This window comes from Phenylobacterium sp. P4_E10 (assembly GCF_056401675.1).
Genome location: NZ_JBFUIW010000017.1, coordinates 1 through 85,224, shown reverse-complemented (window position 1 = coordinate 85,224; position 85,224 = coordinate 1). Strand labels below are relative to the sequence as shown.

Here is an 85,224-nt window from a genome sequence, read left to right as displayed (position 1 = left end):
GCCGCGGCGACCACGAGCGGCGGCGGCTTCATGAAGATCCTGCCCTGGCTGATCGCCGCGGCGGTCGTCCTGGCTCTGATCTTCGGCCTGCGCAATTGCGGCTCGAAGCGCGTTGAAGCCCCGGTGGCCACCGCTCCGGTCGCGCCGGCCCCCGCCGTCGTCGTTCCTGTTGCCCCGGCGCCGGAAACCCTGACCCTGCCGGGCGGAACCACGATCTCCGTGGCGCCGGGCTCGATCGGCTTCGCCGTCGCCAAGTTCCTGGACTCCAACGAGGCGGCGCCCAAGACCTTCGTGTTCGACCACCTGAACTACGACACGGCGTCCAATGCGCTGACGCCCGAGAGCGCGCCGACGGTCAGCACCCTGGTGGTGATCCTCAAGGCCTATCCGAACGTGCGGGGCCGGGTCGTCGGCTACACCGACAACCAGGGAGATCCCGCCGCCAACAAGACGCTGTCCGACGCCCGCGCCGCGACCGTGAAGAAGGAAATGGTCGCCCAGGGCGTCGCCGCTGACCGCATCGAGACCGCGGGCATGGGCGAGGCTGATCCTGTCGCCGATAACGCCACCGAAGACGGCCGCGCCAAGAACCGGCGCACCGAACTGGTGATCGTCAGGAAGTAGCCGCGAAAGCAGAGACGGGCGGTTCCGGGCGACCGGGGCCGCCCTATTCGTCTTCGTCGAACTTCGCGGCGACCAGGGCGGATAGGGCCTCGACCGCGTCGTTCGCCTCGGCGCCTTCGGCCTGGATCTCGATGGCGCTGCCCGGCCCGGCGGCCAGCATCATCAGCCCCATGATCGAGCGGGCGTCGACGCTGGTGCCGTCCTTGGCGACCTTGACCTCGGCGTCGAAGGTGGCGGCCAGCTTGACGAATTTGGCTGAGGCCCGCGCATGCAGGCCCCGCTTGTTGATGATCTCGACCGTGCGCTCGATGATCACTTTTCGCCGGCCAGCACGTAGGACGCGACGGAGATGTACTTGCGTCCGGCCTCCTGAGCGCAGGCCACGCAGTCTTCCAGGCTCTGGCGGGTGCGCACCGAGGCCAGCTTGATCAGCATGGGCAGGTTCAGCCCGGCGATCACCTCGGCCTTGGTCTGCTCCATCACGGAGATGGCCAGATTCGAGGGCGTGCCGCCGAACATGTCGGTCAGCAGGATCACGCCGGATCCGGAGTCCACGGCCTCACACGCCGCCAGGATGTCCTTGCGGCGCTTTTCCATGTCGTCTTCCGGCCCGATGCAGATGGCGGCGACCGCGGCTTGCGGACCCACCACATGCTCCATGGCGAAGACGAACTCCTCGGCCAGACGCCCGTGCGTGACGATCACGAGCCCGATCATGCCAACTCTCTCAACGGGAATCCCCACCCGGCCGCGGCGATACGCCGGCCGCGAGGGCGTCTAGATACGCCCCTTCCGCCCAAGCTCCAAGATGTTGCAGTGCGCGACCAAGCTTCGCAGGCGCCGAAGACTCCAATGGCGCGAGTGAAATCGTCGGTATGCTCAACCCGACGTAGTCGTTGAGGGCCGGTTCCGGCATGCGTTCATGCTGCCCGCATCGGACTGCAAGGGCAATCCGGCAAAAGGCTAGCGGGGTTTCGTGGCAGATTCCGACGCCCCGAACCTCGATCATTGCGCTCAGCGTATCGGGCGCGCGACCATAGAGCGCGCCATCGCACGCCCAGACCACCACCCGGTCGTCGGCGACGAGCCGAAACCCGTTATCAAGCGCCCGGAGCGCCAGATCGCTCTTGCCGGACCCCGACGGCCCCTCGATCAGCACGCCGCGCCACAGGCCGCCCCGCTGCATCGCGATCAGACCGGCATGCAGGATCATCGGCGGGCCTCCGGTAGTGAGACAACGAACCGCGCGCCCTCCACGGCTCCATCCTCATCGACGCGGTTCAGCGCGCGGATGGAGCCGCCCTGCGCCTCGGCGATCTGCCGGGCGATGGAGAGCCCCAGGCCGGAATTGCCGCCGAACGCGGCGCCCTTGGGGCGCGAGGTGTAGAAGCGCTGGAAGATGGTCTCCAGATTGTCGGGCGGGATGCCGGGACCGTCGTCATCGACGGTGAGCACCGCCTCGCCGCGGCCGCGTTCCAGCGCCACGCGCACTTCACCGCCCATGGCGCTGAACGATCGGGCGTTGTCGATCAGATTGCGCAGCAATTGGCCCAGCGGCCCCTCGCGGCCGGAGACCATGATCGGCTCCAGGGTGTCGGGAAGGTCGAAGCGGACACGCACGTCGCCGGGCTTGGCGGTGTCCTGGTAGAGCTGAGTGACGTCGTGGATCAGTTTGCCGAGGTCGAGCGAACGCAAGTCTTCGCGCGACAGTTCGGCGTCCAGCCGCGAGGCGTTGGAGATGTCCGTGACCAGCCGGTCGAGACGCTTAATGTCGTTCTTGAGGATGGACAGCAGCCGCTCACGCGCGACGGGGTCCTTGACCAGGTCGAGGGTCTCGACCGCCGAGCGCAGGGAGGTCAGCGGGTTCTTGATTTCGTGCGCGACGTCGGCGGCGAAACGCTCGATGGCGTCCATGCGCTCGGAAAGCGCGTCGGTCATGTCTTCCAGCGACCGGGTCAGGTCGCCGAGCTCGTCGTCGCGATTGGCGAGCTGCGGCAGCGAGATGGCGCGCGCCCGCGACAACCGCACCCGGTCGGCCGCGCGGGCCAGCATCCGGACCGGCTGGGCGATCAGGTTGTTCAGCAGGATCGAGGAGACCAGGGTCACGAAGATCGAGATCAGGATGAACGGCGCCAGCGCCTGACGCTCGCGCCGGATGATCTCGTCGACGTCGCTGGCCTCCAGGGTCAGGACCCCGAGCACCGCCTGGACGTGCTGGATGGGAATCGAGACCGAGACGACCCGCTCGCCGTCCTCGGCGGTGCGCATCCCCGCCCAATGCACGCCGCGCAGGGCCTGGCCGACTTCCATCATCAGGGCCCGCTGAGCGGCGGGAGCCACCGGCGGCGGCGGGCGGCCGATGTTCAGGTCCAGCGCCAGGCCGCCCTGGTCGCTACGCGGCTTGGCCGGCGGCAGCACCTTCCATTCGACGCGGTCGGCCACCCAGTAGCTGTCGGCGATCAGGTTGCCGTTGGCGTCGAACAACCTCGCCCGCTGCGAGCGCGGGTTGGACAGCATCTGCAGAATCTCGCTGGCGGCCTGGGCGTCCAGTTCCGGCGTCGGCTCGCCCACCGTCGCGGCGCGGTTGATCACGTTGACGATTAGCTCGCCCTGGGTGGTCAGGCTGTCGATCCGCGCCCCGACCAGGCCGCGCCGAAGCTCATTCAGCAGCAGCGAGCCGGCGATGATGATCGCCAGACCCAGGACGTTGAGCAGGATGATGAACCGCCCCAGGCGCGAGCCTGGCAGCCAACGGAAGAAGGAGGAGGAGCCGGCCTGGGTCGGCCGACGCTTACGCGCCTCCGGCTTCGGGTCAGGCTTCGCGGTATCTGTATCCGACGCCATAAAGGGTTTCGATCGCGTCGAACTCCGGGTCGACCTCGCGGAACTTCTTTCGCATCCGCTTGATGTGGCTGTCGATGGTGCGGTCGTCCACATAGACCTGATCGTCGTAGGCGGCGTCCATCAGATTGTCGCGGCTCTTCACGAAGCCGGGCCGCTGAGCGAGCGACTGCAGCAGCAGGAACTCGGTCACCGTCAGCTTCACCGGCCGGCCGTCCCACAGGCAGTCGTGGCGGGCGGGGTCGAGGGTGAGCTTGCCGCGTTTCAGGGCACGGGCCGCGGCGTCTCCATTGGGCGCCGCCGCGGCGCCGCCCACAGCGGGCTCTTCGCCTTCGATGCCGGCCCGGCGCAGCACCGCCTTCACCCGCTCGATCAGCAGCCGTTGGCTGAACGGCTTGTGCATGTAGTCGTCGGCCCCGAGGTTGAAGCCGAGGATCTCGTCGATCTCCTCGTCCTTTGAAGTCAGGATGATGACGGGCAGGTCCGAGGTGCGGCGCAGCCGGCGCAGCACTTCCATGCCGTCCATGCGGGGCATCTTCACGTCGAGGATCGCCAGGTCCGGGGGTTCGTTCTCGAGAGCCGCCAGTCCGGACGCGCCATCGAAGTACGCCTTGACCTCATGGCCGTGGCTTTCGAGAGCGAGGCTCACCGACGTGACGATGTTCTCGTCGTCGTCCACCAGGGTGATCTTGGCCATAGGTCTCTGTCGTTTCCTTCAGCGAAGCTTGCATAGCTAATCGCCCGCCAGCGTGTCCTCAATGGGGCGTTCGTCGGATGAAGTCGACGGCGAACGCGTCGGTTCCCGCTTCAGGTATTCGCGCAACGTCCGGTAAAGCCTTGTGCTAAAGGCATATTAAGCTTGTCCGGGCAGGATCAGTGACCCAAAGGGGAACTGTCGTGCCCGGCCAGCAAGTCCACTACGAGCTATTCATCCGGCGTGCGCCCGGGGCGGCGTGGACGCTGGACATGGCCACCGAGAACCGCACGGCCGCCATCGCCACCGCCGAGGAGCTGATGAAGGAAGGCCGCGTGGCGGCTGTCCGCGTCACCAAGGAAACCCTCGACTCCGAGACCCGCGAGTTCCAGTCGGTCTCCATCCTGAATCTCGGCGCCACCGAGGTGGTCAAGAAGAAGAAAGTCGTCGAGAACCAGGATCCGCTCTGCGTGCAGCCGCAGGATCTCTACACCATCCACGCTCGCGAACGGATCGGCCGCCTTCTCGAGGGCTGGCTGGAGCGCAAGGGCGCGACACCGTTCGAACTGCTGCACCGCGCCGACCTGGTCGAGGAGCTGGAAGCCTCCGGCACCGACCTGCAGCACGCCATCCAGAAGGTCGCCATTCCCGAGGCCCAGGCCCGCGGCTTGACGGTGCACGAGTTGATCCGGGTGTTCACCACCCTGGTCGACCGCGCCGTCGACCGGCTGCTGAAGGACTTCCGCAAGGGCGGGATGCCGGACCTCGACAAGGAAGGCTTCGCCCGCGCCGCCGAGCGCGTCAGCCACGATCCCGATCGCGCTTACCTGCTGGGGGCCGGCGTCGCCGCCTCGATCGCTCCGGCCCGCTCTTGGTCGGAGAAGATCTCGCGCCTGCTGGACCTGGCCGACGCCGCGCCGGTAACCGGACCGCCTCGGGCGCTGGCGTTGCAGACCATCGAACAGCCGATGGCCGAGATCCTCGGCTCGCGTTCCGGACTAGACAATATCCTCGGGGCCGACCTCGATCTCGGCGGTCAGCTCGCTGCCATGACCCGGCTGTCGGCCTGCGACACGGTCGACGCCCTGATGCGGATCGAGCCCTCGGTCGCCAAGATCATGCCGCCGCTGTCGGAGGCGGCCACGCGGCTCGCCAAGTGGCTGTCCAGCGACGACTTCCAAAGCGTGCGTTCGGCCATCGCCAAGCGGGTGGTGCGCGAACTGAACGGCCCGCGTCGGCTTCGTCCGGGCGATGCTCCCGGCGAGATCGCGATCATGCGCGGCCTCGCCATGACCCTGACCGCTGCGGCGGGCGCCGGCGCCCTGCTCAACGGCGACGACGTCCAGGCGGCCTTCGTGCAGCGCTCGCGGATGCTGGTGACCAGCGACTTCGTCGAATCCTATCTCGGCGGCGGCGAGCGCACCGCCCGCGAGGAGATCGAGGCCCTGGTCTGGCTGGTGGAGAACGTCATCGGCGGCGCCAACAAGCGCCAGGCCGGACGCTACTTGTCGGCCGGCGTGGCGGCCCTGCGGTTCGAGAAGGAATTCCGCTATGGCCCAGATACCGCGGCGGTGAAGCTCCAGAAGTTGGCGGCGTTGCAGCGCTCGGTCGGTCGCTCGGGGCTCGCGGCGGAAGACTACCAGCCGATCCAGGCCAAGATCGGCGACGTTGGGGGCATGGTTGAGGCGGACGCGCGCCTGATCCCGACCCTGACCAAGGCTCCGGCGCCCGCGGGCCAGAAGCTGTTGCTGCTGCTGCGCCTGGCGACGGGCGAAACCGCTCCGTCGGGCCCGGCCGCCGACCGCGCCCGCCAGGAGGCGATGCGCATGGTGCGCCTTGAAGAGACCCGCACCGAACTGGCCGCCAATCCCGAGCGGATGGACCAGGTGCGGACCCTGATCAATCAGCTCGGGATGGCGGCCTAGGCATTAGGCCGTGGCCTTGCTCTTCAGCAGGCCGCGCTCGTGCAGCAGCTCGGCGATCTGGACTGCGTTCAAAGCCGCGCCCTTGCGCAGGTTGTCGGCGACGACCCACAGGTTCAAGCCGTTCTCGACCGTGGGATCCTTGCGGATGCGGCTGACGAACACCGAGAACTCGCCCTGGGCTTCCTTCGGCGTGATGTAGCCCTTGTCGTTGCGCTGATCGATGACGATCAGGCCCGGGCTCTCGCGGAGCAGGTCGCGGGCCTCATCTTCGTCCAGCGGATCGTGGAATTCGATGTTCACCGCCTCCGAGTGGCCGACCATCACCGGCACCCGCACGCAGGTCACGGTGAGCGCGATCGACGGGTCGATCATCTTGTGGGTCTCGTTCCACATCTTGGCTTCCTCGTCGGTGTAGCCGTCCTCGTTGAAGGCGCCGATGAAGGGAATGACGTTGAAGGCGATTTGCTTCGGGAACTTCTTGGGCTCGGGAGCGCCCAGGACGAAGACGCCCTTGGTCTGGTCCCAAAGCTCGTCCATGCCTTCCTTGCCGGCCCCAGAAACCGACTGGTAGGTCGAGACCACCACCCGCTTGATGCGCGCACGGTCGTGCAGCGGCTTCAGCGCCACGACCAGCTGGGCGGTGGAGCAGTTCGGGTTGGCGATGATGTTCTTCTTGCTGGCATAGGCCACGTCGTCCGGGTTCACTTCCGGCACGATCAGCGGCACGTCGGGGTCCATCCGCCAGGCAGAGGAGTTGTCGATGACGATCGGGCCGGCGGCGCCGATCTTCGGGGCCCACTCCTTGGCGAACGTGCCCGAGACGCTCATCAGCACGACGTCGACAGTGGAGAAATCGAACTGCTCGACGTCCTCGCACTTGATGATCTTCTCGCCGAACGAGACTTCAACGCCGATCGACTTGCGGCTGGCGATCGCGTGAATCTTGTCCACGGGGAATTTCACTTCCTCCAGGATATTCAGCATCTCGCGGCCCACATTGCCCGTGGCGCCGACCACGGCCACCCGATAGCCCATGGCGGTCTCCTTCAAATCTTGTAGCGGAGCGTCCCGTTACGCCCTGGCGTTCCATGGCGCAAGGCGAGCGGTGGCACGCTCGTTGCGTCGACCGAGCCAACCCAGCGAGGGAGACACTCGATGCATATTCACGCCCCTGCCCACAAACTGACAGGGATCGCCGCCAATCTGCTTGCTCCCGGTTTGGGAAAATCTGACCAAACCACGGAAATCATTGGCAAGAAGAAGGGTGATCAGGTCGCCCCCGATCATGCCGCAGGCCTCGTCGGATCTGATGAAATCGCACAGCCGCAGCCCGGCAAGAATGGGCGCTCGGCGCCAATTGCCGGCGCCGACGAGACTCGCGCGGCCAAGGTTCGGCCCGAAGCTCAGGCTCACAGGCGGTTCGGCCCCAAGACGCTCGATGCGCTGATCGAGGCCCAGACCGCATTGGAGACGGCAGCCCAGCGGGTGGTGGAGTCCCTCGACGCCGATGGCGATGGCGGCTTCACGTTGGCCGAGCTGAAGGACGCCCTGCCGGGTAAGTCGGGCAAAGCGCCCGGCCGCTCGGCGCGCGCCGAGCGGCTGTTCGGCCGCATCGACTCTGATGGCGATGGCAAGGTGACGCTTGCCGAATTGACCGCCCTGTTCGCACCCAGGCCGGTCGAGCCTGCCGAGGAGGAGTCGGCCGCCACGGAAACGGCCGCCGCAGACACGACGTCGGAGGTCATTGACCCTGCCAAGACCATCCCGTCAGCTTGAGGCATCGACCCTAGCGACAGGACAGGCTGATGAGCGCCGACACCGGAATGCCGTTCTCCAATTTGATGGGCGTGGAGATCGTCGAGCGCAGCAAGGACAAGATCACCGGCCGGCTGTTGGTCCGTGAGGACCTCTGCACGGCTGGCGGCATTCTGCACGGCGGGGCGTACATGGCCTTTGCCGACGCGCTCGGCGCGATCGGCGGCTTTCTCAACCTGCCGGCCGGGGCGCGCACGACCACGCTGGAGTCCAAGACCAACTTCCTGGGCGCGGCCAAGGTGGGAACCATGGTGCTGGGCGAGGCCACGCCGCTTCATATCGGCCGCCGCTCCAGTGTCTGGCAGACCCGCATCACTAACGAGAGCGGCAAGTTGCTGGCGCTGGTTCTGCAGACCCAGATGGTTGTCGACGCGTAACGATGTTCACTTTTCATTCTCGTCTCAATATGTATCCTCCGGTTGAGCTTTCTGGGGGTGTGCGTGGCATCGTTGTGGGTGCGGGTGTGCGGGGGCCTGTTCGCGGCTCTGTGCCTGGCGGCTGAAGCGGCCGCGGCTGCCGAACCGCTGACGGCCGACCCGGCGGTAATGCAAGGGACCATGCCCAGTGGCATGGCCTATGTGATCGCGCCCAACTCCAACCCGAAGGGCGCGCTGTCGCTGCGACTGACTTTTGATGTCGGCAGCGTCGAGGAGGCCGAGGCCGAACGGGGCGCCGCCCACTTCATCGAGCACATGGCCTTTCGCGCCACCCGCCACTTCCCGGAGGGCGAGCTCGAGCGCGCCTTCGCGGCCATGGGAGTGTCGGCCGGACGCGACCAGAACGCGTTTACCAGTCCGCGCCGCACGATCTACGTCCTCGATCTTCCGGATGCCTCGACCGAGTCACGCCGCCTGGCCCTGCAATGGCTGCGTGATGTCGCCGATGGGGTCGTGTTCGACGCCGCCGCGGTCGACCGCGAACGCGGCGTGGTGCTGGCCGAACGCGACGCACGCGCTGCGCCGGACGAACTGGTCCTCAACACCATCACAGCCTTTCAGGCGCCGGAATTGCGTTCAACCCAGCGGCCGCCGATCGGCGAATTGGGAGTTCTGCACCGCCTCACCCCCGCCACGCTACAGGGGTTCTACACCCGCTGGTATCGGCCCGAGCACGCCCGCCTGACCATTGTCGGCGATACGGCGGCGATGAAGGGGTTGATGAGCGATGTCATCGACACGTTTGGCGACTGGCGCGGCGCCGGAGGCCCATTGCCGGCGCGCGCGCCGTCGCCGCCGCCGGATGCCCGCCGCGGCCTGGACGCGGTCGGGGTGTCGGAGCCCCGCGTCGATAGCGGCTTGTCGGTTTGCCGCCTGCGCGCGCCCGAACTGCCAATCGCCGACACAGCCCAGCTGCAGCGGCGGATGCTGCAGCTTGTAGCCATCACCGCCCTGCAGGCGCGGCTCGACCAGTTGCGCTTCACCGATCTGGCCGTGCTCGACGCCCAGCTCGACATCAACGACGCAGAAGGAGAGCGCCGACAGCTCTGCGTCACCGTCGCTGCAGCGCCCGAGGATTGGCGGGCGGCGCTGAAAGCCGTTCAGCTGGAGCTGCGCCGCTTCACCGACGAGGGCCCCGGCCAGGACGAGATCGAGGCGGCGCTGATCGAGATCCGAGGCGGTTTGCTGGGCGAGATCACCGATGCGGCCAGCCGCACGAGCCCCGACGTTGCAACCGATCTTGCCATGACTGTCGCGGACGGCGAGGTGCGCATGGAACCGCGACAGCAGATGCGCGCGGTGAACAAGGCGCTGGAGGGTTGGACCCGTGAGCGCGTCCAGGCCGCGTGGCGCGAGGACTGGAGCGGCGCCGGCCCGTTCGTAGCCGCGGTCGGCGAGTCCGCCCCTAGCGGCCAGCAGATTCTCGCCGCATGGGCGGAGAACCAGGTCGCACCGACGAGCGCCTACGTGAAACGCGCCGCGCCGCAATGGGCCTATCGCGCGGGCTCGCCCGGCAAGGTGCTGGATCGCACCAAGGACGGATCCTTCGTTCGCCTGCGGTTCGACAACGGCGTGGCGATGAACTTCAAGCGGACCGAATTCAGCAAAGGCGTGGTCGAGGTCCGGGTCGATCTCGGCGAGGGACGTCGGGCGCTGGGGAGTCGTTCGGCCAGCGAAGGCGGTATCGCCGCCGATTCCTTCACGCTGGGGGGACTGGGTCGCCACTCCTACGCCGAACTGAAGGCGATTTTCGGCGACGAGCCCCTTCGCCTGGAGTTCTCGATGGAGAACCGGGCCTTCACCTTCGCCTCGCACTCCTATCTCGACCGGCTGCCGGCCCAGTTGCTGCTGATGTCCACCTATCTGCTCGACCCGGGATTTCGAGACGAGCTGGACGCCAAGCTCCCCGCCGAGCTGGCGGCCGACGAACGCGCCAGCCTGGCCTCCCCGCTGGACGTCATCTACGAGCGCATCGATGCGCTCGCGGGGAACCCCGTGCCTCCAGCCGCCGAGCTGTCGCGGCTGACGTCGCGCGACTTCGAAGCCTGGCTGAAGCCCATCGTCACCCAGGCGCTGCTGGAGGTGACCCTGGTCGGCGACATCAGCGAGGCCGAGGCGATCGAGCTGGTGAGCAAGACCTTCGGCGCGCTGCCGCCGCGCGAGGGGTTCGCCTCGCCGACCGACTATCGCGGCTTCGGCCGATTTCCTGCCGCCGCCACGCCGCGGATCGAGCTCACCCATTCCGGTCCTGCCGACAAGACGATGGTCGCCATGGTCTGGCCGCTGTTTGTGGCCGACCCAAGCCGCCGCCGCGAGCAGCGCGCCCTGCGACTGCTGGGCGCCCTGTTCGACGACGAGCTGCGACAATCGGTTCGTGAGCGGCTCGGCAAGGCCTACGCTCCTTTCGTCGATCTCTCGGCCCCGGATCGGGCGGACCAGGCCTATCTGATCGCCGCCGTTGAGACCGCGCCGGCCGACCTCCCCCTCGTCGAGGCCGAGATGCACGCGCTGGCCGCCCGCCTGGCCGCGGGAGATATCGACTCCGCCAGACTGGAGGCCGCGCGCAAGCCGCTGTTGAGCCAGGTCCTGAACCTGCGCACCGACAACATTTGGTGGGCCCAGACCCGGCAGATCGGCCGCCAGGACCTGTTGGACGTCGCCGAGGGGGAAAGCCCCCTGGCCTCGATCTCGGCGCAGGAGGTGCGCGCCGCCGCGACAGCCTGGCTCACGCCGGCCCCCATCGTCCTCATCGCAACTCCGGAGCTGCGAAAGTGAAACGCCTGATCTTCATTCCGTTCACAGCGACGCTGTTGGCCGCTGGCCCGGTCGCGGCGGTCGACTACTCGCCCGCGACCTTGCGCGCCATAGAGCTGCTCGAAGCCGGCAAAGGCAAAGCGGGTCTGGCCGCGCTTGAGGCCGCCGCCGCCCGTAACGACGTCAGCGCGCTCGAGATGCTGGCCCTAATCTATCTGGAGGCCGAGCAGCCCGAGGTGGCGCTGTCGCAGGCCGAAGCGGCCGCACGACTGGCGCCGAATGACGCTGACGTGCTGGTCACGCGCGGGAAGGTGTTTGGCGCACTTGGCCAAAAGGACAAGGCTCGGGCCGAGTTTGACAAGGTTCTGGCCTCGGGGTCGCACGCGGGGGCTCTATATGAGCGCGGTCAGTTGCGCGTGGAGGGGGGCGACCACGAGACGGCGCTCGCCGATTTCCGGCTCGCCTTCCAGATCGATCCCAAGCGGACCGACGCCCTATTGAGTGTGGCCATGGAGCTGGTGGAGCTGAAACGCGTCTCCGAGGCGCTGGCGACGTATGATCTACTTCTTAAACTGGAGCCGGACTCGCCGGCAGTCCTTGCTGCCTGGGCGGAGGTGCACGCCGACCAGGGCGACTACGCGGGCGCCGTCGCTGGATTTGAGGCGGCGATTAAGCTCGAGCCGAAAGACGCTGACCTTCACGTGTCGCTGGGCGCCGCCTGGGAGAAGCTCGGCGACAGCCGCCGTGCTCTTGCGGCCTATACTGCAGCTACCCGCCTGGACCCGGGAAACCTCTATGGGTGGTGGAACGCCGGACGCGTGCTGCAGGCGGAAGGCCGCTGGAAGCCTGCCGTGGCCGCCTTTGACCGTGCGGTAGCGCTGGATCCCGTCAACGCCGTACTGCTCACGGATCGCGGACTGGCGCGGTACGACGCCGGCGACGACCGCGCGCTGACCGATTTCGACGCGGCGCTGAAGGCCGATCCGAAGTCCACATATTCGCTCACGTGGCGTGGGGCGTACTTCGTCGATATGGACGAGCCCGCGAAGGCGCTGGTCGATCTGGATGCCGCGCTGAAACTCGAACCCGATGATCCGGACGCCCTCGGCTTGCGCGCCCGCGCCATGCTCATGTTGAGCCGCCATGATCGGGCGCTGGCCGACATCAACGGGGCGATCAAGTCCTCGAAGACGCCATTCAATTTGAGCACTCGCGGCGAGATCTACAGCGCCATGGGCGACCATCTTCAGGCGATCGAGGCCTTTGATGAGGCGATTGCGCTCGACCCGACCTATGCGGACGCGTGGTTGCAGCGCTCGAAGTCGAAGGCGGAGATGGGCGACAAGGAAGCAGCCGCCGCCGACCGCGCCCGGGCCTTGAAGCTCGACCCGACCCTTGGTTAGCCGGCGCCGATGTCGGCGGGGTTGGTGACGTTGCGCAGCGTCTCCCCGCGCACGTAGCGGGCGAGGTTTTCCAGGAACAGCTCCTCGCCGCGCGCACCGGTCAGGTCGCCGCGGTTGGACGCGTGCGGCGTCACCCGGACCTTCGGGTGATCCCAGAACCAGGCGTCCTGCGGCAGTGGCTCGGTCTTGAAGACGTCTAGCACCGCATGACCGGGCTGGTCGCGATCGAGGCCCGCGCGCAATGCGTCCTCGTCCACCAGGCCGCCGCGGCCGATGTTGATCAGGATGGCTCCCGGCTTCATCGCAGCAAAGAAGTCGACGTTGGCCAAATCGCGGGTCTCGTCATTGAGCGCGCAGGCCAGCACTACGACGTCGGCCTCGGGCAAGCGCTGCGGCAGATCGGCGAGCGTGCTGACGGAGTCGGCCAGACCATCTCCCGACGGTGAGCGGCGCACCGCCTCGATGTCGGCGCCGAAGGCCTTGGCCCGCGCGGCGATTTCCCGGCCGATATTGCCGAAGCCCACAATGAGCCAGCGGGTCTGACCGACCTCGCGGAAGTTCACCGGCTTCCACTCGCGGGCCCGCTGGTGGGCGGCTTGCTGCGCGATAGGGTGCAGGAGGCTGAGCGCGTGGATGGTCACGTACTCGGCGATGGCCGGCGCCTGGGCGCTGGAATTGGTTACGGTCAGACCGTCCCGCGCCAGTGGCTTGAACATTGCGTTGTCGAGCCCGGCAAAGGCTGTCTGCACCCAGCGGGCGTCCGGCGACCCGGCCAGCCTCGGGAAGTAGTCACCGCCGCGCTTGCCGAAGGCGTCCAGGCTCAGCCACCAGATGTCGGGCGCCAGATTTGCCTCGTCGAACGGTTGGCCCCGGAGGGTAAGACCACCCTCCGGCTCCAGCACCACAATATCGAGATCGGGGGCCAGGGCCGCGGCGCGTTCGGCGATGCGGTCGTAGGAGGCTCTGAGCAGGAAGGCTTGCATGGGGGGAGCTTAACCGGACGGCGTATTCGAACAACAAAGGAAGTTTGACAATATATTGGCATAGCGACATGCTGCTGCCATGGAAACTTCAGCGGACGCGGTTCTGCGCCTGGTCGATGCGGTAGGCGCGGCCGCGAGCCGGTTCGCCGAGGTCGAGGACCGAATGCTTGCCGACACGGGCCTCACCGGCGCCCGGATGCGGGTGGCCGGCGTCCTGGGCCAAGTCGGCGCCGCCCGCACCGTGCCGCAGGTGGCGCGAACCCTGGGGCTCAGCCGCCAGGCCGTACAGCGGCTCGCCGACGATATGGCCGAGCGCGGGCTGAGCGCATGGATCGACAATCCTGATCATCGTCGTGCACGCCTGTTTCGGCTAACCGAGCAGGGGCGAGACGCCTACAGCCAAGCCTTGCGGCGTAAGGTGCTATGGGCCCAGGGGCTGTCGGAGGGTCTGACCCCCGCCTGGCTTGCGGTGGCCACCGAACTGCTGGGTCTGATGAGTGGCAGGGCCATCCCCAAAAACAGATAATTGACTCAGTCAACTATCTGGAAAATCCTGTCCTGGGAGGATGATCATGCTGGCCAGAGACCCCGTATCCGCCGTTCGCCGATTCAACCGCTTCTACACCCGCCGGATCGGCGCGCTGGACGAGGCGCACCTCGGTTCTCCCTACACCCTGGCCGAGATGCGGGTGCTGTACGAAGTCGCCCAGGCTCCGGATGGGGTGGCGCCAAAAGCTCTGGCCGGACGCACCGACATGGATCCCGGCTATCTGAGCCGGGTGCTCAAACGGTTCGAGGAGGAGGGACTTTTGCAGCGTCAGACCGACCAGCACGACCGCCGCCGCGTGTCGGTATGGCTGACCACTGAGGGCATACACGCCTACAACAACTGGCTCGGCTCAGCACAAGGCGCCGTGGAGGGAATGATCGCGCCGCTCTCGACAGTGCAGAGAACCAAGCTGACCAAGGCCATGGCCGAGATCGAGGGCCTGCTCGGCGGGGCGCTCAAGAGCGGCGAGATCGTTCTTCGGGCTCATCGGCCGGGAGATATCGGCTGGGTCGCCCATCGCCACGGCGTGCTCTACGCCCGCGAACAGGGTTGGGACGAACGGTTCGAGGCGCTGGTCGCCAAGATCGCCGGCGATTTCGTCCTCAACTTCGACCCCTCCCGCGAACGCTGCTGGATCGCCGAGCGCGAGGGCGAGATGCTCGGGTCGATCTTCCTGGTGAAGGGCGAGGTCGAGGGACAGGCTAAGCTGCGGCTGCTGCTCATCGAGCCGGCCGCCCGCGGGCATGGCCTCGGCAAGCGGCTGGTGGCCGAGTGCGTGGCCTTCGCGCGCCAGGCCGGCTACCGCGAGATCACCCTCTGGACTCAGAGCATCCTGCTTCCGGCCCGCGCCATTTACGCAGCCGCCGGCTTCGAGTTGATCGAAAGCCGCCCCGACGACGTGATCGCGCCAGGCCTAGTCAGTGAGACCTGGCTGCTGAGGCTTTAAGGGTGACAGCCGCGGCCAAGGCGGAGATGTTGGCCCGATGCGCAAACCCAATTTCATCGTCATTCTTGCCGACGACCTTGGCTACGGCGACCTCGGCTGCGACGGCGGCACGGTCATCCGGACGCCCAATCTCGATCGCATGTCCGAGCAGGGCGTGCGGCTCACCGACTTCTATGCCTCGGCCAATGTCTGCACCCCATCGCGCGCGGGGCTGCTGACCGGGCAGTACGCGATCCGCAACGGCCTGGCGCACGAGGTGATCCAGCCCGCTGACACCACCGGCCTGCCGCCGGACGCACTGACCATTCCCAAGGCTCTGGGCGAAGACTACGCCAGCGCCTTGATCGGCAAGTGGCACCTCGGTCACGTCGCACCGCATTGGCCGCCGATGGCCTATGGCTTCGACCGCTTCTATGGCTTGCCCTACAGCCACGACATGAAGCCCCTGGCGCTCTACGACAACGCCACCTCGCCGATGACCGAGGGCAAGGCCGACTTCGCCAAGCTGACCCAATGGTTCTTCGAGCAGACCATTGAATTCGCCGAGCAGAACCGCGAGCGACCTTTCTTCGTGCTGCTGGCCCTGACCGCGCCGCATGTGCCGCTGAAGCCCAACCCGGACGATCTGACCGGGTCGCAGGGCGGGGCCTATGGCGAGGTGGTCGAGGAGATCGACGTCAATGTCGGGCGGCTTCTGGCAAAGCTGAAGGCGCTGGGCCTCGACGAGGACACCATGGTGGTCTTCACGTCGGACAACGGCCCGTGGTTCGAAGGCTCGTCAGGCCCGTTCCGCGACCGCAAGGGCGGCTCGGCCTGGGACGGGGGTTTCCGGGTGCCGTTTATCGCGCGTCAGCCGGGCGCGCTGCCCGCAGGCAGCGTCCATAACGGGCTCGCCAGCAACCTGGACCTGCTGCCGACGTTGCTAGCCATGGCCGGCCAGCCGGCGGTCAGCGACCGCGAGTTGGACGGCAAGGACCTGTCCGGGGTGCTCAAGGATGGCGCGGACTCGCCCCACGAGGAGATCGTGCTGTTCGACAACAACAGGGTCGCAGCCGTCCGCACGCCACGCTGGAAGTATGTGGCGCGGTCCTACTACCGGACCTACGACATCGCGCTCGATCGCTACCCGCTGCTGTTCGACATGGATGTCGATCCCGGCGAGAACTACAGCGTCGCGCGCAACTTCCCGGACGACGCGGCGGACATGCGCGCGCGCCTGGAGCGAGCCAGGGCCAAGTACGAGCCGATGGCGGACGCGTTCCCGCCGCACGTGGCGCCGGCCTCAGCCGCCGACCACCCCGACTAGGGCCGTGCGCCTACTTGCGGCGCTGCTTGCGTGCGGCGTAGCGGGCGTCGCGGGCGGCCTTCTGGGCGACGCGCAGTTCCAGCTCGGCGGTCTCGGCGTTGAACGCGTCGATCTCCTTGGCTAGCGCCTCGGCCTCGGCCTGGGCTTTGCGTCGCTCAGCCCGTTCGGCTTCACGCTTTGCGCGTAGCTCGGCCAGTTCGGCGGCTTTGATGGAGGCGCGATCGGGTCCCGGAGCGGCCGTGACGGTGGGTTTCACCTTCATCTTGGCCAGGAGGGCCTTCTTGGCTTCGAGGGACGCTGACGCGCGGTCTTGGAAAGTGGTGTTCTTTAGGTAACTCATGCGGGCGTCCCCATCTCGCATTTCGAAAAAAAATGCAATCGGGAGTCGGTGCGTTTGTTCGCCGCGGTGCGTCGGGTGGGCGCAGGCGCGCGACGTTTTCCGGGCCGCGCTGCAGCGGCCCGGAGACGCCTTCTTCGCCCTTGAGCGCTAGAGCGCGGCGAGCACCGCGTCGCCCATTTCCACCGTGGTCAGGGCGCCGCCGAGGTCGCGGGTGCGGGCCCCGTCCTCCAGGGCGCGGACCACGCCGGCATAGAGCTTGTCGGCGGCTTCGGCGCGGCCCAGCGACCAGCGCAGGGCCATCTCCAATGACAGGATCGCCGCCAGCGGGTTGGCGAGGTTCTGCCCGGCGATGTCCGGAGCTGAGCCGTGAATCGGCTCGTAGAGGCCCGGCTTGCCTGCGGCGCCCAGGGCGGCCGACGGCAGCATGCCGAGCGACCCGGTCAGCTGGGCCGCGGCGTCCGAGAGAATGTCGCCGAACAGGTTGTCGGTGACCATCACGTCGAACTGCTTGGGATTCTTGACGATCTGCATCGCGGCGTTGTCGGCCAGGATGTGCTCGAGCTGGACGTCGCTGTACTCGCGCTTGTGCAGGTCGCTGACCACCTCGCGCCACAGCAGGCCGGAATCCATGACATTGGACTTCTCGGCCGAGTGGACTTTGTTCTTGCGGCCGCGGGCCAGTTCGAAGGCCACACGGGCGACGCGCTCGATCTCGGCGGTGGTGTAGACCTGGGTGTCGACTGCGCGCTTGCCGCCCTCCGGCAGTTCCTCGATGAAGCGCGGCGAGCCGAAATAGATACCGCCCGTCAGTTCGCGGACGATCATGAAGTCCAGGCCCTCGACCAGCTCGCGCTTGAGGCTGGAGGCGTCGGCCAGGGCGTTGAAGCAGAGTGCCGGGCGCAGGTTGGCGAACACTTCCATGCCGGCGCGCAGGTTCAACAGCCCGGCTTCCGGGCGCTTGTCGCGCGGCGCGCCGACCCATTTGGGACCGCCCACCGCGCCCATCAGCACCGCCTTGGCGGACTTGGCGGCGGCCAGGGTCTCATCGGTCAGCGGCAGGCCGTGCGCGTCATAGCTCGCGCCGCCGAACAGCCGCTCCTCGATCACCAGGTCGGGGACCAGCGCCTCGGCCACGCGGCGAGCCTGGGCGGTCACTTCGGGGCCGATGCCGTCGCCGGGAAGAAGGAGCAGGTCGGTCATGTGGGAACCCCCGTTGTGAGTCACGCGCCTAGAGTTGGCGTTCGGAGGCGACCTCGTAGGCGAAGAGGCGACGATCGGAAACCCCGAAGGCGGGCCAATGGCCACGCCATGCGGCCATATGCGGCGTCTGAAAGTGGGCGTCGAGCGCGGCCTGGTCGCGCCAGGCCTCGAACACGCGTATCAGGCCAGGATCGAGCACGTCCTGGGCGTAGCTGTACTCCAGGCAGCCGTCCTCGGCGCGGCTGGCGTCCAGCATGGCCTGCATGTGCGGACGGAAGGCGGCGAAGTTCTCCGGCGGGACCCGCACCGTGCCGGCGATAACGAGGCTCACGCCCGCTCCAGCCAGGGCCGGCTGATCGCCCGCTTGCCTTCATAGGTGTCGATCGAGCCGGCGGCTTGCAGGGTCTCGCCGATGGCGTCGAGGCCCTTGAGCATCTTTTCCTTGCGGTTCGCATCGATTTGGAACGCGAAGGTCTTGCCCGAAGGCGAGGTCACGGTCTGGGCTTCCAGATCGACGGTGACCATGTGGTTGCCGCCCTTGGCCTCTTCCATCAGGTCCTGAACCTGGTCAGCGCCGAGCACCACCGGCAGCAGGCCGTTCTGGAAGCAGTTGCTATAAAAGATGTCGGCGAAGCTCGTGGAGATCACGCAGCTGATCCCGAAGTCCATCAGCGCCCAGGGGGCGTGCTCGCGCGAGGAGCCGCAGCCGAAATTGTCGCCGGCGACCAGCACGCCCGCGCCCTTGTACTCCGGGCGGTTGAGAACGAAGTCGTTCTTTTCCTTGCCGTTTTCGTCGAAGCGGAAGTCGTAGAACAGTCCCCGCCCCAGGCCCTCGCGCTCCACGGTCTTGAGGAACTGCTTGGGGATGATCTGGTCGGTGTCGATGTTCGCCAGCGGCAGCGGGGCGATCTTGGCGTCGAGACGGGTAAAGGCTTGCATGGCTTGGTCTTTAGCAGAGGTGCAGATCAGGTCGAGGGGCGCTCGCCCTGGGAGATGACGAGGGCCGGGCCGGCCGCAACTCCGGAACGTACGGTGAAGACCCGGGTGCCGGGCTTTCGGCCGGTTTTCACGTCGGAAACGTCGAAACCTGCCGAAGCGATGCGGGAGTGCGCGGCGTCGATGTCGGCCACTTGCCAGGCAAGGCCTCCGAAGCGGTCGGGCGCGTCGGAAGCCTGCCGATCGAGCCCGCTGGCGAACTCGACGACGCTATCGGCGCAGCGGAAGAAGAGCTGCCGAACCCTCCAGTCGGGATTGGAGCGGTCGAGCCGCAGGTCGAGGCCGAGCTTGGCCCCGTAGATCCCCAAGGCCCGGTCCGGATTGGGCGTCTGGATGACCACGTGGTCGAGCTGGGAGATCGCTCCGGGGCCGGTCGGCTGCGACAGCGGCCAAGCGACGCCGTCGCGTGGCGGGGCGGCGAGCAGAATGTTGATCCCGCCGGTCGCAGCGGGGTCGAGCGAGGTCGTGGTCCAGTAGCGCTTGCGGCCGTCGTCGTGGGTCGAGCGCACTGGCCGCGGCGGCGGGGCGGGAAGGCCGCGGCGCGCCAGCAGGGCGGCGCTGGCCTCGATGTCGTCGACGGTGAAGGCCAGGGCCCAGATCCCCTCGCCATGGGCGTCGAGGTGGCGCGCGATCGTCTGACCGAACCCGCCCTCCCCATGCGGGGCGATCACATCGAGCGCCATGTTCGGCAGCTGGAACCAGGCGTGGCGCGCGCCGCCATCGCCGCCCAGCCAGTTCGGCTCGAGACCGAGGAAGCGGCGATAGCCGTCGACGGCGGCGTCCAGGTCGCGGACCGCGAGAGCGATATGGTCGAGGCCGGTGATCACGAGGTCGTCCAGTATCGGGGGGTTTCGTCCTCGACCTCGGTATCGTCGAACAGCAGCCGCACGGCGACTGCGATGAAGGCGGCGCTGTAGATGATCAGCAGGGCCATGCCGCCGCCGCTGGCCAGCATGCGCCAGCGGCGCTGTTCAGCCGGTTTCACCAGCGTCTTGCCGTTGGCGCTGAGGCCGATCAGCTTGCCGTTCAACATCTCGACCGCGACGGGCGCGCCAGGCTTGAGGCTGAGCAACGGGATCGGGCTGCCGCAGTTGCGCTCGATCGGGCACTCGAGGACCAGCGGGGCCGCGGTGCGGTCGAGGTCGATCCCGTAGCTTCGGCCGAAGGCGCCGACCTGGTCGATCGATTGAAGCTTGCCGGAAATGGGGCGGCTGGGCCCGAAATCACTCAGGAATCCGGAGGCTAGGAACCAGATGCCGCCAGCCAGGATGGGGGCGCAGAGGGCGACCATCGCCGCTTCCATCGGCTTGTCGTACTGCTCGCGATCATCGTAGGCGACCTGGTTCTGGCGAATCCGGAAGACGAAGGCCAGCAGGCTGACGATCGCGAAGTAGCAACCGATCAGCACCAGCGGGCCAACCTGGCCCGGACCGCGGCCAAAATCGCCGCCTTCGCCTGCGAAGGCCGCCGCGAAGCCGCCAAGACCAGCGCTCATGATGGGAAGCCCCCACCAGACCAGGAAGCTGGTGCGGGAGCTCATCATCACATGAATTCTCTGACGTCGGCGATGTGGCCGGCGATGGCTGCAGCCGCGGCCATGGCCGGGCTCATCAGGTGGGTGCGGCCGCCGCGGCCCTGACGGCCTTCGAAGTTGCGGTTCGAGGTCGAGGCGCAGCGCTCGCCAGGGGCGAGGCGGTCGGGGTTCATGCCCAAGCACATCGAGCAGCCCGGTTCGCGCCAGTCGAAGCCGGAGGCCTTGAAGATGGCGTCAAGGCCCTCTTCCTCGGCCTGGGCTTTCACGAGGCCCGAGCCTGGCACGACCATGGCGCGCACATGTGGGGCGACCAGCTTGCCGTTCAGGAAGGCGTGCTGAACGACCTTGGCCGCCTCGCGCAGATCCTCGATGCGGCTGTTGGTGCACGAGCCGATGAAGACCACGTCGATCTTGGCATCCTGGATCGGCTGGCCGGCGGTCAGGCCCATGTAATCGAGGGCGCGGACGGCCGAGGCGCGCTTGTCCGGCGTCGCAAAGCTCTGCGGATCGGGCGCCTTGTCGGTGACGGCGATAACGTCCTCGGGGCTGGTGCCCCAGGTGACCAGCGGGGCGATCTTAGCGGCGTCGAGGACGATCTCGCGATCGAAGACGGCGTCGTCGTCCGAATAGAGCGTGGTCCAGTAGTTCATGGCCATTTCCCAGGCCCCGCCCTTGGGGGCGGCCGGGCGGCCACGCATGTAGTCGAAGGTCGTCTGGTCGGGCGCCACCAGGCCGGCGCGGGCGCCGCCCTCGATGGTCAGGTTGCACAGGGTCATGCGGCCTTCCATCGACAGGCTGCGGATCGCCTCGCCTGCATATTCGAGGACGTAGCCGGTGCCGCCGGCGGTGCCGATCTCGCCGATGATCGCGAGGGCGATGTCCTTGGCGCCGACGCCGGGCGCCAGGACGCCGTCGACGGTGACGCGCATGTTCTTCGCCTTCTTCTGGCGAAGGGTCTGGGTGGCCAGCACGTGCTCGACCTCGGACGTGCCGATGCCGTGGGCCAGCGCCCCGAAGGCGCCGTGGGTCGAGGTATGACTGTCGCCGCAGACGATGGTCATACCCGGCTGGGTGCGGCCCTGCTCAGGGCCGACCACGTGAACGATGCCGTTGCGCACGTCGCCCATCGGGAAGAACTCGATCCCGTTGTCCTTGACGTTGCGCTCAAGGGTCTGGAGCTGCAGGCGCGCCTCTTCGTCGGCGACGGCGGCGACGCCCTTGGCCTGGCCCTCGGTGGGAATGTTGTGGTCGGCGACAGCCAAGGTGCGGTCGGGCCGACGGACCGGGCGATGGGCCGCGCGAAGGCCCGCAAACGCCTGCGGGGTGGTGACCTCGTGAATGAGGTGCAGGTCGATATAGAGGATCGACTCGCCGTCTTGTTCCTCAACGACGTGAGCGTCCCAAATCTTATCGTAAAGCGTCTTGCCAACCATGCGGCGCATCTAGGTCTCGCCGGGTCGCATTGTCCAGTATGCGCCCGTATTTGCCGAATTTTGCAGATCGGCTATTCATGAGTGTATGGCCAATGCCGATTGGGACCTGTTCCAAAGCCTGCACTCGGTGCTTCAGGCCGGCAGCCTGTCAGCGGCTGCCAAGTCGCGCGGTCTGACGCAACCGACCCTTGGCCGGCATATCGAGGCGCTGGAGCAGAAGCTCGGCGCGCCGCTGTTCCTGCGCTCGCCGCGCGGGCTGACCCCGACCGATCTCGCCCTCCAACTGCAGCCGCATCTGGCCGAGATGTTCGCGGCCGCCGCCGCGGCGATGCGCGACGCCTCCGGCGCGGGGGACCTTCTGAAAGGCGCCATCCGCATCACCGCCAGCCAGATCATGGGCGCCGAAGTGCTGCCGCCGATCCTTGGCAGCTTCCGCCGCGAGCATCCCGAGATCGACATCGAACTGGTGCTGTCGAACAAGACCGAGGACCTGTCGCGCCGCGACGCCGACATCGCCGTGCGAATGGTGCGCCCCACCCAGGGCGCGCTGGTGGCCCGCAAGGTCGGGACCGTGGGCGTCGGCTTCTACGCTTCGAGCGACTACATCGCGACGTTTGGCGCGCCCCAGACCCTGCAAGAGTTGGACGACCACACCGCTGTCGGTTTCGATCGCGAAACGCCTTCGCTGGAGGCGCTGGCTGATCTCGATCTTCCGTGGGAGGTGACTCGCGACCGGTTCTCGTTCCGCTCGGACAACGACCTGGCGCAGATCGCCGCGATCCGCGCCGGCGTTGGGGTCGGAGCCTGCCAGCATCAGATCGCCCGGCGTCACGGCCTGACGCCGGTGCTGGCCAACGCCTTCGGCTTCGAGCTGGAGGTGTGGATCGCCATGCACGAGAACCTCAAGGGCAACCGCCGCATGCGGCTGATGTTCGACCACCTGGTGGCCGGGTTCCAAGCCTTCATCGCCGAGGGGCGGCAAGCCTGATGCGCGTCCATATCGTGGGAGCTTCCTCGTCGGGGACGACGACCCTTGGCGCGGCCTTGGCGCAGCGTCTGGGCGGCGCCCACCTGGACACCGACTCCTTCTTCTGGGAGGCGACCGACCCGCCGTTCACCACCAAGCGTCCAGAGGCCGAACGCATCGCGCTGATGGAGGCGCAGATGGACGGGCGCGACGCCTGGGTGATTTCCGGCTCGCTGATGGGCTGGGGCGACGGTTTCATTCCGCGCTTCGACCTGGCGGTGTTCCTGCATGTCCCGCAGGAGATCCGCATCGCCCGGCTGCTGGAGCGGGAGCGTGCGCGCTACGGCGGCGCCATCGAACCGGGCGGGGCGATGCACGCCCAACACCTGGAATTCCTCGAATGGGCGCGGAGCTACGAAATCCCCGGATTCCCTGGGCGCAGCCTGGAGCGTCACCTGACCTGGCTGGCCCAGTTGCCCTGCCCGGTGATCAGGATCGCCGGGACGCCGAAGCCCGAGGAGAGCCTGGCCTGCGTGCTGCACGCGCTGGCTGAGGCGTCCGGCTCCTAGCCCGGGGCGAACCGGCGGCGTATGGGCCGGTCGCAAGCAGCCGCCTCACCAGGTCTCGCGGAACGGGCGGATCTCGCTCAGGAACGACCAGGCGCTCTTGGGTTGATGAGCCAGGTGGAAGACCTCGCCGGCGATGTCGTTCGGGGCGATGAAGAAGTCGTCCGCGGCGTCCTTGAAGCGCTCGCGGGTCCAGGCCACGTCGATCACCGCGTCGATCACCAGATAGGCCACGTGGACGCCCTTAGGGCCGACCTCGCGGGCGATGGCTTCGGCCAGGATGCGCTGGGCCGCCTTGGTCGGGGCGAAGCCGGCGAAGTTGGCCTTGCCGCGCAGGGCCGAGGTGTTGCCGGTGACGATCAGCGATCCGCCGCCGGCCTCGATCATCTTCGGCGTCAGAGTGCGGGCCAGGTGGTAGAGCGCCATGACGTTGGTCTGGAAGTTCTGCTCCAGCACAGCCGGGTCGATGTCGAGAAAATTGCCGAAGGCGCCGCCGACGGCGTTGTGCACCACGACCTTGGGCGCGCCGAAGCGGATGACAAGGTCCTCGATCGCGGCGTTCAGGGCGTCGGCGTTGGAAACGTCGACCGGCACGGCGACGGCGTCGTCGACCTCCTGGGCGAGCGCGGCCAGCCGATCGAAGTCCCGGGCCAGCATGGCGACGCGGTAGCCGGCCTCAGCGAAGCGGCGGACGATCGAGGATCCGGTCCCCGGACCGACCCCGGTGACGATGGCGAGCGGTTTCATGGTGCGTTCCTTGATCAGGCCGCGAGGGCGCGGCGGAGGAAGTCGAGACGGTCATTGCCGAAGAACAGCAGGCCGCCCTCGGTGACGAAGCTGGGGGCGCCGAACACGCCCTGTTCGACGGCGAGGGCCGTGTTGGCCTCCAGTTCGGCTGCGCGTTCGGGCGCGTCGATCAACTCGGGCGTGACACCGAGGTCGGCGAGCAGGACGGCTAGGTCCTGGCTGGTCGCCAGCGGCGCGTCGCCGGCCCACATGGCGCGGAACAGGCGGTGGGCCGCTTCCTCGCCGTGGCCGAGGCTGGCGGCGGCCAGCGCCGCGTGCAGCAGCCGCGGCCCCTCTATGCTGCTCATCGCCGGGTTCGGACTGAGCGGCGCGCCGTAGAGCGCGGCCCAGCGGCCGAGGTCGGCGCGGGCATAGGTCTGCTTGGGCTTGCAGATGATGGTGGTCGGAACGTTGCCGACCCGCTTCATCAGTTCGAGCACGTCGACCGGCTTGTAGGCGAACTCCCCGGACAAGCCCGTAAGCTGGGTGCTGGCCAGATAGCTGTAGGGGCTGCGGAAATCGAAGAAGAAGGTGGTGCGGGTCATGGCGGGGCCTGCTTTCAGGATTGGCCGAGGCGGCGGCGGACTTGGGCGTCGGCGGCGGGGCCGGGGCGCAGAGCGGCGCGGCGCGGCGGGACCGGCTGACCGGTTTGCGCATCGACCAGGGCCAGCATCAGAGGATGGCCGCTCTCAGAATCGACCAGCTCGACAGTCGGCGCGCCCAGGCCGCTGACGTTCCAGCGGTCGCCCCATTCGCGCAGGGCGGTGGTGACCTTCCACAGGTCGCGGCCCTTGTCGGTCAGCCGGTATTCGTAGCGGGGCGGGTTGTCCTGATAGGGCGCGCGCTCGACCAGGCCGGTGGCCTCCAGGTGTTTGAGCCGCGTCGACAGGGTGGTGGTGGGCATGCCGGTGGCGGCCTGCAGGTCGTCATAGCGGGTCAGGCCCATGGCCAGGTCGCGCAGCAGCAGGATCGCCCAGCGATCGCCGATCGCCTCCAGCGCCCCGGCGACGGAACAGGTCATGCCTGCAAAGGATTTGGCGCGCACCGGCGGGCTCCCATGTAACTCTCATGATAAGAGTTAGTGGGCGCGGGGCTGAGCGCAAGGGGAGGAGTGCGTGTTTTGAGGCGGAAACGAAAACGGCGGCCGTGTCGCCACGGCCGCCGTCGGAATTCTCGGAAACTCGAAGCTTAGGCTTCGGTGGTTTCGGTCGTGCGGATGGTCTGACGCTCGGCGATCCGGGCCGACTTACCGCGACGGTCACGCAGGTAGTAGAGCTTGGCGCGACGGACGACGCCGCGACGCTTCACTTCGATGGAGTCGATGTTCGGGGAGTGCAGCGGGAACACGCGTTCCACGCCTTCGCCGAACGAGATCTTCCGGACGGTGAAGCTCTCGTTGATGCCGCCGCCCTGACGGCCGATGCAGACGCCTTCGTAGGCCTGCACGCGTTCACGATCGCCTTCCTTGATCTTCACGTTCACGCGCAGGGTGTCGCCGGCTTGGAAGTCCGGGATCGAGCGGGTGGCGAGAAGGCGGTCGGCTTCTTCTTTTTCGAGCTGTTGGATGATGTTCATGTCAGTCGTCCTTGTCCTACTGGGCTTTACTCGCCCTTTGCCTGTTGATTGGCGAGATGCTGCGCCCAGAGGTCCGGACGTCGCTCCCGCGTGGCCGCTTCACGCTGGCTCCGCCGCCACTTGCCGATGTCGGCGTGGTGGCCGCTGAGCAGCACGGGCGGTATCTCAAGCCCCTCGAATTCCCGCGGTCTGGTGTACTGCGGGTGCTCCAGGAGCCCGTCCTCGAAACTCTCTTCACTCAAGCTCTCCGCCTGGCCGAGGACGCCGGGCACGAGCCTTACGCACGCTTCGATCGCCACCAGGGACGCCGCCTCGCCACCGGCGAGAACCGCGTCTCCGACGCTGATCTCCTCGAACCCCCGGGCATCGAGCACCCGCTGGTCCACCCCTTCGAACCGTCCGGCCAGGACGATCAGTCCCGGACCCTGGGCCCATTCACTCACGCGCGCCTGGGTCAGGGGCCGACCCCGTGCGCTCATGTACAAAAGCGGCCGTCCCCGCCGCTCCACGCTGTCCAGCGCGGCTGCGATGACGTCCGCTCGCATCACCTGTCCCGGACCGCCACCCGCAGGGGTGTCGTCGAGGAAGCCGCGCTTATCCTTGGAAAATGCGCGAATGTCCACTGTTTCCAATGTCCAAAGGCCGTGCTCGCGCCAGGCCGTGCCGATCAGCGAGACGCCGAGCGGGCCGGGATAGGCCTCGGGAAACATGGTCAGGACGGTGGCGTCGAAGGACATGGCGGCGCTTTTGGACCAAACGCCGCAGGTTTTCCACCATCTGCGACCCGCCGCGACCACCGCGCGCGGCTTGTCCGAACGCAGCTATCGGCTTAATCCAGTCGCTTTCGCACTTGCAGCATTTTTAGAGACCCCATGGAAACGCCCGAAATCCTCACCGAGTCCCTGGCCCTCGAGCGCATCGAGGTGAACCTGTTCCGCGGGGTTTCGCCGGAAGACGGTCCGGGCCGCATCTTCGGCGGCCAGGTGATCGCCCAGTCGCTGCTGGCCGCCTACGAGACGGTCGAGGACCGCGTCTGTCACTCTCTGCACTGCTACTTCATCCGCCCCGGCGACCCGCGGATCCCGATCCTGTTCGAGGTCGATCGCTCGCGTGACGGCGGCACCTTCACCACCCGCCGGGTGGTCGCCGTGCAGAACGGCAAGCAGATCTTCAACCTGGCCGCCTCGTTCCAGGTCGCCGAGGACGGCTTCGAGCACCAGGCGCCGATGCCGGAAGTTGCCGGCCCCGAGGCCTACGCCGCCGAAGCCGACGCCCAGAAGGCCAAGGTGCTGGAAGGCGCGAGCGAGGAAATGCGGCGGATGATGAACCGGCCGCGCCCGATCGAGATGCTGGGCCGCGACAACTACGGCTTTGGCCGCAAGCCCAAGCCAGGCGAGCCCAAGAGCGACACCTGGATCCGGGCCGTGGCGCCGATCGGCGACGAGCAGCGGATGCATCAGGTGATCCTGGCCTACGCCTCGGACATGAACCTGCTGTCGACCGCCATGCGCCCGCACGGCGTCGCCTGGCAGACGCCCGGCCTGCAGTCGGCGAGCCTCGACCACGCCATGTGGTTCCACAAGCCGTCGAACTTCAACGAATGGCACCTCTATTCGCAGGACAGCCCCAGCGCCTCGGGCGGCCGCGGCTTCGTGCGCGGCTCGATCTACGACAAGTCCGGCAACCTGGTGGCTTCGGTCGCGCAGGAAGGCCTGATGCGCCTGCGCAAGTAATTCGAAGAGGCGGCAGGCCCTGGCTTGCCGCCTTTGCTTTTTGACTGTTACGCTCGCCGCTTCCTCAAGGGGGCGTGCGAGTGTTCGGACAGTTCCTCAGTGAGTTGAAGCGTCGAAACGTCATCCGTGTGGCCGCGGTCTACACGGTGACCGCCTGGGCTATTTTCCAGGTCGCCAAGACGATCTTCGAGACCCTCAGCTTTCCCAAATGGACCTCGCCGCTGGTGCTGATCATCCTGGCGTTGGGCCTGCCCATCGCCATGATCATCGCCTGGGCGTTCGAGCGTGCGCCGGACGGCGCGATCACCCGCACCCAGGCGCCGGAGGGCGAGGCGCCCAAGAGCGGCGTCACCCGGCTGGACGTGCTGCTGCTGGGCGGCGTGGGCCTGGTGCTGGGGGTGACCGCGGCGCAGATGAGCGGTGCGTTCCGGGGCGGGCCGCTGCGGCTCCTGGGCGGCGGGCCGCCCGAGAAGTCGGTGGCGGTGCTGCCCTTCGCCAGCTTCAACCCCGGCGCCGACGCGGAGTTCTTCGCCGACGGCCTGACCGAGGAGGTGATCAACAGCCTGGCGCAGTCACCGGAGCTGAAGGTCGCGGGCCGAACCTCCAGCTTCTACTTCAAGGGCAAGAACGAGGACCTTCGCGAGGTCGGCAAGAAACTGGGCGTGGCCAACGTGGTCGAGGGCAGCGTCCGTCGCGAGGGCGAACGCCTGCGGGTCACCTGTCAGCTCATCGCCTGCAAGGATGGCTTCCACCTGTGGTCGGAGACCTATGACCGGGCCATGGTCGACGCCCTGGCCCTGCAGACCGAGATCGGCGAGGCGGTGGCCGAAGCGATGAAGGTCGAGCTGGCCCTGGGCGATCGCACACCGCAGCCCGCTGAGCGGGACCCAGCCGCTTACGCCCTGGCCCTGACGTCGAAGGCGCAACTGCGCAAACAGGATCCGGAATCGCTGAAGGCGGCGCGGGCCGGCTTCGAGAAGCTGATGGAGCTGGAACCGCGCAACGCCGCGGCCTTCGCCGGCTACGCCCAGGCGACCATGGTGCTGGCCCAGCAGGGGCTGGGGATGGACATCGGAGAGGCCGGGCGGGTGGCGCAGGGCGCCATCGATCGTGCGGTGCAGCTCGATCCCAAGTCGCCGGATGTCTGGTTGGCCAAGGCGATGATCGCCCGGGTGCTGAGCATCCGGGTCGGCGGGCCGCAGTATGAGAAGGCCTTCGACGAGGCCATCGCCCAGACCTTGAAGCTGGCGCCCAACAAGCCAGAGGCCCTGAGCACCCAGGCCGCGCGGCTGAACGACCTCAACAAGTCGGATCAGGCGGTGATCTATGGGCGCAAGGCGCTGGCTCTCGATCCGTTGAACCGTTCGACGATCATGACCCTCGGCAAGGCCCTGATGAGGGTGGGCAAGCTGGACGAAGCCCAGGCCCAGTTCCATTCAGCCACCACGCTCTATCCGGACTACGAGCAGGCCAAGTTCGAATTGGCGATGGTGCTGGCGGAAAAGGGACGGTTCGACCTGGCCGAGCCCTGGCTGAAGGCGATCGCCGACGGCAGCGACCCGTTCATGTCGTTCCAGACCTCGTGGGTCTACATGAACCTGGGCCTGCGCGACGACGCCGATGCGGTCTCCCGCGCGATCAAGGAATCACCCGGCAAGGAGCTTGGCGAGGCCGGCATCCTGGCCAACCATGGCGATTGGGACGGCATGCTGGCGTACGGCAAGGCCATGGCCGCCAAGGATGACGAGCCGTTCTGGCCCACGGTGATCTTCCAGGCCTCGGTGATGGTCGGCAAGTATGCCGAGGCGATCGCGGCGCTGAAGGGCCTGCGTCCCGACATCTTCTCGCCGGAGCCGGCGGTAACCACCCTGGACCTGGCCATGCCCGCGGTCGCTGCCCACGCGCTCAACAAGGCCGGCGACCGCCCCCAGGCCAGGCGTGTGCTCGATGCGATCCTGAAAGTCACCGCGCCGACACCCAGCCAACGCTCGCCCAACGACCATCTGATCGCCCGCGCGAAAGTGTTTGCCGAGCTGGGCAAGCCGGCCGAGGCGATCGCCCAGCTGGAAATCGCCTACCAGGGTGGCTGGCGGGCAGGGTTTCTCTGGGACGAGAGCCTCTGGATCGAGCAGCAGCCCAATCTGGCCGTGCTTCGCGACGAGCCGGCGCTGAAGGCGCTGATGGCTAGGGTGCGCGCCGAGCTGAGCCGACAGCGCGACGCGGTGCTGGCGGCGCGGGGCTGAGTCCGAGAGAGATCAGGGCTCCTCGCGACCCTCATTGGGATCGGCTTCGATCACCGCCGGCGGGGCGGCGATCAGCTTTCCTTCGGCGATCCGCACTTCCGGGACCGCCTCGCGGGTGAAGGGCAGCCACCAGCTGGCGCCGGCCTTGGGCTGAATTTCCAGAAGGTCGCCGGCTCCGAAGTCCTGGACCGCCTTGACCGTGCCCAGCAGCTCGCCGGCGGCGGTCTCGACGCGCAGCCCGATGAGGTCGGCGAGATAGAACTCGTCTTCCTCCGGCTCGGGCAGGCTGTCGCGAAGAATGTAGAGCTTGAGGCCGCGCAGGGCCTCGGCTGCGTTGCGGTCGTCCGCGCCCCTGAGGCGGGCGACGATCCCGCCCTTGGTCGGCCGGGCCGACGCGATGATCGGCGCGGGGGAGCCATCCTGCCGCAGCAGGGTCTTGTAGCCGGCCAGGGCCATCGGATCGGCGGTGAAGGTGGTGATCTTCACCTCGCCTCGAACCCCGTGAGCCGCGCCGACCTGGGCGACGAAAATCAAGTTGCGCGTCTCGTCGCCCATGTCGGTCGAACCAGAACCGCTCCCCCCGGCGCAGGCCGGAGAGAGCGGACGTGGTCTTAGCCTTCGGTCTTGTCGGCGTCGGCCTCGGCGGCCGGGGCTTCTTCAGCAGCCGGAGCAGCTTCTTCGGCGGCGGGGGCCTCTTCAGCGGCAGGAGCTTCAGCAGCGGGAGCTTCGGCAGCCGGGGCTTCTTCGGCGACGGGTTCCGGTTCCGGAGCCGGCTGAGCAGCGGCTTCAGCGGCCGCGGCGGCGCGGTCGGCTTCGCGCTGAGCGCGCTCTTCAGCGCGTTCCTTGGCCTTCTGGCCCGGCTCGGCCTTCTTCGGGTTGTTGCCGGCTTCCCACTTCACCAGGCCTTCGTTGGCCAGGAAACGAGCGACGCGGTCGGTCGGCTGGGCGCCCTTCTGGAGCCACGCCTGGATGGACTCGACCTTCAGCGTCACGCGCTGCGGGTCGTCCTTCTTGAGCATCGGGTTGTAGGCGCCGACCTTCTCGATGAAGCGGCCGTCGCGCGGCGAGTGCGAGTCGGCGACGACGATGTTGTAGTAGGGGCGCTTCTTGGCGCCGCCACGGGCGAGACGAATCTTGAGCATGGGTTAGTCCTTTGTAGGCTCTAGGATTTTTTGAAGGGGTTGAAGCCCGGCGGCAGGCCGCCGAGGCCGGGAAGCTTCGGGGCGCCGGAGCCGAGGCCGGGCAATCCGCCCCCCTGGCTGGCCAGCTTGCCGAGTTCTTCCAGTTGCTTGGGATCGGGCGCGGGCATCTTGCCGCCGCCCAGGGCCTTGAGACGGTCCATGCCGCCGCCGCCCATCATGCCGGCCATGCGGGCGAAGCCCTTGCCGCCGTCGCGGCTCATCATCTTGAAGGCGTCGGCCATCTGACGATGCTGCTTCAGCAGGCGGTTGATCTCGGCCACATCGACCCCGGCGCCGGCCGCGATGCGGCGCTTGCGCGAGGCCTGCAGAATGTCGGGCTTCTTGCGCTCGGCCTTGGTCATCGAGGTAATGATCGCCATCTGGCGGTCGATCATCTTGTCGGAGACATTGGCTTCCGAGAGCTGCTTCTTGACCTTCTGGACGCCCGGCAGCAGGCCCATCAGGCCTTCCATGCCGCCCATCCGCTTCATCTGGCCGAACTGCTCGGCCATCATGTCGAGGTCGAACTGGCCCTTGGCCAGCTTTTTGGCCATCGCCTCGGTCTTGGCGATGTCCAGGTCCTGGGCGGCCTTCTCGACCAGCGCCACGACGTCGCCCTGGCCCAGGATGCGGCCGGCCACGCGGCGGGCGTCGAAGGCGTCGAGGCCCTCGATCTTCTCCGAGACGCCAAGGAACTTGATCGGCAGGCCGGTGACGGCCCGCATCGACAGCGCCGCGCCGCCGCGGCCGTCGCCGTCCGCTCGGGTCAGGACCAGGCCGGTCAGCGGCAGGCGCTCATGGAACGCCTTGGCGGTGCGCACCGCGTCCTGGCCGGTCAGGCTGTCGGCGACCAGCAAGGTTTCGGCCGGGCTAGAGATCTTCGCGATCTCAGCCGCCTCGGCCATCATCGCCTCGTCGATGGTGGTGCGGCCGGCGGTGTCGAGGATGAGGACGTCGTAGCCCTGCAGCTTGGCCGCGGACATGGCCCGGCGAGCGATATCGGGCGCCGACTGGCCGGCGACGATCGGCAGGCTCTCGACGCCGGCCTGGGTCGCCAGCAGCGCCAGCTGCTCCATGGCGGCCGGGCGGCGGGTGTCGAGCGAGGCCAGCAGGACCTTCTTGCGGTCCTTGACCAGCTTGAGGGCCAGCTTGCCGGCGGTGGTGGTCTTACCCGAGCCCTGCAGGCCGGCCATCAGGATCACGGTCGGCGGGTTGAGCGCGAGGTTCAGCCCCTCGGCCTCGTCGCCGCCCAGCATCTCGACTAGGCCGTCATAGGTGATCTTCACCACCTGGTCGGCGGGGCGGATCGAGCGGATCACCTCTTCGCCGGCGGCCCGTTCCTTGGCCTTGGCGATGAACTCGCGCACGACCGGCAGGGCGACGTCGGCCTCAAGCAGGGCGACCCGCACCTCGCGCAGGGCTTCGTCGATGTCCTTTTCGGAGAGCACGCCCCGCCCGGACAGGCGGTCGAAGACTCCCGATAGCCGATCTGTAAGTGCGTCGAACAAGTTCAACTCCTATGGCCCAAACGCAACCAGCCCCCGTGGACGATCACGTCGACGGGGGTCCTCGCCGCCCTCGTCCCATATGGTGATGGGGGTCGTGGCGGTGGAGGGCGCTGGAAAGTTGGCGCCGGAAGGGCGCGCTTATGCGCCTGTGGACGGATTAGGTCAAGGATTTGAAGGCGGGGGCGGTCTGGCGAGCCCCAGATGCTCCCCTACTGGGGGAGCCGTCAGCCGACGGCTGACTGAGGGGGACTTTGACTCCAGTGAGCTGCGGTCCCCCTCCGTCTCGATGCCGGGCATCGATCCACCTCCCCCAGTAGCGGAGGATCTAAGCGACTAGCTCTGCACCACCCACTGGCCGTCGGCGCCTTTGCAGGCGGTGTAGCGGTCGGTCTGCGGGGCGCCGTTCTGGGTGCGGATGGTCTGGTCGAAGGTGCGGCAGACGGAGTTGCCGGCGTATTGGCCGCTGGAGGCCGCGCGGACGACGGAGTCGGAGACATAGCCGATCGCCTTGCCGTCACGGCCGGCCAGCAGCCACCGGGTGCCGCTGACGCGGGCCAGGGCGTCGAAGCTCTGGCCGGCGTTCAGGCGGCCGACGATCTGGCCCGAAGTGGACGGCGTGCCGCGGATGTTGGCGGTCTTGGGGGCGATGTAGCGGCCGGAGACCGCCTGGAAGGAGCCGGCCGGCTCGACGCCGCTGGCGAAGCGTAGGCCGCCGAGCGACACCGGCTGGCCGCCGCCGCCATTGGTGGTCGAGACCACCCGGACGTCGCCCGAGGCGCCGGTCTCCGGGTTGGACCAGGATTGCGCGCCGCCGCGGTCGAGGGCGTACTGGGTGGCGGCCTGGGCCTTGGCCTGGTCGCTGCGCTGCATCCGGCAGCCGATGTAGGAGCCAGTGGCCGCGCCGGCTGCGGCGCCCAGCACCGTGCCCAGGGTGCGCTCGTTCTTGGCGAGGTTGCTGCCGATCACGCCGCCGACCAGGCCGCCGATGACGGCGCCGCCGGCCTGCTTACTGCCGCCGGCGTCGCAACCGAAGATCGATGAGAGCGGGCTGCCTTGGGCGCTCGCTGTGGCAGGGAGGGCCAGGCTGGCGGCCAGGAGGGCGGCGGTGACGGTAGCGGAGCGCATGGACGGGATTCCTGGCACGGGTTCGCGGCGCCCCGGACGGGGAGCCAAACAAGCTGTGCCGGAAGAATGCGCCCCTTCGCGGCGGGTTCCAAACGGCCCGCCGCCGACGCCAATGACCAATTGTCTCGGCGTCCTAGGGTGTCATCCCGGTCTCCGGCCGGAAAGCCGAAACCGGGATGACGCCATGGGACCTCACGCGGTCGGGAAGCCCTTGTCGCGGAGGTAGGCTTTCACGTCGACGTCGCGGCCCATCAGGGTGTGGTAGGCGATCGCCGGATCTATGGAATTGCCGACCGCCATGACGTTGTCGTGCAGCTTCTTGGCCATGGCCTTGTCGTACATGCCGCCGGGCGAGTGCTCGAAGGCGTCGACGACGTCGAGGGCCAGGGTCTCCGACCAGAGATAGCTGTAGTAGCCGGCCGAATAGCCGTCCGACGAGAAGACGTGGCCGAACTGCGGGGTGCGGTGGCGCATGACCAGTTCGCTCGGCATGCCGAGCTTGGTCAGCTCGTCGCGCTCGAAGGCGTCGGGGTCGATGTCGGCGCCGCCGGCCAGGTGCAGCTTCATGTCGATCAGGGCCGAGGACAGGTACTCGGTGACGTCGAAGCCCTGACGGAAGGTCTTGGCCTTCTCAAGCTTGTCGACCAGGGCCTGAGGGATCGGGGCGCCGGTCTTGTGGTGCAGGGCGTACTTGGCCAGCACTTCCTTGGTCGGCAGCCAGTGCTCGTTGATCTGGCTGGGGAACTCGACGTAGTCGCGCGGCACGGCGGTGCCGGCCAGCGAGGGATAGTTCACGTTGGAGTTCAGGCCGTGGATGGCGTGGCCGAACTCGTGGAACATGGTCTCGGCGTCGTCCCAGGAGATCAGCACCGGTTCCCCGGGCGCGCCCTTCACGAAGTTGGAGTTGTTCGAGACGATCGTGGTGATCGGCCCCGCGAACTTTTCCTGGGTGCGATAGGCGTTCATCCAGGCGCCCGAGCGCTTGCCCGTGCGGGCGTAGGGGTCGAAGTACCACAGGCCCACATGCTGGCCGCCGCGCTTCACTTCCCAGACGCGGATGTCGGGATGGGCGACCGGCACGTCGGTGACCGGCGTGAACTCGAAGCCGTAGACCTGGCCGGCGGCCCAGAACATGCCCTCGCGCAGCTTCTCCAGCTGCATGTACGGCTTCACCTGGTTCATATCGAGGTCGTAGCGCGCGGCGCGGACTTTCTCGGCGTAGAAGCGGTAGTCCCAGGGCTCGATCTTGATGCCCGTCCGTTCCTTATCGGCGATCGCCTGCATCTCGGCGACCTCTTCCTTGACCCGGGCGATGGCCGAGGGCCACACGCGGGTCATAAGCTCCATGGCCGCGTCCGGCGTCTTGGCCATGGCGTTCTCAAGCCGCCAGTGGGCGTGGGTCGGATAGCCGAGCAGCTGCGCGCGCTCGTAGCGCAGCTTCAGGATCTTCTTGATGTTGGCGTTGTTGTCCTTGGCGTCGCCGTTATCGCAGCGGCTGTAGTAGGTGCGCCAGACCTTCTCGCGCAGGTCGCGGCGGGTCGAATAGGTCAGGAAGGGATCCATCGACGAGCGGGTGTTGAGGATCGCCCACTGGCCCTTCTGGCCGCGCTCCTCGGCGGCGGCGGCCGCGGCGGCGCGGACGTCGTCGGGCAGGCCGGCCAACTCGCTCTCGGTGCGCAGATAGAGGACGTAGTCGGTCTCGTCGGCCAACAGGTTCTGGCTGAAGCTGGTGAAGAGGGCGGCCAGTTCCTGGTTGATCTGGGCGACGCGCTTCTTGGCCTCAGGCGACAGCTTGGCGCCGGCGCGGACGAAGCGGTTCCAGTAGAGCCAGGTCAGGCGTTGCTGCTCCGGCGTCTGCTTGGCGCGGTCGTTGTAGACCGCCTCGATCCGCTTGAAGAGCTTCTCGTTCTGCAGGGTTTCGTCGCTGTGCGCGGACAGCTTCGGGTTCAGGATCTTTTCCTGGGCGCGCAACTCGGGCGTCGAAAGGGTGGAGGACCAGACGCCGCCGATCGTGCCGACCCGGTTCATCAGGTCGCCGGAGCGTTCGAGCGCGGCGATGGTGTTGTCGAAATCGGGCGGCGAGGGGTTGTTCGCGATCGCGTCGATCTCCGCGCGCTCGGTCTTCATGGCCAGGTCGAAGGCGGCCGGGAAGTCGGCGACCTTGACCTTGTCGAAAGCGGGGACCCCGCCGAAGGGGCCGGTCCAGGCCGCGGTGACCGCGCTGGCTGAGGCGGCTTGCGCAAAGGCTGCGGCTGGCAGAGCAGAAGCAGCGGCAAGCGCGCCGGAAGCGGCGAGGAACGTGCGCCTTTTCATGAGGTCTCCAGGAAACTTGATCAAGGTTCGCGGACCTTAAGGTCAAGTTTTCCTGACGTCACATGACGGGCTTGTAATGTGACGTCAGGCCGCTGCGGCGGCTCTGACGGATCTCTTCGGCGAGGCGTTGGGCCTCGCGGCTGATCTGATCGGCCCGTTCAGGCGATATGCCGAGAGCGTACAGCACCGCCGCCACCACCTGCACCGGATGGTCAGCCTCGCAAGGGCCCAGCAGGATGTCGCGCTGGAGCATGCGCACCGTGCCGAACACCAGGGTGCGGACGCTGGGAATGTCCATCTGCCGGAACTCGCCGAGGGCGACGCCTTCCAGATACATCTTGTCGAGGTTGGTCTCGAGATCGGGCGTCCGCTGCAGGCGCGAACTGTCCAGACGCAACATCACCCAGCCCCAGGCCGGGTCGTGCAGCACCGAGGCCACGTAGCTGTGCAGGCGCGTCGCCAGGCGCTCGGCGGGCGGCATGCTTGGGGGCAGCACCGCATCGAGCACCCCGGCCACGTCGAGGGTAATTTTCAGCCGGACCGCGCGGAGCAGGTCCTCCGCAGTCGGGAAGTAGTTGTAGAAGGTCCCGCGCGAGACGTCGGCGGCGGCCACGAAGTCCTCGATCGAGCAGGCGTCGGGTCCCTTGTCGCCGATTACGGCGATGGCCGCCTCGAGCAGGCGCTCACGCGTCTGCGCCTTGCGCTGCTCTGCGGCGGCGGCCCGGGCCTCAAGATTGACCCGCATGGGACGACGGGAAGTCAGGCGGCCTCAGGCAGGTACTGACGCACCGCATTGGCGGCGGCGACGGACAGCGGGTCGCTCTGGCGCTCTAGGATGTCGATCTCGTGCTCCAGCGCCGCGGTGATCTCGCGGTGGGCCAGGGGCGACAGTTCGAGCAGGGCGCGGGTGGCCGCACGCGACAGGGCGAGCGCGGTGGCCAGGTCGACGTCGACGCCGATCTGCCAGGTGGAATTCGGGATGACCTCGGAATGGAGGGAGTCGGAGGCGCGGGCGGGGAGAGCCATGGCTTTGAAAAATCTCGGTGTTTGGCGTCGTCGCGACACAAAAAGACGGGCGGCCCCGCGACTGGACCGTCCGCAAAAGAGAAATACGCAACCACAAAGCAACGCTTGAACTGACAAATATGTCAGCCTGACAATGGTGTCAATTTGAAATGTCGAGGTTCGCCGAACCGGGCGCATGGACGCCAAACGCGGCTGCGGTTACATCCTGGGCATGGCCATTGGCGTCTTCGATTCCGGCGTGGGCGGGCTCTCCGTGCATCGCGCCCTCGTGCAGCGGCTGCCGGCCGCCGACTTCATCTATCTGGCCGATCAGGCCAATGCGCCGTACGGCGGGCGGAGCGGCGAGGAGATCGTCGAGCTGACCAAGGCCGGCTGCGTGCGGTTGTTCGAGATGGGCTGCGACCTGGTGGTCCTGGCCTGCAACACCGCCTCGGCCATCGCCCTGCGACGGCTGCAGCAGACCTGGCTTCCCGGCTATCGCAAGGCGTTGGGCCGCCCGGTCAACGTGCTGGGCATCATCGTCCCGACCATCGAGGCGGCCACCGGCCTGCCCTGGGAGCACGAGGCCGAGCGCCGCGGCGACAAGGTCGAGAAGCTCGACATCCTGGCGGTGTTCTGCACACCGGCGACGGCGACCTCGCGGGTCTACGAGATCGAGATCGACAAGCGCCGCCAGGACGTGGCGGTGTTCGCCGAGCCCTGCCCGGAACTGGCCCGCATGATCGAGGACGGCGCCGGGGCGGTGGAGCTGGCCACGGCGGTCGAGGCCCATGTCGCGGCGGTGACATCGCGGGTCGGCCGCGCGCCGGACCGGGCGATCCTCGGCTGCACCCACTATGAGATCATCGCCGACATCTTCCGCGCGGCGCTGAAGCCTGGCACGCCGCTGATCCATCAGCCGCTGGCCACTGCCGACGCCCTGGAAGGCTATCTCGCCAAGCACCCCGACTACCGCACCGGCGAGGGCGGGACGCGGCGCTTCCTGACCACCGGCCGGCCCGGGGCGCAGAACATGCTGATTGAGACTTTCTGGGGAGGCCCGCTAAGCTTCGAAAAGGCTTAGGGAGGCTAAGACCATGAAAGTGCTGAATATCGCCGCCGCAGCGAGCCTGCTGGCGGGCGCGGCGAATGCCGAAGTCACCGACCAGGGACCGGCCGGATTTCAGGTCCGGCAGGTGGTGGAGATCGCCGCGCCGCCGGCCAAGACGCGCGAAGCCCTGGGCCAGATCGGCCGCTGGTGGAGCAGCCAGCACACCTATTCGGGCGACGCCGCCAACCTCAGCATCGATGCGACCGGCTGCTTCTGCGAGAAGCTGAAGGACGGCCAGGTTCGGCACATGACCGTGGTCTATTCCGACGCTTCGACCCTGCGGATGTTCGGCGGGTTGGGGCCGCTGGCCACCACCGGGGCCTCGGGCCACATGGGCCTCCAGATCGAGAAGGTCGCCGACCCGAACAAGAGCCGGCTGACCCTCACCTACGATGTCGGCGGCTATGCCAAGGACGGCCTGGCGCAGACCTGGGCCAAGCCGGTGGACCTCATGCTGGGCGAGCAGGTCGGCCGGCTCAAGGCCTATGTCGAGACTGGCAAGCCGAACTAGCGCCCAGGCGCGGTCGGCAGTGCGGCGCGCGATCGCGCCGATAACCCCCGGATTTGCCGATGGCCTATCGGCAACCCCCTGAGAGGGCGGTCCTGGGCTGCCGATAGCGGGGGCAGCGGCAGGTTTTCTGCCGGAAACCGCAGGAACCCGCCGATATCGCCTAGCCCCTCGCCGCCGCCGTCAGCACGTCGTCGAGCCGCGCACCGGGTTCGTAGCTCGTCAGGCTTCTGGACGGCGGCGCGCCGGCGCTCTGCACCGCATCGGCCATGGGCGCGCCGATGCGGGTGGTGATCGGAATGACGCCGCTCCACGCGTCCCAACCCTCGTCCGCCTCCATACGGCCGACCCCGGCGTCGCGGCGCTTGGCGCTGGCCTCCTCGATGGTCATCTCCATCAGCGCCACCTGGGCGATCTCCTGATCCGAGGCCGGCCGCAGTTCGGCCGAGCGGTCCGGGTAGAGGCGGTCGATGAAGGCGCTCATCGCCGCGCGGCGCGCCTCCAGACCCTCGATCATCCGGGCGCGGCCGAAGGCCATCACCGAGCGGTAGTTCATCGAGTGGGCGATGCCGGAGCGCGCCAGCACCAGCCCGTCCACATGGCTGACGGTCAGGCAGACGGGCAGGCCGCCGGCCTGGGTCCGGAGCATCCGGCTGGCCGCCGAGCCGTGCCAATAGAGCTTGCGTCCCTCGCGCCAGTAGGTGGTCGGGGTGACGAACGGCTGGCCGTCGATGACGTAGGCGAGGTGGCAGAGCACCCCGGCGTCGAGGATCTCGAACACCTCGGCCTCGTCATGGCTGGCGCGGTCGGGCTTGCGCCGGACCCGCGAGCGGGCGGAGGGGACGAAGGACTCGCTCATGGCTTGGGCTCCAGGCGCGCGACCTCGACGGGCGCGGGCGGGTTGACGACCAGGGTCTCGATCAGCACCTGCACAGGGGCGGGGACTGGAATGGTAGGGGCCGCGAGCACCACGCCGGCTCCGGCGCAGGCATAGGCGGCGGCCTTGGCGGCCAGGCCGCGAACGCGGCGCGAGAGGCTGGAGCTGGACATGGCGGGGGACTCCTTTCGGGGCCCTGACTACCGCGTATCCGGACTGTCATTGCGGTCCAATATCGGCTAATTGGTCAGACCACTTCCGAAGAGAGTGGTCTGATGAGTTGGGCTGAAGTCTATCCCTGGCGCAGTCCGGAGGCTGGCGAGCCGGTGATCCGCCAGATCTACGACCAGGTGCGCGCGGCGATCATGCAGGCGGCGCTGAAGCCGGGCGAACGCCTGCCGTCGAGCCGGGACTTCGCCGGTCGGCTGGGCGTGGCGCGGGCCTCGGTGGTGGCCGCCTATGACATGCTGCTGGCCGAGGGCTATGCGATCGGGCGGCCGGGATCGGGCACCTATGTCTCCAGCGACCTCTCCGGCGTGGCCGAGCTGAAGCCCGCGCCCGAGGTCGCGCCGGCCGACCCGCCGCTGGTGCCGCCCCGCGCCCGCGATCTCGACGAGATGATCTTCCCCTCGCCCCAGGCCGATCCGCGTCTGTTCAGCACCGGCCGCACCCTGCTCGACGCCCGGGCGCAGGACGCCTGGTCGCGCTCAACGCGGCGTTCGCTGCGGACCCTGGACGCCGTGCACTTCGGCTATTCCGATCCGCGCGGCGACATCGAGCTGCGCCGGGCGATCGCCGATTATCTGTGCGCGGCCCGCGGGGTGGTCTGCGAGGCCGACCAGGTGATCGTCACCGCCGGCGCCCAGCATGCGGTGGACATCGCCGCGCGGGTGCTGCTGCGGCCGGGCGACAAGGTCTGGATGGAGGACCCGGGCTACCCCGCCACCCGCCATGCCCTGATGGCGGCCGAGGCCGATATCTTCCACGCGCCGGTGGACCGCCTGGGGCTGATCGTTTCGGCGGGCGTCGAGGCGGCCGGCGATGCGCGGGTGGTGTTCGTCACCCCCTCGCACCAATACCCGCTGGGGGTCACGCTCTCGATGGGCCGGCGCATGGAGCTGCTGGCCTGGGCGCGGGAGGCAGGCGCCTGGATCGTCGAGGACGACTACGCCTCGGAGTTCCGCTATTCGGGCCCGCCGCTGGAGTCGCTCCAGGGCCTCGATGGCGGCGAGCGGGTGATCTATGTCGGCACCCTCAACAAGGCGCTCTTCCCGGGCCTGCGCATGGGCTACGCGGTGGTCCCCAGGCCGCTGATGGGCGCCTTCGCCAACGCCCGCCAACTGATGGATCGCCAGCCGCCGACCCTGACCCAGGCCATTGTGCTGGACTTCATGCGCGAAGGTCAGTTCGCCGCCCACATTCGCCGCAGGCGCATCGCCTACAAGGCCCAGCGCGACGCCCTGGCCAGCGCCCTGACCGCCGAGCTCGGACACCTGCTGGAAGTCGACGTCCCCGACCAGGGCATGACCCTTATCGCCTATCTGAAGGGCGGGCGATCGGACCTGGAGGCGGAGGCCGCCGCTGACGCCGGCGGGGTCACCGTGCGGGCCATCAGCCGGCTCTATCGCCAGGCGCCGCCGCGGTCTGGCCTGATGCTCGGCTTCTCCGGATTCCCCGCCCGGCTGATGGCGGGCGGGGCGGCGCGGCTGGCCAAGGCGCTCGCCTAGCCGTTCATCCTGGGCTTAGGGTGGTGAAAACAGCAGGGAGGGCTCCCATGGCCCGGGACACCGCGGACGGCTTCACCCACGACAGGTTTGCCGATGTCAGGGCCTCGTTCGAGCGCAACCTGGCCAGCGGCGCCGATGTCGGCGCTTCGTTTTGCGCGACGCTGGAAGGCGAGACCGTCGTCGACCTGTGGGGCGGCTGGGCCGACGAAGCCCGCACCCGGCCCTGGGAGCGCGACACCATCGTCAACGTCTATTCGACCACCAAGACCATGACCGCGCTGACCGCCCTGCTGGTCGCCGACCGCGGCGAACTCGACTTCGATGCGCCGGTCGCCCGCTACTGGCCGGAGTTCGCGGCGGCTGGGAAAGAGAACGTCAAGGTCAGCCACCTGATGAGCCACTCGTCGGGGCTCTCGGGGTGGAAGGCGCCGATGGCCAAGGAGGACCTCTACGACTGGGAGAAGGCCACTTCGCTGCTGGCCGCCCAGGCGCCCTACTGGGAGCCGGGCTCGGCGCCCGGCTATCACGCCATGACCCAGGGCTATCTGGTCGGCGAGGTGGTCCGGCGCATTACCGGCAAGTCGCTGGGCACGGTGTTCCGCGAGGAGATCGCGCAGCCCCTGGGCGCCGACTTCCACATCGGCCTGCCGGCCTCGGAGGACGGCCGCGTCGCCGACCTGATCCCGCCGCCGCCCGGCGCGACCCTCGCCGACCGCTCGGAATCCGAGCTGCAGAAGAATATGGCGAACAACCCGCCGATCGACGTCGCCGAGACCCGCACCCGCGCCTGGCGCAGCGCAGAGATCCCGGCCGCCGGCGGAACTGGCAACGCCCGCTCGGTGGCGCAGATCCATGCGATCCTGGCCAATGGCGGGGTCGCCCAGGGCAAGCGTTTTCTCTCCGAGGCCGGCTGCCGCAAGGCGCTGGAGCTGCAGGTCGAGGGCCAGGACCTGATCCTCGGAAATCCGGCCCGGTTCGGCCTCGGCTTCGGGCTGGCCGGCGGCGCGGTGCCGCTGCCCAATCCCAACACCATCTTCTGGGGCGGCTATGGCGGCTCGCTGGTGATCATCGACATGGATGCGCGGACCACCTTCGCCTACGCCATGAACAAGATGGCCCCGACCACCACCGGCGACATGCGCGCCTTCGCCCTGTCGCTGGCCATGTGGGAAGGCCTGCAGCTGGTCTGAACTAGCGAAACCGAAGGGCTGCGGCGCGCACTTGTCTGATGCAGATGGGGCATCGCCCACTAGGAGGGTTAGGGTAATCCCCGGTCGTCACCCTGAAGGCGCCATTCCAGTGTGCCTGCTCTTAGGGAGCTAGCCATGGGCCTGAACGAGTACAAGTGGGGCACCGCCTTCCCGGGCCGCATCGGCCGCACGATCCAGGAATCGGACCCCTACTGGCCCGCGCCGGCGCGGGCGAAGGAGGGCGCCCCCAACGTGCTCTACATCGTCATCGACGATACCGGCTTTGGGCAGATCGGCTGCTTCGGCGGCGGCATCAATACGCCGAACATCGACCGGCTGGCCGCCAATGGCCTTCGCTACACGAACATGCACACCACCGCCCTGTGTTCGCCCAGCCGCTCGTGCATCCTCAATGGCCGCAACCACCACTCAAACGCCATGAGCTGCATCACCGAAGGCTCGACCGGCTTTCCGGGCGGCAATGGCGCGATCCCGTTCGAGAACGGTTTCCTGTCGGAGATCCTCCGTCAGCAGGGATACAACACCTACTGCGTCGGCAAGTGGCACCTGACGCCGTCCGAACAGATCAGCGCCGCCGGCCCCTATGACCGCTGGCCGCTTGGGCGCGGGTTCGAGCGCTACTACGGGTTCCTGAGTGGCGACACCCACCAGTACTATCCGGAGCTCACCTACGACAATCACACAGTCGAGCCGCCGAAGACCCCGGAAGAGGGCTATCACCTGACCGAGGACCTGGCCGACAAGGCCATCGAGTTCATCGCGGACTCCAAGCAGGTGGCGCCGGACAAACCGTTCTTCCTGTACTTCGCGCCGGGCGCCAATCACGCTCCGCACCACGCGCCGAAGGAATGGGCCGACAAGTACAAGGGCAAGTTCGACGACGGTTGGGACGCCTATCGGGAGGCCACCCACGCCCGGCAGCTGAAGATGGGCATCATCCCGCCGGGAACTCAGCTGTCGCGGCACGATCCCGACGTCCAGCAGTGGGCGGACCTGTCGGCCGACGAGCGGCGGCTCTATGCGCGCATGATGGAGGTCTTCGCTGGGTTCTGCGAGCACATGGACCACCATGTGGGCCGTATCCTGACCTTCCTTGAGGCGATGGGCGAGCTGGACAACACCTTGATCATGTTGATCTCCGACAACGGGGCCAGTGCGGAGGGCGGGCCGCACGGCTCGGTCAACGAAAACCTGTTCTTCAACAACTTCCCGGACTCGTTGGAGGCCAACCTCAAGGCGATCGACGACCTAGGCGGACCGAAATACTTCAACCACTATCCGTTCGGCTGGACCCATGCGGGCAATACGCCCTTCCGCCGCTGGAAGCGGGAGACCTATCGCGGCGGCGTCTCGGACCCGTTCATCGTCCACTGGCCAAAGGGTGTGAAGGCCAAGGGCGAGATCCGGCATGCCTATGCTCACGCCATCGACATGGTGCCGACGGTGCTGGATGCGCTGGGCGTCGAACCGCCAGAGACGATCGGCGGCGTCACCCAGTCCGCCATCCAGGGCGTCAGCTTCGCCCATACGCTGAACGATGGCGCCGCACCGACCAAACACGTCACCCAGTACTTCGAGATGTTCGGGCACCGCTCGCTCTATCACGACGGCTGGAGGGCGGTTTGTCCGGTGCCGGGCCCGTCGTTCGTCGAGGCCGGCATGGGCTTCGGCGACATGACGCTGACCGAGGACAAGCTGCGAGAGTTGGATGCGCATGGCTGGGAGCTCTATGACCTGACCAAGGACTGGTCCGAGACAACCAACGTCGCGGCGGAAAATCCGGCCAAGCTGATCGAGATGATCGCGCTCTGGTACGTGGAAGCCGGCAAGTACGACGTCCTGCCGCTGGACAGCCGCGGCACCATGCGGTTCGGCGACGAGCGCCCGCAGATCGCCAAGGACCGGCAGAGCTACACCTACTTCCCAGGCACCTCGCCGGTGCCGGAGAACGCTGCGGTGAAAGTGCTGAACCGGCCGCACAGCATCACCGCCAAGGTGACGATCCCGGACGGCGGCGCAGAAGGCGTAATCGCCGCCCAGGGCACCAGCATCGGCGGCTACGCGCTCTTCGTGAAGGACGACAGGCTGACCTATGTCTACAACTTCCTGGGCGCGCAGGAGTTCGTGGTCCAGGCGTCAGACAAGTTGCCGGCCGGTGAGCACGAGCTGCGGTTCGAGTTCGAGCCGACAGGCAAGCCCGACTTCGCGAACGGCAAGGGCGCTGCGGGTAAGGCCCAGCTCTATGTGGACCGCAAGCTGGTGGCGGAACAGGCGCTGCCGGTGACGATTCCGCTGGCCCTAGGCATCGGCGCCGGCTTCCTGGTTGGGCGTGGAGGCGGATCGCCTATCACCGCGCTCTATCAGCCGCCGTTCGAGTTCACCGGGAAGATTCAGGCCGCGACGGTCGATGTGTCGGGTGAGCTGATCGCCGATCCCGTCGCTGAGGCCAAGATGCACATGGCGCGGCAATAGTCGGCGCGGGGAGACTGCGCCAGCTAGGCCAGTTCGGCGTTGAGCACTGCCAGCCCCTGAGCCAAGCGTGGGTTGTTGCCGTGGATGCGTCCGCAGACGGAGCGCACCGCGGCCCTTCTCTCATCGGCGGCGATCCGCACTTCCCGAACAAGTTGAGCCTGTGCGGTCTCCGAGTTGATGATCCGCATGATCAGGATTTCGGACCAGCGCTTGGATGACTCGTTCAGCAGGGGGAGCACCCGCAGGGCGTCCCGGACATAGGGCTCGTCGTCGAAGCTCTCCGCCGCGTGCAGCAGCGACCACATGCCGTCGTCCTCTGCGTCATCCCTGAGCAGGAGAAGAAGCGGCCCGATTACGGATGGGTCTTCGGCGGCCAGGACAGGCTGGAGGGCCGCGTCAATCGCCGCAGTAGCCGCTCCACTCTTACAAAGCTGTTGCAGACGACCGAGTGGAGACAACATCCTTCATCCATGCCGGCGGGGGCCGGCGTCTGCAATGGGTCGCAAGCTGTCATAGGCTACGCGCCCGATACCGGACGTCCCGTTCACTGCCCGCAAGCGGCCCGCTCAACGTCTGCGATGGGTGGAAAGTGGACAACGCGCAGGTCCACGCGAACAGGCTGGGAGATGTTCCAATGCAGCCGATTCCAAAGACACCGATGGAGGCGTTGGAGGTTTTCCGTAGCCCGGACTCTGAAGATTGGGAGCGCGACTATGCCGCAATGATGATTACCTCGCTCGACGAGGCGCTGCCTGATCTTGCTGCGACAGCCCGGGACGTCACAGCCAGCGAAGCATTGCAGCAAAGAGCGGCGGAGTGTCTCGCGGTCGCCTGGAGAAATCGCGGGATGCTCATGACCGCCGACATCTCTGGTTTTACGCCCACTGCCCGCCAAGAGATTCTCTTTCATCGGGGCGCGGGACCGCCATTTCGGGGCTGATGCAGGATGGCTGCTCGCTGATAGGAGGCGCGCCATGCCGCCGGCTGGAGCTACACAGTCCGCCTCTATCGACCACGGCCGGAAATTCTGGGCGGGCAATGGAAATTCCCGGACCCGACCGAGGTCGGCTAAGCCCGGAAGGTCCGCAACGGGTCGTAAGCCGCCACCGGCCCCACTCCCGAAAGCCGACCTTCACTTGCCGGGCCGACAAGCGGACGTCGTCAACGGGCGTTGCCGAGAACCGCTGACAGGTCCGTGCGTTCACGAAGCCATGCCTAGATTCATCACGATCGGATATGGCGACCAAGCTGGCTATGACCGCACGGCGAAGGCGGTGCGCGAAGCAGCCCATGCGGCCGACACCGACCGGATACGCCAAGGCGACGTGATGGGCGTCGCCGGCAAACCTGTGCAGGTGCGCAACCACGACGCGGCCAAGATGGAAGTGGCGCAAGGACCGTATTTGTCCGCCGATCTGCCCATTGCTGGGTTTGCCTTGATCGAGGCCGCCGACCTGCAGGCCGCTATCGAAATCGCGGCCAAGAGTCCCTGCGCGGTGGCGCATGGCGTGGTTGAGGTTTGGCCTCTCTGCCCGAGCGCGCAGGCCTGATGGCCGATTCCGCTGCGCCCAAGGTCCGCAAAGAAACGCCCGCCTGATCGGGGGACCAGACGGGCGCAGGGAAAACGTCGGGGAGGACGACGCTAAAGTCAGGAGGCCGCGGCGGCCTCGGCGACGACGATGCGGCTGACCGCATTGACCACCGCGCCGATGCGCAGGGCGGCCTGGATCGAGGTGTTCGGCACGCCGTGCTTCTTCAGCTCGGACTCGTGCGCGTCCAGGCACATGCCGCAGCCGTTGATGGCCGAAACGGCGGTGGACCACAGCTCGAAGTCGACCTTGTCGACGCCGGGATTGGCCAGGATGTTCATGCGCAGCTTGGCCGGCAGGGTCTTGTACTCGCCGTTGGTGAGCAGGTGCAGCGAGCGGTAGTAGACGTTGTTCATGCCCATGATCGCGGCGGCGGCCTTGGCGGCGGTGGCCGCTTCCGGCGACAGGCCGGCGGCCGCGGCGGCGGCGTCGACCGCCTTCACCACGGCGGGGGCGCCGATTGCATAGGCGGAAGCGACGAACGTGCCCCACTTCTGCTGGTCGGTGAGCACGGTCTCGGAGGACAGGCTCGACAGGTTGAGGCTGAGGTCCTTGGCATAGGCGGGCAGGGACTCGCGCAGAGCGTCGAGCGACATGGTCATCTCCAAGATTCAGGAAAGGGGGCCCGGGAGGCGCGGGGAGATCGCGCGCTCCCGGGTTAGGCAGGCGTAGTCGGCGACCCGGAGACTGGGAGCGGGCCGCCGTTTGGGGGCTCGTACTACGCCGCCAGGGTTTCGCCGCCGACCGCGCGGTTGCACGGGCACAGCTCGTCGGTCTGCAGGGCGTCGAGGACGCGCAGGGTGTCGGCCGGAGCGCGGCCCACGTTCAGGTTGGTGACGTAGACGTGCTGCACGACGTTGTGCGGGTCGACCACGAAGGTGGCGCGCAGGGCCACGCCTTCGTCTTCGTTCAGGACGCCGAGGGCGCGGGCGAACTTGCCGCTGTTGTCGGCGAAGTTCCAGATCGGCAGGCTGTTGAGATCCGGGTGCTCACGGCGCCAGCCGAGCTTGGAGTGCTCGTTGTCGGTCGATCCGCCGAGGACGACGGTGTCGCGCTCTTCGAACTGCGAATTCAGGCGGGCGAACTCGGCGATCTCGGTCGGGCAGACGAAGGTGAAGTCCTTCGGGTAGAAGAAGATGACCTTCCACTTGCCCGGGAACGACTCGTTGTTGAGGGTTTCGAACGCGCTTTCGCCGTTCTCTTCGTGACGGTTGAACTTCGGCTTCACGCCGACGACCTTGAATTCCGGAAGCTTTTCACCAACGCCGAGCATATGTCTCTCCAAGTGATTTGAACTGGTCGGCCGAAGCCGTGACGGGGAGATAGTGCTGCGCTGCACAAAAGGCCAATCGATAGTTTCTGGCTTTTGGATAGAATTTTCCTATATGTGATCCATGAGCCTCCCGACCCTGCGCCAGCTCCAGTACCTGAAGCTCCTGGCCGAGCATGGATCCTTCGGTCGCGCGGCCGACGCGGCCCACGTCACCCAGCCGACCCTGTCGTCGGGGGTGCAGGAGCTTGAGAAGATTCTTGGCGGGCCGGTGGTCGATCGCGCCCGCTCGGGGGTGATCCTCACCGCGGTCGGCGAAGTGGCTCTGGCCAAGGCTGTGACCATCCTCAACGAGGCCGAGGAAATGGTGGAGTCGGCGCGCAACGCCGGCCAGCCGCTGACCGGCCGCTTCCGGCTGGGCGTGATCCCGACGGTCGCCCCGTTCCTGCTGCCCAAGGCCCTGCCGCTGCTGCGCGCGCGCTTCCCCAAGCTGCGCCTGTTCCTGCGCGAAGACCTGACCCATCGGCTGATCGCCCTGCTGAAGGCCGGCCAGCTCGATGCGGCCTTGATCGCCCTGCCCTACGACATGAGCGGCCTGGCCCACGCCCACGTCTCCGACGACGAACTGCTGGCCGCCCTGCCCCGCAGCCATCCGCTGGCGCACGAGCGCGAGGCGCCGCCCTCCGCGCTGGAGAGCGACGACCTGATCCTGCTGGAGGACGGCCACTGCCTGCGCGACCACGCCCTGGCCGCCTGCGGCCTCAAGCCGCCCAAGGCCAGCGGCGACGAGGAGGCGTTCGCCGCCACCTCGCTGCCCACGCTTGTGCAGATGGTGGGCTCAGGCCTCGGGGTGACGTTCCTGCCGGCCATGGCGGTGGCGGCCGGATTGACCGACGCAGCCGATGTGGCGGTGATGCCGCTCAAGGCCGACCACCCCAGCCGCGAGATCGTCGTGGCATGGCGGGCGGGATCCAGCCGTGCGGCCGAGGGGCGGCTTCTGGCGGAGACGCTGCGGGGCGCGTGAGCTCTCCCGACCGTCAGATAGATTTATTTTAGATATATCTTGAAACCCGATCCGGCCGCGATATATCTGCGAAATAGACATATCGAAATAGGATCGAAAATGCACAGACATCATCATTGGAAAGCGCACATGCTGCGGGCGCGCGGCGCGTTCGGCGGTCATGGCGGCGAGCATTGGGGCCGGCACGGCGGCGGCCATCGCGGCGGACCGCGGATCGGCCGGCTGCTGGAGCACGGCGACCTGCGCTTCGTCATCCTGGCGCTGCTGAAGGACAAGCCGAGCCACGGCTATGAGCTGATCCGCGCCCTGGAAGAGCGCACCGGCGGCGCCTATCGCCCGAGCCCGGGGGTGATCTATCCGACCCTGAGCCTGCTGGAAGACGAGGGCTTCGTCCGCCCGATCGGCGCCGAAGGCGGCCGCAAGGCGTTTGAGATCACCGAAGCCGGCGTTGAGGCTCTGGAGCGGAACCGAGCAGCCGTGGACGCGGTTTTTGCTCGGCTGGACGAGGCCGCCCAGGCCTCGCCGCGGTCCTCGCCCCGGGTCGAGCGGGCCATGCAGAATCTGGCGACCGCCTTGCGGCTGCGCCTGCAGGGCGAACGTCCGACCGAGGCGCAGATCGACGCCATCGCCGCAGCGATCGACGAGGCGGCGAGCAAGATCGAGAGGGCCTGAAGTTGGAGGCCGTCATGAAGTCTAGCGCCACGGCGCCTACCGCAAACGCGGGCCGCTACATGGTTCAGCTCTGCAAGCACTTCGGCCATAGGGTTCCGAGCTCGTGGAACGACCACGAGGGCAAGATCACCTTCGAGATGGGCGAGGCCGCCCTGCGCGCCTCGCCCGAGACCCTGATGATGGTGGCCAAGGCCAACGACGCCGAGAGCCTCGCCCGGCTGGAACAGGTGATGGAAAGCCACCTCAAGCGCTTCGCCTTCCGCGAGCCGGAGATGGACGTGGAGTGGCGGCGGGGAGCTTGAGGTCAGGCCGGCGCCCTCTAGATGCTCCCCCGCTGGGGGAGCTGTCAGCCAAAGGCTGACTGAGGGGGACTTTGCTCCTGCTTGAGAGCAGCCCCCTCCGTCGCGCTTCGCGCGCCACCTAGGAGGGGAGGAGCTGAGGTCAGTCCAGCTTCAACGCCGCCTTCACCGCACGCCAGTCCACCAGCTTGAAGTTCTGGCGCGTGCGGACCGTCGAGGGCGCTTCGCCATCTGTGTCGGCGTCGTCCTGCACCACGATCAGCCCTTCGGGGAAGGCGCCCACCCGCCCGGCTAGCGCGGCCAGGCCGTCGGTCCCGGTGACCGGATCGGCCCCCGCGGCCCCGACCACCGAGAAGCGGCCGGCATAGGCCGCTTCGGGGCCATCGATCCTCCAGACCGCAAACGCGCTGTCGCCCTGGCTCGAGGCGATCAGATAGGTCTTGGCCCCCTCGCGAAGGAGGGTCAGGCCTTCCACGTCCGGCTTGAGGATGTCGGACGGCGCGCCAGCCAGCAGGCTGCGGGCCGCGCCGGCGGCCGGATCGAGGCTGTAGCGCCAGATGCCCTTGGCCTCCTCGGCGATGAACAGCGACCCGGTCGCATCGTCGATCACGCAGCCCTCGGACTGCGAGCCGACCGCGAAGGTGCGGGTCAGGGCGATGCTCGGCTGGCCGTCCTTGGCGGTGACTGTGAACTGGGCGATGTCGCCATCCTTGCCGACCATGACGGCGATGGTGTCGGCCCCCTTGCGGCCCATGCAGAAGCCGTAGGGCTCGCTCACCTTGACCGGCGTCACGCCCCAGGGCGCGACGTTCAGGCTGTCGGGATCGAGCAGGAAGAAGGCGATGGCGCTTCGCCCGCGGTCGCTGGCGGCGACCAGGACCTGCTCGCCGCCGTTCACCTGGAATCGGTCGCGCAGGTCGACATTGTTCAGCGGACCCTGCGGCAGGAACTGTCGATCCTTGCCGGCCAGATCGTAGACGTAGAGCCCGGCCTGCTTGTCGGTGCCGAAGATCACGCCGCGGGTCGGGTCGCGCGGGTCGGCCCAGATTTCGGGGTCGTCGGCGGCGTCGCGCACCTGGGTTCCGACCGCCGCGGTTTCGCCGGCGGCCGGAACCGGCGTTCCGGCTCCGATGGTCATGCCGGCGGAGTCCGAGACGCTCTCGGGGTCGATCGCGGCGCAAGATGTTCCGAGCACGGACATTGCGGCGAGTGTCGTAAATCTGAGAAGAAATTGCTTAGAAACCGTCACTGGCCCCACTCCACGTGCAAGATATATCCCCGGCGCTGCAAATCATGCTGCGCGGGGTGAGGTCAACCGGTCCCCGCTCGTCGGGGGACTCAATGACGCGACTTTCACTGCTCGCCTGCGCGGCCGTAGCGCCGCTTGCCTTCGCCACGCCTGTCCTCGCCGAGGACGACGCCACGCCGGTGGCGGAACTGATCGTGACCGGCGAGATCGCCTTCCGCGACCGCACCGAGACGACGGCGCCGACGCTGTCCTACGGCCTGGAATACTTCCAGCGCTTCGAGCCCCTGACCGCCGGCGACGCCATGAAGCGCGTGCCCAGCGTGACCTTCCTGTCCGACATCCTGGAATCCGACGGGGCGCGGCTGCGCGGCCTTGATCCGGGCTACACCCAGATCCTGATCAACGGCGAGCGGGTGCCCGGCGCGGGCCTGGACCGCTCGTTCTTCGTCGACCGGATCCCGGCCGAACTGATCGAGCGGATCGAAGTGGTGCGCTCGGCCAGCGCCAACCGCAGCGGGGACGCCATGGCCGGGGCGCTGAACATCGTGCTGCGCGACAGCCAGACCATGGATGGCGGTTATGTCCGGGCCGGGGCGATCCTGCTGGACGACGGGCGGGTGCGCGAGACGTTCGGCGGCGTCTGGTCGGGCCAGGCCGGCCCGGGCCGGCTGCTGGTCGGCGCCAGCGTCCAGGGCCGCCGCAATCCCAAGATCAAGCAGAGCTTCCGCTATGACGAGCCGGGCGGGACGCTGCAGAACATCGAGCTGCAGACCGACACCCGCAACGGCACCGACTATTCGTTCAACACCGCCTACGAGGTCGAGGTGGGCGGCGGCGACCTGGAGCTCTCGGGCCTGTTCGTCCGCACCGACCGGCTCCAGGACGAGGATTCTCTCGAGTACCTCGGCGGCCGGATCCGTCCCGCCGACCTGGTGAGCGTCAACGACAACAACGTCGACATCGTCACCGACAACTGGTCGCTCAACGCCAAGTACGGCCACGACATGTTCGGCGGGCGTACGCGCTTCAAGGTCGGCTACGCGGTGTTCGACGACAAGCAGGACGAGGTGGAGGAGGAGTACGAGTTCCTCCGCGACGCCAACCCGTTCCCGGACGACGACCGCTTCACCGGCGACCTGACGCTAAGCCGCCTGAAGGACAAGGAGCTGTCGCTCAGCGTCGAGCATGAACGCGACCTGGGCTTCGCCACGCTCGAGTTCGGCCTGCAGTTCATCGACAAGAACCGCGACACCGACGTCACCACCGACCGCAATCGCGTGACCATCCCCAACCCGCCGGCCGCGCGGCCGACCCTGCCGGGCGCGTACGGACCGTTCCTGCCGGTCCCGGGCGGGGTCAACCAGATCGAGGAGACCCGCCTCGACCCCTACGTCATGTTCTCGGGCGGCCAGGACGCGCTGCGGTGGGAAGCGGGTCTGCGCTACGAGACCACCAGCAGCACGATCACCGACCAGACGGCGCCGGTCGCCAGCCGCTCGGTGGAGAAGGACTACGAGTTCCTGCTGCCTTCGGCGCACCTGCGCTACAGCCTGACCGTCGACGACCGGATCAACGCCTCGGTGGCGCGCACCGTGCGCCGGCCGGGCTTTGGCCAGCTGTCGCCGGCCGTGCTGCTGGCCGAGATGGGCGACAACGACTTCGTCGGCAATCCCGACCTGAAGCCGGAAACCGCCTGGGGCCTGGACGTCGGCTATGAGCGCCGTCTCGGCGCCCGCGGCGTGGCCGGGCTCAACGTCTTCTACCGCGACGTCACGGACCTGATCGAGGTCGCCAACACCGGCGTGGTCGGCAGCGAGGGCGCCGGGACCTTCCTGCTGACCCCCCGCAACAGCGGCGACGGCGCGGTCTGGGGGATCGAGTTCGACCTCTCCACCCCGCTGACCGCCTTCGGCCTCGAGCACACCGGGGTGTTCCTCAACTACTCGTGGCTGGACAGCGACATCGACGACGAGTTCGGGGCGCGCCGCTTCAACGACCAGTCGGACTATGTGTTCAACGTCGGCTTCATCCAGGACCTGCCGGACTGGGGCGCGGCCTTCGGCGCCACCTATCGCAAGCAGGGCGACGCGTTCGGCCGGATCGTCGGCGAGGAAATCACCACCAGCTATGGGGCCGATCTCGAAATCTTCGTCGAGAAGCGCCTTGGCGAGAACTTCGTCCTGCGCCTGACTGGCTCGAACCTGCTGGACGCGACCAAGGACGAGACCTTCAACAAGTTCACGACCCTGGAAGACCAGCAGAACCGCGACTTCGACGAGTTCGAGATCGAGACCGAGCAAGCCGGTCCGGTGTTCCAGCTGGTGGGTCGCTACGCGTTCTAAGGCTGGGAAAGGAGATGCTCCCCCGCTGGGGGAGCTGTCAGCCGCAAGGCTGACTGAGGGGGACGCAGCCGTCGTGCAGAGCAGTCCCCCTCCGTCTCCATGCTGCGCATGGATCCACCTCCCCCAGCGGGGGAGGATCTGTCGGGTCCTCAGTCCATCAGCTTCTGGCTGAGATAGACGTAGTGCCGGGCCCAGCGCTTGGCGTTGAGCTCGGGATCGGCGTCGTTGGCGTGGCCGCCGAAGGTGTTCTCGAAATAGAGGAAGGGGTACCCGAGCGCCTCCATCTTGGCCGCGAACTTGCGGGCGTGGCCAGGATGCACCCGATCGTCGCGGGTGTTGGTGGTGATGTAGGGCTCGGGGTACGTCTGGCCGGGCTTGAGGTTCAGATAGCCGTCATATTTGGCGATGAAGGCGTGGTCCGCGGGCACGTCCGGATTGCCGTACTCGCCCACCCACGAGGCCCCCGCCGACAGCTTGTGATAGCGCAGCATGTCGGTCAGCGGGCTCTCCACCACCACGGCGTTCCAAAGTTCCGGATGCTGGGTCAGCGAGACGGTGGTCAGCACCCCGCCGTTGGAGCGGCCATAGATCCCCAGGTGTCGCGGCGAGGTGATCTTGCGGGCCTCCAGGTCGCGGGCGACCGCGGCGAAGTCGTCGAAGGCCAGCTGGCGCTTCTCGCGCAGCACCGACTGGTGCCAGGCCGGGCCGAACTCGCCGCCGCCGCGGATGTTGGCGATGACATAGGCGCCGCCGCGTTCCAGCCAGATCTTGCCCATCTCGGGGATGTAGATCGGCGGCTTGGCGACTTCGAAGCCGCCGTAGCCGTACATGATGGTCGGCAGCATCCCGTCGAGCTTGGCCGCCTTGGGGCGGACCACGAAGTAGGGGATCTTGGCCCCATCGGATGAGGTCGCCCAGAACTGGTCGACCTGATGCTTGGAGGCGTCGAAGCGGGCCGGCAGGGTCTTCACGACTTGCGCCTGGCCGGTGGCGCCATCGGCGAGCCACAGGCTGGAAGGCGACAGGAAACCCTCGGCCCCGACGAACAGCTGGTCGCTCTTGCCGGAGGCCGAGACGATGCTGAGGGTCGCGTCCTTGGGCAGGGCCAGCCGCCGCGCCGTCCACTTGCCGCGGGCGAAATCGTAGACGTCGACCGCGCCCTTCACCTCGTCGAGCAGCTCGACGACCAGCAGGTTCTTGGTGTCGGAGACGTTCTGGATCGCCTGGCGCGGGCCGGGCTGGAAGACCAGCACCGGCTTGGCCGCCAGGTTCGCCGGATCGTAGGCGATCAGAGCCCCGGAGCCGAAGCCGTTCCAGGCCTCCTGCAGGGTGAAGATCATCCGGCCGCCGACATAGGACTGGAACTGGGCCTTCTTTGGCAGATCGACCCTGGTCAGCTTACCGTCGACATAGAGGCTGTACTCGGCCTCGAAGAAGGTCAGGCCGCGCTGAATCAGCACGCCCTGCGCCTTGCCGCCTTCGCCGCGCAGGACGCTGGCGTTGACTTGCACGTCCGTCTTCTGGCCGCGGAAGATCTCGCGCGGCTCGCCCGAGCGGCCGAGGATCTTCACCACATAGGCGTAGCCCGACTCGGTGACTTCGCCGGGCGTCCATTCACGCCAGGCGACGATGCTGCCCTGGTCGATCCAGTCGGCGCCCTGCTTGCCCTCGGCCGAGCGGAAGCCGCCCTGGACGAAGGTCTTGGAAACGGTGTCGAACTCGCGCAGCTCGACGGCGTCGCCGCCGCCGTTGGAGAGCCGCACCAGGCAGAGGCTCTCGTCCGGCTTCAGGCAGGTCGCGCCCTTCCAGAACCAGTTGCGGCCTTCGTCCTTGGCGAGCTTGTCGATGTCGAGAACCGTGCTCCAGGCCGGCGCCGCAGCCTTGAAGCTGTCGAGGCTGGTGGTGCGCCAGAGGCCGTGGGTGTTGACCGCGTCCTGCCAGAAATTGTCGACCCCGGTCCCGCGGAAGTCCGGCTTCGGCACGCGGTCGGTGGCGGTGAAGATCGCTCGGCCCTCGGCCAGGTAGGTCGGATAGCGGGCGTCGCTCTCCAGCCGGGCCGCGGTCTTGGCGTTCTGGGCCTCGACCCAGGCCATGGCGCGGGGGCTGTCGATGTCTTCGAGCCAGATGAAGGGGTCGGCGGGCGCGGTCTGAGCCAGGGCGGCCGAGGCGGAGAGAAGGGCGCCTGCAAGCGCCGCAGTAACGAGTTTCATGGCGCAAACGAATACCGAGCTAGGCAGTCTCTGTCTCGCGCAAGGTGATCGCAGGCCAATTCTCGCCTATATAGCCTCCGCCATGAGCCGTCCGTTCCTGAAGATGAATGGGCTCGGCAACGACTTCGTCGTGGTCGAGGCCCGATCCGCGCCCTTCGCGCCGTCGCCCGAAGAGGTGCGCGCCATCGCCAATCGCGAGGGCGGGATCGGCTGCGATCAGCTGGTTTCCATCGAGCCCTCGCAGGAAGCTGACGCCAAGGTCCGCTTCTGGAACGCCGATGGCGAAGAGGTCGGGGCTTGCGGCAACGCCAGCCGCTGCGTCGGCTGGCTGCTGATGGAGGCTTCCGGCCGCGACCAGGCGGTGATCGAGACCCGCGGCGGCCTGCTGACCGCCAGCCGGGCCGGCGACAAGGTCGTCAGCGTCGACATGGGCGAGCCGGGCCTCGACTGGCGCCAGATTCCGCTCGAGGAGGAGATGGACACCCGCGGCATAGAGCTGCAGGTCGGCCCGATCGACGACCCGATCCTGCACACGCCCGGCTGCGTCTCGATGGGCAATCCGCACGTGGTGTTCTTCGTGCCGGACGCCGAGACCGCGCCGGTGGTCCAGGTCGGCCCGATGATCGAGTATCACCGGCTGTTCCCCGAAGGCGTCAATGTCGGCTTCGCGCAGATCGTCAGCCGCGACCGCATCCGGCTGAAGGTCTGGGAGCGCGGCGCGGGCCTCACCAAGGCCTGCGGCACCGGCGCCTGCGCGGCCCTGGTCGCCTCGTACCGGCGCGGCCTGGTCGATCGCAAGGCGACCCTGGTGCTCGACGGCGGCGAGCTGACCATCGAATGGCGCGAGAGCGACGGACATGTGATCATGACCGGACCCGCCCAGGTCGACTTCACGGGAACCCTGCCGTGAGCACGCACAACGACCACGCCGAGGAGTTTGCGCTGTCGCCGCGCACGGCGCAGGCCGATGCGCACGGCGTCGACATCGTCACCTTCGGCTGCCGGCTGAACGCCTATGAGAGCGAGGTCATCCGCGCGCGGGCGGCCGAGGACGGGCTGTCGAACGCCATCGTCTTCAACACCTGCGCCGTCACCAACGAGGCGGTGCGCCAGGCGCGCCAGGCGATCCGCAAGGCGCGCCGCGAAAACCCCGACGCCAAGCTGATCGTCACCGGCTGCGCGGCGCAGATCGACCCGGCCGCCTTCGCCGCGATGGAGGAGGTCGACCTGGTGCTCGGCAACGCCGAGAAGTCGCAGGCCGGCGCCTATGCCGAGCGGGTCCCCGAGGGGAAGGTCCGCGTCAACGACATCATGAGCGTGCGCGAGACCGCCGGTCATCTGATCGACGGGCTGAAGGATCGCGCCCGGGCCTATGTCGAGGTCCAGAACGGCTGCGATCACCGCTGCACCTTCTGCATCATCCCCTATGGCCGTGGAAACTCGCGCTCCGCGGCGGCCGGCGAGGTGGTCGAACAGGTCCGCAAGCTGACCGCCCAGGGCTATCAGGAAGTGGTGCTGACCGGGGTCGACATCACCAGCTGGGGCGCCGACCTGCCCGGTCAGCCGACCTTGGGCCAACTGGTGGCGCGGATCCTGAAGCTGGTCCCCGACCTGCCGCGGCTGCGGCTGTCGTCGATCGACGCCGCCGAGATCGATCCCGACCTGATGCGCTGCCTGGCCGAGGATGCTCGGCTGATGCCCTACCTGCACCTCTCGCTGCAGGCCGGCGACGACATGATCCTCAAGCGAATGAAGCGCCGCCACCTGCGCGCCGATGCGCTGAAGCTGGTCGCCGACGTGCGCGCCGTGCGTCCCGACACCGCCTTCGGCGCCGACCTGATCGCCGGCTTCCCGACCGAGACCGAGGAGATGTTCGAGAACACCCTGCGCCTCGTGGAGGAGGCCGGGCTGTCGTTCCTGCACGTCTTCCCGTTCAGCCCGCGGCCGGGCACCCCCGCCGCGCGGATGCCGCAACTGCAGCGCCCGGTGATCAAGGAGCGCGCCGCCCGCCTGCGCGCGGCTGGAGACGCCGCGCTCGTGCGCCACCTGGACCGTCAGGTCGGCCGCCAGATCACCGGGCTGGTCGAACGGGCCGGGGTCGCTAGGGCCGAGGATTTCACCGAGATCGCCTTCACCGGCGAGGCGGCGGTCGGCTCGATCGCGCCGCTGCGCATCACCGGCCATGCCGACGGCAAGGCGACCGCCGAGGTCGCGGTGCTGGAGGCGGCGGAATGAGCCATTCCGGCGGATGTCAGTGCGGGGCCATCCGTTTCCGGGCCGGGCGCCTGGGCCGGGCCAGCATCTGCCACTGCCGCATGTGCCAGAAGGCGATGGGCGGCTTCTTCGGCCCTTTCGTCGACGTCTATGACCTGGAGTGGACGCGGGGCGCGCCAAGCTATTTCCAGAGTTCGGACACCGTGCAGCGCGGCTTCTGCGCCGAGTGCGGCACGCCGCTCTCTTACCAGGCCGAGGGTTGGCCGCTGAACATCGCCATCGGCGTGTTCGACGATCCCGCAGGCATCGTTCCGGTTTTGCAGATCGGCCAGGACTCCAAGCTTCCCTATGCCGACGAACTGGCGCGCCTGCCGGGCCGTCCTGTGGCGGAAAACGAGAAGCTGGAAGGCTTTTACGCCGCCATCGTCAGCCGCCAGCATCCCGACCACGACACCGAGACCTGGCCGCGGGCTGAGGATTAGCCGCGTTCGTCGCCGCGCCCGGGGAAGGCCGGCAGCGTCCAGCCCCACAGCATCGCCGCCGCCCGCAAGGCGAAGGCTGCGGCAAAGCCGGCGACGCCCGCCGCGAAACCAGTCACGCCGAGCATGTAGAGCACGACATAGACGCCGGCTCCGACCAGGGCGCAGGTGACATAGATCTCCCGCCGCAGCAGCACCGAGGGCTCGCCCGCCAGGACGTCGCGGATGATGCCGCCGAAGCAGGCGGTCAGCACGCCCATCACCACCGCGACGAACGGCGGCGCGCCGAGCGCCAGCGCCTTGGCCGCGCCGACCACGCTGTAGGCGGCCATGCCCAGGGCGTCGAGCCACAGAAGCACCTTCATCCGCGCATGGCCGGTCCCGAAGACCCAAACGGCCGCGGCGGCGGCGATGCAGACGATCACGTAGTCGGGCTTGGCCACCCAGAACACCGGCGCGCCGATCAGCAGGTCGCGCATGGTCCCGCCGCCGACGCCGGTGACCGCGGCGAAGAAGCCGAAGGTGACGATGTCGTGCTTGCGCTGGGCGGCCGCGAGGGCGCCCGACGCCCCGAACACGGCGACGGCGGCGAAGTCGAGCCAGGTGAAGGCGACGGACAGGGCTTCCATGTCGCATCCTCTATCGCGCAACCATTTCAGCGGCTAGAAGCAGGCCCATGACCGAACCGAAGAAGGGCTGGTTCCAGCGTCTCACCGACGGGCTTTCGCGCTCGTCCAAGCAGATGTCGGAACAGGTGGTCTCCACCTTCACCAAGCAGCCGCTGGACCAGGCCAAGCTCGACGAGCTGGAGGAGATGCTGATCGAGGCCGATCTCGGCCCGCATTCGGCTGCGCGCATCACCCAGCGCTTCTCCGACGCCAAGTTCGGCAAGAGCGTCGACGAGAACGAAATCAAGGAAGCCCTGGCCGAGGCCATCGGCGCCGAGCTCGAGAGCCGCGAGGGCGACTTCGAGCCGCTGTCGGGGCCGCGGCCCTATGTGGTGATGTTCATTGGCGTTAACGGCTCGGGCAAGACCACCACCCTGGGCAAGATCGCCGCCGACCTGACCTCGCGCGGGGCCAAGGTGCTGGTCGTCGCCGGCGACACCTTCCGCGCCGCGGCGGTCGAGCAACTGAAGGTCTGGGCCGAGCGCGCGCGCGCCGACTTCATGTCGCGCCCGACCGGCTCGGACGCCGCCGGCCTGGCCTTCGACGCCCTCGAGCGGGCCAAGGCCGAGGGCTATGACGTGGTGCTGATCGACACCGCCGGCCGCCTGCAGAACAAGCAGGGCCTGATGGACGAGCTGCTCAAGGTCATCCGGGTGGTCAAGAAGGTCGATCCCGACGCGCCGCACGAGACCCTGCTGGTGCTGGACGCCACCGTCGGGCGCAATGCGTTGGCCCAGGAAAATATCTTCGGCAACCAGATCGGCGTGTCGGGCATCGTCATGACCAAGCTGGACGGCACCGCCCGCGGCGGCGTGCTGGTGCCGGTGGCCCAGGCCTCCGACTCCCCCATCAAGCTCATCGGCGTGGGTGAGGGGATCGACGATCTCCAGCCGTTCAAGGCCCGCGCCTTCGCCCGTTCCCTCGTCGGCCTGGAAGACGCATGACCCTTTCCCCTACCGGCCGCAAATGGGTGCGCGGCGTGGTCGACTACGGCGGCCTGGTGGCGTTTGTCGGGGCGTTCTTCGCGCTGAAGGTCGTCGGCGGCATGGAGTCCAAGGACGCCCTGGTGCAGGCGACCTGGGCGCTGGTCGCCGGCTCGGCGGTCGGCCTGCTGGTCGGGCTGGTGTTCGAGCGGCGCATCGCCCCGTTCCCGCTGATCGCCGGCGGCGCGGCGCTGGTGGCTGGCGGCCTGACCCTGGTTTTCCATGACGTGCGCTTCGTGAAGATGAAGCCGACGGTGATGAACGCGGCGTTCGGGGTCGCCCTGCTCGGCGGCCTGGTGCTGCGCAAGAATCCGCTGAAAGCCCTGCTGGGCGACGCGGTGAAGATGCCCGACGTCGGTTGGCGCAAGCTGACCCTCAACTACGGCCTGTTCTTCCTGGCCCTGGCGGCGCTGAACGAGGCGGTCTGGCGCACCCAGCCGGACGATATCTGGGTGGTGTTCCGCTTCCCGGGCCTGCTGGTGATCTCGGTGCTGTTCTCGTTCGCTCAGGTGCCGCTGATGATGAAGTACGCCAAGACCGACGAGCCCCCGCCGCCGCACGTCGAGTAGCGCCCCGGGCGCCAGACCCTTTCTGGACAATTCATAGCGTGACGGTCGCGGCTTCCACTTGAAGCCGTCACGCTTGCAACGCCTACTGACCATCTGTCGTTAAACCGACACCATGCGCCGGTAACGTCCGGGGCAGTCGACAGGCGAGGGGTGGAGCCGATGGCCAAGTCGAAGTCCCAGGGTAAGAGTGAGCAGCCGGCGCCTGAGCGGACCCGCAAGGGGCTCCCGGCGCTTGAGAAGTCGCCCAGCCACTTGCTGCATAGGGCGCTGCAACTGGCCCTCGACATCTATGCCGATGAACTTGGCGAGAGCGGCGTCACCCAGCGCCAGTATGCTGTGCTGGCGGCGGTCGAGGCGCATGAGGGCCTGACCCAGACCGATCTGGTGAGGGTCACCGGCATCGACCGCTCGACCCTGGCCGACATGGCTGCGCGAATGATCGCCAAGGGTCTGCTGGAGCGGCAACGTTCGACCTCCGACGCCCGGGCCAACGCCGTCAGCCTGACCGAGGCGGGGCGTCTGGCCTTGGCCGAGGCCAAGCCGAAGATGGCCGCCGCCGACACGCGGCTGCTGCGCCTGCTTTCGACCGCCAAGCGCGAGGCCCTGACCGGAGTGCTGCGCGATCTGGTCCGGGCCGGCGACGAGGCCGCCGCTGCGCCGGTCCCGCTGGTCAAGAAGCTGAAGGCCGACAAGCCGGCCAAGCCGAAGAAGGCCAAGGCCGACAAGCCGAAGAAGAAGAAGCTGAAGAAAGCCGCCTAGACCCGGATGTCTAGCAGCGAGCCGGGGCGCAGGATCTTCTGCGGCGGTTCGGCGGGGTTGACTGGAACCTTCTGCACCGGCGCTTCGGCGCGGTTTTCCTGGGCCGGGGTCTGAGCGACGGCAGGCCGGCCCATCGCCGCCTCGAAGAACGCCCGTTGACCCGCGCTGCGGGCGGAGCTGGAGCTCTGCGCCGGCTGCTGGCTGGTCGGGAAGATGGGCGGACGAATGGTGCTCACGGCGCTGGCTTTATGGTTAACGAAACCCTGGCGACCGTTTGCTGCGTCGCCTCAAGGATTGGTTAACGGGGGGGGGATTGGTTAACGCGGCGCCTTGGCCAGCAGCTCGCGGGCCTTTTCCGGGGTCAGCGGCCCGGTGTGCTTGGCGAGGATCACGCCGTCCGCGCCGACCAGATAGGTCTCCGGCACTCCGGTGACGCCAAGGTCGATGCCGGCCCGTCCGTCACGATCGACCAGCCGCTCGGCGAAGGGGTCGCCGAGGCGGCCGAGGAAGGCCTTGGTGTTCTCCGGCGCATCCTTGTAGGCGACGCCGACGATGCGCACGCCCTGCTTCTTGAGGTCGACCAGCACCGGGTGCTCGATCTCGCACGGCGCGCACCAGGAGGCGAAGACGTTGACCAGCACCGGCGCGGGCTGGGCGGCGTCGTGCAGGCGCACCGGCCGGCCGGTGTCGAGCGCCGGCAGCACCAGGTCCGGCAGGGGCTTGCCGACCAGGGCGTCGGGCTGCACCTGCGGGTCGCGCTTGAGCGAGTAGAGGCTGAACAGCACGCCGAGCGCCAGCAGGGCGGCCAGCGGCAGGAAGGCCAGCCAGCGGTTCATCGTCCGTCCTGCTCGGCCTTGCGCCGCCAGCGGGCCGAGGCGCGCAGGGTGAAGACGATCATACCCAGGAACACCAGGGCGGTCAGGCCGTAGGCCGGCCACACGAAGGCGGCGTACTTGCCGGCGTCGAGATCGAGCATTCTATCCCCTCGCCGCGCGCAGGGCGGCGGCCTCGGCGCGGCGGCGCCAGACCTGGGCGCGAATGCCGACCAGCCAGAGCGATCCGAACGCCGACATGAAGGCCAGGCCCATCAGCAGCAGCGGCCACAGGAAGTCGTTGGTCATGGCCGGGCCTTCGGCGCGGAACACCGAGGCGCCCTGGTGCAGGGTGTTCCACCAGTCGACCGAGAACTTGACCACCGGCAGGTTCACCGCCCCGACCAGGGCCAGGATCGCCCCGGCCCGCGCGGCCTTGGTCTCGTCGTCCAGCGAGGCGCGCAGCGCCATGTAGGCGAGATAGACCAGGAACAGCACCAGCACCGAGGTCAGTCGTGCGTCCCAGACCCACCAGGCGCCCCACATCGGCCGGCCCCACAGCGCGCCGGTGACCAGGGCCAGGAAGGTGAAGGCCGCTCCTAGCGGGGCGGCAGCCTGGGCGGCCGCGTCGGCCAGGGCGTGGCGGAACACCAGCGCCAGGAAGCTGGCCACAGCCAGGCAGACATAGACGAACATGCTCATCCAGGCGGCCGGGACGTGCACGAACATGATCCGCACGGTGTCGCCCTGCTGGTAGTCTTCCGGCGCGGTGAAGCCGAGCCACAGGCCGGCCAGGGCCAGGACGACCGCGATGGCGCCGAACATCGGCGCGGCCCAGCGTGAAAAGGCCATGAACCGCTCTGGATTCGACAGGAAGGCCGGCGCCGGGATCATGGTCGCGGCTTAGCGCCCGGCGCGGCCGCCTGCAAGCGGCGGGACATAAGGACTTCTCCGCGGTGCGACAGCCGGTAGCCGACCTCCAGGCTCTCGGTCAGGCCCAGGGCCTTCAGCTTGCGCACGTCAGCCTTGAACGGAAGCGTCTCGCGGCCGAGTCGGGCGGCCAGGTCCGGGGCGCGCACGCGGGGGTTCGCGGCGATCAGGGTCAGCAGATCCGCGGTCCAGGGCTTGCGGGCGTCCAGCCGCGCCAGAGCCGCCTCCACCTCGTCCAGCGCCTGGTCGCTGTGGTCCTCGCGCATGGCCTTGCGCGGATCCTCGCCGGCGAGCCGGAACGCAATGCGGTGGAGCGGCAGGTCGCCGGCGGTCGCCGCCAGCAGCGACGCGACGTAGCGGTATCCGGCGCGGCGGGCCTCGGCCTCGGTGACCGCCTCGGGCTCGACGATTGTCACCTCGTCGATGGCCAGCACCCCAACGCGCGTGGTCAGGGTTCCACCGGCCTTGACGGTGGGCTTGCGCCATCGGCGGAAGGCCAGGTCGACCTTGCCTTCCGCGATGGCGTCCAGGACGGGCGCCTTGAACAGCATCGCCCGTCCCTTCTAACACAGTTGGGCGGCTACCCGCGGCCGGGGCCGGGGCCGGGTCCGTGGCGTCCGCCTTTGCCGCCGCCCATGCCGCGCTGGGCGGCCATGGCGTCGAAGGCCTTCTGCTGCGCCGGGTTGAGCTGGGCGTAGAACCGCTTGGTGGCCGCCGCGCGCTGGTCGAACCTGGCCATGCGCTCGGTCATCCGGGCGCGGGCCGCGTCCAGCCGCTGGGGCGTCGTCAGGTTGGCCGTCGCCTGCCGGTCGCCGCGCGCCGGACGCTCGGCAGGCTTGCCGGCCTCGAGGAAGGCCTTCAGCGCCGGTTCCTGGTCGGGACGAAGCTGCAGCGTGGCGCGCAGGTGCTCGGCGCGACGCGCAGCCATGGCCGCAGGGTCGGGCCGGCTCCATTCGCGCTGAGCGCCGGGGCCAGCCTGGGGCGCGCCGGCGGCGGGCGGCGGCTGTTGCGCCAGGCTGGGGCTGGCCCCGGCCAGCAATATTCCACCGAGCGCCAGCGGCGCGAATTGGGTCAACTTCATTTCATAGCTCCGGTCATCGCCCCTCTGACGGTTGAACGGCGCTGTTCGTCGGTTCCGTCGGAGACTTGCGGCGTTTCAACAAACGGGGCGGTAATCGGCTTGGCTGTGTCGGCCGCGAGACAGGGCGCCCTCGCCCGCTACTGGAGATACCGACCCATGCGGACCATCCTCGCCGGCTTGGCCCTGACCTGCGCGCTCGCCGCCTCGCCCGCGCTCGCCGAGGGGCTGGACCCGATCGCCGTGCAGAAGATCGAGGCCACGGCCTACGACTATGTCGACGGCCAGCTGGAGGGCGATCCGGCTCGCGTCGCGCGCTCGCTGCATCCCGATTTGGCCAAGCGTGCGGTGGCGGCGAAACCGGACGCGCCCCTGGGCCTGCGCGAAATGAGCAAGGACGAGTTGGTCGACCTCACCCGCCAGGGCGCGCTGAAGACGCCGCGCGACCAGTGGGACCGCTCGGTGAGGGTGCTCGACATCGCAGGCGACGTCGCGGTGGCGCGGGTGGAGACGCCCTGGTTCGTGGACTATTTCCACCTCGGCCGCTTCGGCGACCGCTGGGTGATCGTCAACGCCATGTGGCAGCCCAAGCCCAAGCCGCCGGTGACGAATTGAAGGCCGGGACTAGCTGAGCGCGTTGCGGCAGGCGGCGGCCATGGCGATCGGGCCCAGCGCCACCGCCGCCGCGGCATAGGCGGCCAGCAGGGCGAAGCCCCCGGTCCACGGCAGACCGCCGGCGAAGGCGTCGAGCGCGCCGCCGCCGAAGATCACCGGCGGCACGAACAGCGGCAGCACGATCACCGCGGTCAGCAGCCCGCCACGCCGCGCCCCGAGGCTGAGCGCCGCGCCGATCCCGCCGACAAAGGCGAAGGCCAGGCCGCCCATCAGCGCGCAGGCGAAGACCAGCGGGGCCAGGTGCGGCTTGGCCCCCAGGGCGATGGCCGCCAGCGGCGCGGCGAAGGCCAGCGGCGCGGCGGTCGCCAGCCATTGACCCAGGCACTTGATCGCGCAGGCGATCTCCAGCGGGACTGGCGACAGGGTCAGCAGGTCCAGCGCTCCGTCCTCGTAGTCGCGCTCGAACAGGCGATCCAGCGACAGCAGCGCCGCCAGCGCCAGGGCCACCCAGGCCGCGCCGGGCGCGATCGCCGCCAGCCGCGCCGGCTCCGGACCGGTCGCCAGCGGCAGCAGGGTCGCGACCCCGGCGTAGAAGGCCAGCGAGACCATCGGTCCGCCGCCGCGGCCCCAGGCCAGGGCCGCTTCGCGCGAGAGCAGGGCCATGGCGCGGCTCATGCCGGCTGCTCCGCAGCGGCGATCTCGACGCTCATGGCCGCAATGGGCAGCGGATCGTGCACGGCCGCGACGATCAGGCCGCCGCCGGCCAGATGCTGGGCCATGATCTCGCCGAACCGGGCGCGCCAGTCGGCGTCCAGCGGACTGAGCGGCTCGTCCAGCAGCCACAGCGCGCGCGGCGCGGCCAGCAGGCGCGCCAGCGACAGCCGCCGCCGCTGGCCGGCCGACAGTCGGCGCACCTCCAGTTCCAGCAGGCGGGTCAGGTCCAGTTGCGCGGCGGCCTCGCGGGCGGCCGCTTCCGAGGCGCCGTTCCAGCGGGCCCAGAAGCTCAGTTCCTCCCAGGCTGTGCGGGCTGGCTTCTGGCCGTCCTGGTGCCCGGCCAGATGGAGGTGTTCGGCCCGCGCGTCCTCCGGCTCCAACCCGCCGAACCGAATGGCTCCGGCCTCGGGGCTGACCAGGCCGGCGATGGCCCGCAACAGGCTGGTCTTGCCCGCCCCGTTTCGGCCCACCAACGCCGCCGCTCGGCCGGCTGGAAGCTCCAGCCCAAGGCCCGCGAACAACAGCCGTCCGCCCCGCCTCAGCGCCAGGTTTTCGATCACCAGCCGCTCGATCAAAGCGCGGCTCCTTGCGGGTGATTCTCAGGTAGCAAGGAATTAGGCCCGCCTGCATGGACGGTTAGGGAAGTACGGTCTATGACGCCCGCGGCCGTCGCCACCTTGGGGGGCGTACGCGGCGCTGGGACGAACGCTGTGTGTCCGCCCCGAAAAGCGCGCGATCCCCGATGTGGTCCAAGAGCGGCCGAGAACAGAGGAAGGATCCCTGATATGGCGTCTAACGACAGCCTGAAGACCCGCCGCGAACTGGTCGTCGGCGACAAGACCTACGTCTACTACAGCCTTCGCGCGGCAGAGGAAGCCGGTCTTTCGAACGTGGCGCGTCTGCCCGTCTCGATGAAGGTGCTGCTTGAGAACCTGCTGCGCAACGAAGATGGTTCGACCGTGGGTCCCGACGACCTGAAGGCGCTGGCCGCCTGGCTCGACAACAAGGGCGCCGTCGAACACGAAATCAGCTTCCGTCCGGCCCGCGTGCTGATGCAGGACTTCACCGGCGTTCCGGCCGTGGTCGACCTGGCCGCCATGCGCGACGCCATGACCGCCCTCGGCGCCAACCCCGAGAAGATCAACCCGCTGAACCCCGTCGACCTGGTCATCGACCACTCGGTGATGGTGGACTACTTCGGCACCGCCAAGGCCTTCGGCGAGAACGTCGAGCGCGAGTACGAGCGCAACATCGAGCGCTACCGCTTCCTGCGCTGGGGCTCCTCGGCCTTCAACAACTTCCGCGTCGTGCCCCCCGGCACCGGCATCTGCCACCAGGTGAACCTTGAGTACCTGGCCCAGACCGTGTGGCTGAATGAAGAAGGCGGCGAGAGCGTCGCCTATCCGGACACCGTGGTCGGCACCGACAGCCACACCACCATGATCAACGGCCTGGCCGTGCTGGGCTGGGGCGTTGGCGGCATCGAGGCCGAAGCGGCCATGCTGGGCCAGCCGATCCCGATGCTGATCCCGGAAGTCATTGGCTTCAAGCTGACCGGCGCGCTGCCGGACGGCGCCACCGCCACCGACCTGGTGCTGACCGTCACCCAGATGCTCCGCAAGAAGGGCGTGGTCGGCAAGTTCGTCGAGTTCTTCGGCCCGGGCCTCGCCGGCCTGACCTTGGAAGACCAGGCGACCATCGCCAACATGGCTCCGGAATACGGCGCCACCTGCGGCTTCTTCCCGGTCACCCGCGCGACCATCGACTATCTGCGCGCCACCGGCCGTGACCCGCACCGCGCCGATCTGGTCGAGGCCTACGCCAAGGCCCAGGGCATGTGGGTCGAAGCCGGCGATCCGGACCCGGTGTTCACCGACGCCCTCGAACTCGACCTCGGCGCCGTGCTGCCCTCGCTGGCCGGCCCCAAGCGCCCGCAGGACCGCGTGCTGCTGTCGGACGCCGCCTCGGAATTCAAGTCCGCCCTGGCCAAGGACTTCGGCAAGTCGGGCGAAGAGCCCCGCGTGCCGGTGGCCGGTGAGAAGTTCGACGTCGGCAACGGCGACGTGGTGATCGCCGCCATCACCTCCTGCACCAACACCTCCAACCCCTCGGTGCTGATCGCCGCCGGCCTGGTCGCCAAGAAGGCGGTCGAGAAGGGCCTGAAGGTCAAGCCGTGGGTGAAGACCTCGCTGGCCCCCGGCTCGCAGGTGGTCACCGACTACCTGAAGGCCGCCGGCCTGACCAAGTCGCTGGACGCCCTCGGCTTCAACCTGGTCGGCTACGGCTGCACCACCTGCATCGGCAACTCCGGCCCGCTGCCGGAAGCCATCGCCGAGGCGGTCAACGCCAATGACCTGGTCGCCTGCTCGGTGCTCTCGGGCAACCGCAACTTCGAAGGCCGCGTGAACCAGGACGTCCGCGCCAACTACCTGGCCTCGCCGCCGCTGGTGGTCGCCTACGCCCTGGCCGGCTCGATGAACATCGACCTGGCCACCGAGTCGCTCGGCGAAGGCAAGGACGGCAACCCGGTGTTCCTGAAGGACATCTGGCCGACCTCGGAAGAGATCGCGACGCTGCAGCGCAAGCACGTCACCCAGAAGATGTTCGCCACCCGCTACGCCGACGTCTTCAAGGGCGACAAGAACTGGCAGGGGATCAAGGTCTCCGGCGGCCAGACCTACGCCTGGGACATGGGTTCGACCTACGTGCAGAACCCGCCGTACTTCCAGAACATGAAGATGGAGCCGGAGCCGGTCACCGACATCGTCGAAGCCCGCATCCTCGGCGTGTTCGGCGACTCGATCACCACCGACCACATCAGCCCGGCCGGTTCGATCAAGGCGACCTCGCCGGCCGGCGTCTACCTGCGTGAACGCCAAGTGCCCGCCACGGAGTTCAACTCCTACGGCGCGCGCCGCGGCAACCACGAGATCATGATGCGCGGCACCTTCGCCAACATCCGGATCCGCAACAAGATCACCCCGGAAATCGAAGGCGGCGTGACCAAGCACTTCCCGTCGGGCGACGTCATGTCGATCTACGACGCGGCCATGCGCTACCAGGGCGAAGGCCGCCCGGCGGTGGTGTTCGCCGGCAAGGAATACGGCACCGGTTCGTCGCGTGACTGGGCCGCCAAGGGCACCAAGCTGCTGGGCGTCCGTGCGGTCATCGCCGAAAGCTTCGAGCGCATCCACCGCTCGAACCTGGTCGGCATGGGCGTGCTGCCGCTGCAGTTTACCCAGGACGGCTGGCAGAAGCTGAACCTGACCGGCGAGGAAATCGTCACCATCCGCGGCCTGACGGAGCTCGCGCCCCGCAAGCAGCTGACGGTCGAGATGTACCGCCCGTCGGACGGCCGCATCGCCCGCTTCCCGGTCCGCTGCCGCATCGACACCCCGACCGAGCTTGAATACTTCAAGAACGGCGGCGTGCTGAACTACGTGCTGCGCAACCTGGCCGCCGGCTCGGCGGCCTAAGGGTCATGGCTCGCCTCTCGCCCATCGAGAGGTAGGTCACGAGTTGAAGGGGGCCTGCCGCTGTGCAGGCCCCCTCTTTCGTTTTCAGCGACGGTCGAAAGCTGGTCACGCCTTGTTGAAATCCAAAGCACAGGGAAGTCCGCTTAATTGCGCCACGATGCCCAAGGCCGCGCTTCTCAGCCTCATTCTCTGCGCCATGCCCGCCGCCGTGCTCGCCAAGCCGCCGGTGGTGGTGGAGCTGTTCACGGCGCAAGGTTGCGCGTCCTGCGGTGAGGCCAACGCCTTCCTGGGCAAGCTGGCCCAGCGCGAGGGCGTGCTCGCCCTGACCTTCCCGGTCGACTACTGGGACTATCTCGGCTGGCCCGACACCTTCGCCAAGCCGGAGTTCGCCGCCCGCCAGAAGGCCTATGTCGCGCGGCTGGACCTGCGCGAGCCCTATACGCCCCAGGTGGTGGTGGACGGCCGCGTCCAGGCCGGCGGCCTGCAGACCGAGAAGGTCGAGCGGTTGGTCGGCCAGGCCGCCAAGGCCCCACAGGATCCGCCGGACATGGCCTTTCTCGCCCCACGGCGGGTCGATGTCGGTTCGGGCCGCGTCCCGCGCGGCGGCGCCGAGGTCTGGATGGTCCGCTACGACCCGCGCGAACACGACGTGGTGGTCAAGAAGGGCGACAACCGCGGCCAGACCGTGAAGCACCGCAATGTCGTGCGGGAGATCAAGCGCCTGGGCGCCTGGCGCGGCCGCCCCACCGCGTTCCGCATGCCGGAGCCGAGCGAGGAAGGGCTGGTGACCGCCGTCCTCGTCCAGGCCAAGGACGGCGGCAAGATCCTCGGCGCGCTGGTGCGGGAGTAGGCGCTACTTGTAGGCCATCAGGCCCTTGAATGCCCGCGAGCCCTCGATCGGCCGCATCTCTTCGATCGTCTCGAGCATGGCGATAGAGAATTCGCAGTAGGCGGTCTGCTGGAGAGGCGTCACCGCCTTTTTCGGATCTCCGTCGATCCCACGCATCGCCGCGCGCAGCTGGTCGCCCGGCATCGCGTCGTAGGCCTCGAACGCGATCTTCTCCAGCAGCGCATCCGTCATCGCGGCCGTTGGGGCCTCGGGTGCGAGCGCCGTCTGTTCAAGCAACCTGGCCGAAATCGCCTGCTCTTTGGCGACCAGTTCCGCCGGCAGCTGCGTCGCCAGCGGCTTGGCCGGCTTGGCGAGGCCGAGCAGCGAGAGGCACAGCTGCGGATCGATCGCCCCGGCCGCCTTGCCCTGCTCGATCACTAGCCGCAGCATGGCCTGGCTGTTCTCGATATTGGCCTTCGGCAGCTGTTCGCCGACCAGGCCGACGTAGATCGGGTTGAGTTCGGCGGTGACGTCCTGCAGCCGCCGGCCATTGTTCACCCCTTCGACCATCATGGTCAGCATCTTGTCGTAGGTGGCGGCGTAGTGCTCGGCCAGCACCTTGAAGAGCGGCATGGTCTGCAATTCCGCCCCGGCGGATTCCCTGGTCAGCATGGCCGCCTGGCTGGGCTGGGCGGCGAACAGGGACGCCGCGGCGATGGCGGCGAGAAGCGGCCGTAGCCGCGCGACGTGATGAATTGGCATGGACTCCCCCTCTGCGTGCAGTGTCAGCCGAATGGCGCGATCGCACAAGCCAGGGTCGTGTCGCCCAGGGGCGGACACAACGAAGCCCGCGCGGAGCGGGGGGAGGTCCGCGCGGGCTCGCATTGGGGGCTCTGTGAAGAGGCGCCGGTTGACCGAAGCCCACGATCCAGGGGGGCTGGGGGGGCTGTTCAGGATCCGGGACCAGCAGGTTCCGACCAACCGACAATGTGACTATCAAGGGCGGATCAGGCGCCCGAACGACCGAAATAAGGTCTTTCCGTGGCGCAAGGTTACGGTTGATTTAGAATCCAGACCGCCCGTGTCGCGGCTGCAACGTCGTTCTCCAACTGAGGATTTGTCGGCGAACAGGAATTGAGGCACGTTCGCCTCGATGGCGCTCGATCCGCAACAGCAGCCTGTCCGCAGCTCCCCGGTCTTCTTCGAGCGCCGGGAGCTCAACCGCCTTCTTGCCCTATATGGCCGAATGGTCGCCGCCGGCGAGTGGCGCGACTACGGCATCGGCTCGCTCAGCGACGCCTGCGTCTTCTCGGTGTTCCGCCGCGCCTCCGAGGCGCCGCTCTATCGCATCGAGAAACGTCCGGCCCTGGCCCGCCGCCAGGGCGCCTGGGCGGTGCTCGGCCAGGGCGGCATGATCCTGCGCCGCGGTCACGAGCTGGACCAGGTGCTGCGGTTCTTCGAGAAGGGCCGCTTCAAGGTCGTCGAGTAGGGCGCTCCCCAAACAAAAGCCCCGGCGGTTTCCCGCCGGGGCTTCGAACTCTCGTTCCTGGATCTGGGATCTAGCGGCGGTCGCCGAAGATGCTGAGCAGGAATTGGAACAGGTTGATGAAGTTTAGGTACAGGCTCAGCGCGCCGTAGTTGGTGGCCACGCTGATGGCCGTCTGGTCGCCGCCCATCTCGTAGTAGCTCATCTTCAGGCGCTGGGTGTCGTAGGCGATCAGGCCCGCGAAGATCAGCACGCCCAGCACGCTGATGATGAAGCTCATCATCGAGTTGGCCAGGAAGATGTTCACGACGCTGGCGATGATCAGGCCGAACAGGCCGATGATCAGGAAGCTGCCGAACCCGGTGAGGTCCTTCTTGGTCGTGTAGCCGAACAGCGACAGGCCGCCGAAGGCCGCCGCGGTGATCAGGAAGGTCGAGAAGATCGACGCGCCCGTATAGACGAAGGTCAGCACGCCCAGACCCGCGCCGATGAGGCCGACGATGGTCCAGTAGTAGATGCCCGACGAACGCGGGGTGACGTTCTTCATGGCGAAGGCGCCGAAGAGGATCACGGCCAGCGGCGCGAAGGCCACGATCATGCCGAGCAGGGTGTAGCCGACCTTGCCCGTGGGCGAGACATTGAACATCAGGTCGCGAACCGGCGGGAACGATCCGGTCAGGAACGCCAAGCCGGCGGAGAGCAGAAGTCCCAGCGCCACCTTGTTGTAGACGCCGAGCATGAAGCTGCGCAGACCCGCGTCCACCGACATGTCGGCGCGATCTGCGGGGACCGTGCGCGCGTAGCCGCGGTTGAAGTCGCTCATCAGAGACAAGGCCCTTTAATTCGACGCCCCTAGCGGGCGCGTCTGCGAATATCGTGTTCCGGTCGGGTCCGTGCAAGGCTTGAGCGATTACGATTGCGTCAGCAGAGCTTCAACTTAGGTAGGTCTCCATGATCCGCCTCTTCGCCGCCATCGCCATTCCCGAGGACATCGCCGCAGAACTGGCGCCGCGCCAGGACCATCTGCCGGGCGCGCGTTGGCGGCCGGCCGAGGCGTTTCACATCACCTTGCGGTTCATCGGCGACGTCGCCGAGAACGTGGCCGCGGATGTCGACGCCGAGCTCACCACCGTGGCTGGCGGGCCGATGGAGCTGTCCCTGCAAGGCGTCGGCGACTTCGGCGAGGGCGCCGACATCCACGCGGTCTGGGCCGGGGTGAACGAGAGCGAACCCCTGCGCCGCCTGGCCCGCGCCTGCGAGGTGGCGGTCCGCCGCGCCGGGCTGAAGCCCGACACCCGCAGCTACAAGCCGCATGTGACCCTGGCCTATCTGCGCCGCCCCAATCCGGCCGAGGTCGCGGTCTGGATCCAGTCGAACAACCTGCTGCACACCGAACCCTTCCGGGTCACCAGCTTCGGGCTCTATTCCAGCTGGCAGTCGGACCAGGGCTCCTGGTACCGCCTGGAGCGCGAATACCCGCTGTTCTGAGGCCTCCCCCGCTGGGGGAGCTGTCGGCCGCATGGCCGACTGAGGGGGATTGCTGAGTCAACAGGCCCCTTCCGTCTCGATGCTGTGCATCGATCCACCTCCCCCAATGGGGGAGGAATTGGCGGCTAGGCCTCGACCGCGTGGTCCTTGAGCACGCCGAGCGTGACGATCGCCAGGGTTTCCTCGTGGGTCGCCTCCAGCACCACCTGCGGTGCGGCGCCGGCGTCCAGCGCCTCCTTCCAGCGGGGCGCGCACAGGCACCAGCGGTCGCCGGGCTTGAGGCCCGCGAAGCCGTACTCCGGCATCGGCGTCGACAGGTCGTTGCCCACCAGGCGCGAGTAGGTCAGGAAGTCCTTGGTCATCACCGCGCAGACCGTGTGCAGGCCCAGATCGTGCGGCCCGGTCTCGCAGCAACCGTTGCGGAAGAAGCCGGTGACCGGGTCCAGCGAGCAGGGGACGAGCTCGCCCCCCAACACGTTCCTGGCGCCGGCGTCATATCGGGTGGTCATGACGCCATCCTAACCACTATGACTGGGCCTCCGCCATCCTCTCTGGAGCCTCGAGAGCCTTGATCGACGCCCGGCCGCGCCGCAGCGCCCTCTACATGCCCGCCGCCAACGCCCGCGCCATCGAAAAGGCCCGCGACCTGCCGTGCGACGTGGTGATCCTCGATCTGGAGGACGCCGTCGCCCCGGACGCCAAGGAGCTGGCCCGCGCTCAGGCCGCTCAGGCGGTGAAGGCGGGCGGCTTTGGCCGGCGCGAGGTGGTGGTCCGCATCAACGGCCTCGACACGCCCTGGGGCCTCGAGGACCTGGCCGCCGCCCTGGAGGCGCGGCCCGACGCCCTGCTGGTTCCCAAGGTCTCCTCGGCCCACGACGTCGCGGCCTATGGCGCGGCCCAGGCCGCCGGCGTGCCGCTGTGGGCGATGATCGAGACCTGCGCGGCGCTGTTCGCGCTCGACCAGATCGCCGGGGCCGGAGCGGGCCTCTCGGCCCTGGTGGTCGGGACCAATGACCTGGCCAAGGAGATGGGCTGCCGGCTGACGACGGCGCGCGCGGCGCTGACCGGCCCGCTGTCGCTGATCGTCGCGGCCGGCCGGGCCCACGGGCTCACGGTGCTCGACGGCGTGTTCAACGGCATCGACGACGAGGCGGGCCTGATTTCCCAGTGCGACCAGGGGGTGGAGTTCGGCTTCGACGGCAAGACCCTGATCCATCCGCGCCAGATCGACCCGGCCAACGCCGCCTTCAGCCCTTCGGCGGAAGAGCTTGCCTGGTCGCAAGCCATCGTCGCGGCCTTCAAGTCGCCGGAAAACGCCGCCAAGGGCGTCATTCGGGTAGAAGGCCGGATGGTCGAGCGGCTGCACCTGGCGCAAGCTGAGCGGCAGATCGCCATTGCGCAGGCCATCGCCGCGGCATGAGGAGCGTCTTGAAGTCCCTACCGACGATCGTGATGGCGGCCCTGCTCGTGGCGGGTCCGGCCGCAGCCCAGGAGGCGGTGGACCCGATCGGCTCGCTGCTCGACCAGGCCGACGAGGAGACCGCCGAAGGCCAGGGCGAGAGCCCCGCGGGCCAGGCCCCGGCCGCGCCGCCGCCGGTCCAGGCCCTGCCGTCTTCGACGCCGCCCACTGCGCCAGCGTATCCCTATACCCCCGCGCCCTACAGCCCCCCGCCGCCGCTGTCCTACGCGCCGCCGGCCCGTCCGATCCTGACCGAGCCGGTCAATATCGACGAGCACGACAAGACCCCCGAAGCGCCGCTCAACTACGTCGAGCAGGGGTATGAGAACCGCCTGCGCTCTTCCTTCGCCTCCGCTCAGGGGATGCAGGGGCCGATGGACGGCGCCTGGGTGCTGCGCGCCGGCTCGGGCCAGACGCTGTATACGCTGCTGCTGGTCGACAAGGGCCTGGGGATGCTCGAGGGCGCCTGGCGCGATCCGCGCCGCAAGGGCGCCGTGGATGCGTCCGGCTTCCTGAGCAACATCCAGCGGACCGGCTCCGAAATCAGCGCCAGCTTCTATCCGCGCCCCGGGGCCGGGGCGACGGTGATCACCCTGACGCCCGGCGTCGGCGGCGCCTGGAGCGGCGAACTGTCCGAGGCCGGCGGCCGCACCGCCATCACCCTGCGGCGGAACTAGAGGCCCAGCGCCGCCCGCGCCGCGCTCAGCACCGCTTCGAGCGCGGCCGCGTCATAGGGCTGGGCCGGGCTGTGGCCCCAGACCGGCCCCGGCCAGGCCGGGTCGCCGATCCGCCGCCCGACCACATGCACGTGCAACTGCGGCGTCACATTGCCCAGCGCCCCGACGTTCAGCTTGTCGACCTGCACGCCCAGCGCGCGCACCGCCCGGCCGGCGGCAAGGATCTCGTCGGTCAGGACGCCGAGCTGTTCGCGCGGCAGGTCCTCCAGCTCCCGGGCGTCGGCGACCCGCGGGATCAGCACGATCCAGGGGTAGCGCGCGTCGTCCTGCAGCCGCGCGTGACTAAGGCCAAGTTCGCCAAGCGCGTGAGAGGTGGTCAGGAAGGCGGGATCGATTTCGAGCATCGTCCCTGCTGGTAGCCTCGCACGGCGCGCATGTCACTTGCCCTTGCCGCAGGGGCTTTGCGGGTCTAGACCGCGCGCGGATTTCGCACTGCAAACAACGGGACAGTTCCATGACCACGAAGAAGCCGATCCGCGTCGCTGTCACCGGCGCCGCCGGCAATATCGGTTACGCCCTCCTCTTCCGCATCGCCTCGGGCGAGATGCTGGGCAAGGACCAGCCGGTCATCCTGCAACTGCTCGAAATCCCGACCGAAGGCGCCCAGAAGGCCCTGAAGGGCGTGGCCATGGAGCTGGAAGACTGCGCCTTCCCGCTGCTGGCCGACATGGTGCTGACCGACGACGCCAACGTCGCCTTCAAGGACGCCAACTGGAACCTGCTGGTCGGCTCCAAGCCGCGCGGTCCGGGCATGGAGCGCGCCGACCTGTTGAAGGACAACGGCAAGATCTTCATCGCCCAGGGCAAGGCCATCGACGCCGTCGCCGCTGACGACGCCCGCGTCGCCGTGGTCGGCAACCCCTGCAACACCAACGTCATGATCGCCGCCAGCCAGGCCAAGCGCCTGACGAAGGATCGCTTCACCGCCATGGTGCGCCTGGACGAGAACCGCGGCCGCGCCCAACTGGCCAAGAAGGCCGGCGTGTCGATCAACGAGGTCTCGGATCTGTTCATCTACGGCAACCACTCGCCGACCATGTTCGCCGACTTCACCCACGCCAAGATTGGCGGCAAGCCGGCCGCCGAGGTGATCGGCGACGAAGCCTGGCTGAAGAACGACTACCTGCCGGCGGTCGGCAAGCGCGGCGCGGCGATCATCGAGGCCCGCGGCCTGTCGTCGGCCGCTTCGGCCGCCAACGCCCTGATCGACCATGTCCGCGACCTGACCACCCCGGGCGCGATCCACTCGGTCGCCATCAGCAGCGAAGGCCGCTACGGCTTCGCCGAAGGCGTCTGGGCCGGCATGCCGGTGAAGACCACAGCCACCGGTTACGACGTCGTCACCTCCTATGAGATGGACGAGTTCGCCAAGTCCAAGATCGCCCTGACCAACGACGAGCTGGTCGGCGAGCGCGAGACCGTCAAGGACATGCTGGGCTAAGCCGCCCCGCAAACGTCGAGATCAAGGCCGGCCCGCATCGCGGCGCCGGCCTTTTTCATGCGCGCGGATCGGCCCCGACTAGCGGCCCTCGTCCGCCCGGGCGTTCAACTCGTCGATGCGTTGGTCGTAGAGCCGGCCCAGCGCCCGGGGCGAGCGCAGCGCCGCGTCCTCGCGGCTGGCCAGCCAGTCCTCCTGCTCGGCCTGCAGCGCCTCGGACGGAACCCCAGCCCGCAGCGCCCGGTCGTAGGCCCGCGACAGCTGCCGGTCGGCCGCGGCGAGCACCGCGTCGGCGCAGACCAGCTCCTCGGCCAGCGAACCGGCGTCGCGGCAATCGAAGTGCGGCCGGCGGGTGGCCAGCGGCGGCTCGGGGGCCGGACGGGCGATCGGGGCCATCGGCGCGTGCTGGGGAACGGCCGCCACCGGGGCGAATGGCGCATCCGGCGGAATCGGCGGCTCGGGGGCCTCGGCCACGCCGGGCGGATCGAAGGCCAGATCGGGATCCATGGTCTCCAGCGGCGGGCGTGGCGGCAGGGGCGCCTCCGGCGCCGGCTCACTCATGACGATGTCCATCTGCGGACGCTCGGTCTGCGCGCGCGGCTGCATGGCTGGTGCGACGATGTCCGTGATCAGCTCTGGCCGCGCAGCCAGGCCCAGGCCGAGGCCGAGCACGCAGGCCCCGGCCACGCCAGCCAGCAGCGCCTTACCGCCCAGCCGGCGCGGTGGCCGGTGGTCGTTGCGAGGTTCCAGAGTCAGGGGTCGTTCGCCGTTCCTGTTCATGCAGCAGAGGTTAGCCGCAGGGGCTGAACAGCGCCTGAACTACTGGCCTCAAACGGCGAATACGACGATCCTAAAGCCATGCTTGGACCGACTCTCGAAACCGCCCGCCTGATCCTGCGCCCCACCACGGCCGAAGACTTCGAACCCTGGGCCGACTTCGCCGCCGACGAGGAGGCCGCCCGCTTCCTGGGCGGGCCGCAGCCGCGCGAGGTCGCCTGGCGGACGATGTGCACCATGGCCGGCGCCTGGATCGTGCGCGGCTTCGGGATGTTCTCGGTGATCGACAAGGAGACCGGCCGCTGGGCCGGCCGGCTGGGTCCCTGGCAGCCCGAGGGCTGGCCCGGCACCGAGGTCGGCTGGGGCGTCGCGCGAGAGTTCTGGGGCAAGGGCTATGCGACCGAGGGCGCCACTGCCGCCATCGACTGGGCGTTCGACCATCTGGGCTGGACCGAGGTCATCCACTGCATCGACCCGGGCAACGTCAATTCCCAGGGCGTGGCCCGCCGGCTCGGCTCGACCATCCTGCGTCATGCCGCCATGCCGCCGCCGATCAATGACACGCTCGACATCTGGGGTCAGAGCCGCGAGCAGTGGACTAAGCGCCGATCCCGCTAAAATTCGTGCGCGACTTTTGGGTGAACTTCGGTTTTTATGCTCCGAACTAGCCATTCGGGGGGAATAATATGGCTGATGCGTCGCGTCCTGCCCGGACCAAGACGGGCGTAGGGCTCTGGGTCGTATTGGTGTTGTCGGTCCTCGTCGGGCTCGCCTCCTACCGCTACCTGATCCCGAACGCTCCCGGCCTGGCCCCGCCGATCGTGGCCAATCGCTTCACGCCCCTGGGTCTCCTGACCTTGCACGCAGGCTTTGCGGCGACGGCTCTGCTGCTTGGGCCGTTCCAGTTCATTCCTGGGCTTCGCGGGGCTCGTCCGCGCCTGCATCGCGGGATGGGCGTGACCTATGCGGTCTGCTGCCTGGCCGCGGGGCTGGCCGGTCTGGTCCTGGCCTTCGGCGCCCGTACCGGTCCGATCAGCACTGCAGGCTTCGGGCTGCTGGGCTTGGCCTGGATCTTCACGACGACCCAGGCATGGCGCGCCGCCAAGGCCCGCCGCTTTGTCGATCACGAGCGGTGGATGATCCGCAGCTTCGCCCTCACCCTGGCGGCAGTTACCTTGCGGCTCTATCTGCCGTTCGCGTTCTTCTCGCCCTGGGGCTACGACGCCACCTACCGCGCGATCTCGTTCCTCTGCTGGGTCCCGAACCTGCTGGCGGCGGAGGCCTATATCCAGTTCCGTTCGCGCAGCAGCTTGGCGTAGGTCCGGCTGACCGGAACCTCGCTGCCGTCCTTCAGGGTCAAGGTCGCGCGGCCGTCGCCGCGACGGGCGTCGGCGACCGCATCGCGCGCCACCCACCAGGACCGATGCACCTGAGCGCCTTCGATTCCCTCCAGTTCGGCCACCGCGTCGGCCAGCCGCATCAGGATCAGGTCCTGGCCCTTGGAGGTGTGCAGCCGCAGGTAATGGTCCTCGGACTCCACCGCCCAGACCTCGGCGCCGCGCAGCTTCAGCGGCAGCCTATCGAGGAACTTCGGCGCCGCGGGCGAGGCGGCGGCCACCATCTGGGGCGCGGCCCGCCTGACGATAGCCAGCGACAGCAGGGTCAGCGCCACGGACGTCACCAGCGAGGTGACCAGGAAGCCGGGTAGGGCGCTCAACGGCAACCGATGGGCCGAGGCGATCTGCACGCCATAGAAGACGATCAGCGTCATCGGCGCGGTCATGATCATGCCGCTGACCACGCCGGTCAGCCAGCGACGCCCGGCCAGACCCGGGATGCGGGTGGCCAGCCGATAGGTTCCGACGCCTAGGCCGGCGCCGGCCCAGGACATCAGGATCATGAAGATCATGCGCGGCGCCATCGGCAGGCGGTCGGTGCCGAACGCGCCGATGAACGCCAGGAACGCCCCGATCGCGGAGGCGATCCCCAGGCTGCGGGCGACGCGCGCCAGGGCCGCAGTTCGCGAAGCGTGAACGGCGCCGGGCTGCGCCTCGCGAAGCGGAGCCGTCATTCTGCGCATCCGGTTTTGCGCATCGATCCGCCCATCTCCAGACCTGCCGCCAGTTGTTGCTTCCGGAGATAAAGGATGTCGCTCGCTTCGCAAACGCCGCCCGCCCGCCGCGGCCGGATTCCCCCGCGCCTGCTGCTCCCGATCCTCGCCGTGCCGGCGATCGTGGCGATCTCGCTGGCCCCAGTCGGACAGTCCGTCGTGCGGACCGCCATGCAGGCGCAGCCGCATGCGCCGGACCTCGACTTGTTCGCGAGCCTTTCCCCGGTCATCAAGGTTCACCTGCTGGCAGCCCTGGCGGCGCTGCTGCTGGGGGCGGTGCTGATGCTGGTCCGCAAGGGCCGGACGTTACACCGCACGGCGGGTTGGCTGTGGGTGGCGCTGGTGGCGGTGACGGCGGGCTCGACCCTGTTCATCACCTCGCTGAACCACGGGCGGTGGTCGCTGCTGCATCTCTTCACCGGCTGGACCCTGATCGCCCTGCCGATCGCCGTCATCGCGGCGCGCCGACACAATGTGCTCAGGCACCGCCGCACCATGATGGGTCTGTTTTACGGGGGATTTGCTGTCAATTTGCTCATCGCATTCATCCCTGGACGAACACTTTGGCAGATGTTCCTTGGGTGACGCTGCGGCGCCCGCCAGCACACACCGTGCTCGTAAGACAAGCGGGCGTGTGCATACCGATATTACAATGTTTTCTTGGCGTGGCGCGGTTGCCACATAGCGTCGCGGCGCCTATAACCCCGCCGGTCCGCCGAGCCCGGCGGGTTTCCCGATCACGCGTTCCGCGGCCTCATGAACATCCACGAGCATCAAGCCAAGTCCGTCCTCTCCGAGTTCGGCGTGGCGGTCCCGCGCGGCTATGCCGCCTTCTCTCCCGACGAAGCGGTCAAGGCCGCCAAGAACCTCGGTGGTTCGGTGTACGTCGTGAAATCCCAGATCCACGCCGGCGGGCGCGGCAAGGGCCGCTTCGAGGGCCTCGGCCCCGACTCCAAGGGCGGCGTCCGGGTCGTCAAGTCGGTCGATGAGGTCAAGGCCAACGCTGAGGAGATGCTCGGCCGCGTGCTGGTGACCCACCAGACCGGGCCCAAGGGCAAGCAGGTGAACCGCCTCTACATCGAGGAAGGCGCCGACATCGCCAAGGAATTCTACCTGTCGCTGCTGGTCGACCGCGAAACGAGCTGCGTCTCGGTCGTGGCCTCCACCGAGGGCGGCATGGACATCGAGGAGGTCGCCCACTCGACCCCCGAGAAGATCATCACCTTCTCCATCGATCCGGCCAGCGGCGTCTTCCCGCACCACGGCCGCCGGCTCGCCAAGGCCCTCGGCCTCACGGGAGGCCTGGCCAAGGAAGCCGCGGCCCTGCTCGGCCAGCTCTACACGGCGTTCCTCGCCAAAGACATGAGCATGCTGGAGATCAACCCGCTGATCGTCACCGGCGACGATCACCTGCGGGTGCTGGACGCCAAGGTCAGCTTCGACTCCAACGCGCTGTTCCGTCATCCGGACATCGTCGCCCTGCGCGACGAGAGCGAAGAGGACCCGAAGGAAATCGAGGCCTCGAAGTTCGACCTCAGCTACATCGCCCTCGACGGCGAGATCGGCTGCATGGTCAACGGCGCCGGCCTGGCCATGGCCACCATGGACATCATCAAGCTGTACGGCGCCGAGCCGGCCAACTTCCTCGACGTCGGCGGCGGCGCGGATGAGCCCAAGGTCACCGCGGCCTTCAAGATCATCATGGCCGACCCGAACGTGAAGGGCATCTTGGTCAATATCTTCGGCGGCATCGCCCGCTGCGACATCCTCGCCAACGGCGTGGTCAACGCCGTGAAGCAGGTCGGTCTGAGCGTCCCGCTGGTGGTGCGCCTCGAAGGCACCAACGCCGAGCTCGGCAAGAAGATCATCAACGAAAGCGGCCTGAACGTGATCGCTGCGAACGACCTTTCGGATGGCGCCGAAAAGATTGTGAAAGCCGTGCGGGAGGCCAACTGATGTCGATCCTCATCGGTAAAGACACCCGCGTCATCTGCCAGGGCATCACCGGCTCGCAAGGCACCTTCCACACCGAACAAGCCATCGCCTACGGCACCAAGATGGTCGGCGGCGTGACCCCGGGCAAAGGCGGCCAGACCCACGTCGGCCTCCCGGTGTTCGACACGGTCGACGAGGCGGTCAAGCAGACCGGCGCCGACGCCAGCGTGATCTACGTTCCGCCGCCCTTCGCGGCCGATTCGATCCTGGAAGCCATCGACGCTCAGGTTCCGCTGATCATCTGCATCACCGAGGGCATCCCGGTGACCGACATGATCAAGGTGAAGAAGGCCCTGGCCGGCTCGAAGTCGCGCCTGATCGGTCCGAACTGCCCTGGCGTCCTGACGCCGGAAGCCTGCAAGATCGGCATCATGCCGGGCAACATCTTCAAGAAGGGCTCGGTCGGCGTCGTGTCGCGTTCGGGCACCCTGACCTACGAAGCGGTGTTCCAGACCACCAACGTCGGCCTCGGCCAATCGACGGCGGTCGGCATCGGCGGCGACCCGGTCAAGGGCACCGAGTTCATCGACATGCTCGACCTGTTCCTGAAGGACCCCGAGACCGAGTCGATCATCATGATCGGCGAAATCGGCGGTTCGGCTGAAGAAGATGCGGCGGAGTTCATCAAGAATTCAGCCATCAAGAAGCCTATGGTCGGCTTCATCGCTGGTCGTACGGCGCCTCCGGGCCGTCGCATGGGCCACGCGGGCGCCATCATCTCCGGCGGTAAGGGCGGGGCTGAGGACAAGATCGCTGCGATGGAGGCTGCGGGCATCCGCGTCTCCCCCTCGCCGGCGAAACTGGGCGAAACCCTTCTTCAGGTGCTGAAAGGCGCCTGACCGCGAGCCGGGCGCTGGAAGGCGCCCGGCGACAACCTAAGTAGTATGGGCGGTCCGCGCTCGGCTCCTTCATTCTGAAGTCCGCGCCCGGTCGCACCGGGAAACGGACGAGATGGCGGACGACGGCAGTCTGATCAACGAGGTGCTCGCGGAGACCTCCTTCCTTTACGGCGGCAACGCAGCCTTCGTTGAAGACCTCTACGCCAGGTGGGCGGCGAATCCGGCTTCGGTCGACGCCTCCTGGCAGGCCTTCTTCACATCGCTGAACGATCGCGCCGAAGAGGTGAAGGCCGCCGCGGGCAAGCGCTCCTGGACCAAGCCGGGCGCTCCGGCCGCCCGTCCCGACTGGCTCTCGGCCATCGACGGGCTCTGGCCCGCGGTCGAGGCCAAGGTCGGCGCCAAGGTCGCCGAGCGCGCCGCGCCCAGCGCCTCCCCGGAAGCGGTCCGCGCCGCCACCCTCGACTCGCTTCGCGCGATCATGATGATCCGGGCCTACCGGATGCGCGGCCACCTGCGCGCCAACCTCGACCCGCTGGGCATCACGGTTCCGGACGGCGACGCCTCCGAACTCGACCCGGCGACCTACGGCTTCACCGACGCCGACTTCGACCGTCCGATCTTCCTCGACTACGTGCTGGGCCTGGAAACCGGGACCATCCGCGAGATCCTGTCGATCCTGAAGCGCACCTACTGCGCCGACATCGGCGTCCAGTACATGCACATCTCCGACCCGGCCCAGAAGGCCTGGCTGCAGGAGCGCATCGAGGGGCGCGACAAGGAGATCAACTTCACCAAGGAAGGCAAGATCGCCATCCTGAAGAAGCTGATCGAGGCCGAAGGCTTCGAGCGCTTCCTGCACAAGCGCTATCCGGGCACCAAGCGCTTCGGCCTGGACGGCGGCGAGGCCATGGTCCCGGCGCTGGAGCAGATCATCAAGCGCGGCGGCGCGCTTGGCGTGCGCGACATCGTCCTCGGCATGCCGCACCGCGGCCGCCTCAACGTGCTGGCCGCCGTGATGGCCAAGCCGTACCACGTGATCTTCCACGAGTTCCAAGGCGGCTCGTCGGTCCCGTCCGACATCGAGGGCTCGGGCGACGTGAAGTACCATATGGGCGCTTCGTCGGACCGCGCGTTCGACGGCAACAACGTCCACCTGTCGCTGACCGCCAACCCCTCGCACCTGGAGATCGTCAATCCGGTCGTCCTGGGCAAGGCGCGCGCCAAGCAGGCCTTCACCCTGCGTGAAGCGCCGGACTCGGGCCGCAACCACGTGCTGCCGCTGCTGATGCACGGCGACGCCGCCTTCGCCGGCCAGGGCGTGGTGGCCGAGTGCTTCGCCATCTCCGGCACCAAGGGCTACCGCACCGGCGGGGCCATCCACTTCATCGTCAACAACCAGATCGGGTTCACGACGGCCCCCCAGTACAGCCGCTCCTCGCCCTATCCGTCGGACGTGGCGCTGATGGTCGAGGCGCCGATCTTCCACGTGAACGGCGACGACCCCGAAGCCGTGACCTTCGTCGCCAAGGTGGCAACCGAATTCCGCCAGCAGTTCGGCAAGGACGTGGTCATCGACATGTTCTGCTACCGGCGCTTTGGTCACAACGAGGGCGACGACCCGACGATGACCTCGCCGTTGATGTACGCCAAGATCAAGGACCACCCGCCGACCCGCGAACTCTATGGCCGCAAGCTGGTCGCCGAAGGCGTGGCCACCGAGGCTGAAGTCGCCGGCTGGGTGAAGGAATTCGAGGACTTCCTCGATAGGGAGTTCGACGCCGGCAAGACCTACAAGGCCAACAAGGCCGACTGGCTCGACGGCGCCTGGGCGGGCCTGGCTCTGCCCGACAGCGACGACCGCCGCGGCGAGACCGGCGTGCCGATGCAAAAGCTGGTCGACCTTGGCCAGAAGATCACCGCCATCCCCGAGCGCCTGGACGTCCACAAGACCGTCCGCCGCGTGATCGAGAACCGCCGCGCGGCCATCGAGGCCGGAGCGGGCCTCGACTGGGCGACCGGCGAGCACCTGGCCTTCGCCAGCCTGCTCGACGAGGGCTTCCCCGTCCGCCTGGCCGGCCAGGACAGCGTCCGCGGCACCTTCGTGCAGCGCCACTGCGACCTGATCGATCAGTCGACCGAGGAGCACTACACCCCGCTCTCGCACCTGCGCCCGGGCCAGGCTCACTTCGAGGTCATCGACTCGGCGCTCTCGGAAGAGGCGGTGCTGGGCTTCGAGTACGGCTTCTCGCTGGCCGACCCGAAGACGCTCACCCTCTGGGAAGCCCAGTTCGGCGACTTCGCCAACGGCGCCCAGGTGGTCATCGACCAGTTCATCTCCTCAGGCGAACGCAAGTGGCTGCGGATGAGCGGCCTGGTGCTGCTGCTGCCGCACGGCTACGAGGGCCAGGGTCCCGAGCACTCCTCGGCCCGTCTCGAGCGCTTCCTGCAGCTCTGCGCCGAGGACAACCTACAGGTCGTCAACTGCACGACCCCGGCCAACTACTTCCACGCCCTGCGCCGTCAGCAACGCCGCGAGTTCCGCAAGCCGCTGATCGTCATGACGCCGAAGTCGCTGCTGCGCCACAAGAAGGCCACCTCGACCCTCGCCGACATGGCCGACGGCTCGTCCTTCCACCGCGTGCTGCACGATGACGCCGAGCGCGGCGTCAACACCGCCGTCAAGCTGGTGGAGCCGGAGAAGATCCGCCGTGTCGTGCTGTGCTCGGGCAAGGTCTATTACGACCTGCTGGACGCGCGTGAGGAAAAGGGCGTCGACGACGTCTATATTATGCGCCTCGAGCAGTTCTATCCGTGGCCGGTGAAGTCGCTGTCGACCGAACTGTCGCGGTTCCCGAACGCCGAACTGGTCTGGTGCCAGGAAGAGCCGAAGAACATGGGCGGCTGGACGTTCGTCGATCCGTGGCTGGAGCTCACCCTCGAACGTCTGAAGGTCAAGGCCAAGCGCGCCCGTTATGTGGGCCGTCCCGCCTCGGCTTCGACCGCCGCGGGCCTGATGAGCCGGCATATGCGTGAACTTCAGAACTTCCTCGCCGAAGCCTTCGCCTAGCCGACGCGAAACCCGACTAAACAAGAAAAAAGCGAAAAGAGAGACAGGACCCCCCTATGGCCGACATCATGACACCCGCCCTTGGCGAGTCCGTCACCGAGGCGACGGTGGCGCGCTGGACGAAGAAGGCCGGCGAAGCGGTCCGCAAGGATGAGATCCTCGTCGAACTCGAAACCGACAAGGTGAGCCTGGAAGTCGCCGCCCCGGCGGACGGCGTCCTGGAATTCATCGCCGCCGAAGAGGGCGCCACCGTCGAGCCGGGCGCCGTGCTCGGCCGACTGGCGGAAGGCGCCACGGCCTCGGCCCCGGCCGCCGCGCCGGCCGCGAAGGCTGAAGCGCCCAAGCCCGCGCCAGCGCC

At 68.1% G+C, this 85,224-nt stretch carries 92 protein-coding genes and 1 pseudogene; 45 read left to right on the top strand and 48 right to left on the bottom strand.

All coding sequences use genetic code 11. From position 1 onward, the window contains the following. On the top strand, positions 1-624 hold a 624-nt coding region (locus AC1DQJ_RS17875; protein WP_477605748.1), incomplete at its 5' end, for an OmpA family protein. Between the two features lie 43 nt (positions 625-667). On the opposite strand, the gene AC1DQJ_RS17870 is transcribed toward AC1DQJ_RS17875, so the two are convergent. From AC1DQJ_RS17870 to AC1DQJ_RS17850, 5 genes are read right to left on the bottom strand one after another with little or no spacing between them, the layout of a single operon-like run. Further along, on the bottom strand, positions 668-937 hold the full coding sequence (locus AC1DQJ_RS17870; RefSeq protein WP_477605755.1) for an HPr family phosphocarrier protein: 270 nt from the start codon (positions 935-937) through the stop codon (positions 668-670). Next, positions 937-1,341, bottom strand: coding sequence for a PTS sugar transporter subunit IIA (locus AC1DQJ_RS17865; protein WP_477605746.1), 405 nt, complete (start codon positions 1,339-1,341; stop codon positions 937-939). The genes AC1DQJ_RS17870 and AC1DQJ_RS17865 overlap by 1 nt, the downstream gene beginning before the upstream one ends. A gap of 10 nt (positions 1,342-1,351) precedes the next feature. After that, entirely contained in the window at positions 1,352-1,837 is a 486-nt protein-coding gene (locus AC1DQJ_RS17860) for an HPr kinase/phosphorylase (protein ID WP_477605744.1), read from the bottom strand. Then, positions 1,834-3,468, bottom strand: coding sequence for a stimulus-sensing domain-containing protein (locus AC1DQJ_RS17855; RefSeq protein ID WP_477605742.1), 1,635 nt, complete (start codon positions 3,466-3,468; stop codon positions 1,834-1,836). Before AC1DQJ_RS17855 ends, AC1DQJ_RS17860 begins: the two co-directional genes overlap by 4 nt. Beyond that, on the bottom strand, positions 3,437-4,162 hold the full coding sequence (locus AC1DQJ_RS17850) for a response regulator transcription factor (protein ID WP_477605740.1): 726 nt from the start codon (positions 4,160-4,162) through the stop codon (positions 3,437-3,439). The genes AC1DQJ_RS17855 and AC1DQJ_RS17850 overlap by 32 nt, the downstream gene beginning before the upstream one ends. A gap of 200 nt (positions 4,163-4,362) precedes the next feature. Here AC1DQJ_RS17850 and AC1DQJ_RS17845 point away from each other — a divergent pair, with 200 nt between their 5' ends. Beyond that, positions 4,363-6,084: a hypothetical protein gene (locus tag AC1DQJ_RS17845; protein WP_477605738.1), complete on the top strand. Its 1,722-nt coding sequence runs from the start codon at positions 4,363-4,365 to the stop codon at positions 6,082-6,084. Between the two features lie 3 nt (positions 6,085-6,087). Here the strand turns inward: AC1DQJ_RS17845 and AC1DQJ_RS17840 are convergent, their stop codons facing one another. Then, positions 6,088-7,119, bottom strand: coding sequence for an aspartate-semialdehyde dehydrogenase (locus AC1DQJ_RS17840; RefSeq protein WP_477605736.1), 1,032 nt, complete (start codon positions 7,117-7,119; stop codon positions 6,088-6,090). Between the two features lie 120 nt (positions 7,120-7,239). Between AC1DQJ_RS17840 and AC1DQJ_RS17835 the strand changes: the two genes are divergently transcribed. From AC1DQJ_RS17835 to AC1DQJ_RS17820, 4 genes are all read left to right on the top strand, one after another. Continuing rightward, positions 7,240-7,860: an EF-hand domain-containing protein gene (locus AC1DQJ_RS17835; protein ID WP_477605734.1), complete on the top strand. Its 621-nt coding sequence runs from the start codon at positions 7,240-7,242 to the stop codon at positions 7,858-7,860. Between the two features lie 29 nt (positions 7,861-7,889). Beyond that, complete coding sequence (locus tag AC1DQJ_RS17830; RefSeq protein ID WP_477605732.1) at positions 7,890-8,276, top strand: PaaI family thioesterase; 387 nt, start codon at positions 7,890-7,892, stop codon at positions 8,274-8,276. A gap of 63 nt (positions 8,277-8,339) precedes the next feature. After that, positions 8,340-11,111, top strand: a complete 2,772-nt coding sequence (locus AC1DQJ_RS17825) for a M16 family metallopeptidase (protein WP_477605730.1) — start codon at positions 8,340-8,342, stop codon at positions 11,109-11,111. Continuing rightward, a complete protein-coding gene (locus AC1DQJ_RS17820; RefSeq protein ID WP_477605728.1) occupies positions 11,108-12,493 on the top strand; it encodes a tetratricopeptide repeat protein in 1,386 nt (461 codons plus the stop codon). The genes AC1DQJ_RS17825 and AC1DQJ_RS17820 overlap by 4 nt, the downstream gene beginning before the upstream one ends. Here the strand turns inward: AC1DQJ_RS17820 and AC1DQJ_RS17815 are convergent. Beyond that, positions 12,490-13,476 (bottom strand): D-2-hydroxyacid dehydrogenase, encoded by a 987-nt coding sequence (locus tag AC1DQJ_RS17815; protein WP_477605727.1) that lies wholly within the window; start codon positions 13,474-13,476, stop codon positions 12,490-12,492. The two genes, AC1DQJ_RS17820 and AC1DQJ_RS17815, sit on opposite strands and share 4 nt — an antisense overlap. A 79-nt stretch (positions 13,477-13,555) precedes the next feature. On the opposite strand from AC1DQJ_RS17815, the gene AC1DQJ_RS17810 reads away from it, so the two are divergent. Genes AC1DQJ_RS17810 through AC1DQJ_RS17800 form a run of 3 tightly spaced genes read left to right on the top strand, consistent with a single transcriptional unit; the run spans position 13,556 to position 16,278 of the window. Then, complete coding sequence (locus tag AC1DQJ_RS17810) at positions 13,556-14,002, top strand: MarR family winged helix-turn-helix transcriptional regulator (RefSeq protein ID WP_477605725.1); 447 nt, start codon at positions 13,556-13,558, stop codon at positions 14,000-14,002. A 46-nt stretch (positions 14,003-14,048) separates the two neighbouring features. Then, on the top strand, positions 14,049-14,972 hold the full coding sequence (locus tag AC1DQJ_RS17805; RefSeq protein WP_477605723.1) for a bifunctional helix-turn-helix transcriptional regulator/GNAT family N-acetyltransferase: 924 nt from the start codon (positions 14,049-14,051) through the stop codon (positions 14,970-14,972). Positions 14,973-15,009: 37 nt separating this feature from the next. Continuing rightward, entirely contained in the window at positions 15,010-16,278 is a 1,269-nt protein-coding gene (locus tag AC1DQJ_RS17800; RefSeq protein ID WP_477605721.1) for a sulfatase-like hydrolase/transferase, read from the top strand. Between the two features lie 10 nt (positions 16,279-16,288). Here the strand turns inward: AC1DQJ_RS17800 and AC1DQJ_RS17795 are convergent, their stop codons facing one another. The 7 genes from AC1DQJ_RS17795 to leuC all read right to left on the bottom strand — a co-directional run bounded on the left by AC1DQJ_RS17795 (position 16,289) and on the right by leuC (position 21,781). Beyond that, on the bottom strand, positions 16,289-16,618 hold the full coding sequence (locus tag AC1DQJ_RS17795) for a DUF6481 family protein (protein ID WP_477605719.1): 330 nt from the start codon (positions 16,616-16,618) through the stop codon (positions 16,289-16,291). Positions 16,619-16,765: 147 nt separating this feature from the next. Further along, the gene (leuB, locus tag AC1DQJ_RS17790; RefSeq protein ID WP_477605717.1) at positions 16,766-17,818 is read right to left on the bottom strand and encodes a 3-isopropylmalate dehydrogenase; all 1,053 of its coding nucleotides are present in this window, start codon (positions 17,816-17,818) and stop codon (positions 16,766-16,768) included. 28 nt (positions 17,819-17,846) lie between these two features. Continuing rightward, positions 17,847-18,149: a putative quinol monooxygenase gene (locus tag AC1DQJ_RS17785; protein ID WP_477605715.1), complete on the bottom strand. Its 303-nt coding sequence runs from the start codon at positions 18,147-18,149 to the stop codon at positions 17,847-17,849. Further along, the gene (leuD, locus tag AC1DQJ_RS17780; RefSeq protein WP_477605713.1) at positions 18,146-18,757 is read right to left on the bottom strand and encodes a 3-isopropylmalate dehydratase small subunit; all 612 of its coding nucleotides are present in this window, start codon (positions 18,755-18,757) and stop codon (positions 18,146-18,148) included. Before leuD ends, AC1DQJ_RS17785 begins: the two co-directional genes overlap by 4 nt. A gap of 26 nt (positions 18,758-18,783) precedes the next feature. Beyond that, positions 18,784-19,641, bottom strand: coding sequence for a VOC family protein (locus AC1DQJ_RS17775; protein ID WP_477605711.1), 858 nt, complete (start codon positions 19,639-19,641; stop codon positions 18,784-18,786). Beyond that, complete coding sequence (locus tag AC1DQJ_RS17770) at positions 19,638-20,360, bottom strand: hypothetical protein (protein ID WP_477605709.1); 723 nt, start codon at positions 20,358-20,360, stop codon at positions 19,638-19,640. Before AC1DQJ_RS17770 ends, AC1DQJ_RS17775 begins: the two co-directional genes overlap by 4 nt. Further along, positions 20,357-21,781, bottom strand: a complete 1,425-nt coding sequence (gene leuC, locus AC1DQJ_RS17765) for a 3-isopropylmalate dehydratase large subunit (protein ID WP_477605754.1) — start codon at positions 21,779-21,781, stop codon at positions 20,357-20,359. The genes AC1DQJ_RS17770 and leuC overlap by 4 nt, the downstream gene beginning before the upstream one ends. An 85-nt stretch (positions 21,782-21,866) precedes the next feature. Here leuC and AC1DQJ_RS17760 point away from each other — a divergent pair, with 85 nt between their 5' ends. Together AC1DQJ_RS17760 and AC1DQJ_RS17755 are read left to right on the top strand one after the other, a co-directional pair. After that, complete coding sequence (locus AC1DQJ_RS17760; protein ID WP_477605707.1) at positions 21,867-22,769, top strand: LysR family transcriptional regulator; 903 nt, start codon at positions 21,867-21,869, stop codon at positions 22,767-22,769. After that, positions 22,769-23,317, top strand: coding sequence for a P-loop NTPase family protein (locus AC1DQJ_RS17755; protein WP_477605705.1), 549 nt, complete (start codon positions 22,769-22,771; stop codon positions 23,315-23,317). Before AC1DQJ_RS17760 ends, AC1DQJ_RS17755 begins: the two co-directional genes overlap by 1 nt. Before the next feature lie 45 nt (positions 23,318-23,362). On the opposite strand, the gene AC1DQJ_RS17750 is transcribed toward AC1DQJ_RS17755, so the two are convergent. The 5 genes and pseudogenes from AC1DQJ_RS17750 to trmD form a co-directional block, all read right to left on the bottom strand. After that, on the bottom strand, positions 23,363-24,061 hold the full coding sequence (locus AC1DQJ_RS17750; RefSeq protein WP_477605703.1) for an SDR family NAD(P)-dependent oxidoreductase: 699 nt from the start codon (positions 24,059-24,061) through the stop codon (positions 23,363-23,365). A 14-nt stretch (positions 24,062-24,075) separates the two neighbouring features. Continuing rightward, complete coding sequence (locus AC1DQJ_RS17745) at positions 24,076-24,645, bottom strand: 2-hydroxychromene-2-carboxylate isomerase (protein WP_477605701.1); 570 nt, start codon at positions 24,643-24,645, stop codon at positions 24,076-24,078. Between the two features lie 14 nt (positions 24,646-24,659). Beyond that, positions 24,660-25,145, bottom strand: coding sequence for a winged helix-turn-helix transcriptional regulator (locus tag AC1DQJ_RS17740; protein WP_477605699.1), 486 nt, complete (start codon positions 25,143-25,145; stop codon positions 24,660-24,662). Between the two features lie 143 nt (positions 25,146-25,288). After that, positions 25,289-25,675 carry a 50S ribosomal protein L19 gene (gene rplS, locus AC1DQJ_RS17735; RefSeq protein WP_477605752.1) on the bottom strand — a complete coding sequence of 129 codons (387 nt, stop codon included), beginning with the start codon at positions 25,673-25,675 and terminating at the stop codon, positions 25,289-25,291. 3 nt (positions 25,676-25,678) lie between these two features. Continuing rightward, a pseudogene (gene trmD, locus AC1DQJ_RS17730) lies at positions 25,679-26,412 on the bottom strand (tRNA (guanosine(37)-N1)-methyltransferase TrmD); the annotation flags it as partial. A 135-nt stretch (positions 26,413-26,547) separates the two neighbouring features. Between trmD and AC1DQJ_RS17725 the strand changes: the two are divergent. Together AC1DQJ_RS17725 and AC1DQJ_RS17720 are read left to right on the top strand one after the other, a co-directional pair. Then, positions 26,548-27,408, top strand: a complete 861-nt coding sequence (locus AC1DQJ_RS17725) for an acyl-CoA thioesterase (RefSeq protein WP_477605697.1) — start codon at positions 26,548-26,550, stop codon at positions 27,406-27,408. A gap of 74 nt (positions 27,409-27,482) precedes the next feature. Beyond that, a complete protein-coding gene (locus AC1DQJ_RS17720) occupies positions 27,483-29,651 on the top strand; it encodes a tetratricopeptide repeat protein (protein ID WP_477605695.1) in 2,169 nt (722 codons plus the stop codon). Positions 29,652-29,663: 12 nt separating this feature from the next. Here AC1DQJ_RS17720 and rimM read toward each other — a convergent pair whose 3' ends face one another. The 7 genes from rimM to AC1DQJ_RS17685 all read right to left on the bottom strand — a co-directional run bounded on the left by rimM (position 29,664) and on the right by AC1DQJ_RS17685 (position 36,804). Next, complete coding sequence (rimM, locus tag AC1DQJ_RS17715) at positions 29,664-30,206, bottom strand: ribosome maturation factor RimM (protein WP_477605693.1); 543 nt, start codon at positions 30,204-30,206, stop codon at positions 29,664-29,666. A 56-nt stretch (positions 30,207-30,262) separates the two neighbouring features. Beyond that, entirely contained in the window at positions 30,263-30,793 is a 531-nt protein-coding gene (gene rpsP / locus AC1DQJ_RS17710) for a 30S ribosomal protein S16 (protein ID WP_477605691.1), read from the bottom strand. A 20-nt stretch (positions 30,794-30,813) separates the two neighbouring features. Beyond that, positions 30,814-32,340: a signal recognition particle protein gene (gene ffh, locus AC1DQJ_RS17705; RefSeq protein WP_477605689.1), complete on the bottom strand. Its 1,527-nt coding sequence runs from the start codon at positions 32,338-32,340 to the stop codon at positions 30,814-30,816. A 333-nt stretch (positions 32,341-32,673) separates the two neighbouring features. Next, the gene (locus AC1DQJ_RS17700; RefSeq protein ID WP_477605687.1) at positions 32,674-33,465 is read right to left on the bottom strand and encodes a glycine zipper 2TM domain-containing protein; all 792 of its coding nucleotides are present in this window, start codon (positions 33,463-33,465) and stop codon (positions 32,674-32,676) included. A gap of 192 nt (positions 33,466-33,657) precedes the next feature. After that, the gene (locus tag AC1DQJ_RS17695) at positions 33,658-35,778 is read right to left on the bottom strand and encodes a M3 family metallopeptidase (protein ID WP_477605685.1); all 2,121 of its coding nucleotides are present in this window, start codon (positions 35,776-35,778) and stop codon (positions 33,658-33,660) included. A gap of 58 nt (positions 35,779-35,836) precedes the next feature. After that, positions 35,837-36,523, bottom strand: a complete 687-nt coding sequence (locus tag AC1DQJ_RS17690) for a TetR/AcrR family transcriptional regulator (RefSeq protein WP_477605683.1) — start codon at positions 36,521-36,523, stop codon at positions 35,837-35,839. 14 nt (positions 36,524-36,537) lie between these two features. Continuing rightward, complete coding sequence (locus tag AC1DQJ_RS17685) at positions 36,538-36,804, bottom strand: hypothetical protein (protein WP_477605681.1); 267 nt, start codon at positions 36,802-36,804, stop codon at positions 36,538-36,540. A 211-nt stretch (positions 36,805-37,015) separates the two neighbouring features. On the opposite strand from AC1DQJ_RS17685, the gene AC1DQJ_RS17680 reads away from it, so the two are divergent. Then, positions 37,016-37,867: a glutamate racemase gene (locus AC1DQJ_RS17680; protein WP_477605750.1), complete on the top strand. Its 852-nt coding sequence runs from the start codon at positions 37,016-37,018 to the stop codon at positions 37,865-37,867. Between the two features lie 13 nt (positions 37,868-37,880). Next, positions 37,881-38,405: an SRPBCC family protein gene (locus AC1DQJ_RS17675; protein ID WP_477605679.1), complete on the top strand. Its 525-nt coding sequence runs from the start codon at positions 37,881-37,883 to the stop codon at positions 38,403-38,405. A gap of 160 nt (positions 38,406-38,565) precedes the next feature. Here AC1DQJ_RS17675 and AC1DQJ_RS17670 read toward each other — a convergent pair whose 3' ends face one another. Beyond that, a complete protein-coding gene (locus AC1DQJ_RS17670; RefSeq protein WP_477605677.1) occupies positions 38,566-39,261 on the bottom strand; it encodes a pyridoxamine 5'-phosphate oxidase family protein in 696 nt (231 codons plus the stop codon). After that, positions 39,258-39,452 (bottom strand): hypothetical protein, encoded by a 195-nt coding sequence (locus tag AC1DQJ_RS17665; RefSeq protein WP_477605675.1) that lies wholly within the window; start codon positions 39,450-39,452, stop codon positions 39,258-39,260. The genes AC1DQJ_RS17670 and AC1DQJ_RS17665 overlap by 4 nt, the downstream gene beginning before the upstream one ends. 102 nt (positions 39,453-39,554) lie before the next feature. Here AC1DQJ_RS17665 and pdxR point away from each other — a divergent pair, with 102 nt between their 5' ends. The 3 genes from pdxR to AC1DQJ_RS17650 all read left to right on the top strand — a co-directional run bounded on the left by pdxR (position 39,555) and on the right by AC1DQJ_RS17650 (position 44,689). Further along, on the top strand, positions 39,555-41,006 hold the full coding sequence (pdxR, locus tag AC1DQJ_RS17660) for a MocR-like pyridoxine biosynthesis transcription factor PdxR (protein WP_477605673.1): 1,452 nt from the start codon (positions 39,555-39,557) through the stop codon (positions 41,004-41,006). Positions 41,007-41,053: 47 nt separating this feature from the next. Then, positions 41,054-42,196, top strand: coding sequence for a serine hydrolase domain-containing protein (locus AC1DQJ_RS17655; RefSeq protein WP_477605671.1), 1,143 nt, complete (start codon positions 41,054-41,056; stop codon positions 42,194-42,196). Positions 42,197-42,331: 135 nt separating this feature from the next. Further along, a complete protein-coding gene (locus AC1DQJ_RS17650; RefSeq protein ID WP_477605669.1) occupies positions 42,332-44,689 on the top strand; it encodes an arylsulfatase in 2,358 nt (785 codons plus the stop codon). Positions 44,690-44,712: 23 nt separating this feature from the next. On the opposite strand, the gene AC1DQJ_RS17645 is transcribed toward AC1DQJ_RS17650, so the two are convergent. Next, entirely contained in the window at positions 44,713-45,150 is a 438-nt protein-coding gene (locus tag AC1DQJ_RS17645; protein ID WP_477605667.1) for an Imm30 family immunity protein, read from the bottom strand. A 173-nt stretch (positions 45,151-45,323) separates the two neighbouring features. On the opposite strand from AC1DQJ_RS17645, the gene AC1DQJ_RS17640 reads away from it, so the two are divergent. Together AC1DQJ_RS17640 and AC1DQJ_RS17635 are read left to right on the top strand one after the other, a co-directional pair. Further along, positions 45,324-45,629 carry a hypothetical protein gene (locus AC1DQJ_RS17640; RefSeq protein ID WP_477605666.1) on the top strand — a complete coding sequence of 102 codons (306 nt, stop codon included), beginning with the start codon at positions 45,324-45,326 and terminating at the stop codon, positions 45,627-45,629. Between the two features lie 271 nt (positions 45,630-45,900). Then, the gene (locus AC1DQJ_RS17635; RefSeq protein ID WP_477605664.1) at positions 45,901-46,239 is read left to right on the top strand and encodes a YciI family protein; all 339 of its coding nucleotides are present in this window, start codon (positions 45,901-45,903) and stop codon (positions 46,237-46,239) included. 98 nt (positions 46,240-46,337) lie between these two features. On the opposite strand, the gene ahpD is transcribed toward AC1DQJ_RS17635, so the two are convergent. Beyond that, the gene (ahpD, locus tag AC1DQJ_RS17630) at positions 46,338-46,874 is read right to left on the bottom strand and encodes an alkylhydroperoxidase, AhpD family (RefSeq protein ID WP_477605662.1); all 537 of its coding nucleotides are present in this window, start codon (positions 46,872-46,874) and stop codon (positions 46,338-46,340) included. 122 nt (positions 46,875-46,996) lie between these two features. Beyond that, positions 46,997-47,551 carry a peroxiredoxin gene (locus tag AC1DQJ_RS17625; RefSeq protein ID WP_477605660.1) on the bottom strand — a complete coding sequence of 185 codons (555 nt, stop codon included), beginning with the start codon at positions 47,549-47,551 and terminating at the stop codon, positions 46,997-46,999. A gap of 121 nt (positions 47,552-47,672) precedes the next feature. Here AC1DQJ_RS17625 and AC1DQJ_RS17620 point away from each other — a divergent pair, with 121 nt between their 5' ends. The 3 genes from AC1DQJ_RS17620 (at position 47,673) to AC1DQJ_RS17610 (ending at position 49,546) form a co-directional block, all read left to right on the top strand. Further along, a complete protein-coding gene (locus tag AC1DQJ_RS17620; RefSeq protein ID WP_477605658.1) occupies positions 47,673-48,572 on the top strand; it encodes a hydrogen peroxide-inducible genes activator in 900 nt (299 codons plus the stop codon). 129 nt (positions 48,573-48,701) lie between these two features. Then, positions 48,702-49,244: a PadR family transcriptional regulator gene (locus AC1DQJ_RS17615; RefSeq protein ID WP_477605656.1), complete on the top strand. Its 543-nt coding sequence runs from the start codon at positions 48,702-48,704 to the stop codon at positions 49,242-49,244. Between the two features lie 14 nt (positions 49,245-49,258). After that, positions 49,259-49,546, top strand: coding sequence for a DUF2218 domain-containing protein (locus tag AC1DQJ_RS17610; RefSeq protein ID WP_477605654.1), 288 nt, complete (start codon positions 49,259-49,261; stop codon positions 49,544-49,546). Between the two features lie 139 nt (positions 49,547-49,685). Here the strand turns inward: AC1DQJ_RS17610 and AC1DQJ_RS17605 are convergent, their stop codons facing one another. Next, positions 49,686-50,744: a phytase gene (locus AC1DQJ_RS17605; protein ID WP_477605652.1), complete on the bottom strand. Its 1,059-nt coding sequence runs from the start codon at positions 50,742-50,744 to the stop codon at positions 49,686-49,688. Positions 50,745-50,884: 140 nt separating this feature from the next. Here AC1DQJ_RS17605 and AC1DQJ_RS17600 point away from each other — a divergent pair, with 140 nt between their 5' ends. After that, positions 50,885-53,134 carry a TonB-dependent receptor plug domain-containing protein gene (locus tag AC1DQJ_RS17600; protein ID WP_477605650.1) on the top strand — a complete coding sequence of 750 codons (2,250 nt, stop codon included), beginning with the start codon at positions 50,885-50,887 and terminating at the stop codon, positions 53,132-53,134. A 149-nt stretch (positions 53,135-53,283) separates the two neighbouring features. Here the strand turns inward: AC1DQJ_RS17600 and AC1DQJ_RS17595 are convergent, their stop codons facing one another. Continuing rightward, positions 53,284-55,344, bottom strand: a complete 2,061-nt coding sequence (locus tag AC1DQJ_RS17595) for a prolyl oligopeptidase family serine peptidase (protein WP_477605648.1) — start codon at positions 55,342-55,344, stop codon at positions 53,284-53,286. Positions 55,345-55,426: 82 nt separating this feature from the next. On the opposite strand from AC1DQJ_RS17595, the gene dapF reads away from it, so the two are divergent. Genes dapF through AC1DQJ_RS17580 form a run of 3 tightly spaced genes read left to right on the top strand, consistent with a single transcriptional unit; the run spans position 55,427 to position 58,040 of the window. Beyond that, positions 55,427-56,254, top strand: coding sequence for a diaminopimelate epimerase (gene dapF, locus AC1DQJ_RS17590; protein WP_477605646.1), 828 nt, complete (start codon positions 55,427-55,429; stop codon positions 56,252-56,254). Beyond that, positions 56,251-57,579, top strand: coding sequence for a tRNA (N(6)-L-threonylcarbamoyladenosine(37)-C(2))-methylthiotransferase MtaB (gene mtaB / locus AC1DQJ_RS17585; protein WP_477605644.1), 1,329 nt, complete (start codon positions 56,251-56,253; stop codon positions 57,577-57,579). The genes dapF and mtaB overlap by 4 nt, the downstream gene beginning before the upstream one ends. Further along, positions 57,576-58,040 (top strand): GFA family protein, encoded by a 465-nt coding sequence (locus tag AC1DQJ_RS17580; RefSeq protein WP_477605642.1) that lies wholly within the window; start codon positions 57,576-57,578, stop codon positions 58,038-58,040. Before mtaB ends, AC1DQJ_RS17580 begins: the two co-directional genes overlap by 4 nt. On the opposite strand, the gene AC1DQJ_RS17575 is transcribed toward AC1DQJ_RS17580, so the two are convergent. Next, positions 58,037-58,666, bottom strand: coding sequence for a trimeric intracellular cation channel family protein (locus AC1DQJ_RS17575; protein WP_477605640.1), 630 nt, complete (start codon positions 58,664-58,666; stop codon positions 58,037-58,039). The genes AC1DQJ_RS17580 and AC1DQJ_RS17575 overlap by 4 nt on opposite strands. 47 nt (positions 58,667-58,713) lie before the next feature. Between AC1DQJ_RS17575 and ftsY the strand changes: the two genes are divergently transcribed. The 3 genes from ftsY to AC1DQJ_RS17560 all read left to right on the top strand — a co-directional run bounded on the left by ftsY (position 58,714) and on the right by AC1DQJ_RS17560 (position 61,016). Continuing rightward, entirely contained in the window at positions 58,714-59,649 is a 936-nt protein-coding gene (gene ftsY, locus AC1DQJ_RS17570; protein ID WP_477605638.1) for a signal recognition particle-docking protein FtsY, read from the top strand. Beyond that, entirely contained in the window at positions 59,646-60,257 is a 612-nt protein-coding gene (locus tag AC1DQJ_RS17565) for an inner membrane-spanning protein YciB (RefSeq protein WP_477605636.1), read from the top strand. The genes ftsY and AC1DQJ_RS17565 overlap by 4 nt, the downstream gene beginning before the upstream one ends. 159 nt (positions 60,258-60,416) lie before the next feature. Beyond that, positions 60,417-61,016, top strand: a complete 600-nt coding sequence (locus AC1DQJ_RS17560) for a MarR family winged helix-turn-helix transcriptional regulator (RefSeq protein WP_477605634.1) — start codon at positions 60,417-60,419, stop codon at positions 61,014-61,016. Here the strand turns inward: AC1DQJ_RS17560 and AC1DQJ_RS17555 are convergent. The 6 genes from AC1DQJ_RS17555 to AC1DQJ_RS17530 all read right to left on the bottom strand — a co-directional run bounded on the left by AC1DQJ_RS17555 (position 61,013) and on the right by AC1DQJ_RS17530 (position 63,839). Then, positions 61,013-61,252 carry a hypothetical protein gene (locus AC1DQJ_RS17555; protein ID WP_477605632.1) on the bottom strand — a complete coding sequence of 80 codons (240 nt, stop codon included), beginning with the start codon at positions 61,250-61,252 and terminating at the stop codon, positions 61,013-61,015. The genes AC1DQJ_RS17560 and AC1DQJ_RS17555 overlap by 4 nt on opposite strands. 81 nt (positions 61,253-61,333) lie before the next feature. Then, positions 61,334-61,852, bottom strand: coding sequence for a DsbE family thiol:disulfide interchange protein (locus tag AC1DQJ_RS17550; protein WP_477605630.1), 519 nt, complete (start codon positions 61,850-61,852; stop codon positions 61,334-61,336). After that, entirely contained in the window at positions 61,849-61,992 is a 144-nt protein-coding gene (gene ccmD / locus AC1DQJ_RS17545; RefSeq protein ID WP_477605628.1) for a heme exporter protein CcmD, read from the bottom strand. Before ccmD ends, AC1DQJ_RS17550 begins: the two co-directional genes overlap by 4 nt. Before the next feature lies 1 nt (position 61,993). Continuing rightward, positions 61,994-62,722, bottom strand: a complete 729-nt coding sequence (gene ccmC / locus AC1DQJ_RS17540; protein WP_477605626.1) for a heme ABC transporter permease CcmC — start codon at positions 62,720-62,722, stop codon at positions 61,994-61,996. Next, a complete protein-coding gene (locus tag AC1DQJ_RS17535) occupies positions 62,719-63,309 on the bottom strand; it encodes an ASCH domain-containing protein (RefSeq protein WP_477605624.1) in 591 nt (196 codons plus the stop codon). Before AC1DQJ_RS17535 ends, ccmC begins: the two co-directional genes overlap by 4 nt. A 29-nt stretch (positions 63,310-63,338) precedes the next feature. After that, positions 63,339-63,839 carry a Spy/CpxP family protein refolding chaperone gene (locus tag AC1DQJ_RS17530; protein WP_477605622.1) on the bottom strand — a complete coding sequence of 167 codons (501 nt, stop codon included), beginning with the start codon at positions 63,837-63,839 and terminating at the stop codon, positions 63,339-63,341. A gap of 156 nt (positions 63,840-63,995) precedes the next feature. On the opposite strand from AC1DQJ_RS17530, the gene AC1DQJ_RS17525 reads away from it, so the two are divergent. Then, entirely contained in the window at positions 63,996-64,451 is a 456-nt protein-coding gene (locus AC1DQJ_RS17525) for a nuclear transport factor 2 family protein (RefSeq protein ID WP_477605620.1), read from the top strand. Positions 64,452-64,460: 9 nt separating this feature from the next. On the opposite strand, the gene ccmB is transcribed toward AC1DQJ_RS17525, so the two are convergent. Next, positions 64,461-65,126 carry a heme exporter protein CcmB gene (gene ccmB, locus AC1DQJ_RS17520; protein ID WP_477605618.1) on the bottom strand — a complete coding sequence of 222 codons (666 nt, stop codon included), beginning with the start codon at positions 65,124-65,126 and terminating at the stop codon, positions 64,461-64,463. Beyond that, positions 65,123-65,740, bottom strand: coding sequence for a heme ABC exporter ATP-binding protein CcmA (gene ccmA, locus AC1DQJ_RS17515; RefSeq protein WP_477605616.1), 618 nt, complete (start codon positions 65,738-65,740; stop codon positions 65,123-65,125). Before ccmA ends, ccmB begins: the two co-directional genes overlap by 4 nt. A 210-nt stretch (positions 65,741-65,950) precedes the next feature. On the opposite strand from ccmA, the gene acnA reads away from it, so the two are divergent. Both acnA and AC1DQJ_RS17505 read left to right on the top strand, forming a co-directional pair. Further along, positions 65,951-68,641 carry an aconitate hydratase AcnA gene (gene acnA, locus AC1DQJ_RS17510; RefSeq protein ID WP_477605614.1) on the top strand — a complete coding sequence of 897 codons (2,691 nt, stop codon included), beginning with the start codon at positions 65,951-65,953 and terminating at the stop codon, positions 68,639-68,641. Positions 68,642-68,798: 157 nt separating this feature from the next. Further along, complete coding sequence (locus tag AC1DQJ_RS17505; RefSeq protein ID WP_477605612.1) at positions 68,799-69,491, top strand: DUF1223 domain-containing protein; 693 nt, start codon at positions 68,799-68,801, stop codon at positions 69,489-69,491. Between the two features lie 3 nt (positions 69,492-69,494). Here AC1DQJ_RS17505 and AC1DQJ_RS17500 read toward each other — a convergent pair whose 3' ends face one another. Beyond that, on the bottom strand, positions 69,495-70,232 hold the full coding sequence (locus AC1DQJ_RS17500) for a hypothetical protein (RefSeq protein ID WP_477605610.1): 738 nt from the start codon (positions 70,230-70,232) through the stop codon (positions 69,495-69,497). A 391-nt stretch (positions 70,233-70,623) separates the two neighbouring features. On the opposite strand from AC1DQJ_RS17500, the gene AC1DQJ_RS17495 reads away from it, so the two are divergent. Beyond that, positions 70,624-70,959: a DUF2794 domain-containing protein gene (locus AC1DQJ_RS17495; protein WP_477605608.1), complete on the top strand. Its 336-nt coding sequence runs from the start codon at positions 70,624-70,626 to the stop codon at positions 70,957-70,959. Between the two features lie 70 nt (positions 70,960-71,029). Here AC1DQJ_RS17495 and AC1DQJ_RS17490 read toward each other — a convergent pair whose 3' ends face one another. Continuing rightward, positions 71,030-71,779, bottom strand: a complete 750-nt coding sequence (locus AC1DQJ_RS17490; RefSeq protein WP_477605606.1) for a Bax inhibitor-1/YccA family protein — start codon at positions 71,777-71,779, stop codon at positions 71,030-71,032. Between the two features lie 128 nt (positions 71,780-71,907). Between AC1DQJ_RS17490 and thpR the strand changes: the two genes are divergently transcribed. Then, complete coding sequence (gene thpR / locus AC1DQJ_RS17485) at positions 71,908-72,444, top strand: RNA 2',3'-cyclic phosphodiesterase (protein ID WP_477605604.1); 537 nt, start codon at positions 71,908-71,910, stop codon at positions 72,442-72,444. 125 nt (positions 72,445-72,569) lie between these two features. On the opposite strand, the gene AC1DQJ_RS17480 is transcribed toward thpR, so the two are convergent. Further along, entirely contained in the window at positions 72,570-72,953 is a 384-nt protein-coding gene (locus AC1DQJ_RS17480) for a DUF2237 family protein (protein WP_477605602.1), read from the bottom strand. Between the two features lie 59 nt (positions 72,954-73,012). Between AC1DQJ_RS17480 and AC1DQJ_RS17475 the strand changes: the two genes are divergently transcribed. Both AC1DQJ_RS17475 and AC1DQJ_RS17470 read left to right on the top strand, forming a co-directional pair. Continuing rightward, positions 73,013-73,864, top strand: coding sequence for an HpcH/HpaI aldolase/citrate lyase family protein (locus AC1DQJ_RS17475; protein WP_477605600.1), 852 nt, complete (start codon positions 73,013-73,015; stop codon positions 73,862-73,864). Between the two features lie 8 nt (positions 73,865-73,872). Beyond that, positions 73,873-74,580 (top strand): hypothetical protein, encoded by a 708-nt coding sequence (locus AC1DQJ_RS17470; protein WP_477605598.1) that lies wholly within the window; start codon positions 73,873-73,875, stop codon positions 74,578-74,580. On the opposite strand, the gene AC1DQJ_RS17465 is transcribed toward AC1DQJ_RS17470, so the two are convergent. Continuing rightward, positions 74,577-74,984 carry an HIT domain-containing protein gene (locus tag AC1DQJ_RS17465; protein ID WP_477605596.1) on the bottom strand — a complete coding sequence of 136 codons (408 nt, stop codon included), beginning with the start codon at positions 74,982-74,984 and terminating at the stop codon, positions 74,577-74,579. The two genes, AC1DQJ_RS17470 and AC1DQJ_RS17465, sit on opposite strands and share 4 nt — an antisense overlap. 110 nt (positions 74,985-75,094) lie before the next feature. Here AC1DQJ_RS17465 and AC1DQJ_RS17460 point away from each other — a divergent pair, with 110 nt between their 5' ends. Continuing rightward, entirely contained in the window at positions 75,095-76,081 is a 987-nt protein-coding gene (locus AC1DQJ_RS17460) for a malate dehydrogenase (protein ID WP_477605595.1), read from the top strand. Between the two features lie 78 nt (positions 76,082-76,159). Here the strand turns inward: AC1DQJ_RS17460 and AC1DQJ_RS17455 are convergent, their stop codons facing one another. Beyond that, on the bottom strand, positions 76,160-76,858 hold the full coding sequence (locus AC1DQJ_RS17455) for a lysozyme inhibitor LprI family protein (RefSeq protein ID WP_477605593.1): 699 nt from the start codon (positions 76,856-76,858) through the stop codon (positions 76,160-76,162). A 78-nt stretch (positions 76,859-76,936) separates the two neighbouring features. Here AC1DQJ_RS17455 and AC1DQJ_RS17450 point away from each other — a divergent pair, with 78 nt between their 5' ends. Together AC1DQJ_RS17450 and AC1DQJ_RS17445 are read left to right on the top strand one after the other, a co-directional pair. Next, positions 76,937-77,473 (top strand): GNAT family N-acetyltransferase, encoded by a 537-nt coding sequence (locus AC1DQJ_RS17450; protein ID WP_477605591.1) that lies wholly within the window; start codon positions 76,937-76,939, stop codon positions 77,471-77,473. Between the two features lie 68 nt (positions 77,474-77,541). Continuing rightward, positions 77,542-78,174 carry a DUF2306 domain-containing protein gene (locus AC1DQJ_RS17445; protein ID WP_477605589.1) on the top strand — a complete coding sequence of 211 codons (633 nt, stop codon included), beginning with the start codon at positions 77,542-77,544 and terminating at the stop codon, positions 78,172-78,174. On the opposite strand, the gene AC1DQJ_RS17440 is transcribed toward AC1DQJ_RS17445, so the two are convergent. After that, on the bottom strand, positions 78,138-78,926 hold the full coding sequence (locus AC1DQJ_RS17440) for a LytTR family DNA-binding domain-containing protein (protein WP_477605587.1): 789 nt from the start codon (positions 78,924-78,926) through the stop codon (positions 78,138-78,140). The two genes, AC1DQJ_RS17445 and AC1DQJ_RS17440, sit on opposite strands and share 37 nt — an antisense overlap. Positions 78,927-79,001: 75 nt before the next feature. Here AC1DQJ_RS17440 and AC1DQJ_RS17435 point away from each other — a divergent pair, with 75 nt between their 5' ends. The 5 genes from AC1DQJ_RS17435 to AC1DQJ_RS17415 all read left to right on the top strand — a co-directional run. Next, complete coding sequence (locus AC1DQJ_RS17435) at positions 79,002-79,550, top strand: DUF2306 domain-containing protein (RefSeq protein ID WP_477605585.1); 549 nt, start codon at positions 79,002-79,004, stop codon at positions 79,548-79,550. Positions 79,551-79,721: 171 nt separating this feature from the next. Next, positions 79,722-80,921: an ADP-forming succinate--CoA ligase subunit beta gene (gene sucC, locus AC1DQJ_RS17430; RefSeq protein ID WP_477605583.1), complete on the top strand. Its 1,200-nt coding sequence runs from the start codon at positions 79,722-79,724 to the stop codon at positions 80,919-80,921. After that, complete coding sequence (gene sucD, locus AC1DQJ_RS17425) at positions 80,921-81,799, top strand: succinate--CoA ligase subunit alpha (RefSeq protein WP_477605582.1); 879 nt, start codon at positions 80,921-80,923, stop codon at positions 81,797-81,799. Before sucC ends, sucD begins: the two co-directional genes overlap by 1 nt. A gap of 112 nt (positions 81,800-81,911) precedes the next feature. Next, the gene (locus tag AC1DQJ_RS17420; RefSeq protein ID WP_477605580.1) at positions 81,912-84,866 is read left to right on the top strand and encodes a 2-oxoglutarate dehydrogenase E1 component; all 2,955 of its coding nucleotides are present in this window, start codon (positions 81,912-81,914) and stop codon (positions 84,864-84,866) included. 56 nt (positions 84,867-84,922) lie between these two features. After that, a partial coding sequence (locus AC1DQJ_RS17415) for a biotin/lipoyl-containing protein (RefSeq protein ID WP_477605578.1) occupies positions 84,923-85,224 on the top strand: 302 nt, incomplete at its 3' end.

Coding starts and splice junctions, on each gene's coding strand:
- AC1DQJ_RS17865 (WP_477605746.1), bottom strand. CDS start 1,341: ATGATCGGGCTCGTGATCGTCACGCACGGGCGTCTGGCCGAGGAGTTC.
- AC1DQJ_RS17860 (WP_477605744.1), bottom strand. CDS start 1,837: ATGATCCTGCATGCCGGTCTGATCGCGATGCAGCGGGGCGGCCTGTGG.
- AC1DQJ_RS17855 (WP_477605742.1), bottom strand. CDS start 3,468: ATGGCGTCGGATACAGATACCGCGAAGCCTGACCCGAAGCCGGAGGCG.
- AC1DQJ_RS17850 (WP_477605740.1), bottom strand. CDS start 4,162: ATGGCCAAGATCACCCTGGTGGACGACGACGAGAACATCGTCACGTCG.
- AC1DQJ_RS17840 (WP_477605736.1), bottom strand. CDS start 7,119: ATGGGCTATCGGGTGGCCGTGGTCGGCGCCACGGGCAATGTGGGCCGC.
- AC1DQJ_RS17835 (WP_477605734.1), top strand. CDS start 7,240: ATGCATATTCACGCCCCTGCCCACAAACTGACAGGGATCGCCGCCAAT.
- AC1DQJ_RS17830 (WP_477605732.1), top strand. CDS start 7,890: ATGAGCGCCGACACCGGAATGCCGTTCTCCAATTTGATGGGCGTGGAG.
- AC1DQJ_RS17815 (WP_477605727.1), bottom strand. CDS start 13,476: ATGCAAGCCTTCCTGCTCAGAGCCTCCTACGACCGCATCGCCGAACGC.
- AC1DQJ_RS17810 (WP_477605725.1), top strand. CDS start 13,556: ATGGAAACTTCAGCGGACGCGGTTCTGCGCCTGGTCGATGCGGTAGGC.
- AC1DQJ_RS17805 (WP_477605723.1), top strand. CDS start 14,049: ATGCTGGCCAGAGACCCCGTATCCGCCGTTCGCCGATTCAACCGCTTC.
- AC1DQJ_RS17800 (WP_477605721.1), top strand. CDS start 15,010: ATGCGCAAACCCAATTTCATCGTCATTCTTGCCGACGACCTTGGCTAC.
- AC1DQJ_RS17795 (WP_477605719.1), bottom strand. CDS start 16,618: ATGAGTTACCTAAAGAACACCACTTTCCAAGACCGCGCGTCAGCGTCC.
- leuB (WP_477605717.1), bottom strand. CDS start 17,818: ATGACCGACCTGCTCCTTCTTCCCGGCGACGGCATCGGCCCCGAAGTG.
- leuD (WP_477605713.1), bottom strand. CDS start 18,757: ATGCAAGCCTTTACCCGTCTCGACGCCAAGATCGCCCCGCTGCCGCTG.
- leuC (WP_477605754.1), bottom strand. CDS start 21,781: ATGGTTGGCAAGACGCTTTACGATAAGATTTGGGACGCTCACGTCGTT.
- AC1DQJ_RS17760 (WP_477605707.1), top strand. CDS start 21,867: ATGGCCAATGCCGATTGGGACCTGTTCCAAAGCCTGCACTCGGTGCTT.
- AC1DQJ_RS17755 (WP_477605705.1), top strand. CDS start 22,769: ATGCGCGTCCATATCGTGGGAGCTTCCTCGTCGGGGACGACGACCCTT.
- AC1DQJ_RS17750 (WP_477605703.1), bottom strand. CDS start 24,061: ATGAAACCGCTCGCCATCGTCACCGGGGTCGGTCCGGGGACCGGATCC.
- AC1DQJ_RS17745 (WP_477605701.1), bottom strand. CDS start 24,645: ATGACCCGCACCACCTTCTTCTTCGATTTCCGCAGCCCCTACAGCTAT.
- rplS (WP_477605752.1), bottom strand. CDS start 25,675: ATGAACATCATCCAACAGCTCGAAAAAGAAGAAGCCGACCGCCTTCTC.
- AC1DQJ_RS17725 (WP_477605697.1), top strand. CDS start 26,548: ATGGAAACGCCCGAAATCCTCACCGAGTCCCTGGCCCTCGAGCGCATC.
- rimM (WP_477605693.1), bottom strand. CDS start 30,206: ATGGGCGACGAGACGCGCAACTTGATTTTCGTCGCCCAGGTCGGCGCG.
- rpsP (WP_477605691.1), bottom strand. CDS start 30,793: ATGCTCAAGATTCGTCTCGCCCGTGGCGGCGCCAAGAAGCGCCCCTAC.
- AC1DQJ_RS17700 (WP_477605687.1), bottom strand. CDS start 33,465: ATGCGCTCCGCTACCGTCACCGCCGCCCTCCTGGCCGCCAGCCTGGCC.
- AC1DQJ_RS17695 (WP_477605685.1), bottom strand. CDS start 35,778: ATGAAAAGGCGCACGTTCCTCGCCGCTTCCGGCGCGCTTGCCGCTGCT.
- AC1DQJ_RS17690 (WP_477605683.1), bottom strand. CDS start 36,523: ATGCGGGTCAATCTTGAGGCCCGGGCCGCCGCCGCAGAGCAGCGCAAG.
- AC1DQJ_RS17685 (WP_477605681.1), bottom strand. CDS start 36,804: ATGGCTCTCCCCGCCCGCGCCTCCGACTCCCTCCATTCCGAGGTCATC.
- AC1DQJ_RS17680 (WP_477605750.1), top strand. CDS start 37,016: ATGGCCATTGGCGTCTTCGATTCCGGCGTGGGCGGGCTCTCCGTGCAT.
- AC1DQJ_RS17675 (WP_477605679.1), top strand. CDS start 37,881: ATGAAAGTGCTGAATATCGCCGCCGCAGCGAGCCTGCTGGCGGGCGCG.
- AC1DQJ_RS17670 (WP_477605677.1), bottom strand. CDS start 39,261: ATGAGCGAGTCCTTCGTCCCCTCCGCCCGCTCGCGGGTCCGGCGCAAG.
- AC1DQJ_RS17665 (WP_477605675.1), bottom strand. CDS start 39,452: ATGTCCAGCTCCAGCCTCTCGCGCCGCGTTCGCGGCCTGGCCGCCAAG.
- pdxR (WP_477605673.1), top strand. CDS start 39,555: ATGAGTTGGGCTGAAGTCTATCCCTGGCGCAGTCCGGAGGCTGGCGAG.
- AC1DQJ_RS17655 (WP_477605671.1), top strand. CDS start 41,054: ATGGCCCGGGACACCGCGGACGGCTTCACCCACGACAGGTTTGCCGAT.
- AC1DQJ_RS17650 (WP_477605669.1), top strand. CDS start 42,332: ATGGGCCTGAACGAGTACAAGTGGGGCACCGCCTTCCCGGGCCGCATC.
- AC1DQJ_RS17645 (WP_477605667.1), bottom strand. CDS start 45,150: ATGTTGTCTCCACTCGGTCGTCTGCAACAGCTTTGTAAGAGTGGAGCG.
- AC1DQJ_RS17640 (WP_477605666.1), top strand. CDS start 45,324: ATGCAGCCGATTCCAAAGACACCGATGGAGGCGTTGGAGGTTTTCCGT.
- AC1DQJ_RS17635 (WP_477605664.1), top strand. CDS start 45,901: ATGCCTAGATTCATCACGATCGGATATGGCGACCAAGCTGGCTATGAC.
- ahpD (WP_477605662.1), bottom strand. CDS start 46,874: ATGTCGCTCGACGCTCTGCGCGAGTCCCTGCCCGCCTATGCCAAGGAC.
- AC1DQJ_RS17625 (WP_477605660.1), bottom strand. CDS start 47,551: ATGCTCGGCGTTGGTGAAAAGCTTCCGGAATTCAAGGTCGTCGGCGTG.
- AC1DQJ_RS17620 (WP_477605658.1), top strand. CDS start 47,673: ATGAGCCTCCCGACCCTGCGCCAGCTCCAGTACCTGAAGCTCCTGGCC.
- AC1DQJ_RS17615 (WP_477605656.1), top strand. CDS start 48,702: ATGCTGCGGGCGCGCGGCGCGTTCGGCGGTCATGGCGGCGAGCATTGG.
- AC1DQJ_RS17610 (WP_477605654.1), top strand. CDS start 49,259: ATGAAGTCTAGCGCCACGGCGCCTACCGCAAACGCGGGCCGCTACATG.
- AC1DQJ_RS17605 (WP_477605652.1), bottom strand. CDS start 50,744: ATGTCCGTGCTCGGAACATCTTGCGCCGCGATCGACCCCGAGAGCGTC.
- AC1DQJ_RS17600 (WP_477605650.1), top strand. CDS start 50,885: ATGACGCGACTTTCACTGCTCGCCTGCGCGGCCGTAGCGCCGCTTGCC.
- AC1DQJ_RS17595 (WP_477605648.1), bottom strand. CDS start 55,344: ATGAAACTCGTTACTGCGGCGCTTGCAGGCGCCCTTCTCTCCGCCTCG.
- dapF (WP_477605646.1), top strand. CDS start 55,427: ATGAGCCGTCCGTTCCTGAAGATGAATGGGCTCGGCAACGACTTCGTC.
- AC1DQJ_RS17580 (WP_477605642.1), top strand. CDS start 57,576: ATGAGCCATTCCGGCGGATGTCAGTGCGGGGCCATCCGTTTCCGGGCC.
- AC1DQJ_RS17575 (WP_477605640.1), bottom strand. CDS start 58,666: ATGGAAGCCCTGTCCGTCGCCTTCACCTGGCTCGACTTCGCCGCCGTC.
- ftsY (WP_477605638.1), top strand. CDS start 58,714: ATGACCGAACCGAAGAAGGGCTGGTTCCAGCGTCTCACCGACGGGCTT.
- AC1DQJ_RS17565 (WP_477605636.1), top strand. CDS start 59,646: ATGACCCTTTCCCCTACCGGCCGCAAATGGGTGCGCGGCGTGGTCGAC.
- AC1DQJ_RS17560 (WP_477605634.1), top strand. CDS start 60,417: ATGGCCAAGTCGAAGTCCCAGGGTAAGAGTGAGCAGCCGGCGCCTGAG.
- AC1DQJ_RS17550 (WP_477605630.1), bottom strand. CDS start 61,852: ATGAACCGCTGGCTGGCCTTCCTGCCGCTGGCCGCCCTGCTGGCGCTC.
- ccmD (WP_477605628.1), bottom strand. CDS start 61,992: ATGCTCGATCTCGACGCCGGCAAGTACGCCGCCTTCGTGTGGCCGGCC.
- ccmC (WP_477605626.1), bottom strand. CDS start 62,722: ATGATCCCGGCGCCGGCCTTCCTGTCGAATCCAGAGCGGTTCATGGCC.
- AC1DQJ_RS17535 (WP_477605624.1), bottom strand. CDS start 63,309: ATGCTGTTCAAGGCGCCCGTCCTGGACGCCATCGCGGAAGGCAAGGTC.
- AC1DQJ_RS17530 (WP_477605622.1), bottom strand. CDS start 63,839: ATGAAGTTGACCCAATTCGCGCCGCTGGCGCTCGGTGGAATATTGCTG.
- AC1DQJ_RS17525 (WP_477605620.1), top strand. CDS start 63,996: ATGCGGACCATCCTCGCCGGCTTGGCCCTGACCTGCGCGCTCGCCGCC.
- ccmB (WP_477605618.1), bottom strand. CDS start 65,126: ATGAGCCGCGCCATGGCCCTGCTCTCGCGCGAAGCGGCCCTGGCCTGG.
- acnA (WP_477605614.1), top strand. CDS start 65,951: ATGGCGTCTAACGACAGCCTGAAGACCCGCCGCGAACTGGTCGTCGGC.
- AC1DQJ_RS17505 (WP_477605612.1), top strand. CDS start 68,799: ATGCCCAAGGCCGCGCTTCTCAGCCTCATTCTCTGCGCCATGCCCGCC.
- AC1DQJ_RS17500 (WP_477605610.1), bottom strand. CDS start 70,232: ATGCCAATTCATCACGTCGCGCGGCTACGGCCGCTTCTCGCCGCCATC.
- AC1DQJ_RS17495 (WP_477605608.1), top strand. CDS start 70,624: ATGGCGCTCGATCCGCAACAGCAGCCTGTCCGCAGCTCCCCGGTCTTC.
- AC1DQJ_RS17490 (WP_477605606.1), bottom strand. CDS start 71,779: ATGAGCGACTTCAACCGCGGCTACGCGCGCACGGTCCCCGCAGATCGC.
- thpR (WP_477605604.1), top strand. CDS start 71,908: ATGATCCGCCTCTTCGCCGCCATCGCCATTCCCGAGGACATCGCCGCA.
- AC1DQJ_RS17480 (WP_477605602.1), bottom strand. CDS start 72,953: ATGACCACCCGATATGACGCCGGCGCCAGGAACGTGTTGGGGGGCGAG.
- AC1DQJ_RS17465 (WP_477605596.1), bottom strand. CDS start 74,984: ATGCTCGAAATCGATCCCGCCTTCCTGACCACCTCTCACGCGCTTGGC.
- AC1DQJ_RS17460 (WP_477605595.1), top strand. CDS start 75,095: ATGACCACGAAGAAGCCGATCCGCGTCGCTGTCACCGGCGCCGCCGGC.
- AC1DQJ_RS17455 (WP_477605593.1), bottom strand. CDS start 76,858: ATGAACAGGAACGGCGAACGACCCCTGACTCTGGAACCTCGCAACGAC.
- AC1DQJ_RS17450 (WP_477605591.1), top strand. CDS start 76,937: ATGCTTGGACCGACTCTCGAAACCGCCCGCCTGATCCTGCGCCCCACC.
- AC1DQJ_RS17445 (WP_477605589.1), top strand. CDS start 77,542: ATGGCTGATGCGTCGCGTCCTGCCCGGACCAAGACGGGCGTAGGGCTC.
- AC1DQJ_RS17440 (WP_477605587.1), bottom strand. CDS start 78,926: ATGACGGCTCCGCTTCGCGAGGCGCAGCCCGGCGCCGTTCACGCTTCG.
- AC1DQJ_RS17435 (WP_477605585.1), top strand. CDS start 79,002: ATGTCGCTCGCTTCGCAAACGCCGCCCGCCCGCCGCGGCCGGATTCCC.
- sucC (WP_477605583.1), top strand. CDS start 79,722: ATGAACATCCACGAGCATCAAGCCAAGTCCGTCCTCTCCGAGTTCGGC.
- sucD (WP_477605582.1), top strand. CDS start 80,921: ATGTCGATCCTCATCGGTAAAGACACCCGCGTCATCTGCCAGGGCATC.
- AC1DQJ_RS17420 (WP_477605580.1), top strand. CDS start 81,912: ATGGCGGACGACGGCAGTCTGATCAACGAGGTGCTCGCGGAGACCTCC.